Source organism: Legionella quinlivanii (assembly GCF_900461555.1).
GTDB classification, from domain to species: Bacteria; Pseudomonadota; Gammaproteobacteria; order Legionellales; family Legionellaceae; genus Legionella_C; species Legionella_C quinlivanii.
Genome location: NZ_UGOX01000001.1, coordinates 2,869,703 through 2,985,045, shown reverse-complemented (window position 1 = coordinate 2,985,045; position 115,343 = coordinate 2,869,703). Strand labels below are relative to the sequence as shown.

The following is a 115,343-nucleotide window of genomic DNA, read 5'->3' as shown; positions in this document are numbered from 1 at the left end:
TATTATCGTGTCGTTCCCGCGTGGAGTTGTTGCGCAAATGAAAACAGGTGAGCATAAGTTCGTCTTTGCGAGCGTAGCGAAGCAATCCAGCCCATAACTCTGGTCAAAGATTGATCTGGATTGCTTCGCTAACGCTCGCAAAGACAGTTTGTTGTACACTTATCTTTATCCACGCAACAATGCCACGCGGAAACGACACTATTAAAGTCATTTTGACCTGATAAGCTACGTTTTTTTGAACGAAAAAATGAGGGGATTCCTCCGGCATAAAGCGCGGTACGTAGGGGTTTAACATTAATTATAAATCAATGTGTTCTGTTCAAATTTTGTGACCATCTCTCAGGCTTTGTCCGCGACATCCATAATAGTCTCCTGTCTCTTTATATAAAATTCCGAGTAAATTGTATTCCTGTAGACCAAATCAGCTATTATATTGTATAATTAAATAAGTAATTGTACAGGCGAAGACCCATGGGCATTCTAAAAACGCGTCCTATTCTTACTAGAGAATATACCAGCAAGTCAAAAGACGATAAGGATGATGATAAGTCTCTTGCCAAGAAAAAGGCAAAAGATATAAAACTGGGTGAAAAGCCTGATACTTGCCTGAATCCTCTGCAACTTTTAACTCCTGAGTCCGTAAAAGAATCCCTGAAAATTGGTACTAATGAACTCATGCAACAGTCCTGTGTGGGCGATGGCATGGTCAATATGTTGGGCAACGGGGTTCCTGGTTATTACACCACCGGCGTCGATGCCGGTATTGATGAAACCGCAGAGCAATTTGAAGAAACCAATAATCTGAATAACAACATGTAATCATATGGACAAATAATGGACTATCCTTTAGCTAGGGATAATAAAAGGTTCAACAATGATTAATAAATTAACAAGCTTCTTATTAATCAGTACATTTTTTCCGACAAGCGTTTTCGCGCATCCATTGGAAGCTACGGCAAAACCGCCGTTTAGCCCTTATGCCGATATGACTATCAATACCTATTGGGATCCGTCCTATCAATCGATAGAGCCGATGGATTTAAGCAAGATTGCAAAAGAGCAGAATTTAGAATCATTTCGCCTGGCATTCATCACCGATTCAGGACACTGCCAGCCAGCCTGGGGCGGCCATGCCGCTTATCTGGTTTCCGATAAGTGGGGTCAGCATCTAACTGACAAATTAATGAAGAACAATGTTGAGGTTACTGTTTCATTTGGCGGCGCCTCCGGCACTGATTTATCCATGAACTGTAATGTTGAGCAGCTGAAATTAATTTTAAGTAAAGTCAGGGAGATTTATAATGCAAAAGCCCTCGATTTTGATGTGGAAAACAATACAGCGGATGTGCCTACCCTGATTCAGGCTCTACAGATTTTTCAGCAGCAAAATCCTGAGATTACCATCAGTTTTACACTGCCCATCTTGCCAGAAGGGCTAACTAGTCAGGGAAAAGAACTGATTGAAATGGCAAAAGCAACCGATCTGGTGTTTAACGTCAATATCATGGCAATGGATTATGGCCCAGCCTACACCGGCGATATGGGCGATTATGCAATTGAATCCGCAAATTCTCTCCGAGATGAATTGCGAATACTCTACCCCAAAAAGACCGAATCCGAGCTCTGGTCCATGATTGAAATAACCCCCATGATTGGCGTGAACGACATCAACTCAGAACAATTCACCCTCGAAAATGCCAAAAAACTCCGCGAATTTGCAATAAGCAAAAACATCGGAAGCTTATCCATGTGGTCCATAGCCAGAGACCGCCCCTGCCCGGACAAATGGGCCAGCCCCATCTGCAGCGGAAACAACCTGCAAAAACAAGCCTACGAATTTACCCAGCAACTCCAAAAGTGATCTTGTCATTTCCAAGAGATCAGAGTATTATTCGCTATCTCGGGGCGTAGCGCAGCCTGGTAGCGTACTAGCATGGGGTGCTAGTGGTCGAAGGTTCAAATCCTTCCGTCCCGACCATCAAATCCCTTTTGAAATCAGTAGGTTGCATAATCAGTATCAAACCCCATTCAAATCAAAAATTTTGCTAGGTGTACTTCTGGGTGTACTTAGGTACTTTCGAAAAATTAGAATTAATAAAACACGGATCGTTTATGTTAGAAATGCTTCAACAAATTTTCGTCGCATTAGTTAGTGTCGTATTTGCAAAGTGGCTAGACAAAATATGGACTGGAGAAAAATCTAGTGAACATCTACTAAAAATTAGTTCAGAAATTAATATTCTTAATACAAAAAAACAATCACTTGGGGAACAGATTAACGAGAGAGTATTTTTGTCCAACTGGACATATTATTTTGTCACTATGATCTGGCTTTATTGTATTTTAGCTTTAGGCTGCATGTCTATTTTTTACTATTCAAAGTATATCCACCATCCTATTCAAGATAATTTTATATCTCAGTTAGCTTATGAATATATTCGAGACGGAGTAACTCCAATTTCAGTTATGTTTACCTTTTTTCTCTATCCAATCGTTAATTTTGTTTCGTCAAGAATATTTGAATTGGTGATTCAGAGTCTAAAAATTTTGAGTTTTAGTTTTTCCAGATCAGAAGTTCAACAAATTCGGATGGGGACGACTATGCTCATATCACTAACGTTGTCAGTATCGTTAGTATATTATATTTACTGAAAAAAAGACTAGGTTTGCTTTTCAATCTTAAATTACTCTACTATGACAGCATATTTGTAATTCACTGGAACCATATGAAAACTGTCTGTGTTTATTTGGGTGCTCAATTTGGTAATGATAATAAATATAGTGATGAGGCTATTTTATTAGGTAAAAAAATAGCTGCTGTGATCTCCTCCCTAAAAATAGATCCACGTTAAAGTAGAGACTCTGGCAGAATATCAAAGAAGCAAAAGGTAGGGTATTAGCCATGAAGAAAAGCAAATTTACAGAAGAACAAATCATGTTTGGGTTAAAGCAGGCGGAGTTGGGTACACGTGTGTCCGAAGTTTGCCGGAAGATGGGGATAAGTGAGGCAACGTTCTATATCTGGAAGAAGAAGTATGGAGGACTTGGTACCTCGGAGCTAAGAAAGCTACGTCAGCTGGAAGATGAAAACAGACGTCTGAAACAGATGGTCGCCGATCTAAGTCTGGATAAACAGATGCTTCAGGATGTACTGTCAAAAAAGCTTTAAAGCCACGGAAGAAACGTGAACTGGCAATAATCCTCCAGGACAGTTATCAGATAAGTATCCGCAAGAGCTGTGAGGTATTGATGATAAGCCGGAGTGTGTACCATTATCGTTCTCGCCGTGGCACAGATGCTGTTGTAAGGCACAGGATTCGGGAGATTGCTGAAACACGAGTCAGATACGGATATCAGCGTATACATGTTTTGCTGCAGCGAGAAGGGTGGATTATCAATCATAAAAAAGTTCACCGTATCTATTGCGAAGAGGGTCTTAACCTTCGCAGGAAACGTCCACGACGTAATGTAGCAGGCGCTCACAGGGAAGACCGGTCGCTTGCCTCTGCTTTAGATGAGTGCTGGAGTATGGATTTTGTTTCCGACAGCCTGTTTAATGGAAGGAGAATTCGTGCTTTAACCATAGTGGATAATTTTAGTCGGGAATGCCTTGCCATTCACGTGGGGCAGGCTATCCGGGGCGAGGATGTTGCCTGTGTTCTTGAGGGGCTCAGGGTAATGGAAAACAGCGGCCAAAAAGCATAAGGATTGATAATGGACCGGAATTTATTTCTAAAATACTGGACAAATGGGCCTATCAGAAAAAGTTACCCTTGACTTCTCAAGACCAGGGAAGCCAACAGATAATGCATTCATTGAATCATTTAATGGTAGTTTTCGTGATGAATGTTTGAACAGTCACTGGTTTCTTTCTCTTGAAGATGCTAAAACAAAACTGAAGAGTGGCGACAGGATTATAATGATTTCAGACCCCATTCTTCCCTGAACAATTTAACACCGAATCAGTTCAGGCAGAAAGTTAATAAGTGTCAGGATTTTCTAGTTTAGAATGGCCCAGTTTTTGGGGGAGGATCAGCTGAGGGTTTGACTCTAGTTTATGGTGGTTCAAGTTTAGGGATGATGGGCCTTCTTGCTAATACAGTGAAAGAATGTGGTGGAAAGGTAGTGGGGATAATTACTCATCATCTTATTGAACAAGAAAAGCCGTTAAAATGCTTAGATGAATTATATATTGTAGATTCTATGCAGGAACGTAAGTCAATGATGCAACAAATATCTGATATGTTTATTGTGATGCCAGGCGGGCTAGGAACTTTAGAAGAGGCAATTGAGACATGGAACGCAATAAAAATTGGCGAATTAACAAAACCCATTGGTTTTTTAAATATTAATTGAATTAGTTTTGACTTAATCTGACACAATCACTTGAAAAGGTGAGAGTTTCCGGTTTTGATAGAAGTGCGAACTTTAAATCAAACCAAGAGGAAAACTCTCATAATAGATAATAGCGTTAAAATAATTAAACATAAAGTTGGATTGCTTAATTTAGCCGAAGAATTAGACAATGTATCTAAAGCCTGTAAAGTAATGGGCTTGTCGCGAGATACTTTTTATCGTTACAAATCAGCAGTAGAGTCAGGTGGAGTAGACGCATTATTCGATCAAACCCGCAGGAAACCCAACCACAAGAATCGAATTGATGAGTCGATTGAGCTGGCCGTAAAGGAATATGCTATAGAATATCCAGCTCATGGGCAGCAGCGCACCAGTAATGAGCTACGAAAGAAGGGAATTTTTGTTTCTGGCAGCGGCGTACGAAGTGTATGGCTAAGACATAATTTGGAGAATTTCAAAGAACGATTAAGAGCGCTGGAGGCCAAGGTGGCATCAGAGGGTATCATCCTAACTGAATCTCAGGTTATTGCTTTGGAGCGAAAGAAATTGGACGATGAGGCCTGCGGTGAAATTGAAACAGCTCACCCTGGTTACTTGGGTTCTCAAGACACATTGTATGTGGGTACTCTCAAAGGTGTAGGCCAGATTTATCAACAAACATTCGTTGATACCTACAGCAAAGTCGCATTTGCCAACTTGTATACAACTAAAACCCCAATTACCTCAGCGGATATTCTTAATGACAAAATTCTACCTTTCTTTGAGCACCATCAACTGCCGATGTTGCGCATTTTAACCGACAGAGGTACTGAGTATTGCGGGAAGGTCGAGCAACATGATTACCAGCTGTATTTAGCGATTAACAACATCGAGCATACAAAAACCAAGGCGCAATCACCACAAACCAATGGGATCTGCGAGCGCTTCCATAAAACGATTTTACAGGAGTTTTACCAGGTGACATTCCGTAAGAAACTTTACGATAATCTTGATGAACTTCAGAAAGATCTGGACGAATGGCTTTATTACTACAATAATGAGCGAACCCATCAGGGCAAAATGTGTTGTGGACGAACCCCAATACAAACTTTGGTGGATAGCAAACCAATCTGGATGGAAAAATTTATAAACTGAATTTGACCTGACAGACACTTCTGAAAAACCGGCAACTGTCAGATCAAGTTTGAACTACTACATTTTAGATAAAATGGTGATATACGTAGGCCACTGATTACTCCCTATCATTCTAGCAACTTTTAATCTATTTATCATATCGTTAAGCTGTTCATTATGGTTTTGATGGAAATCAAAATCTAAAAGATATTTATGTGGCATATTAATTTGCCAATACCCCATGCCTTGATCTAGGATAATTTTACTTTTAAGACCAGAGGCCCAAGTTATAGATATTTCTCTACTATGCTGTAGTTCTCTATTCGCTGACTTTATTATTATTTCAGGGATTAATTTAAAGTTATTACTTAACCATATCTTTATCATTTCAGATAATTCATTGTTGGCTTTCCAATCATGATGAATCTTATTGGGTTGTAATAAGTTATTTGATTCTACAGTAAGAATTTTTAAGCGACTCAATTTATCATTTTTAAATATTTGTAAGAATGAACTTAATAAAATAATGGACCAAGGGGACTTTAAATATCGATCTGAATATGTGATGTTAATAGCGTTATCATCCTGAATTAATTGAAAAAACTCTGGTGCCATTTCAGAGAATAACTTTTCTATGCGATTTTTTAAATTTTTAACAGGTCCGTCTAACTCTGTTGAAACTTTAAGAACTCTCGCGCCAGGATCAACTATGTTCCAATTAGCAGTATCAATCTGTTTTGTAAGTATTATTGGAATTAGCTTAGAAGTAACCCAAATAGAAGATTGATTGGCATCGAGCCAATTTTCTCCAGGTTGGCTGGGTAAATCACTGGTACAGAATAAACTGTAAGTGGAAGAAGAATTACTTATTTGAGCAATAAGTGGTACTTTATACTTGTCCCATTGAGAATTAATTTCAAATACTTTAATTCCTATTTTAACAAGAGTAGCTAAACATTCTTTTATGTCTTGAGATAAATAACTTACATCATAAATGCCTATGTGAATATTAATTTTATCTATCAATTGCCAATTGAGAATTTTTTCACGAAATGATGGGTTTATAAGATCCCAATCTTTTGGACTGCCACGAAGCGCTATTTGAATTACTGTGGATTCATTATGTGTATCAATTTTATTGATTATTGAGCGTAAGAAACGTTGAGCACCTATGGAGCAATATGTAGCACCTTCAATAGTTGACAGAGACAAAGGAAGATGGAGGTGAGTAATCAATTGATTATCTTCAAGCCAGCTTTTCGCTACCTTTCTGTTAAGTTCCTCTATCTCGACACGACTATCTTGATTTGCTAAACAAAAAGAACAAATATTATCACAGTCAGCCGTACAAGTTAATTTTTCACTGGCATTTTTAAGTAAACTGACAATATCATCTATTCCAGAAAGAACAAATCCTGCTCCTCCACTGACATTATCAAAAATTTGACATACGGAGCGGCCTTGGCCTGTTTCCAAGTCTTTATCTAATCTATATCCAAACCCCATTTCAACAGCAGAGATTCCAAGTTGTTCCGCAATCGAATTTCTTAAAGCTAATGCAAGTGTTGAAGCAATAATGCGCTCTTTCTTTGAATCACCTAGCCATAGACCAGTGGTTGGACTTTTCGAACAAGAAAAGCCTTTAAAAATATTAGACGAATTACATGTTGTAGACTCCATGCAGCAACGTAAGGCTATGATGCAAAAAATATCTGATATGTTTGTTGTGATGCCTGGCGGCCTTGGAACGTTAGAAGAAGCAATTGAGACATGGAATGCAATAAAAATTGGAGAATTAACAAAACCCATTGGTATTTTAAATATTAATGGATATTTTGATGGACTATTTTCATTCGTGAATTCATGTGAGCAAGCTGGTTTCCTAACTGCACGGGCAAGCAATATCCCTATTTCAAGTTCTAATATTCGATTGCTTTGGAATGAAATGCTTGAGCAATACAAAGCAGGCCATTCTGTTTCTAATAGCGTGGTGTAAGATAATTAGCCTAAATAAGCGTTAGTGATATTCAAATGAGAATATCCTAGTTCACGGCTTATAATTCCCCGAGCTTGCCGTTACCACTTTTATTACCCCCTTGAACCATTGTCCGGCTGTCTCTTTCGTAATCGGAATAAGCGATTTCCAGCTTATATTCTTTACGAATTGCGTGGCAGGGCTAAGAGATGATTTTTTGCGGGACAAAGCATTTCACGAGACGTTGCTGTTGCCATATTTTGGCAGTATGAGTCAATACGTTCGGTTAATAGCGCTTTCGCTGTGCTTATTTTGTCTGTTTTGTGTATAATGTACTCTTTTTGTGTGATTGTTTTGAATGATGGGGGGGATATATATGCCAGTTGAACAAATTAGAGTTTCTCAGAAATGGCTGAATAAACATGCAATTTTAATGAGTTTTTGTTCTTACGAAGCAAAAGACGCCTATCCGCATGCGCTGGCTTATGGCGTACAACAAGGAGAAATTGGGTTTAGAGCACCGAAGCAGTTGCCTTTTGAAGTTAGGAATCTGGATTCTCTTGCAGAAGGGCAATATTTTATGCCTTTGAAAAAAAAACAGTTGTATTATCCCCTATTCCAGGAAATTCCCGTTGACGACACGGATGATGTAGTCGATGTTTACCGTTATACGGATGAAAATGACTCCTCCAATTCCCTCTTGTTTTTAACGAAAGAAGGGCCTGGACTGTTTGCCAGAAAATATTCAACAGATAGCTGGTCCTGCTCCCTTTTTTCCTGTTATAAAAATAAGGAAACGTCATCAATACAAAGGTTTAAGCAAACTGATCGTTTTAAAAAACCGGTGTTTCATTTGTTGGTTACAGAGGAAGTGCTGCCAATATTCGATAAGGAAGCAAAGCACAGTTCCCTTAAATATGAGATCCTTAGTGTTTACGGGGAGATGCCAGACCGTAAAATTGATGCGAAGTTTTTCGAGACAGGCATGGACTGGTATGTCATTTGTTTCTATAAACAACTTACCCTATCAGAGCTGGCCGTCTGTTTTCCTGAAACAGTAGAGCGAAGTATCGCCTTACATAAACGCAGCGCCTCACCAGAATCCACGAAAATAGTTTGGTTTCTCGAGCCTAAATATAGAGAAACTTTCATGAAGGAAAGCAGAAATTCTGATTTTAAGGAGGGCACTGATTTTAAAATAGACGAAGGGCTAGTTGGTGATGACACTCTTCTGCTTAAAATTACCTTCCTTCAGGCCACTTCAAAAAAGTTTGTACAGAGATATTATCCTGAAACGTGTAAAAAGCTGCTGAGAACGGTTGTAGATTCACACAGGTACGATAGGGCTAAAAATCCGGATGATGTGGGCCACATGATTTCCGGACTACCTAATTTAGTGGGATAGCTCATTTATAAGCAGGTCTGTACTTAAACCGCAATAAAAGGGTTTCCATACATTGGGAGGCCCTCTATTGTTAAGATTAATTATGCGGTTAATGCTGTGGCTAATAGACGTCTTATTGGAAAAAACAATTTTTATCAACAGACGGTTGTAAGATCAGAAACTGGGCACTAGACTTAACCCAAGAACGGGCGCCAGGATGCGTTCGGAATTTAGTCAAGGAGGAAGTCATGAGCATTTTTGGTAGCATTGTTTCCGCAATTTTTGGTACTGCAAAAGCAGCTACAGCAGCGGTCACCGCCGGCAACACGACGGCAGCCCCCTCCACCCCAAAGCCGATGACAGGAGCTGAAGTCGAAGCGATGATCCAAAAGATCGCCGATACTACTGGTCGTAAGGACTACAATTGGAAACAATCCATTGTCGACTTGATGAAGCTACTGAACCTCGATTCAAGCCTTAGCAGCCGCAAGCAGCTTGCCCAGGAACTTGGCTATACTGGAGCCCTCGACGGTTCGGCTGAGATGAATGTCTGGCTCCACAAGCAGGTTATGATTAAGCTTGCCGAAAGTGGCGGCGTCGTACCTGACAGCCTTAAATAATACGGAAAAGAACCGATGCAGCCGCACAAAACTCCCTTCGAAGACTTTCCAATAAAAACCTACTCACAAAAATAGTTTTGGTATATAACAGTTCGAAGATGAAGCTTTTAAGGATTGGGTGAAACATATGCGGACTAGCTCACATGAAGCTAAGACTTCAAAAATACAGCTTATGCCGCCCTAAATATCAAGGAATGAATTCTTCGGTTATGTCGCGTACACATTATTCAGCATAATGTCATCCAGCTTTCGCATAATGCCGGTATTCATTGTTTCTGCAAAAGAGATCCCTTTGCAATTATCAATAATTTGACTGGCAGTCGATGCCCCTATGATTGCGGAAGATACGCTTTTATTTCTAAGGCACCATGCTAATGCAAGCTCCGCTAAACTGATGTTTAATTCCTGTTGTACATAGTCTGTCAATTGGTTCACAAGGAAGATGCGCTCGTCCTCATTGTGTCCCATTACTTCCCGTCGTGAGGCTTCATTCTCTTTAGCCGCAAGTCTTGAGTCGGGGGGGACGCCATTATTATATCGGCCAGCAAGTAATCCTGAACGCAAAGGCGACCAGACGGTAATTCCTAAACCATGACTCTCATATAAAGGCGTTAGTTCATTCTCAACCCGCTCGCGAGCAAATAAGTTATATTGGCTTTGCTCTGAGATAGGGGGAATAAGAAAGGAATTATTCTCTGTAAGCTGGTACACTTCCAATAATTGAGCCGCGGTCCATTCAGAGGTTCCCCAATACAATATCTTGCCTTGATGGATTAAGCTGCTCATTGCCTGCACGGTTTCTAAAAGAGGGGTATTCGGATCGGGACGGTGGCAAAAATACAGATCCAGATACTCGAGATTGAGGCGCTTTAAAGAGGCATGACAGGCCTCGATGATATGTTTACGGCTTAAGCCATAGGTATTGGGCCTTGGATTAGCTCCTAATCCAAAAAATACTTTACTGGAAATGACATACGCTTCACGGGGCCAGTTAAAATAGTTTAATAATTCCCCCAAAACACGCTCTGACTGCCCATTATTATAGACATCTGCCGTATCAAAAAAATTGATGCCTTGCTCAAACGCGCAATCTAATACCGCTTTGGAGGCATTTAAATCAAGCCGTTCACCAATCGTAGTCCATGTGCCTAAACCCAGTACACTGACCTGAAGTCCTGATTTACCTAATTGCCTGTATTCCACAATGAATATCCTTACAAATTATTGATTAAGGGTAACTACTCTTTTACCAACACGGGATACCGCGCATAAGCGCGGTACGTAGGCGGTGAGCAGTTACGAATTAAGGGTTAAAGCGGGATAGCTGATTAATTCATCCCAATAGCATGGCTTGGGAAAATAATTCCGACGAATGCCATGTTGCATGAATTTGCTTAAATAGCGGCTGGTCAGTTCAGGATAATGGTACTCCAAAAAAAGCAGGGTTTTAGTTGTCGACTCGCAGCTTAATTGGTTATGAGGTGACTCATGGCTGTCCAGAAGTTGAATGATCCCTGTTAATGCCTGTTCACCTTGTTCTGAATGATTGAGGGAAAATAGTTTGTTTTTAAATTCCTGGTTGTCAATCATTCGTATCGGATAACCGCAATTTTGTAAAAATCTGACCAATTCATAATAAGAAATGGTGTCAGGTGATACGAGATGAAAGGTTTTGTTGATATATTGCGAATTAAATACGAACAGGGTGATGGCTGTTGCCAAACTGTCCACAGGGGTAATATCAAGGATTTCATCCTGCCAGCAGCCGGCTAAACCTAATTGAATAGTTGAATGAATATATCTTGAAAGGAAATGTTGCTCTATATTTTTTTGAAACGATCCGCTGTGATAATGAGGTCCTATCGTTCCCACTCTATAGATATTTGCTTGCCCGCCTTGCTGCATATACTGATGAATCAGTAACTCTGCTTCATATTTACTTTCAGAATATTGTTCGGTATGAATTTGATCCACATGAAGCATGCTTTCATCAAAAACAAGCGGCTGTTCTTTATATAAACCCTTAATGCCGACAGTGGAAATATGGTGCAGGGTTTTGGCACAGCCAAGGGTACATAAATTAATTAGATTTCGGATCCCATCGACATTCACCGACGTCAGATTTTCTTTTGGCCCAATATGGTTCACATTCGCGGCCGCATTAATAATGGTATCGACTGTATTTGTTAACTCTGTATATTTATCTCGGCTCAGTTTAAAATCAGGAAAGCTAATATCGCCATCTAATACAATGATTTTATTAAAAAGCAGCGCATTTCGTTCTTCAGGAAAATAAAACTGATAAAGCGCTCTTAAACGCATTAACGAGGTTTGTTCTGCAGTTCCTCTGATAATGCAGTAAATGCGTACATTGCAATTCACGAGTTGATTTAAAAGATGTATACCTAAAAAGCCAGTACTGCCGAGCAATAAAATGTTTTTTATACCCGGTTGGTCTTTATAGCGGACTGTAGAATGTTGTTTGGAATCCACTTCTGACTTTATTATTGGCGTTGGATGTACCTGTTGAATCGCCTTACTAAGTGCCGTAATGCTCTGATATTTAAATAAATCCTGCGGTTTAATTAAGAAATTTTTTTGCCTTAATTTAATCACCACCTGAATTGATAACAGAGAGTTGCCGCCCATATCGAAGAAATTGGCGTCGGCACTCATTTGTTTTAAGTTCAAAACCTGACAAAACACTTGATGAACAATATGTTCCACTGCATTGAGTGCCTGATTTGAATGCTCATCCAATGAAACGATCGGTCTACAAGCTGACAAAGCTTTTTTATCTATTTTACCATTCTTGGTTAACGGCAACTTATCTAAAATAACAATGGTATTGGGGACCATATAATGGGGTAGTTTTGATTGCAAATGAGACTTAAGTGCCTGCAGTATTTCCTGCGTTGGACCTTCTTTTTTTAGAACAGCATAAGCGATTAACTGTTTATGGTTCTCTGCCATATCGACTAAAACGATTGCCTCTTTTACCGCTGGATAGGAATTAAGGCATGCGTTCACTTCACCGAGCTCAATACGGTGACCTCTGATTTTTATTTGATTATCGCTCCTTCCTATGAAATCAATGATTCCATTGGGAAGCCATTGTGCAATATCGCCAGTTTTAAAATAGCGCTCATTATGGATGCTAACAAATTTTTCCTGATTTAAATCGGGTGCATTGATATAGCCGCGTGAAACACCAGGACCGCCAATATAGAGCATGCCAGGAATGCCAATAGGCTGCGGATTACCTGCATCATCCGCAATTAAAATAATCGTATTATCCAGCGGCTTACCGATCGGATGTTTCCCATCCCAGTTTTGGCTGTTAACTATATAGCGCGATGCAAGAATAGCCGTTTCAGTGGGGCCATATAACACGCTAAGCTCGGCATTAGGAAATTGTTTTCTAAGCTCTATCAGCAGATTTTGGTTAACTAAATCGCCTCCTGTTGCAAAATGGCGCATAGTCGGGGATGAAAACAGGTGATGAGCCTGGAGTAAATTGATTACACTATGAGCGACACCTGGAACCAGATGCATACAGGTAATTTCTGGAATAATAAGGCTAATTATTTCTGGATCCAGCAGCTCCATCTTATTAATAAAATAAGTGGTTCCCCCGGCAATTAATGCAGCAAAAAACTCAAAGAAAAAGATGTCAAAGGCAAAGACGGAGGCACAGGCAAAAACATCCGCTTCATTGAACATAAAGGCATTCTGACAGGCGAGTAAAGTATTGGTTAAACTTTTATGCTCAATCATTACCCCTTTGGGATCCCCTGTAGTTCCTGAGGTAAAAATAATATAGGCGAGTGTCTCAGGAGATACTTTGGGCAAGACAAGCTGTAGCTGAGAGGTGATTGAAAGCGCATAAAGTGAGTCATAAGTAATACATTCAGGGATGTTCATCCTGAGGCCGTCCACAATGACCACATCCGTATTGGCGCTTTTAATAATCGCGTGTATACGCTCCTCTGGATCATCGTAATTCAATGGAATAATGATCATTCCCGCTTTTAAAATGGCTAGTAATGTTATCGCTAATTCCACTCCAGGTTTCATTCGTACAGCGACTCGAATTTGTTCGTCAGTTGTGGAATATTTCTTGAATAAAATTCTGGCTAATTGCGAAGATTGGGTATCTAGCTCCTGGTAAGTTAAGCGGTCATTTTCCCATTGTTTAATTGCCAGCTTATTACTCCAGATACCTGCATTTCGTTCAATGAGTTCGTGAATGCAGGAAATGCTATCCGGAATGCTGGAAGCGCCCTGCGAAATGCATTGGATATAATCTGCTTCGCTTTTAGTTAAATAGGCAATGCTATTTAATGGTTTTGTCGGTGTCTGAATAATGTCCTGTAGAATATTTTTAAAATGCTCGGCCATGGCTTTGCATTTTCGATCGGATATCAGATGTTCGTTATAAACGATTCGCCATTTTATCCCTTGGGCGGTACGCCAAAAAACGGATTCCAGATCAAATCGGGAGAGAGCGGTATCGGATAAAAGTTCTGTGCAATGAATATGATTAAAATCCAGGGTATTGTTGTATGCATTTTGTAAGGCAAACATGGTCTGGAAAATGGGATTTTTCCCTATAGTGCGCTCAGGGCTTATCAACTCAACCAGTTTGTCAAAAGGCATATCCTGGTGTTCAAGCCCCTGGAGCATTTCTTCTCTGACGACAGCCAAGGCCTCAATAAAACTGGGATTTTTTTGAAATTTCAGTCGAACAACCAGAGAATTAACGAATAAACCGACCGTGTGTTCAAATTCTGGAGCAGGTCTATTACATACTGGTGTTCCCAAGATGAGATCATTTTGGCCTGTATAACGTTTTAAAATGAGGCAGAAGAGAGTCATTAAGCCCATATAAAGGGTCGCTGAATGCTCTACACACAATGATTCCAGGGCCATAGTTGTATTGAGATCAATGAAAACCTCGTACTTCTTGCTTTTAAATTGTTGGGTCGGCAGCCTGGAATTATCATAGGGGAAGTTGACCACTTCATAGCCATCAAGATGCTCCTGCCAATAGGATTGAATCTTTTTACGCTCTGTCTCACTTAAACGAGAAAAATCATGGTGTTGGATGTATTCCTCATAAGTGCTTAAGTTCCGGCTAAAACCTGGCGTTCTATTGGAACTATACGCATTATACGCTTCACTCAAATCATTCAGTAATATCCCCAAACTCCATCCATCGGAAATAATATGATGCATGGAAAAAATGAGAACATGCTTTTGTTCGGAGCACTTAATCAAACAAAATCGAATAAGCGGCGGTTTGCTAATATCAAAGACACGATTGGCTAATTGATTGACATAATCGAGGATTTCATTATCTGAAAACCCAAAGGAAGATTGATCCATCTGCTCAAGTTTAATTTGAAGTGCCGAATCCTGCTTTTTAACCGGCACTCCCTCTTCAGAGGGATAGTAGCTTTTTAAGAGAGGATGTCTCTCGCAGACCACCTCGATACTTTGCTCTAAGGCCCGAAGGTTAAGCGGACCTTCGAGCTCATAAGCTAAAGTAATGACATAGGAGGTATTTTCCTTATCCAATGCATTAAGAAGCCACATGTTTCTTTGAGCGGTTGAGAGTTCAAGTGTCTGTAAACCAGATGCAGCCATACTGTTCTCCTGTATCAACACGCTTCAATCTGACTTTCAGCGAAATGATCTCCAGCACTTTGATATTCTGCAGGGGCATTAGATAGCAAGCGTTTTATGAGCCGATTCAAAATAAAGCATATAAAAAGAGCGGCTATCAATAAGCAGGTAATCGTACTAAAGCCAGAGGCATAATAGGCTTTTAATACCGGCAAAGATAACTCCTGATGGGGTACAGCTGCTAATTCAGCTAACTTCCCGGCCAGAAAACCTCCGACCCCCAGGGAGACGAAAAAAATGCCTGTCATGGTGCTTACTTTTTTACGGGGTGCGAGCACGGTGACAATTGAAAGTCCAATCGGATATAACAATAATTCCGCTAACGAGATCATTAGGTAAATAGGAATAAACAGCAGGGGGGATAACAGCAGGTCGTTTTCACTGGTTCTGCAGATAAGGGTTAGCGATAAAAAGGCCGCGGTCATAAAACACATCGACAATAGAAATTTATTCGCTGATTGAATCCCTGCATGCCGGGTTACGGCATTATATTTCCGTCGAGATAAATACAGACCAAACACAATCGCGCCAAAACTTTGAATGCTCACATAATAAGGTGGAGGGAAGTGTAATCCGAATAAGTTTTGTTTCACCACTCGTGCAATAAACAAAGTGAATGACAAAAACATTTGAAAATAAAAAGCCCAAAAAATAATGGAAATAATGCATAACAAGCTAATGACTATTGTTTTTCGTGCATCATAGGATGATTGTTCTTTTATTGTGTATGCAAAATAACCCGCTGAGAGCAGTACAATGCCGGCAAATGCAAAATTGGCTAAGGTTGTGTAGGTCAGAATAAAAAACGAGGCCAACCATAAAACCACCACTACCAGAGCTGCTAATAGAATATTTTTAAATGAATATTCGTAGGCGGCATAATCGTCTATCTGATATTTAATAATGCCCAAAACAAAGACTAGTAATCCAAATAGCATGCCAATGGCTGCGCTAATAAATGACACAGGCCATCCAAAATAGTAGGTCAATTGGTTTGGAAAAGTACAGCCAAAAATGATCCCCAGAGTGATGCCCATATAAAAAATGGTAAACCCGTTTTCTCTTTGATTGGAGTCATCTGCATATTCATTGCCGAGCAAAGAGGAGATATTAGGCTTGAATAAACCTGTGCCAACGGAAATCCCTGCTAAAGAACAGAGTAAGCTAAAGTTGGAATCGATAAATCCCAATAGTAAATAGCAACAGAATAAGATAATCCCTCCAGTAATGATCGTTCTTTTCTGGCCAAGTAGTTTATCGGCAACCCAGCCGCCTAAAACCGGCGAAACATAAGTGAGAGCTGTAAAGGAACCTACAAGAGCATAAATATCTTTATCATTCCAATTAAAGTGTTTTGCAAGATAAAGTGCCAGCAAGGTTTGTATCACGTAGAAACCGTAACGCTCCCACATCTCGGTTGCGAAGAAAACGCGCAATGATTTTGGATGATTTTTTGGGCTAGTATTCATTTTTCTCCCGGTATTTGTGCTGCAATGCTTCATGTTAAATTACTGCCTTTTAGTCAATATTCATTATGATAATTCATGCGTTTTGCATTTAATTAAATGTGCCTGTAAATTTATCGTTGGGTTTTCAAAAATATCCCTGAAAACTAAGCGGATCCCGAATTGTTGTTGGATACGAAAGAGCAGCTTCAATACAGTGATAGAATCGGCGCCTAAATGAAAGAATGATTCATTGAGATCGATACTTGTAGAATTGAATAGCTCTAACCAACATTTCTGCAATGAATCGATAAGTCCATCCGGTATCTCTTCATCCGCTATAAGGGTATTGAATTGCTGGGTATTCATCTAATATTTTTCGCCAAGTATTTTGATGAAATGCTGTTCTGCGCTTTTATTAGCAAAACATGCCTTATGGGTATTTTTAGATTCTTCAGCCGTACGTAATAGCGCTTCAATCATGGGTTTATTGATAGCACGTTTTGTATTTTGAAAAGAAACCTGCGAGTAAGCTGACATTTTTTTTGCATGTGATACAGCTTGCTCCAAAGCCTGTTCCGCGGGATGAATTTCATTAATCAATTGATAGACCAATGCGCGTTCTGGATTAATAGGTTCACAACCATAAATAATCTCTTTCATTGCGTTGTAACCACATACTTTAGAGAGGATGGCCGCTCCAATGGTGCATCCTATTCCGTGTTTTAATTCAGGCATGATTAAAACACCCGTGTCCGCCATGATGCGCCAATCAAACATCATAGCCAGCTGAAAACCAATCCCGATTGAGAAACCATCTAAACAGGCAATGCTTGGCTTTTTAAGGTTAAGCGCTGCTAAATATAGATTAATAATTCTATCAATCCATTGTTCAACATCCTCTCCGCCGGTAAAAAGTTTTACCTCATTGAAATCACCACCGACGCTAAAGGAACGATTTTTTCCTCCATAGACCACCACCGCATTAATCTGTGGTGCTTTGTCTGCTTCTTCTAATGCATCGATTACTGCATTTTCTAAAGCATTATTAAACGGATTATGCTGGTTGGGGTGATTAAAAGTCAGTATGCGAATATCCGCTCTGTCTTCAATAGATACTAAATTTGTCATTATAATCCTTAGGCTACTAATTGACGAAAATCGGAAGTCATCAAGGATTCAGGAATCGGGCTTCCAGTTAAAAAACGCTTGTATAATTCGTAACTAAACAGGGATTTTGCTTCATAATTGGCAGTGTCCACTCCAATTAGCTGAGCAAAAATTTTATTCTTTGATGAGCCTTCATGAATACCGATTTTTTTCCTCCAGGTTATTGCATCTGGAAGCAATTGTTGACTATGCAGATGATCACGAACGAATACTTTAACTTCGCCTCTCGCGAGTTTGAGTGAGGGATCTAAATTCAAGCAATAACTGATTAATTTAAGATTCCAAAATGGATGCTTAATTTTTATTCCATAGTGTAAAGCGCCAAAGTTTGAAAACTCTCCTGTCCAGCGAGTCCTGTATATTTGTTCCCATAATAATTGATTAACCCGTTCAGCGGAGCATGTGTGATCTAATACCCCTCCAAAAATTAAATCAGCTCCATAGCCTGTGACCATGGCACTGCTTTTTCCTGCGTCTAATCGATATAAATTAAATAAGCCCGATTGAATTTCAGCGGAGAGGCCATCAAATATTTCATTATAAAAAATAGCTTCAATTATACCTCTCATAATATCGTTATTAGATAAAATGAATTCCTGATGCCTTGTATTTAAATGGTCTGCAACAATTTTTGAAAACGGAAATTCATTATTTTCTTCACTGCCTATTGAATAAGTGCTGAAGTGTTCCACTTTTTTGGCCATCAATGCGGCAATAAGGCTTGAATCGATACCGCCTGAGAGGGGTAAGGAAATATGCGATTAATTTTGAATACAATTCTGTAATGAATTATCAATAAGCTGAAATACGATGCGGCTGGCTTCCGCGGCTTCCATGTTTTGATCTCTGCCCAAGGCCAAGGTACATAAGTCAACTGCATTAACATAGGGGTGATTCTGGCCGTCCCAATGAATGCTGAATTCTTGTCCAGGCTTTATTTTTCGGACATTTTTAATTGGCAAGAAATCATCGCTTTTATTTTCAATCGCGATTAATTGTTCTGGCGCAATAAAATCAAATTGAACCGCTTTTGTTTTAGCAAGCATTTTTAACTCAGAGCTCACCCAGACAGAGGAGTTAAAAATGACATTGACCGGCAGGCAGCCGAGAGCGTCTGTAATGACTGTTAATTCTTTATCGCGGCATTTTATAAATGTAAATGGGCCATCAACCAGAGAAAAGGCTTGCTTTCCGTGAAAAGCATATAAAAGATAAAGCAGTTCAGGAATAGCGCAGGTCAAAGCATTGGATGAATACCTGGCAAGAAGAACCCTCAATTCGGCCACATTATATACTTCACCGATGAAAAAATAATCGTAAGAGCCATGGCTATGTAGAACATTCTGAACTGGGAGCTTGCTCTGTCCTTTAAATAAAAAACTCCAGGACGTTGTATTAATAATGATGTGAGGTTCTAAAGTTTTTGAAGATATTTCAAGTAAATCGTCGCTATTGTTCCTCGATACAGCAACAAATGAATAATAAATTCCCATCGGGTTACTCCTTGATTAATGCCTGGAGGGATAGGCTCAAACGTTTTATGCCCTCTTCAATTTCATACTCACTGGGATAAGAAAAATTTAAGCGCATGCCATTGTAGATAGTGCTGTCAGGGGTTACTGCAAAGGCTTCACTGGGAACAAAAACCACGTTTTGTTTGAGTGATTCCTGCAGTAAACGGCTTGTATTTATTTTTTCCAAAAAGTACGCCCAAATAAAAAAGCCACATTCAGGAATGCTGAATGTGATGTCAGACGTTAAATACTGTGTTAAAGAATTTACCAGGCAGTCTCGCTGTTTTGCATAGTAGTTTCGTAATGTTTGAATCTGTGATTCAAATATATTTTTATTGAGTAAAGCATTAACAAGATGATGATTAAAGCTCGCTGTATTAATGTCACTGCATTCTTTTAATGAGGACAAATGGCGCATCGTACATTGGGGGGCAACTATCCAGCCAACGCGTAATGCAGGAGCCAAAAGTTTAGAAAAAGAACCTATGTAGAAGACCCAGTCATCCGCGTATTTTTTTATAGGCGATCTGGGTTGTTGATAATTTAAAAACCCATAGGGATCGTCTTCAATAATGGGCACTTCATACTCTGCGGCAAGGTAGGCTAGTTTTTTACGTTGTTCGTCATTAAGAGTAAGGCTGTGAGGATTGCCGCCATCAGCGACCAGATACAGAAAAGCTGGCCGCTTTCTTTTAAACGCAGTCTCCACCTCATCCAGATCAATGCCCGTTTTCATATGAGTGTTAATCGTCAGGATGTCTGGTGTAAACGGTTTTAATGCTTGCAGTAAACCTGGATAGGCGAGCTTTTCCAGGGCAACTCTGCTCTGTGCTTCTAGTAATAATCGTGTGATTAAACTAATCCCTTGCTGAGCACCCGCGGTTAATAAAATCTGATCTTCATGACACTGTACTCCGCGCAGGGCCATGATATGTTTTACATGCGATTTTAATTCTTCTAAAGGAGGCTGGTATTGGAATACTGAATGATTTAACGCCAGCACATCCTCAAAGGCTTCTTCAATAAAATGCGTTGGAAATAATGCAGCAGCCGGCAGGCCTAAGGCGAGGGAAATCCATTGTTCTTTAGACGAGCCAGCGAGTAATTCCTCCATAACGGAAGGAGGATTGTTCTTCACCCAATCAGCTAATTTCAGATGTTCACATGAGCGCAGTTGCACGTTTAAATTGCTCCTGTTCTATGGCCTGAAAAAGCGCTTTGATATTATTGCTGCCAAAACCAGTACAGCCTACCCGTTGAATGACTTCAAAAAATAGTGTGGCGCGGGCTACCACAGATTTTGAAAATATTTGATAAAGTGAACCTTGCTCGTTGGTATCAAACAAAATAGAATGCTGACGAAGTATTCGGCAGTCGCTCTCTTTGACAGGAAGCGTATTGTAATATTCATTCGGGATAGCTAATGTTTCCAGACCAGACGCTCGAAGTTGTTGTACTGAAGAAACAATATCCTCTGTGGAAAAGGCAATATGCTGTACTCCCGGGCCGCCAAATTGCTGAAGAAATTCTGCAACCTGCGATGTTTTTAAACCGGTAACAGGTTCAACAAAGACAATTTTTATCTGTTCATTCGCTGATTGGACTGCCCTGGATTTCATTCCGCTGTAGTTTGTAATGACCTGTTCTTCGTGTGACTGTTTAAAACCATAGGTATCAATATACTGATTAACGTAACTGTCGACCTCACCCACATTAACGCATATGGCGATATGATCAATGGCATTTAATGCGGAAGTTTGTATTTTTGCTGATTCTATAGGTTCAAAAAAAGGCAGGGTGGTGCTATTTTCGGAGGTACGGCTGATAAAGGTATGAGTGGCTGTACCAAAGGCGCTAACCGTCGCCTTATGGATCACTTCCTGGCCTGTTGGGTAAGAAGAAGGCGCTAAAACAGAGCGGCATCCTTTTTGTATGGCAATGCGATAATGATGTTCTACCTGAGGAGTGGAAAAGGCAATATCTTTAACGCCTTCACCATGAGTATCAATAAACTGAGCGACAGGGCTGGATGGTTTTTTAGCCGAAGTAAGCACTAAGCGTATAGACCCTTGTTGAACCAAAACGGAGGAATAATCGTCCTGGTCTGAACAGGCTATAGGAACCAATCGAAATGTTCTTTCATAAAAAGCGACTGATTTTTCTAAATCAGAGACATAGAGCTCAATGTAATCAATGTTTTCCATTAAAAGAAACTTCCTTTTAGTAGACGAATACTGTTTCTGCCGTGTATTTTTATATCGTTAATTGTTTTACAACCACAGAAAATCATGGTTTCACTTAGTTCTTTGGAGTACAAATCAAATAAATTTTTAAGACCTTCCGTTCCATTGACAGCTAAAGCCCAAAGAACACTTCTCCCTAATAGAATGCAATCCGCTCCCAATGCGATGGCCTTGAAAACATCAATTCCCCGGCGAAATCCCCCATCAATTAATAACGGTATTTTTCCCGCCACTTGTTTGGCAATAGGGGGTAATACCTCCATAGTGGAGGGCATATAATCTAATTGCCGTCCCCCATGATTTGAAATAACGAGGGCCGCGATATCCAGGTTTATTGCTATTTCTGCATCTTTTTCATGCATAATCCCTTTCAAAATGATAGGTAAATCGGTTTGTGCTTTTAACCATTCGATATCATCCCACGACAGATCGGATGCAAATAATGCATCAGTTGTTTGTTTTACATCGGATTCTGTCAGGAACGCGGATGTTATCGCCTGGGTTGAGGTAAAAGGAGCCTGCCATTTAAATCGATTGCGTTGATCGCGCTCACGATTTCCCATAATAGGAACGTCTACCGTTAAAACAAGCGCAGTATACCCCGCTGCGACAGCTCTTTGGATTAACTGTTGGGTAATACTTCGATCTTTAAAAATATATAACTGGAACCATAGGGGACAAGTGGCTTCTTTGGCTACAGCTTCAAGGCTTGTCGAGCTCATCGTGCTTAGAACCATCGCGATGCCCATTTGATTGACTGCCCGAACGGTTGCTATTTCGCCTTCTGGATGGACGCAGGAGTGAAATGCCGAAGGGGCCACCATGAAAGGATGTGATAATTGATGGTTAAATAAGGAAATGCTGGTGTCGGTATGGCTGCTGCTTCTAAAGATTTGGGGAACAAGTTGAATCTGTCTGAATGCCTCAACATTCCTGTTCATAGTATATTCATCGCCGGCGCCTCCAGCGATAAAATCATAAATGGGTTGAGTTAATTTATGTCGAGCCTCCTTCTCGAAATCTTTTGTATTTATTATTTCCATAAAAAATCCGTATAAAATTACATCCAATTGGCATCTTGCGTGCAATACCAATGCCTTCATATTTTATCAGAGTGCTAAAATTAAAGGCATAAATAACTGGGCAGAACTATAATGTACAACGAGGAGAAAGACAAGAAAAAACCTGGAAGTGTAAACAAAAAGGAGCCCGAGAAGCTAAATAGCAGGGCGTTTACAATTCATTTCATTCCCACCGCTTATGATCCGCCAAAATGCCTGCATATCATTTAAGCTCTAATACCGCCTAAATATCTATATACCCCGTAAGAACCTACGTACCCCGTAAGAGCCTACGTACTCCGCAAGAACCTCCGTACCCCGTAAGAACCTACGTACTCCGCAAGAACCTCCGTACACCGTAAGAGCTACGTACCCCGCTCTATGCGGGGTATCCATAGCAATGGTAGTGAGTTTTAAAATGCTTGCCAATCAGACGCATTGCCTGGATACCGCACTTTATGCGCGGTAAGTAGGTACTATGGAGCAGTCACTTGGCAGATGGCAGTGAATTTAAACCATGTGCATCTCGCGGGTCACGTTCGGCATTGAACTTCGTCCTGATGACTGTCTTTGGGCAAAATTTGCATAATAATCAGGCTGCTCTGAATGTAGATTACCGTGACCATAATGGTTTTTTAATAAAATTTTTGGGTATAATAGATTGAAAGTAAATTGCTAAGATGACCCGAGGGGAATATTAATAGATAAAAATTCTGTTTATTTTAAGGCTGTTATTGAATCCCACTTAATTTTCAAAATAAAAGCCACAGCAAAATTACTATTCGATACCTGGGCTGCACAGGCCAGGGAGCGCTATCCTGATTATCTATTCCAGGCAAAAGACAGAACTCTGGTTGATGACCTAATAATTGCATTGGCGAAAGGTCTGGAATTTGTCTGGCGGAATGAGAACAAAATCAAACGCAATCAGCCGGAATGGTCTGTTGGAGCTGTTTTAGATACGGCTTCAGCCGCTTTACACACCCACTGGTCGCAAGAGTACATCTATAAACAAACTCATGAATATAAAGACTTATGTTTCCTGACCACACTCTCTCAATTTCTGAAAGTAGATGCAGCAGCAGTTGGAAAAATAGAGGCGCTCTATAAATATAAATTGAATAAGGAGGTCAATATTAGAGAAGAGGAGTCTGAAAAAAGAGAGAAAATTGTTGATCTGAACCAATTTAAAAAAAGCAAAAAGTCTGGCGATTTTTTTAAAAAAAGTCTGATTGATTATTTGGATTCACTATATTACGAAAAACATTTTCTGACATTTGGTGATATTCTCAAAAATAAATCCAGCCTAATGCTGGGAAACTTTTTTAACTACGATGAAATAAAAAATCTTATTGACAGGCTTCCCTAGTTTTACCGGTTTCAAGGAGCCTAAACTATCTTTGAGTATTATCCTGACATAAAGAGACTGAAACAATTCATACGAAATCCGGATTCTGTACGAAAGCTCCCGAATTCTCGCATGAGCGGTTCCAGTTATGTGGGTTTAAAAGATGACGATCTGGAGGATTTGATTGATTATTTTAAGTTCATTGTTAAAGGTTAGGGCGTTGTTGCGTAAATAGAACCAGGCAATAAGCTGTTGTCTTTGCGAACGAAGTGAAGCAATCCAGATCAAACCTTGAGCAGGGTAGGAGTTGGATTGCTTCGCTCACGCTCGCAAAGACGGCCTCCTGCACACGTATTTACGCAACAATGGCAGGCGTTATTACTGGGTTCCTTATTTAAAAGATATGAGACGCTTGCGGGTGGTTTTAAGCACCCGCAGGGCATTTTCTGAATCATTTCTTCAGGCTGCGATTACGAGTAAAGGATTAGAGTTAACGCCTTCTTTTCTGCCAATAATGGTACAAGAACCATTCTTGCCATGCATCTTCAGATAGGTTTGAGACGCTGTCTGCCCAATCTGACATAGGACATTTCCCGTTTGATTGATGACACTATAAAAGGTAGGGCCTGCTCCTGGTACGGGTAACGGTCCTAGAATAACGGGTCTGCCGCAGCAAACAACGGCAGGATTTAAAATGGGTAAGCCGTTTACTGTAGCGGGTATTTCAACGGGCGGAGGAGGGGGGGAGGGGTAACCCAGAAAGTTAAATTGCACATAGGTGGGGGCGCCTGCCGGTAAATAGCTGAGTGAATAATTTGGCGTTCCTCCCGAAAATCTGACGGAACTAAAAGCCCCTGTTATCCCTGATGAAGTAAGCAGTATATACTGTCCAGGCTGGGCATCCGGAGCTAAGTTGATTTCAAGGATGCCTGCCAGTGATGCCGTTCCTGCAACCGTTATTAAAGACTTAGTGGCGGCAGTGATGTCATTATGTATAATACTTCCTGTTCCCAGGCTGGCCAGATTGCCCAACACCGTTGCATTACCGGAAAGTCTTCCTCCTGAACCAATCACCGTGTTTCCTATCACGCTTCCATTCAAATTTAATGTGCCTGCACCTACCGCAGTAAGCCCTGAATAGGTGTTGGCCCCATTAAGAGTTAAAATACCATTTCCAAGCTTTTGCAATCCGCCACTCGTGTTGGGCCCGTTGCTTTGATCACCCTCAATGGCAGTAGCAATGGCCAGGCTATTGCTGAGATTAAAGATAATAGTTCCCTGCTCGCGTACAAAGATGTCATGGCCCATAGCCGCTCCATCGCCGGGAGGAATGTAGCCAGGATCACTTTCATTAGTTGAGGAACCGCCAATTCCGGCAATGGCGCTATTATTGGCAATTTGTTGAGCGTCGATGATAGTGAGGGTACTATTACTTTGGATGAAAATCGCGCCTCCCAGCCCGGAACCGCCACCGCCGCCTCCTATACCATTAGGGTCTGAGGCGCCATTGCCCCCGCCAGCATTGAAGCTGCCACCCCCTATACCGCCAGTTACAGCTCCTCCGCCGCCAGCCCCGAATCCGCCTTCGCCTCCAAAAGCACCAAGACCGCCGCCGCCACCGCCGCCCAGTAATCCTCCTGCTCCTCCTGAGAAATTAGAACCGCCGCCGCCACCCGCGGCACCTACGCCAATTCCGCCGGGGAAACCAGTCTCGGAAGCGCTACCCCCTCCGCCGCCAGCTCCAAATAATAAATCAGCTCCAATACCGTTACCTCCATTTCCAGGTATACCTGAACCTCCACTTCCAGTGGCCGCAAAGCCATCCTGGCTGTCTCCGGCACCTCCTCCACCGTTACCGCCGGACTCGCCTCCACCCACAAATATACCCGTTGGGCTTGCATTGCCGCCTGAGCCGCCGGGCACTACAGTATTAATACCAGCACCGCCGCCACCCCCTCCAAAGTAAATGCCATTGCTGCCATTTACAAAAGAGCTTGAGCCGCCATTTCCGCCGTTGCTATGGCCTCCACCGCCACCCCCTGTTGAGACAATAGTTAATGAGCTGCCGCCATTTCCACCTCCAAACCCTCCGCCTCCACCGGCGCCGGCATTACCATTGTTATTCGCCGCTCCTCCATTACCGCCCCGAGCCGTATTACTAATTAGACTCGAAGCTGCAAGGACTAGTGAGCTATCTCCATGAATATATAAAGCGCCGCCACCGCCTACAGCGCCTCCTCCACCCGAATATCCATCGCCGCCATCACCCCCTTTGGAAAGGGCATTTTGAATCCTGATGTTATTAATGACAGTGCTTCCACCGGCTATTTGAAAGGCTTGATAGCTGCTGGCACCATCGATGGTGATTCCTGCTCCATTAATCGTATAATTTTTAGTAATTGCAGGGAGTGAAGCGCTTAATATAATTGATTGTCCGGCAATCGAACTACAGTCAATAGTATCCCCGTTGTCGGCGTTTAAAAGCCAGTAAGGCAAGGTTCCAATGGTGTTGGCATCGTTTGAAGTGCTATTAACGACTCGGATGGCTGCTGTTGCATGACAGGCAGAAAATAAAAAAACTAAAACGCCAAGCGGTTTGAGGATGGATGACATGTGAATCCCTTCAGTTTCAAAAATAAATTCAGGTTGAAACGGTATCACGGAAGTATTCCATCGTAAATGGATTGAGCGATGGGCTTGAAGGGGAGTGCACACATCTCCCCTTGAAAACTTAAAGCGATGAAGGAGCTTTGTCTTTAATCTTTAGCCAATTATTATCCGCTTTATTTATATAATCTTGAGTATTTTTACTCCAAATCTTCTGTACTTTTGCATTTAGATTCAAATAAAGCTTTCCGTCAACGATAGCCCACGCCAAGGGATCGCTAGGTATTTTTTTACCTACAGAAGTACCAAAAGCACACCAGCCGCCATACTGAGGCAGGTATTTTTCAGGATTTTCAGTAAATATTTTCTTATGCTCATCACTGGCAAACAAGTAATTCAATCCATCATAAAAAACCACATGATCGCCATTACCTTTGACAGGCTTTTTATCCGTAAAATATCCTACTACATCATAGCCTTGCACTGCCACGCCAAAATCAGCGGCTTCAGAAAAGACGGCAGATTGCACTAAAAAAAAGGATAGCAAAATACCCAGCAATCGGGTTTTGAAAAGTCGCATATAAACTCCTGCTTTATTTTTTAATTGCAGTCACTTTAAAATTAATAGTTACTTCGTCCTTTACTTCATCGGTGCTTGACCACTCTCCCTGTCCTACTCCAAAAGCGATGCGTTTAATTCCAGTGCTTCCAGTCACAACACCTTTGTTCGGATCAGACTGCTTTCCTGTAAATGATAAGACAACCGGCTGTGTTTTATCGCGAATGGTCAACATTCCTTTTGCCTGATAAGCGTTTTCACCTGTTTTTTCAATTTGGGTGGATTTAAACTCAGCCTTTGGGAAAAGCTTGGCATTAAACCAATCAGGGGTAATCAATGTCGCTTTTAACTCAGCATAAGAGGCACTGATGGAGCTAATATCGACAATAATGTCAATGCTGCTATTTTTTAAGTCATTAGGGTCAACAAGGATTGTGCCAGAAAAATGCTTGAATTCCCCTGAAACTGGGGCTCCATTCTGAGTTGCGGTAAAGATCAACTGACTTTCAGCTGGAACAATCTGCCAGGAAGGCGGCTCTGCCTTTACTGACAGAGGGATCATAGCCAAACAAAGCCATGGCCACTTCCTTTTTTCAATAATCATGAAATCATCCTCCTTAATACATTGTCCCGATTGATAAAATGATGCTTCAGAGCAGCACTGGCATGAAGAAGAATCGTCACAATCAATCCATACCCTAGCCACTCATGAACAAGCTCATACAACTGCCGTTGTTCTTCATTAGGCGCAATGAGATTGGGTAAAGTAAATAAGCCAAAAAATGAAGCAGGCAAGCCGGCTGCGGAAGTAATAAGCCAGCCGGTAATGGGCATAGCGAACATGAAGCCATAAAAAGCCCAGTGCACAATCCGCGCTGCAATAATTTCATATCGCGGTAATGATAGTTCAGGACTAATATTAATTATCCGCCAGCACAATCGGACTACCACCAAAGCGAGGGCCAATAAGCCGTATTCTTTATGCCAACCATACAGTTTCAGTTTTTGCAGGCTGATAGGCAGTTCTACCATATAAATACCTATGACCAGCAAACCGATGATTAGAACAGCCATAATCCAATGCAATAAAATAGCAACCAGACCAAAATGACTGTTACTGTTTTTGAGACGCATTGTGATCTCCCGAAGTATCAGGCTGATAGGCTTCTGCACCAATTTCAATGCTCACATCATCACCCAGATCAGGTAATAAGGTTTTTATACCAAAATCTGAGCGTTTCAATTCAGTGGTGGCGACAAAACCGGCAGTCATTCGGTCATTAATAGGGTTTTTCCCAATTTTATTAAGCGTAACAGCCAGGGTTATTGGCTTGCTCACCCCGTGCACTGTGAGTATTCCATGCACATTAGCGCTATTCTTACCCGTCATTTCCACCTTGTCGCTAACAAAAATGGCTGTAGGATAGCGTTTCACATCAAAAAATAACTGGCCCTGGAGATGCTTATCTAATTCCGGTATTCCAGTAATAAAGCGGGCTACATCAATCGTCGCTTCCACCTTACTGTTCTCAGGATTCTCTTTATCCAGAATCACAAATCCGTTTACATACCATTTGCCTGTCTGAGTAGAAAAACCTAAATGTTTAATTCGCCATAAAACATAACTATGTTGATTGTCGAGTGTCCATTTTTCTGCCGCATGAAGGGGAAAGCAGGCTAGCAATGCTATCATTAGGACCAGCAACTGGCGAAAGAGAACCGTTATTATCATCATTAACTCCCTTGATTATTCTTATTTTGACAAAAACGCCTGCATCTAACTAGCTGGTTTTGTCTCTGATTTAAGGCTCCCGCCTACCAATTTATCACAGAGACCTTTAGGCATAAACACGAATGCGTCTGGTTGACTATCTTTGGTGGCAGATCCTGCGCAAGAGGAGGTTGCTGTAGAGCAATCATTCATACCTGCTTTTACAATACCATAGCATTTTTCATTAGATCCTGAATCTGTGGTCTCTGAGGCTGCAATGGCAGAATGGCTGGAAGACAGCACTAAAAAAGCTGTAATTGCTGATTGTACAAGCTTGTCTTTATTAATCATTGTAAATATCCTTATTATTGAAATGAAATATCGGTAATAAATCCTGACTGAATCCAGCTTTTTAAAAGAGAAGCAGCTCGCATGCCAATCATATCTTCATCATGCCATTGGCATAAGCCTTCACAGAGTTCTCCGAACGATAATCCCTGTAATGTTTTGTCAAGAGCCCAGGCTTCATCATCTGCCAGTAAATAAAAGCGATTACTATATTCATGGCGCCACAATACCCAGGGCGAGGGCTTAAGACTCTTGTTCATCGTCGGGAGTTCCTGACCATTAGCCAAGGCTTCCCAGAGGTCAACCACATTCCATGAAAAATTCATGCGGCTTAATGAAGGATGGGCTTTCAGAATCATGCTTTCCCATAATTCGGTTGGGATCGCTGCCATCTGATCTAACTGAAATACAGAGCTCTCTGCAGCATCGAAGGCAAGCGTCATATTCCATTCAAATTGCGCAAGCTCAGCGATAAACGGCTCGCGATAATAACTTGCTAAAAAAGATGCAAGTTTATCCCCATACCAGCGAATGGAGCGGTAGGTAGAAGGGTAAGACGCCAGATAATCCAGGGACATTTGATGGAAAACCTCATCCCCTAAACATGTCTTAAGATGAGGGAAGTTGCTGGCCATTGCCTTTTCCAGGCGTGTTTGATAGGCATCACGATATATCTGCAGACAGGTCTTCGCGGATGCAAGCGCGGTACCCACAACTGCCTGTTCAATGTCCAAATGCCCGCAATGTAAATAATTCTGAAAATCCCGTTGCAATTGTTCCCAGTTACTCATAGCAATGCTCCTGCATAGCAAGACGGGCAACCTCTCTGGCTCTCCCAAGCTCAGTTAATAACTCAGCTAACGGTGGGATATTGTCATCACGCTCAATCATGGTTGATACTGGTCCAAATCGTTGAACCGCTTTTTCGTAAAGCTCCCAGACCGGTTCAATAACGAATGCATCATGGGTATCTATCAGATAATTGCCGCAGTTGGAATGTCCGGCTAAATGAATTTGGATGATTTTCTCCGGCGGCAGTGCATTCAAATAATCCATGGGATCAAAACCATGATTCACTGCACTCACATAGACATTATTCACATCGAGCAACATATAACAACCAGATTGTCTCAGGATACTGGTGATAAATTCCCACTCCGTCATCTCCGAGTGCTTATAGCTAAGATAACTGGAAACATTTTCTATTAGAAAAGGTTTCTTCAGGTAATCCTGAATCTGTGTCAGCCGTGACACAATATGTAAAATTATTTCTTTAGTGTAGGGTACAGGAAGCAAATCGTGCATATTCAAACCATTCACGCCTGTCCAGCAAAGATGGTCTGATATCCAGACTGGTTCGATGCGGGAAGCCAGCTCCTTCACTTGTTTAAGATAATCCCACTGAATGGGATCGCTACTGCCTAATGACAGAGAGACGCCATGCATAACCATAGGATAGTGCTCGCGAATTTTGTCAAGATAATACAAAGGCTTTCCGCCTGGAATAAGATAGTTCTCGCTGATGATTTCAAACCAGTCTGTGTCAGGTAAATAGTTTAATATGTCTTCATAGTGTTGCGTGCGCAAGCCTAAACCAAAGCCCAGGTATGGCAGCTTTTCAGGATGTATATTGTCAACATTCATCAGTTCAATAACTCAATCAATTGCGGCAAGCGCACCAGGCATCTGATCATATTAAACAGTATCAGGGAAGTATTCCATCGTAAATGGATTGAGCGATATGCAGGCTTTCTAATTGCACACCTCAGGTGTTTGGCAATTAATTCTTGTTTAGCCAATGAGAGATGGCTTCTTTACTGTTTTCAATAATAGTGAGTACATGCTGATAAAGCGGTTCTAATAATTCACGCTCCCCGGATTTCCAATATCGGTCAAAGTATTGACAGGCCATTTTTAGCCGGATCGTGCCGACATACACAGCGCCGCCCTTAATCTTGTGTATCAGCTGCTGAGTTTTATCCCAGTTTCCTTGCTGATGAGCAAGTACTAATTGCTCGGTCTCGACGGGCAGGGATTCAGACAGCATGAACTTAAGCATTTCAGAAAGGCTGTCAATATCGTTTAAGGTTTTTAATCCTTCTTCAATATCTAGCAGAGGAAACTCTGAAAGCTGAAACCAATGCTCCTGTAAGTTAAGCGTTGTTGTATCATTTTGCTTTTCTGCCAGAGCTTCTTCTTTTGATCTGCGGCCAGGAATAAATGCATCCAGCATGTCCTCGCAGTTTTTTATCGTCAGCGGTTTGCTCAGTACAGCATTCATGCCGGCCTCAAGACAGCGTTTTTTGCTTTCATCGCCCACATGGGCAGTTAGTGCAATGATCGGAACATGTGTTTTTTTTGCTAATTCCTGGACACGGATTTGATGAGTAACTTCATATCCATCCAGATCCGGTAAGCCGATGTCCATTAAAATCAGATCATAATGACCATTTTTCCAGAGATCGATTGCCGCTCTTCCTGACTCTGCAATTTCTGCTTCGCAGTTTAATTTTGATAAAATGGAGCGGGCAGCCGTCTGTGCAATGGCATTGTCTTCCACAACCAAAACGCGAAAGCGATGGTTAGTCATAGCAGCAGGCTTTATTTGCTGAGCCGTTTCATAGGCTCTCTCCAGCGTTGTTCCCAGCGTGCTATCGACTCCAAATTCATCCTCCAGGAGAGGCTTTTGAAGAGGAATAAAGCAGGTGAAACAGGTTCCTTTCAGAGGCTCACTTTCCACATAAATTTCGCCATTGAGTTCATCAATGAATTGTTTCACCACGGCCAAACCAAGGCCCGCTCCCTTATAAATACCCTGATAGGATGGAGTTAGCCGCTTGAATTGCACATAAATTTCTTCCTGCTTATCCTTGGGGATACCTATTCCGGAATCTTCGACGGCGAGCTTAATGACCAGTTTCTGTTCATCGCGTTTGGCAAGACAGATTGACAGTTTGACAAAACCCCTATCAGTGAAATTCAAGGCATTAGCCAATAGCTCTAAGGCGACTCGGTGAAGCCGCACTTTATCACCAATCACGTATTTTGGCAGGGAGGAATCAAAATGCATGGAAAGCGATAGTTTTTTCTGTGCAGCCTTGGCACGATTTAATTGAATCACATGCTCCAGGACCTCAAAAAGATTAAACTTTTTCTTAAGTTTTGGAATTTCGCCTGAACTTACGCGAATGGCCTCAAGGACTTCATCGAGGAGGTCCAAAAGCGCGTGGCTGGAAGCGACCAGATTATCGGCATACTCTTGTATATTATGGAGATCAGGCTCCATCTTTAGAAGGTCTGCAAAGCCTACAATGCCGGTCAGCGGGGTGCGGATGTCATGCCGCATGTTTTCCATGAACTCATTTTTAGATTGATTGGCGGCTTCCGCACGTTCTTTGGCTTCTTTAAGTGCCTGTTCCAATTGTTTTCGCTCAGTGATATCAATTGAAATCCCAACTACGCCAATTATTTCTTTTTTGTCATCAAAAAGGGGGACCCGATGGGTGAGAAAATGAATAATACGTCCATCGCTATGGGGAATCGGAGGTTCTTCAATGTTTAACTTGGGAAGGCCTGTGGCAATGACTTCGAGAGTGTCCTTTTTAAAAGATTGAGCGGCGGTATCACTCCATCGCCCGATAGTGCGCATTTCATCGAAACTCAAACCTTTGAAATCATTGATAGAGTCTAAGCCAAACATGTTTAACACATTCTTGTTGCAGCCTACGGCACGCCCCTCTTTATCTAGCCAATACACGTTACCAGGCATGCAGCCGATAATGGTTTCATAATAACGGATGACTTTTTCAAGAACGTCTTCAACGCTATGATTCTGGCGATGGTCAATGCTCAAGAGTTGCTCTATCTCACTTAATTGCGTTTCAGGGCTAATACTTGAATTTTTCATCAGTGATCCTTTTATCAATCTCTTATCTCATTTTAGTGTTTCAAAACTGGTTTTGCTTCCGGGAGCAGGGATGGCAAGTCTACGGGGCCAGATAGCTCGCCGCCTGCGTTTTCTTTTGGACTGGTGGATGCGGATTGTGTGAAAAAGCCGATATTGCGAGCGGCATGATGGGCGAGTTTCTGATTAGAAATTAAACCAGACAAGGTTTGCAGGCAGCAGGCGAAATAAAATAGTAAACCTTTGGTGTTTGGCGAATAGGTTATCACCGGTTCCATACCGGTTATATTTACAGCAGGAGGATAAGGATTCTGGTCTTTCTGAAAGTGTTTCTCGAATTGGGTATGCAAGGTTTCATAGTGTAACTGGATTTGTTTCTCGGATAATGGAAGTAAAGAACAGGTTTCATAGGGTTTTTGATTTCTGGCAGATGCCGCGATAAACACTGCATTGGCTAATTTGAACAGATCTTCCAATGTCTCTGGCAGTGTTTCCTGGGCTTTTAACGCATCTTGCCAGACTTGTTTATGTAAAGGATTTATCTCATTTTCAGCTAAACGATTCAGGCATAGTTTAACGAATGATTTCTCTCTTTCATACGGGTTTTGAGTTGCAAAAAAACTACTTAAATTGAATTGGCTGGATAGTGAGGCTGATGGATTTTCTGAGTTTAATTCCTGCAAAAGGTTATCAAAGGGCGATTGAAAAATGACTTTGATTCCTTGTTGAGAAGCGACTTGACTCAGCTGTTTCTGGTAAAAAGTTTTTCGTTCCAAAATCAGTTTAACAAATTCGCCAAATGCCTGATCGGTGATTTGCTGATGGAAGGAAAGTTTGAGTCCAAACAAAAGATAGTCATAGACAGGCAAATGATAATGTATGGTAATATCGGCATTGGGCTTGGCGAGTGATTTCATTAACAGACAGTTCTTCTCGAACTCGTTTAATAGTATTAGCTCGAAGGGATTACTGGTCTTATCCTCGGCGTTATCCAGAGGGTTTTCATGGCGAACCGCGGTAATCGTAGCACCAGGCTCCAGGCGAATCTGATGGTTGATCAACTCAATTTCTTCCCCTTTATCGGGCACCGCCCGAAGGCTCGCTCCAAACATACATCCGGCTGTAACAAATTGACTAAAGCCATTAAATTGCTGAAATGCTGAAGATGACTTGGTTAACCAGGGGTAAATGTAAGTGCCAAGGGTTGTATTCTGATTTTTAAAAAGAAGGGGTAAAAATATTTCATCGCGTCGTTGTTTATTGAACAGCACAGTGGGTTTCTCAGGTAATGGCAAAAGGTTCTTTGGGCCTGAGGCATGGGTTAGGGCTGCCAATAAGGTCTGGGTTTTTTTAACAGCACGGGCATTCGGGCTGAGTGAGCTTTTACCGTTTTGTTCCTGGTGGAAATAAAATTCACGATTGTTGATAACGAAACTCTGCGCTTCCTGGGAAACGGATTTATCCTCTGTGTGCGGAGTAATGATTAATAACCCCCGTTTAAAAAACTCAGAATTGAGGTATAGATCTGCATACTGCAGCCAGAATGGCATTCCATTATTGTCCTTAACTTCTCTTTTTTCTTCCATTGCGAGTGATCCATTTTTAATTAAACATTGACACATTTATGCTTAGTTTAGATTAAAATATGACTGTCATTGATAAGTTGATGCAAAGTGATTGATTGGTGGGCTGATTTTTTTTGAAATCATTTATCATTCTTAAGTTAAAGTGATTGCCGAATTCCTCCTATAAGAGCCTACGTACCCCGCTTTATGCGGGGTATCCATAAAAATGCTAGTGAGTTTTAAAATGCTTTTGCCAATCAAACGCATTGTCTGGATACCGCGCATAAAGCCTGAGGGCTCCCCTCATTTTTTCGTTAAAAAAAAGTAGCTTATCAGGTCAAAATGACTTTAATTGTGTCGTTTCCGCGTAGGCGGAAATCCATCTTGCAAACAACGTTAGGAATTATCCTGAGAAATAGATTCCCGCCTACGAGGGAACGACACGACAATAGATCTGTTTGGGTAATTATTAATCATCCGTTGACTATATAAATAATGAGGGGAGCCTCAGGCATAAAGCGCGGTACGTAGAAACGAAGAGTAGACCGAGAAACGTAGAAGCGAGGAGCTGACTCTGTTTTCTGAGATGTGTAGATACTTATGGACTTAATGACAGGGGCTAATGGGATAAGGCCTGGATTTTTGCCATAAGTAAGAATGAATTATGTCAGATGTATGATACTAAACAGTAAGGTTATCTATGTTGAGCAAAGCATCAGGAGTGGAAAACCTGATGCTTTTAATGAAGAACTAAGCGTGTACTGTCAAACTAATATACGGTCCCCGAAAGCCGAAGTCGTTGGTCTCAAGTCCATTAATGCGCTGAATACCATCAAAAGCGATTGTTCCTCTGATTGTGTCCATTGCATTGAGGAATTCGTTAACCTGATAACCCGCTTCCAGAGTTAAATTGGCAGCATTTGAAAATGCATAAGAATAGTTAGCACCCACTCTTGCCGTTATACTGCTTACGACTCTATCCTGTTTTGGCCAGCTAAATCCGAAGTTTGTACCTGCCAGACTTACATAGGAATTTGTCTGGCTTTGCCCGGCTAACAAACCATAATCAAAATAGCCTACCAGTCCAATTCCATAAGCCAGCATATAATTTCCCTCGATACTGACCATTGGGCCTGCACCGTCATATTTGCTAATCATATTACCAGGAGCAGCAAAGGTAAGAGAGTGTTTCAGTTCAGCATAGCGAACACCCACTGAGGGCCGTATTGAGAAATTATGATTTACATCGGTATATTTTCTTCCAACTCTCAGATCAACCTGATCAACTTCATATTTTAACTGAGCGTCGCTCACAAAACCGAAGGATGGAGGAACGGTTGCATCAGGAAATAAAATACTGCCAAATCCAATTGAGCCATTTGAGAAATCATTGGTTGCATGTGTTTTATTTTCTAAAAACAAATAGTTGGCTTCGATATTATTGGCAGACATAGGGAAATCGTATCCCAGTTTGACGTTTCCTGCCCAACGATGCGGGGGATTAAACGGTTTGCTTCTAGCAGTAAAGCCACCCGGGCTAGTAAATAACCAGCTGTCAGTTACCATGCCAATTCCAGTTTCACTGGGTTTTACATAATAAGCTGTTCCCCCGAGATAGAAACCACCAGGTGCGTCAACAGCACAAAGTACTGATGTACAGCCTACCTCACCCATGGTTCCCGCAAAAGCACTTCCTGAAGCGTATATACTTGCTAAAAGCAAAGGTAAATATTTTTTTGTGTACATCATTTTCTAAATCCTTTTATTTCGTGACGCTAAATATAGCGGGATTAACTATATAAAAAATACAATTATTTCGCAAATCCTAAAATTATCATGGTCTCTATTTGTTTAATGTAGCTGCGCTCCTCACCCGCAAGCGGGAAAACGCTTTTTATGATAAGCTCGGCAATAGTACTAAATAGAGCAGATTATGATTAAAGTCGGACAGTATAATAAATTAAGGGTTATCAAAGAGGTGGCTTTTGGTGTGTATCTGGATGCCTATGATTGGGGAGAGGTTCTGCTGCCCAGGAAATATGTCCCTAAAGATACAGCCTTGGGTGATCTGGTTGAAGTTTTTATCTATTTTGACTCCGATGATCGAATGATTGCCACTACTTCCAAGCCCGCTATTCTGGTGGGAAGTTGTGCACTTTTGAAAGTGATTGATGTGAATCGAGTGGGGGCATTTCTTGATTGGGGGCTGGATAAGGATTTACTTGTTCCTGTGCCTGAACAGCAGCGTCCGATGGAAAAAAATAAATCCTATCTGGTCTATGCCAAACTGGATAATCAGGGACGAATAATTGCAAGCTCCAAACTGGATCGCTTTTTAGAAAAAAATCCTGGTCAATTCACACGTGGTGAAGAAGTGGATTTATTAATTGCGGATGCCAGTCCTCTTGGTCGAAAAGTGATTATTAATAATCGTAGTTGGGGGCTTATTCATTCTTCTGATATTTTCCAGCCCTTGCAGTATGGTAAAAGAACCCGTGGTTATATCAAAACTGTACGCGATGATGGAAAAATTGATGTTGTTCTGAGAAAAATGGGGCAGGAAAATATTCAGGATCTTTCGCAGCGGATTTTAAGTGATTTACGAAAAAATGGCGGCTTTCTCCCTCTGCACGACAAGAGCACTTCTCTCGAAATCATGCGAGCGTTTAGCGAGAGTAAAAAGAGCTTTAAAAGTGCTATAGGCCAGCTCTATAAACGTGGTGAAATTATCATCGAGTCGAATGGTATCCGTCTGGTAGACAAGCATAAATGATCAAAGTGCTTATAGTCTTTTTTCTTCCAGCCATTCATTAATCGCTCGAATACTCTCCGTAATAACCGCTGCAGCCTGCTGATAAAGAGGCTCCAGTAATTTCCTTTGACCTGACTTCCAGTAGCGTTCCAGATATTGACAGGCCATTTTGATACGAAGAGCCCCCACGTAGACTGCGCCGCCTTTTATCTTATGAGCCAGTTGCTGGGTTTTCTCCCAATTTCCCTGATTATGCGCTTCCTTCATTAAAAGAAAGTCCTGAGGCAGGGAGTCTTTCACCATGAAGCTAAGCATGTCGGCGAGTTGACTCTCAGTTCCATTGGTTTTAAGTCCTTCTTCAATATCCAGCAGTGGGAATGCATTCAGTTTGAATAGATGCGATTCGATTTGAGGCAGGTCGGAACGATAGCTATTTTCCGGGCCATTCTCGGGCGCATGACGTCCTGGAATAAAGGCAATGACAATATCAGAGCAATTTTTAGCGGTCAAAGGTTTGGTGAGCACTGCGTTCATGCCTGCATCAATACAGCGTTTTTTATTTTCATCACCGGCATGAGCAGTCAGAGCAATAATCGGGGTATGTGTTTTTTTAGTTAATTCATGGACGCGAATGGCATGCGTTACTTCGTAACCATCAATATCAGGTAAGCCGATGTCCATTAAAATTAAATCGTAGTGCTGCATTTTCCAAAGCTCTAGCGCCTTTATTCCATTTTCTGCGATATCTACGGTGCATTGAAGCTTGGTGAGAAGGGATTTAGCCGCATGCTGGGCGATAATATTATCTTCGACCACAAGCACCCGATGCTCCAGAGATTGCACAAAAGGGCCGGGCGGTTTAATTTGCTGTGCATAGGTTGTTTCATAGAGTTCATCTTCCGCTGTTGATGAATACTCCTCGACTCCCAAATCGTCATCAAGCAGCGGCTCTTGCAGCGGAATTATACAGGTAAAGCAGGAGCCTATCCGTGGTTCGCTCTTGACATAAATTTCTCCGTTTAGTTCATCCACGAATTGTTTGACTACTGACAGCCCTAAACCAGCGCCCTTATAAATGCCCTGGTAGGAAGGAGTAAGACGCTTGAATTGAACATAGATCTCCTGTTGTTTATCTTTGGGAATGCCAATTCCTGAGTCTTCGATAGTTAGTTTTATTACCAGCTGTTGCCCCTGCCGTTTGGCAAGCAAAGCGGACAGTTTTACAAATCCAGTGTCAGTAAAGTTTAAAGCATTCGCTACTAACTCAAGGACAATGCGATGAATGCGTACCTTATCGCCAATCACATAACGCGGTATCGACTTATCAAAATCCAAAGAGAGCGACAAACTTTTTTGCGCGGCGCGGGCCCGGTTCAGTTTTATCACGTGTTCTAACGAATGCCGCAAATCGAATTTTTTCTTCAGCTTTGGAATTTCTCCCGAGCTTACGCGAATCGCTTCCAGTACTTCATCCATCAGCTCAAGCAGCGCATGACTGGAGGCGATTAAGTTATCGGCATATTCATGAATATGAGGGGTATTGGAGTCCATCTTGAGCAAATCAGCAAATCCAACAATTCCAGTCAGGGGCGTCCGAATATCATGGCGCATGTTCTCAAGGAATTCGGTTTTGGCTTTATTGGCTTCTTCGGCAAGCTCTTTGGAGCGCCTCAGCTCATCTTCCATTTTTTTGCGCTCAGTTATATCGACTGAGAAGCCCAGGAGGCCGACAATTTCTCCACTGCGACTACGAATAGGTTGCTTTTGCGTCAGAAAAACCCGCTGTTCGCCTTGCGCGGTCGTGACCAGGTCCTCGAGTGTTAGTGGGGTTCCATCCTGCATTACTTTCCGATCAATCTCGTCGATTTTCCTGGCAGCTTCATAATCTGTTATTATTTCATAAATTGTTTTACCTATGAAACCTTGTCCATTATGATCAAACAGGGCGATTTGATTGGTATTTGCCCCCATATAAACGCCTTCTTTGTTTTTCCAGAAAATATAATTAAAAGGCATGCTATTAAAGAGCAATTCAAGAATTTCTAACTTCTGAGTCGGATTCATCCGTTGCGTTCATCAGATTAACATACGTCTAGTATAGATTGATTTGGGTGTTAGTTGAACAACAATAGTGAGCTGCGATCGATGATAGCGGTTGGGTGAGCGAGGAGAAAAATGCATTATCTGAAAAAATATTGTACATAATGCATTTAATTTGATATTATGATTGTTCAGGATACTCTACACCTCGAGGGAAAATGACTGTTAATGTTTTTCTATACAATGTGGTCCCTGTCAAAGCCGATTTGACAGCGCTTAAAAACAAGGCTGATACTCCATTTATCCTGATTGGAAGCCACTATTGTTTAAGTCATCTTTCTGCTGAGAATAAAGGGCTTTTTGATGAAATTCATCCTGTTCATAACAGGAGTTTTCATCAAATCCATCATCAGGAAGTAGAGCACATTGTATTGAGCCTTATTGAACGTTATGGCGCAAAAAATTTGCGGCTCTTATCCAATGAAGACAGTACTCAGTTAGTCTGTGCGCAATTAAGAGAACAGTATGGTATCCCTGGAAACTCTCTTGCCCAGGTATTGCCTTATGTAAATAAGCTGGTGTCAAAGAATAAACTTCAGGGGCAGTTGAGAACTCCCCGATTTACCCCCTTTGAGAAAAAAGCCTACCAGACTGACGCTGAACTTTACATCAATGAAGTGATCCAATCTATCGGCTTTCCAATGTTTATTAAGCCGGTTGATTTAGTCAGCAGCATTGATACATTTCATATTCCAGATGAAGCCAGCTTGCGAGCGGTACTTGCAAAAATTGTGGAAAAGCCCTGGGATTTTGAAATTGATGAATTCATTGAAGGCGAATTGTTTCATTGCGATGTGATTGTTCGTAACAATCGCAGCGAGTTTTTTATGGCGGGTCAATATGCCTGGCCACTGGCACGGTTTTCCAAAGGCTCACCTATGGGGAGCATTCCAGTAAACGATGATAGCCTGCTTTCTCGTTTAAAAGACTTCACTGAAAGGGTTTTAAACGCGCTTGGCCGTTTTTCATCCGCATTTCATATTGAAGTATTCAAGCATAGTCAAACCGGGGAATTAATATTCCTGGAAGCCGCTGCCAGGACGCCCGGCGCAATGGTTCCTGACATGTACAAGATGATCATGGGCAGGCATCTGGAGGAATTGCATTATCATGTCCAATTATTTCCTGAGCAGGAATTAACGATTGAGAAACCGAAAACGCTTGCGGGTTGGATCACTTTTCCCAAAATAGAAGGTACCTTGAGTGAGATCAGAAAACCGGAACTGTCTGTTAATTATCAGTTTTTTAGCGTAGTTAAGAATGGTGATTCGATGGAGCAGGCCGCGAGCTTACTGGACAGTGCCTGCAGCATTCTGTTTTGGGACGACTGCTTTCACAACATAAGTCATACATTTGAATATCTAAGGTATTTTAACCCATTAACAATCTCCACCAGCAAGCGTTCTCTATCTGGAAACGATTAATGGGTTCCTTAAGTTAATTATTTCGGCATTCTCGGTGAGCTTGGTTCTTCACCTGGAAAGAAACCAACTCTCTCTATAGGCTGTTTCCTGTATCTCTTCAGCTCGGCATTAAGGGATTTTATTTGTGTTTCCAGTGAGGCTTGCTGATGAAGGGCTTCATTGATTGTGTGTTTTGCCTCTTCTATTTTTGCTTTTATTCGCGTACTTTCAAAGGGTACCCTGGAAAAACACTCTATCGCTTCCAAAAAACGGCGTTTTTCAAAAAACTGATCGCCGGCAACCAGTAATAAATCACATCCATATCCCCAATCAATACATGTTAATGTCTTTTCAAGGGCCTCTTCATGTTGTTCCTTTTTAATTAACTGCTCAATATCAGTCAAGACCTCGTCAGTAGTTCGATACATTTTATTCTGAATAAAGCCTTTAATTTTCTGCACTTCATCAGGAGCGAATGGAAGTTTATCAAGAATAACCTGCAACTTTTGTTCACATTGCTGTTCTGTTATGTAAGCAAAAATCAGCTTTGATTCATCGTCAATAGAGAGAGAATTCTCTTCATTATTAAACCAGGATGAGACCTCCTCTTCTCTGCTTTTCTTCAGTGTTTCAGGGCTGTCTGACCAAGACCGCGGGATTCTCAAGCTCAGGCTACACACTGTTTTTTTTTCATAGTTTGTATTTTCATATTCTGTAATACAAATATTCACTTGATTAATAAAATCATGATGAGGGATATCGATTGCGCACCTGAATCTCACATAATAACCAGGATCTGACTCATATTTAAATTTGATGGTGGACTTAAGCATTTGCCATAAAATTGTTAATAATTTTACGCAGTATACTTTTTTTGTCCATAAAATGCCATGGGTATAACAGCGATCTCCGAGGTGAGGGGGGCATTTTGCCCATAGCCGTCAGGCTAAGGTTTAAAGTATCCCCTCTCCACCGCGCGTAGCGTGGGGGAGAGGGTAGGGAGAGGGGGTTAAAAAATTTATCACGTTAGTGATTCCATTTTGTTGTGATATTAAATCATAGCCACAAAAATGAGTAATGAATCGCTACGCGACCTTATTTATAGCCCCCTCACCCTAACCCTCTCCCCCACGCTGCGCGCGGTGGAGAGGGGATCAGATATTCTTAGCCTGTCGGCTATGGGCAATTGCCCATCTCTTGAATATTAGTCATTGGTTGCTGGTTTGGAAGTGAGTCCATCTGTTTTTTTACCGCAGCATTTAATGTGATTTGTGGTCACACAGGAACATTGTCCTTTCGGTATGCCGGCACAGGAAGGCTGACAACCGTTGCTGCTTTGACCCTGAGTGCTTAAAGTTTGTGAAGCAAATGCAATTGGACTGGCAATAAAACAGCAGCTCAGGAATACCAAACCTGTTAATTTAGTTTTCATTATAACTCTCCTTGTCTATAAAATGGGCACGCTCAAGAAAAGTGTAGTCTATAACCAGAGCATTTAGTTAAAATGAATATTTGAACCGGTATTTTATATATCAGCACTGCAATCCTCGACTTATCATTTTTTCTTGCATTTTTTAGAGCGATCTACAATGCTTTTCCTGGTATCAATTAAGAGGAAAATTATCATGGTAGATCGTAAACGTATTTTTATTATTGGCCATTCCGGTGCGGGGAAGGGGGTTCTGGCACAGGCACTTGCCAAAGAGCTTGGCTGGAAATTTATAAGTACAGATTTTGCACTGGAGTCTTCCATCGGTCGAAACATAGAGGAAATAATCAGTGAGCAGGGTGCTCAGGCATTTCAAAATTGCCAGTCGGAGATATTGGCGTATCAAATGACTAAAGACAATATAGTAGTTACTACTGATGAAAGTATTATCTTCAGTGAAAAAAACAGAAAATTATTGGCCTCCGAATTCACTATCTATTTGCAAGTCAGTTTAAATATTCAATTAGAAAGAATCTCCTATAATCGTCCTCTTTTGCCAGTCGAAAACTATGCAAAATTTTTAGAAAGCAGACATCATCAGCATGACCGTTTGTATAAAGAAGCCTCTGTATTTTCCCTGAGTTCGGATGATGGCGAAATTGATTCACACGTACAACAGATTGTAAATGCTTTAAAATCTAAAGATTAAATCCATTAAAAACCACATAGCCAGGGCAACGGAAGAACTGGTTATGTCATCAATTAAGAGACAAATGCATCAGCCCTAAAAGTCAGCCATCTGCTAAACTGTTAAGAAGATAAACAGAGAGTGAGCTTAAGATGAGACTCATTATTGCTTTTTTTCTAGGATGGATTGCTTTTGATGTCTCAGCTGCCGAATCTGTCTGTAGTTCCTCAGGTGCTTTCAGGAATGCGAATGGCTGCATGCCTGTCGTATTTGTGGTACGGCATGCGGAGGATACCGCATCGGGTCCTCATGCATTGACTGCTGAAGGAATGAAGCATGCAGAGTTATATATCAAGTTATTCAATGACTACATATGGGGTGACACGCATAGCATTGGCAAAGACAAAAATCCGGCCTGTGTTTGTCCGGTGGGGAAAATAATAAGTATCAGCGACAAGGGCGGGGATGTTTCACCCCGAAATCCCAATCCTAACCCCAGCTCAAACCCCTATCAGACCATCCTGAAAGTTAGCGAAAGCCTTGGAATTCCAATTACTACAGACAATGGTGAAACCCAATACTGGAGCAGCTTTCAATGGAATGCGGATGCCAAGAAAAAGCTTTTTGATTATAGTGGTAATCAGGCTCAATTTTCGGTAATAATTGCCTGGGATAAGCAAGGTTTAAATCCCACCGCAGAAGATTATGCCAAGCTGGTTACCTGGCTTAGTTCACCTGAGTCGAAAATCTCTTATAAAGACTTTACTCCATTACTTAAAAACTTCCCCAATAAACTCCCCGCTGACGGCTCATTTGCCCTGGATCCCTCAAGAACCACCCTCTGGGTATATTCGGATCAAAATGAAGAAGGGAAATTTGTTAATATGCGGGTTTATCAGCAGGTTTTTTACAAAAAGGATTGTACAAGCGATCCCTCATGGGCCCCCAAGCTCGATTCTGAATGTATCATTCCCCAGCAGAGGAGTTATTAGCTTGCTCAGAGCGTCTGATTGGCAAAAGCATTTTAAAACTCACTGCCATTTTTATGGATACCCCGCATAAAGCGGGGTACGTAGTCTCTTAGGGGTACGTAGCGTTCTAGAGGCGGGATTATCGATTTCGTGCTACAAGAGGCATTGATTACTCCGACACAAGTTTTGTTTCAATTTAAAACCACCACTGCGTTCATCGGGCTATAAGTAATAAAACCCAAATCCAGGCCTTCGCTAACTGAATACACATAGCCTCCCTGAGTTCCAGCGAATAAAAGACCCGATGAATTAACAAAAAGACTAAACACGGTCTGAGCAATACTTCCCCAGTTACCCCCACCCATAAGTGCATTGCTGGAATACACATATTCGTTTGCCGTGTTGGCAAATAGACTGTTATTGGCAACATAAACGCCCTTAACCGGGCTGCCATCAACCAAACCATTGATCGCAGTCCAGCTGACACCGTTATTGGATGAATAATAGACATTGCCATTACTGGTCCCGGTATAAAAGGCACTGTTAGTTAAAAACAGAGCGTTTACCGCACTTCCATCCGGAGAAGAAAGGAGATTCCAGCTGCTGCCATTATTGAGGGAATAGTAAATAAAACCACTGGCGGTTCCCGCATACAGCTGATTATTCAATACAAACACCGCGTTAATGGCGCTGCCATCAGGGGATGTGGTTTGCTGCCAGCTATTCCCATTATTCAGGGAATAATAAATAAAGCCATTGGCATTCCCTGAATACATCACCAGAGGGTTGATCCATAAACTATTGACCGGACTACCCGCACCTGGCATTTGCACCGTTGCGCTCCAGCTCAAGCCGCCTGAAAATGAATAATAGACATTGCCGTTTTGAGCGCCGCTAAAAAAAACAGGATTGCTGGTAAAACTGACTGAAACCTGATGATTGGCGGTGATATTAGTCAGTGTAAAATTGCTCCCGCCCATTTGCACTACCGAGCCGTCGACAAGCCATTGATAAACAGAAAATCCCGGGGCAGGATTAGCATACAATGGCAGGCTGGATCCGCTATTAACCGCCTGTGTGCCGCTGGGGAAGACACTGCCGCCACTGCCCGCACTGATGTTCACTGTGTATTGATTTGCTGCTTGTACGCTGATATTCAGGCTGTTAGCTGGACTGGGTTGATTACAAAGCAGTGGACTGGGATTGCCGTCAGGCGCTATTTGACAAATAATCGGTCCTTCATTGATTTTGCCGGAAATTTGACTGGCGGTAATCTGCAGACTCAGAATACAGGATTGCCGGGCGGTAAGGGTAAAAGGATTAGGGCAACTGCCGGAATCAGTTAACTGAATAACACCGGCAATAGGCTTCATGGTGATGGTGTGTGGTTTGAGCGACTGGTTAGTTACCAGATATTTAACAATGGCCGTCTCACCGCTCGCTAATTGCAATACCACTGGCGTTTGCGGGATCATGGTGAATACCGGAGAGCCGGCCAGTGCCAGCTTGCTTATGAGAGATAAAGTTAACAGGCTTAAAACTTTGAATAGTTGATTTAATTTGTTCACTTTGCTTCTCACATTCTAGCCATCATTTGGACAAAGTTAGGAATATTTGGGGAGCCCACACCGACCACATCATTCCAGAACTGATTTTCTACAATAGTGAGTGATGAATCCCAATTAAATCCAATCTCCTGATTAAAATAAGGATCGTGTAGCTTGAAGGCAGAAACAGGACCTCCATTGATTGGCGTTGCACCGCTGATGACCAGATGCGGAGGGGTGATCAGGTTAATCGCTTTGTTCTGTAGTAAACTGGCGTTATAAACATAAAAATAGGGGGCAGCGAGGCCTATGGGGTGTGGATTACCCGCCAGAGCCGCTCTCGCCTGATTGACCAGCGTGAGTGTACCTGAAAATAAAGGAGTTGCCAGGCTGGCACCACCATCCCAGCAGGGATTGCAGCCGTCTGAATAGGTTAATAAGCCCGTGTAAAGGTCGCCCAGCATAGCAATATCGGGCAGGGCACGTTTGTTATTCGTACCCTGAGGATAGCCGCCGACAATAAAATTACTAATTGAACTCTGCCAAACTGGCGCACTGCGATAGCGGCTGACTCCGCCCATACTGCCTGAGTAGAAGGAGCCATTGACTAAGGTTCCCCAGCCTGTTTCAAACGCATAATTCCATAATTGGTCAACAAACAGACTGGTACCGCTGACAGCCGTGACAAAAGCTGAACTGACCGGATATTGCACGCTCGGCTCTGCCCCCATAATGCTGCATGGCCAGCTGCTGGCATAGGTTTGATCACCGCAGTCGCCGGCCGCAAAATTAACGCTTAAACCCTGGGCAGCTGAAAGTTGTAAAATGGCTTCCAGCATTTCAAATGGATGTTCCACATCATTATCCCAGCTATTGGATACCACATAGGCATTGGAAAAACCGCCAATGGAAAATTGATTGCTGGTGATGGTGGTCAGCGCATGTGCTACTTCTGCGTTATTCACATCATCAGTCATCACCAATACAATATTGGCGGCCGGAGCGATCGTATGAGAGGCGTCGATATCGAGGATAATTTCACCATCCCATCCATTGGGATTGGCGCAGGGGCCGGTATAGGGAGAGCCGTCAGGCTTGACTACCGCAAAGTTACTGGCGTTAAGCTGGGGCAGGCTGTTTTCTGTATTGTAATGATTAACGTGTGCCAATATCTGGTTTGGCGTTGAATTTCCGCAGCCGTCGATGATGACAATGGTTTGATTGGCTCCATCAATGGCTACCCCATTAACCGGGGGAATTTGATTAAGCTGATAGACTGTTCTCAGATGACTGCCGGACACGCCTTGCAAAGAGGTAGTGGTTGGCAGAGCGGCGGGGGTAAATGAATCCCAAAGGAGTTTTATTTCCTCTGGCTGCCAATGTGCGGTGTCTATATTGAGATTTTTGGGTTTAAACCTCCGTTTAGGGCTCGCGTAAGGGATGTTGCTCAGTCCACTGACTCCCGCCACATGAGCGGCGATTTCCCGGGGGAGCAGGGGGGCTTGATCATTGCCGTAGACAATCTTGTTTTTGTAACGATAATGATTCAGTTTGATGTGAAAAATCTGCTCGATTTGCTCCGCAGTTCCCGTAATTTTCAGATTGGAGTAGAGCGGCTCGACCTGCATGCCTTGATGCTCAAAATAAGCTTTAATTGCTCTGATGGTTTCATCATCGGGTAGATAATCACGTTTCACTTGATCCGCATTCAGAAATTGCTGGAAAGCCGGACTTTGCGGGTCGTATATGGACTTGACCTGCTGATCCAGTTGTGTTGGGTTACGTAATTTAAGCCAGAGAGTAACGCTAAGTTTTTTCTCGTGATTTAATGGGCCTAGACGTTCTGCCTTTTGGATTAATGATAACTCAGGATTGGGCAGGCGAACATGGGCAGTGTGTGCAAATAACGATGTAATAATGCATTGCAGCAGGATAAAAATTAGTCCTTTAACCAACATTATGAATCTCCAATGGGCGATAAGCTAACTGAAAAACGAAAGGGCAGACTGGCATTGCCAGGGAATCGTCTTTGCGAGCGGCCATCTCTTTGCAGGCGGCCTAAAGAGAAATGCAGGAGGAATTATTCTAAGCAAAGATAGAATGAGAAGCAACTAAATGCCTCAATCATAGCGGGCGTGCTTCGTCCAGCAATTGTTTGAAGCCTGTGGCAATCTGATCCGCATTGGCAATATGATGATTCTTGTAGGTAGTTAACAGGCCAATAACGTGCATGCCGGCATTTTTAGCGGCATCAATCCCATGGGGTGTGTCCTCAAAAACCAGGCAGCGATCTGGAGAAATATTCAACTTGCTGGCAGTCAATAAATACCCTTCAGGAGAGGGTTTACCCGTTTTGACATCATCTGCGGTGACAATGGTATGAAAATACTGCAGCAGTTTGCCCTGGCTTACTTTGGAAAGTACGGCTGAAATTTCAGCTCTTGAAGAACCGCTGCAAATGGCTAACTGATTTACCCTGGAAATTACATTAAAAAGGAACGCCTCGAAGTCTGCGATTAGAGGTAATTCATTACGGGTCTGGATAAGCTGGGTGTATGCGGCGACTTTTTTATTAATCAGATCGTCAATTTCCCGTGCCGATAGTTTGTGGTTTTTATTGTGTATCAGCCGTGGGAACATTTCCTTATCAACAAAGCCCAGATAATGCTCAACATATTCTTCATAGCTCAGCGGAGTTCCCAAGGGTTTTAGTGCATGACAGCAGGCTTGGTAATGCAGAAATTCGCTATCAAAAATAACCCCGTCAAAATCAAAAATGATTGCGTCTATTTTCTTAAACAACTCTGTCCAGGGCATATTTGCTCCAGAAGATTATCGGTGACCAATTCTTTTATTGTAGACAAAGCCTGTAAAAAAAGTTTATTCCTTAGGGTGAATGAGAATGATTTCATGAAGTGATGTTTAGTACTGTTAAGAAGAACCAGGCAAACTAAGCTGTCGTCTTTGCGAACGAAGTGAAGCAATCCAGATCCTATCTTTATTCAAGCTTCAATCTGGATTGCTTCGCTACGCTCGCAAAGACGGTTTTGAGTATCTATCGTTATTCACGCAACAATGCCGTGCAGGTATGACAGTATAATTATTACAATTGAGTGATTAATTTTTAAATCCCTCTCTCTAACTCTCTCCCTGAGGGAGAGAGGATTTTAGAACGGCCTATTTACCCGCAGTGTCGTTCAAGCCAGCATTGATCGGTGGCCTGATCGCAAATGCGCACGGTTTCGCAGGGCACATAATAGCGTGGTTCTGCTGGAACATTGATGATGACATTGGGTCCTGGACCCCAGCCGCCACCGTAAAAACCACCCCAGCCATAACCGCGTTCATAGCCGTGATGATGGTGATCTCTGTACCCTCCGCCCCCATAAACACCATACCAGGCCTGGGCATGACCTGAGAACATTAAGCTTAGAAAGAAAGCTGGAATAAGCAGTTTACTCAATCGTTTCATATTATTCTCCGAAAGAAGCGGATAAGTTGTTTTGCACTTTAGCAGGGCCATTTTTGTTAAAACACAACGTCCTGATTGTCGTGAGTGAAAACAGACAGAGTAATGCACAAAGAATTAAATAATATCCTGGTGCCAGCTTATTCTGAGTATACTTGATTAAAAGCGTCGCAATTAATGGGGTTAATCCTCCAAAAATGGCGAAAGTAATGTTGTAGGATATCGCAATCCCGGTAAAGCGGATGGATGTAGGGAATAAATCCACCAGTAGGCTGGGATAAACCATTATCATGCTGCTTAATACAGCAATTAACATCATGGCTGTACTTAAGCTTGCCATGGTTTCAAAACTTAATATCAGAAAAATCAGATAACTGAAAATACTAAATCCGAGGGCGCCAAGACAAAGAAGCCGACGCCGGCCAAGGCGATCACCCAACCAGCAGAAAAAGAGCAGCAGGAAGGTATAGATTACCAGCATAATCGTACTAAAGAGATGAGCCTGTTGTTTGGGATAAGTCATAACGCCGGACAAATAGCCTGGAAGATAGAGGAATAATAAATTAATAACGGCGCAGGCCAGCACCGTGAGTCCTACCCCCTGCAAAATCTGCCGCCAGTGATTACTCAGGGCTTCGAAAAATGGAAGGCGGGTTTGTCTATGTTGTGATTGCAGGGCCAGAAAGAGGGGGCTTTCGCTGAGCTGACGGCGGATAATAAAGCTGATAAGGCCCAAGACACCCCCTAAAAGAAAGGGAATACGCCAGCCGTAACTGGTTAATTGTTCTGCTGTTAATAGTTGATTGAGCAGCAAGCTTAAGCTATTGCCCAATAAAATACCAATATTAAGAAAAGAGAAGATTACACCGCAGGCAAAACTTCGCTTTTCTCTGGCAACATGCTCGCAAGTAAAGGTGAGTGCTCCAGGTATTTCACCGCCGATGGACAGCCCCTGCAAAACCCGAAGAATGATCAGCAGCAGACTGGCGCCAAAGCCTAATTGTTCATAGGTAGGCAAAAGGCCTATTAGAAAGGTAGGAATGGCCATTAGGGCAATAGAAACAAGGAAGGTTTTTTTTCGCCCGTATTTATCGCCAAAATGACTGAAAATGATTCCGCCCAGCGGACGAATAAAATAGCCAATCGCAAAAATTGCATAGACGCTCATCAATGAGGCCAGGCGATCACTTTGTGGAAAAAATATTTCACTGATTAAGGGAGCAAAGATGACATAAATAATGAAGTCATAAAACTCAAGTGCTCCACCTAAGGCAGCCAGCACAATTGTTTTTTTCTCTTGAGAGGACAAATGAAGCTGCGGCATGAAATAGCCTCTGTGAACTTCGATGCTGCAAAATATCACGAAATTCAGGGAAGTAAAATACCCGCTGCGGGATGTTATTTCACCGGTACTATTCAGCCTCGCAGGTTGCAGCCTGGAAAGGCAAGGTCCATCTGTGTTTAATCCAGCCTGGATGCACTTTGTGGATTGGGGCTATAGGATTGCGAAACCTCTTTATCTCGAAAACCAAAAAAGCGCAGTTTACGATGGCATTTTCGTTCTTCCTGGGGATGAAACCATTCAGGAAGCTCGGGCTGATCCTGCTCGGGTTTAAACAGGGGTACTTCAGATCCTGCTTGCTTTAAGCGGTGAATCATCTCCGGAGAAACTCCTTCTGACAGATACAAGGCTTCAAAGCCGGCATAATCTCTTTTTAAATTACTCAATGTTTGCAAGATACTGTGATTAATGACATTGAACCAGCCCTCTTCGCTAAAATAACCGGCAATTTCCTTAAACTGAGACAATAACATCGCTTCTAGTTCACTGGGTTTGCTGGCATAAATCCCTGCTTCATAAACCAGTAAATAACGAGCCAGTTCATTATTGCGTAAAAATGTATTATCAATAGTATTTATTTCTTTGGTTAAGGCGAGGGACGTCAGTTGATGCAAGCCATGTAGTGACAGATAAGGGCATACAGCCAGAACAAAATCAATCATGGCTTCTTTTTGTGTATAGGCACTATCACTATAGGTAATTTTTTCATTGGAGCTTAGATCAATTGGATGAAATCGGCTGTCCTGAAGAATTTCATTTTCCAGTCTTTTGATATCCTCAATTGAAAAATCGGCGGATAGTAACTGCTTATGCCAGCGTTGAACAATACTGCGAGTATGTTGCATAGGTTCCCAGAAGTTACCTGATTTTTTTCTTGCTGCTTTAGCTGGTTTAGTGATTCCATTTGCCATAATCACAAGCTCCCTTTGCGGTTATTTTAAATATCCCTCATTAAAACTAAGCACAGATTTGGCAGGTAAACAACCTTTGGCGCAAATAGCGGTCTTGTAGGCATAGTTGCGTAAATGAAGATGGCTGCGCAAAAAACTGTCTTTGCGAGCGTTTGCGAAGCAATCCAGCTCCTTGCTTTGTTCAAGTTTCTATCTGGATTGCTTCACTTTGTTCGCAAAGACGACAGGTTAGTTGCTTGGTTCTGTTTACGCAACAACGCCGGTCTTGTATCCGGTTAATGGAGTCAAGAGTAGCCGTAGGGATTTCTTTTTTCCCCATTGGCTCTTTTTTCAAAGTGCTGATAGTCCTGCAAATCAAACCAACTGCCGCCCCAATCCCAGTGATAGGATTTGAAAAGTTGATAAAACGGGGTATTTTCAGCAATTTTTCCCGGATAAGTTTGCTTTCGGCTTGCAAAATTCTTTGCCTGCTGCGGTAGAATTAAAGCGCCTTTGACATAGGGATTAATAAGGGGATTAATATCAATAGCACGTCCATAACTATGTTGTGAATAGATGCCTGGCTGATTAGTCACTTCGCGGCAGTTAAAGGCGGAGGTATTATTCGCCTGCATGGACAACTCGTCATTCCCCTTATATTCTTCCATTAATTTCATTTGCTCAACAGGGTATTTTTTTTGGTACAGACGGCGAAAAATTTCTACCACTTCATGGGCAATGTCCTGATGCACAATCAGCATCCCCTCATGTGTTTTTTTATCAAACCCCCAATAAGAAAGTTTGACTAAAACCAGTTGGTTAATAGGAACAGGACAGCCTGGTCTCCATGTATATCGTTTCATCAAAATTTGAGTCGACTGAGGAATGGATTTGATGCGGCTTTTAAAGTACGAATAGGCGCCGGCATTCATTGAAAAAACCAGAAAGATTAAGAGAAAAGCGATTCGTATCATATGAAAATAAACAAACAATTTGCGGCGATTATAACATGATTACGAGGTGCTACTATTTAAATTAAACATTTGTTTGTAATAACGGTACCAGTTGGATTGAAAAATTTCATCAGGATCATACTTCTTTTTAAGCTTTAAAAATTCAATAAATTGTGGATATGCCTTAAGGACCTGATCTTTTCTGGCCCAGCGATGATAGGTCAGGAAGTAGCTGCCATTATGTTCCAAGGCCCTGTCGATAATTAATCGGAAATCATGATAGGCCTTCGCGATGCCCTGTTTTGAATGGTCCACATGGAAATTGAAAACGATACAGGCATAATCCTGTGTTGCCCAGGGTAAATAGCTTTCATTCTCTTTTTTTATCAGACGTATAGTTCCGTATATCAGATTGATTTTATATTTGCGAAAATCGTTGCGCAATTGATTAAACAAAGGAACCAGCTGATCTCTCGGCACATAAATTTCGCTAATCATCTCCGAGGAATTGGAATCAATCAGCTGATGATAATTATTTAAATAAAATCCCATTTGATGCGTGTCAGAGCGATAAAGCTGGCCATTGGTTCCCAGATAATAGTTTGAATAAATTGTGAAAGCTGCCGATTTGTTTTTATGGGCTAATATCAGCAATTTTGTCCAGTCCTGATTCGACAATTCTTTCTTGGGTTTTTGCGTATCCATTTGAAGATTGACTGGCTTATACAAAGAATAAATGCCCTTCTTCATGAAATCATCCGAGGCGGGATCAATTGCAAACTGAAAATCGCCATACAGATAACCTTCTCTGATTCGCTGACTCACCAGAGGAATGAATTGATCAATATTAATTACCTGTACCTCTCTTTCAAGCGTGGTTACCGGTGCCAAGCGCAGTTTGATAGTTGCAATAACGCCGAACAGTCCATAACCCCCAATAACCAGTTTAAATAGCTCGGCATTCTGAGTGCGGCTGCATTCCAGCAAATCTCCATTGGCATCCACGAGTGTAAACGATTCGACATCCTCAATTATGGGCGACATATTAAGACCGCGCCCATGAATATTGGAGGACAGGGCGCCGCCAATACTCAATTTGTCGGCCCCGGTTTGCTTTTGCCGGATTCCCCACTGTGGAGGATTAGTTTGATTTTTAAGCAGCCAGGTGACTAATTCTGGCCATTCAATCCCGGCCTGAACTTCCACAATCCCTTTGTCACTGTCGAGACTGATTACTTTGTTAAAGCGAGACATATTCAAATTAATAGTGCCTCTGCCATATTGTTGTCCCCCCATTGAATGTTGACCACCGCTAATACTGATGGATAAACCCTTCTGCCTGGCTTTCTGAATCGTATCTTGAATCTCTTTTATTGAAACCGGATGAATGACTTGTAGATGCTGGGTAGGATTTAAGCCGGAATGGATATCATTAAGCAGTGTGCCAGGCTGAGTTGGAACAGTCTGGGCCTGGCTAAAAGAAATAATCAGGCTTAAAAAACACATGACAACAGCCTGACGTAAAGAGTTCATGATGTTTAACCTGCGAAAATAGCCTGTTTAAAATATAGATTGAATTTTAAGCAAAATCCTTTATTTGTGAACAATGTAATAGGTATTCATAATGTCATGTTCAAGATAGCGTTTTTCAATCTGGGTAAATCCGGCATCTTTTAACATTTCCTCCGCCAGCTCTTCTCCCCAGGCAGCTCCCAGCCCCGCTCCATTTTGTGACAGAGAAACCGTCATGCAATGAAGACATGAAATGGTATAAATCAGCGGTGCAATAGGGTGATTAGTGTTATTTTCTACTTGACTGGAAGTCTTTATATCTTGCATTAAAAACACTCCTTGTGGTTTTAAGGCCTCATAAACAGCCTTGAGGACGTCCTTTGGATGGGCCTGATCGTGAATCACATCAAAGCTGGTAATCAAATCGTATTGGTTTTGTTCATGCCATTTAGCTAAGTCTCTACGCATGAAATGAAGGTTAGTCAAACCTTTCTGCAGGGCCAGTGCATTGGCATGGTTAATGGTTTCTTCGCATAAGTCGAATCCATAAAACTGGCTATTGGGAAAATGTTCGGCCATTAAGCTGAGCGCTCGACCATAACCGCAGCCAATATCGAGCACTTTGATGCCTTGCTGGAGTTGCTCCCTCAGCCCATTAACCAGGGGAATAATTTTATCCAGTAAAGCCAGATAAATGGTCTGCCCGCTTTGTTCTGCCATGACGCTGTGAAAGCGGTGATAGGCTTCATAAGGTACGCCGCCGCCATGTATAAACGCATTCAGAATTAAATCCTCTACGTTAGCCAGAATAGGAATAAACTGGGCGATCACTGCAATATTATTCGGAGAGGCTGCCCGGGTCAGAAAAGCGGCATGTTCCGCTGGTAAAGAATAAAGCTTTTGATGTGTATCATAATCAATGATGCCGCCTGTGACCATCGCATTGAGCCACTCACGAACATAGCGCTCATTTAGGTTGGCATTCTGAGCAATGGTTTCACTATTTGCCGCATCCATAGTACTCATTACATCAAACAGTTTACTGCGATGGCCTATCGATATCATTAAAGCTAAAGCGGCGTGGTTCAGAAGCAGTAATAAATGTTGCGAAAATTGTTCTGCTTTATCCTGATTGAAGGCTAGCATTTGGGGTCTCACTATTCCCTGTTCATTTAATAAACTTAGAATTGAAATAGGGTTTTTGCAAATCTATAGGTTTGTCCTTTGCAAAGCCGGGATTTGCTATACTATAGCCATGATCTCTTCCTATCCACATAGTATCGATTGGGCTCATCCCTTAATTAAGGAATGGTTCGTTAATCAGTTTGAGACGCCTACCGCACCGCAGATTGAAGGTTGGCCAGGAATCCTGGCTGGCGAGCATACTTTAATTTCTGCGCCAACCGGTTCGGGCAAAACCTTTGCTGCCTTTATGGTCTGCATTGATCAACTGCTGCGCGCAGCGGTGGAGAACAGGTTAGAGAATCAAATCGAAGTGATTTATATTTCCCCTCTGAAAGCCCTCGGCAACGACATTCAAAAGAATCTTCTTGGTCCTTTAAAACAAATTCAGCAGAATGCGAATGCGGCTGGCATCATCATAGATGATATTCGGGTTGCCGTCAGAACTGGCGACACACCGGCAAAGGACAGGCAATCGATGTTGAAAAAGCCGCCTCATATTCTGGTAACAACACCGGAATCATTCTATTTGTTACTGACTGCAGAAAAAAGCCGAGCTTTGTTAAAAACAGTTCGCACTGTCATCGTCGATGAAATCCATGCTCTGGTTAATAGTAAGCGCGGAACTCATCTGGCCTTGTCTCTCGAGCGTCTGGAAAAGCTGGCCTGTGAATTGCCTGTCCGGATTGGCTTATCTGCGACCCAAAAACCCATTGAAGAAGTGGCTAAATTTTTAAGCGGCAGTTCTCGGGCCGTTCCGAATATCATTAACATAGGTCATCAGCGGCATTTGGATCTTAAGGTGGAAGTTCCTAAAACCGCGCTGGAGTCGGTCACATCCAATGATGTCTGGGATGAAATTTATGATCGCGTTGCAGAGTTGGCCATGCAGAATCGCTCCACCCTGGTCTTTGTCAATACCCGGAAACTATCCGAGCGCATGTCGCATCATCTTGCTAACCGCATAGGCAAGGAATGGGTGGCCGCCCATCACGGCAGTTTATCGCGCAAATTACGCCTGGCAGCTGAAAATGGGTTGAAAACAGGCGCTTTAAAAGTGATTGTCGCTACTGCGTCTTTAGAGCTTGGCATTGATATCGGTACGGTGGATCTGGTGTGCCAGATTGGCTCTCCACGGGCGTTAGCCGCTGCATTACAGCGTGTGGGCCGTGCCGGTCATTGGCATGGTGCTATTTCGAGAGGCCATTTTTTTGCTACTACCCGCGATGAGCTGCTGGAGTGCGCCGCATTGGTATATGGCATCTACAGCGGCGATTTGGATCGGCTGATCATACCCGAGCAGCCGCTGGATATTCTGGCCCAGCAGATAGTGGCGGCCTGCGCCACCGATGAGTGGAACGAGGACGAATTATTCAAATTAGTGAAACGCAGTTATCCTTATCGTCATTTGAAAAGAGAGGTTTTTAACACCGTTCTGGAAATGCTCAGCGAAGGCATTGCCGCTTCTCGCGGGCGCTATGGAGCCTATCTCTTTCGTGATCGAATCAATGGCATTGTAAAGGGACGAAGAGGCAGCCGTATGGCGGCCATTATGAATGGCGGTGCGATTCCGGAAACCAATTTATTTACGGTAATTGCTGTTCCTGAAGAGATTGTAGTAGGTACTCTCGATGAAGAGTTCGCGGTGGAAAGCCATCGCGGCGATGTCATTCTGTTGGGCAATACGTCCTGGAGAGTGTACAAAGTTGAAAATACCAGAGGAAGAGTCATTGTTGAAGATGCTCAGGGTGCAGCCCCCACGGTACCTTTCTGGCTGGGAGAAGCACCAGCTCGCAGTAACGAATTGTCTTTGCAAGTCTCCAGTTTACGAACCAAAATAGATGCCTTACTCCCATTATCAACTGCAACAAATCCTGAAAGTCAGAAAAAAGCCAGGGAATGGTTAGCCGCCAACTGTCATGTCAGTGACTATGCTGCGGGTCAAATGATTGATTATCTGCTTGAAGGACGTGCTTTATTAGGTGCAGTTCCGAGCCAGCAGACGATTATTGCCGAGCGGTTTTTTGATGAGTCAGGCGGGATGCAGCTAATTATTCACGCCCCTTTTGGTGCGCGTATCAATAAGGCCTGGGGGCTGGCATTACGCAAACGTTTCTGCCGTTCCTTTAATTTTGAATTACAGGCAGCGGCAACGGACGATGGGCTAGCGATCTCCTTAGCCGAGCAGCACAGCTTTCCGCTTGAGGATGTTTTTCAGTTTCTCCATCCGGCAACAATTAAAAAGGTTCTGGTGCAGGCCGTTTTGCAATCGCCTGTTTTCACAACCCGCTGGCGCTGGGATGCAATCAGGGCTTTGGCTTTAATGCGATACCGCAATGGCCGCAAAGTACCGCCTAATATATTGCGCATGCGTGCAGATGATCTTCTGGCTGCCGTTTTCCCGCAAGCCGCTGCTTGTCAGGACAACCTGGCCGGAAAAGACGTGGAATTGCCGGAACATCCTTTGATCGATGAAACCATCAAAGACTGCCTGACCGAAGCGATGGATATTGAGGGTTTGCGTGAACTGTTGAAAGGGATTAAATCGGGAACGATTCATTGTATCGCGGTGGACACGCCAACGCCCTCAGTATTCTCGCATGAGATTCTTAATGCAAACCCTTATGCTTTTCTTGACGATGCGCCCTTGGAAGAGCGGCGAACGCGGGCAGTGGCCATGCGGCGGATTTTACCCGAATGGCTGCAGGGCAATATGGGACAGCTTGATTCGGAAGTCATTGCCGATGTTCAGAGACAAGCCTGGCCAGATATCAGGAATGCCGATGAGCTGCATGATTTTCTGCAAACGATGATTGGTCTTTCCCGTGATAATCTGCGCATTCCTGATAGCTGGGCTGTATTTTTTGAGCAATTGCAGAATGCAAATCGTGCAGGTACTGCCCATGTAGATGGTCAGGCTTTCTGGGTTGCAACCGAGAAAAAAAATGCCTATCAGGCAGTTTATCCATCTGCTGTTTTTTCAGAGAGTTTAATCGAATGGGATAGTCAACTCCATGAGGCAGATGACGCCTTACTGATGATGCTAAGAGGGTGGATGCAGCATCTTGGCCCAGTCAATGTAGGCGAGCTTGTCGATTTATTAAAGTTACCTGAAAGCCAGATCAATAATAGTTTATTAAAACTGGAAGCAAGCGGTCAGATTCTTCGAGGTCATTTTCGAAAAAACCAGGGTATGATGGAGTGGTGTGAACGTCGTCTACTGGCAAGAATTCATCAGCAGACACTGGCGAAATTACGAAAGGAAATTGAACCGGTCAGCGCTCTGCAATTTATTCGCTGGCTCGCTAAATGGCAGCATATCACTGGCAAAAGCCAGCTTAAGGGAGAGCAGGGTGTTTTAGAAGTTATCCGCCAGTTACAGGCCTATGAAATTCCGGCAAATGCCTGGGAAAAGCAGATTTTTGCCAAACGAATCAGTGATTACAGTCCGGATTTGCTAGACAGGCTTTGTCTCTCGGGGGTGGTCATATGGGGCAGGCCGAGCCTGCATCCCAGTATTGAATCCTCCCTGAAAGAAAAGGATCTTGAAATCAGCAGCTACAAGTCGATTCAGGCGAACAGTGTCACGCCTATTACGTTTTTAATCCGGGAAGAATCAGGCTGGCTGGCTGGAAAATCCGCCTATACTGCAGAGGAATTAAAAAGTTTAAGCTATAATGCGCAAGTGGTTTATACCTATTTGCAAACGCATGGCGCTTCATTTTTCAGCGATATTGTCAGTGATGTGCAGAAGTTAAAGACAGAGGTTGAAAATGCGCTCTGGGAGTTGGTGGCGGCTGGTCTGATAAGCGCTGACAGCTTCGATAATCTACGTGCAATGATAGACCCGCAGCGGCGAACCGGCCGACGCCCTCGCCGCCATAATTTATTCAGTCAGGGACGCTGGTCCTTATTGCGTGCTGCTAAGCCAGTAGAGCCAGAGCGGCGTATTGAATCCATCTGTCGAATCCTGCTAAAGCGCTACGGGGTCTGTTTTCGAGAAATTGTAATGCGCGAAAAAATCGCGGCATCCTGGTCGGAATTGCTAAGCGGTTTTCGTCGACTGGAAGCACAGGGAGAAATTCGTGGCGGACGATTTATAAGTGGCTTTACCGGTGAGCAGTTTGCATTAGCTTATGCTGTGGATTCATTACGAGCCGCTCCCGCGCAAACTGATGCGCAGGAAATTTCTATATTTGCGGTAGATCCATTAAATTTAGTGGGTGTATTGTTACCCGGCGAAAAGATCCCCTCTCGTTCCGGAAAACAGTTAATTTTAAGAACTTAACTATCGAACCTTGTTAAGGCATAAAACTTCGCACACAGCGGACGCGATAGCCACTAGTGTCTTTGCCTGCAAATAGATTATCTCCATTTGCAAAATTGACTCTGTAGGCAAATGCGGGGTTAAATTCGGTAGAAGTCCAATAAGGAGCCGCAGAAAAACCTCCAATAGCTATCTGATTACTGTAAAGACAATTTAACTGAAACAGAGCTGGTAAAAACCAGTCACTGTAACAGGCATTACCTGGCTCACAGGGTGTGTTTCCCTGCGAGTCCACTTCAAAATTGCTGCACAGTAACGCGGCATATGGGTTACCGCCATTGGCACCTAACACACTGATAATTGTTTCCGTATTCGCTGCCCCATCCAAGAAATTCGTTGCTCCCGTGGGAATACCGTCTCCCCCCCAGTTCATGCCAGGACTGTTGTCAGCGACAGCCGCAATCAAATTGAGTTGCGGGCCGCCTAAACAGGCAACGGTTCCACCCTCAGTGGTTTGTCCTATCGCAGGAGGTATGAATGTATATCCGTTATTTAAAGTAGCTGTTCCATTCGCAGTCAGAACAGTTACATCGACGGTACCTGCAGCATGTACAGGTGTCACACCTGTAACGGTCATTGAATTCACTACACTCACATAGGTGGCTGGCACTCCATCAAAACTGACGCCGGTCACCCCCAATAATCCAGTGCCTGTTAAAACAAATCCCGTGCCTCCGGTTGTCAGCCCAGAATTGGGATTGATTGATGATAGAGTGGCCGCGGATTTAATTTCCATGGCCGCGTAGACTGTATTGGTATTACTTCCTTTTATACTGAAACTGCCGAGCATCGCTGGCTGCAGACCAGTATAAGTCAGCGTGCAATTATTCCCTGGAAGAACACTGGCGCAAGTGTTTCCTGTTTCAATCACTTTTCCTTCGAGAGCCGTCCCTGAAAAATTGGAGACAATGTTTGTAGCGCTCACTTCCAGTGAATTATTATGGATAATCAATGTCCCATTACCTCCGGCAAGCAGGCTTAATGGCGAGTTGCTTACCGAGATTGTTGCATCATTAATCGCGGGTTTGAGGGTGATACGTAAAATGTCCTGAGCGTTCGGCTGGTAACATTGATTGGGAGAACCGCTCTGACAAACACTCGGACCGTTAGTTATTTGCTGGTTTATTAAACTGCCATTGATCTGCAGGGAAAGTATGCAGGAACCATGTCCGGATAATACAAAACTGCTGCTGCAAACGCCCAGTCCGGCAGTTAACTGGGTGATGCCTTGAATAGGAATCATATTCAGGGTATGGGGCCGGCTGGATTGATTAGTAACCAGATATTGGACTATCGCTGTATCATTGGCAGATAAGGAAAGTGTTGTGGGCGTTAAAGGCTTAAAGGTCCAGAGCGGTATGCCGGCCATTGCAAAAGTAGGGATTAATGCCGATACTAAGATGCCGAGCTTGCGTAAAATGCCTGATGTTTGCATGATTTGTCCAGAGTAACTTATGCAGGAGAACAGAGTGCAAAGAACGCATTGAGGCTTCCTGCCAAATGATTGAATTGTATTCTAATACAATGTGAAATTAACAACAAGAATCAGATATACCCAGGCGGACATAACAACTTTTCTACAAGCCTTTGTTTATCAGAGGCTGCATTCATAAAGGCTGTTTTGTACTTCAGTTAACTGATTTACAGAATCTGTGTTGAATTTAAAGAAAAACGACTCGCCTTTTGTGGCAACTGCCTGATAAATATTTGCGATAAATAGTGTGGATATTGTAATCATAAGGTTTGCAAAAAATTCTTTATATCCCCTGTGATTCCTGAGTTCCTCTTTTACAGAGGAAGTGAATGGATAGCACGGCGATTTAAGCTGCTTTTCCAAGTGTTCTGCACTTTTTTCAGGCAGAGCAATACAGGAATCAATATACAATTTAATTTGATTTCGTATAAAAAGATCCAGTGATCGAACTCGTTCAGATTCGCGGTAATATTCCCGATTGTGAAGACTATCGGCTTTTTGAGCCAATGCAGGAAGTTTGTTTAATAGAGGGATTACTGCATTTAGATACTGTTCGGCGTTATTTTCTCTGGCATACAGCCTTAACTGGTCTACAGAAAGCGAAAAGCCTTTTGTAAGCAAATGATCGATAACCTTCCGGCTATTGTATTCTAAAGCCTTATTCAGAAAGCGTTCTCTATAAGACTTCTCACGAACTTCATCACTTGCCAGGTCAACGGAGTTTAATTCAGTCCGGATCCCCATTCCATCATTGAATAAAAAGTCAACGATGTCTACATGATCTTGTTGGATCGCCAGATCTCTTAAAAAGGGTTTCTCGTGGCGAGTATTCAAATAAGGAACCATGCCTTCTCTGGTTGACAAGGTGACTACCCGTCCTTTTCTTGTAAGTACTGGTAAAAGTCCCTTATAGGATTGGTTGAGAAGTTCTTTCAGCTGTTGCAGATTATTCTGCTCAATTGCCTCAATAGCCTGCGATTTAAGAGCTTTGTATCGTTCTTCAGAAAAGTTGGACGGCATAACTTGGTTCCAATGTAGTCAAGAGCTTGCTGAGTATATCATCGAGATTGTAAATTTCAACCATCATGCAGAATTATTAGTCAATATTGCGATGGAGTATTGTTGTACCGCATGCTTTAAAAGAGAGCCAAAGATCAAATCCTGGCATGAGATTCCTGGATCCCTCGGACAAGCCGAGGGACGTAGAAGCGAGGAGCAAACTCTGTTTTCAGAGATGTGTAGATACCAATGGACGCAAGCCAAGGGACGTTGGGACTAGGTTATAGCCTAATGGCAGCGCCATTAACCGTAGTGACCGACCTGCTATTCTCTTTAAATGATAACGCTTGGGGATTAATTTTCCCCAACCGTTATTTTACCGCTGGTGTAGGAATGAGCGCCTGCTCCGCGAAGCTGGTGTTTATCGACAATTAAATACTCATCGCGAATCGGTTTTCCTGCAAACCAGCACTCCAGTATTTCACGGGTACCTGCGGCATACCGCGCCTGGGCGGATAAGCTTGTTCCGGAGATATGAGGGGTCATGGCATGATGAGGCATGGAGCGCCAGGGGTGATCTTCCGGAGCGGGTTGCGGGAACCATACATCGCCCGCATAACCTGCAACTTTTCCATTCTTACACGCTCTGGCAATGGCATCACGATCACAGATTTTGCCTCTTGCAGTATTGACGATATAGACGCCATTTTTCATTTTGTCGATCAATGCGTCATTTACCAAATGTTCTGTTTCAGCATGCAAAGGCACATTAATGGTGAATACATCACAAAGCGGGATCATCGATTCCAGTGTTTCATGGTAAACCAGGCCTAATTCTTTTTCGGTAGCTTCTGGCAGACGATGCTGATCAGTGTAATGCAGCTTTACATCAAAAGGTTTCAAACGTTTCATGACCGCAAGACCAATTCGTCCAGCGCCAAGAGATCCTACCGTCATTCCTTCAAGATCGTAAGAGCGGGCCACGCAGTCGGCAATATTCCAGCCCCCATTAATTACCCATTGGTAAGAGGGGATGTAATTTCTAACCAGAGCCAGTATCATCATCACCACGTGCTCAGAGACGCTGATGCTATTGGAGTAGGTCACTTCAGCAACCGTGATGCCTTTCGCTATCGCTGCATTTAGATCCGTATGGTCAGAACCGATACCAGCCGTAATCACCAGTTTCAGATTTTTTGCTTTGGCAATCCGCTCGGCAGTTAAATAGGCAGGCCAGAAGGGCTGGGAAATCACGACGTCTGCATCAATCAATTCTTTTTCAAACTCAGAATTCGGCCCATCCTTGTCAGCAGTAACTACCAATTGATGCCCCATTTTTTCCAAAAAAGGACGCAACCCCAATTCGCCGGAGACTGAGCCTAATAACTCGCCGGGTTTAAAATCAATGTGCTCAGGGTTTGGAACGGTCTGACCGCCTGGATAGCTATCAATCGCAGGAATGCCTTCTCTGGCGTAGGATTTGGGATAGCCGTTTACCGGATCCTTATAAAGAACACAAAGTACTTTTGCCATTAACTTCTCTCCTTGAAAAAATGAGGTATTACATCAATGTATGATCATCATTGAGACTTTGCATGTCAATTACAAAACGGTAGCGCACATCACTTTTGAGAATGCGCTCATAGGCTTCATTCACATAATCGATTGGAATGAGTTCAATGTCGGAACTGATATTGTGTTTACCACAAAAATCGAGCATTTCCTGGGTTTGTTTAATTCCACCGATTAATGAGCCTGCAATACTTCGTCTTTGCGCGATCAGCGGCATTGCAACCATAGGCACATTTTCAGGTGGAATGCCAAGAATAACCATTGTTCCATTGGTTTTCAGAAGTTGCATATAATCACTCCAGTTAATCGCTGAAGATACTGTGTTGATAATCAGATCAAAATGATTAGCCAGTTTGGAAAAAATTTCCGGATTGCTGGTTACATAAAAATGATCAGCGCCCAATCGTTTCCCATCGGCCGCTTTTTTCACCGATTGACTAAGGACAGTCACTTCGGCACCCATTGCGTGAGCAAGCTTGACTCCCATGTGCCCAAGCCCGCCTAAACCAATGATGGCTATTTTTTTACCTGGGCCCGCATTCCAATGCCTCAGGGGAGAGTAGAGCGTTATTCCCGCACATAAAAGAGGTGCTGCGCTATTCAGAGGAATGTTTTCTGGAATCCGCAGAACGTAATTTTCATCGACCACGATGGTATTGGAATACCCGCCCTGCGTGATATGTCCGTTAACTCTTTCCTTGCTGTTATAGGTATAAGTAGTCCCTTCCCGGCAATATTGTTCCTCATGCCCCTGACAGTTTTCACAATGCCGGCAGGAATCAACAAAACAGCCGACGCCTACATGATCGCCTTTTTTAAATTGACTGACTTTGGTCCCCACTTTACGGACAATCCCGGTTATTTCATGTCCAGGAACCATTGGAAACAGTCCTGTTCCCCATTCTTCCCGAACCTGATGAATATCGCTATGGCAGATACCACAATATTTAATATCGATTAATACATCATGATCACCGGGAGCGCGGCGTTCAAAGTTGTAGAGGGTGAGTTCTTCTTTAGGTTGCAGGGCAGCATATCCTTTTGCAGGTATCATTTTAGTCCTTTTACTGATTCTTAAGTAATCCACATATTAGGCCCATAAAAACAAAATTGCAAAATAATGGATAATCGTTATTGCTTCATTACAGCAAGCGATGCTTTCCTGCATCTTGCAGAGAGATGGAATTAAATTGCAAGTTATTTGTCCAATAGCGATACCATTTAATGCAAATATTTGATATAATGCGCCCCAGTTTTGGCGTCTATTTTCTGGGGGAATGCTTGTCTGACTCATTGGCCTTGGATTCGAGTGTAGTTGCTGTGCCTCGGGGTGGTATGAAAGCCTGGTTGGTTTGTCTTTCTGCAGGTTTATTTTTCTTCTATGAATTTTTTCAGCTGAATATTTTTGATGTAATCAATCAGCCCTTACGGGATGATTTCAACCTGAATGCGGCTCAGCTAAGCTGGATGTCCAGCATGTATCTGTGGGCGGACATTCTTTTTCTGCTGCCGGCAGGATTGATTCTCGATCGATTTTCACCGCGCCGGGTGATTCTGACTGCCATGTTTATCTGTGTGGCTGGCACTTTGGGGTTTGCAGTCACTCATTCGTTTCTCTTAGCCTCGATATTTCATTTTTTATCCGGAATTGGTAATGCGTTTTGTTTTTTATCCTGTGTAGTGCTGGTTTCACGCTGGTTTCCTCCGCGCCGTCAGGCCTTTGTGATTGGTTCTCTAGTGACCATGGCCTTTTTGGGAGGGATGACAGCCCATACGCCTCTGGCTCAGTTAGTTAATAATTTCGGCTGGCGAAACGCCTTGCTGATTGATAGCGCCGTAGGCGGGCTGCTGTTAGCCTGGATTGCCATCAATATTCAGGATAGCCCCCATAAAAGCACTGTTTCTCGTTCTGCTTCCCGTCCTGAATTACTGCCTGGCTTCTTCCAGGCTTTAAGCAATTCTCAAACCTGGTTAGCGGGTTTATATACTTCTTTTCTGAATCTGCCGATTATGGTGCTTTGTGCTTTATGGGGCGCGAGTTATCTTCAGAAAGCGCACCAGTTATCCGAAATGGCTGCCAGTAATGTAGTCAGTATGATTTTCATTGGCAGTATTATTGGCTGCCCGCTGGTGGGCTGGCTTTCCGATTACCAGGGACGCCGAAAGCGGTTAATGATCGCAGGCGCTATAGGCAGTTTAATCGTGGTAATGCCGCTTTTTTTCAATATGGAATTATCGCAGTTCCAGCTAAGCGCTCTCTTTTTTATGCTGGGTTTGTTTACCAGCACACAGGTAATTAGCTATCCATTGATAGCAGAAAGCAATACGTCTGAAAATACCGGTGCTGCAACGGGTATTGCCTCAGTGCTCATTATGGGAGGCGGCGGTATTGGGCAGGTTTTATTTGGCTTCCTGATTCAACATCATGCGGGCAGTAGTACACAAAATTACTCAACGGCGGATTTTCAGTTTGCAATGTGGATGTTTCCCTTAGCTATTATCCTGGCATTTATTGCCTCTATGCTCATACGCGAAACTTACTGCAACCGTATTAATTAAGGAGTGAACATGCATATGGTGGAAGAATACCGAGAAACTGGAAAACTTCGTGAGTCATTGCTCCCCTGGCTGGTTTGTGTGAGCGCTTCTCTATTTTTCTTTTATGAATTTATTCAGGGCAATATGTTTGCCTCCATTGCTGACAACATCATGCAGGATTTTCATATTCAGGCTGACAAAATGGCTTTTTTGTCCAGCATTTACTATGTTTCCAATGTAATCTTCCTGTTCGTAGCGGGTTTGGTTTTAGATACCTATTCCACTAAAAAAACGGTATTGCTGGCCATGTTTTTGTGTGTTTTAAGCACATTTATTTTGGCAAATGCTCAATCGTTTTATCTGGCATTGCTTTGCCGCTTTATTACTGGTATTGGCAGCGCTTTTTGCTTTCTTGGCCCCATTCGCCTGGCCTCGCGCTGGTTTCCTCCTCGCAAGATGGCAATGGTTACCGGTATTATCGTGACCATTGCCATGACCGGCGGCATGTTAGCCCAATATCCTCTAACCAAGCTGGTGTCTCAGGTTGGCTGGCGGGATGCGCTGATTCAGGTAGGATGGCTGGGAATGGCTATATTATGCTTAATGTTCTTTGGCATTATCGAGAAAAAACAAGTCAAGTCATCCTCTTCATCTTCCTCTCAATCACTCAATGTACTTTCAGTTGCTAAACAAACCTATCTGAATCCTCAAACCTTAAGGGCCGCGCTATATACCAGTCTTATGAATATGGCCATTGCAGTATTTGGCGCCATGATGGGCTCTTTGTATCTGGTACAGCGCCTGGGAGTTAGTAAAGATGATGCTGCAATGGTAAATACCTTGTTATTTCTTGGTGCAATCATTGGAGGACCATTCATTGGCTGGATCTCCGATAAGCTGGGGCTGAGGATAATACCTATGAAGGTCAGCGTCATTGCATCGCTGGCAACATTACTGGTTGTGCTTTATGCGCCTGTTTCTCTGCCAGTAATGAAGATTTTATTTTTTCTGCTTGGATTTTTTACGGCAGGTCAGGTCATTAGCTATGCGCTGGTTGCAGAAAGTAGTCCCATATCGATTACAGCGACTGCTGTCAGCGTAATCTCGATTTTAACCCAGGGCGGCTACATTATTTATCAGAATCTCTTTAGTGTGCTATTAATGAGTCATGGGGAAATGCAAATGCATGGCGAAACACCGGTCTATTCATTAGGCGATTACCAGTTTGCTGCCATCATTTTGCCGATAGGCTTATTAGTCGCATTGTTTTCTCTGTGGGGCTTAAAAGAAACTCATGGCCGGCATGTGGAGGCGTAATATGTTGGGTCGCGTTTGTATTTTATTGATGGATTCTTTCGGTCTTGGCGCGAGTCAGGATGCAATTCGCTATGGTGATCAGGGAGCCGATACCTTTGGCCATATTCATGCTGCCTGTGCCGAGGGGCAAGCCGACCGCGAAAATGTTCGTCAAGGTCCATTGATGCTTCCTAATCTGGCACGCCTGGGGCTCTACCATGCTGCTTTGGCAAGTACCGGTATTCCCCGCATCGATTTGAGTACTCTGGATGAACCTCAAGGCTATTATGGTTATGCAGTGGAACAGAGTCTGGGGAAAGATACGCCCAGCGGCCATTGGGAACTGGCTGGGGTTCCTGTTTTATTCGAATGGGGCTATTTTCCAGATACCCCGAACTGTTTCCCTGAAAAATTGATCGCAGATTTTATCAGAGAAACCAAAATCGCCGGTGTATTGGGCCTGAAACATGCGAGCGGCACCCATATTATTGATGAATTGGGTGAAGCGCATATTCTCAGCAATCAGCCAATTGTTTATACCTCCGCTGACAGTGTGTTCCAGATTGCGGCACATGAAGATTATTTTGGTTTGGACAGGCTGTATGAGATTTGTGAAGTGGCAAGGCGCCTGGTGGATGAGTACCAGATTGGCCGAGTGATTGCGCGACCCTTTATCGGCAAGCCGGGAGCGTTCACTCGAACTGGAAATCGTAAAGATTACGCCACATTGCCGCCGGCACCCACCTTACTGGATAAGCTCAAAGCAAATAATCGGGAAGTGATTGCGATCGGAAAAGTAGCTGATATTTATGCCCATCAGGGTCTAACTCAAACCATTAAAGCGGACGGCAACATGGCTCTGTTCGATGCAACTCTAAAGGCTATGAATACAGCACCATCCGGTAGTCTGGTCTTTACAAATTTTGTCGATTTTGATTCTTCTTTTGGACATCGCCGTGATGTTATTGGTTATGCACGGGCTCTCGAAGCGTTTGACGCCCGCCTGCCTGAACTTTTGGCAATATTGCAACCGGACGATTTGATCGTAATAGCGGCTGATCATGGTTGCGATCCAACGCAGCCGGGCTCTGATCATACCCGTGAACATATTCCGGTTCTGGCTTTTGGCAAGAATACTCCCAGCTGCTTTATTGGAAGAAGAGACAGCTTTGCAGATATTGGTCAAAGTATTGCCGAATATCTTGCTATTGAGCCGCTGGAAAACGGCATATCGTTTCTAAAGACAGCAGCACCTGACGATGTATCCTGAGCGCTTTAATCAATATTGTAATGGACTTGTTAATCGACTGACCTCTCTTCGCAAATCAATTCTCTATATTCTGTGGTCGGCAAACAGGCCTTTAAAGGCTTATGAGATTCTTGAATTGTTGCTGGAAACTAAAATTAATGCGCAGCCGCCTACCGTCTACAGGGTGCTGGATTATTTCGTTTTTTCAGGATTAGTGCACAAAGTAGAGTCCATACAATGTTATACCCTTTGCCAGCAGCCAGAGCAGCATTTGCCATCCGAACTCTTGATGGTCTGTAATCACTGCCATAAGGTGCAGGAAGTGTATGATAACCAGCTCCGGCAATTATTCAAAAAGATCACTGAGAATTCACATTTCAACCTGGGGCAAGCAGCTATTGAACTGAAGGGTCTTTGCCAAGTCTGCGAAGAACAGGGCTGCATGACTTGCCAGCCAGATTGAGCCCTACTGTCTGAGGCTCATAAAAAATATTTCAATATCCATTGAAAATGACTAATCAATCCCCATTTGACAGCTTTGACTTAAAAAAGAGGAATCAGCCTTGGAGCAATATCGCGGTACTACGATTCTTTCGGTACGACGAGGGAATAAAGTAATTATTGGGGGCGACGGTCAAGTGACACTGGGTAACACGGTGATGAAGGGAAATGCCCGTAAAGTACGCCGTATATATAAGGATAAGGTGATCGCGGGCTTCGCTGGCGGTACGGCGGATGCCTTCACTTTATTTGAACGATTTGAGCGGAAACTTGAGATGCATCAAGGCCATCTGGTTCGTGCAGCAGTTGAACTGGCAAAAGACTGGCGAACCGATAAAATGCTGCGCCGTCTCGAGGCCCTGCTGGCTGTTGCCGATCATAAGGCTTCGCTCATTATTACCGGAAATGGGGATGTGATTGAGCCGGAGGCTCATGGGCTCATTGCAATTGGTTCCGGAGGTCCATTCGCTCAGTCTGCCGCACGCGCTTTGCTGGAAAACACCGAATTATCAGCCCGGCAAATCGTGGAAAAAAGTCTGCAAATTGCGGGTGAGATTTGCATTTACACCAACCATAATTTAACCATTGAAGAATTGGATAGTGAGCATGAGTAATACTATGATGACTCCACGTGAGATCGTTCAGGAGTTAGATCGATATATTATTGGTCAGGATGAAGCTAAAAGAGCAGTAGCAATTGCCTTAAGAAATCGCTGGCGGCGCATGCAAATTCAGGATGACTCATTGCGCAATGAAATTATGCCTAAAAATATTCTGATGATTGGCCCAACCGGCGTTGGTAAAACTGAAATTGCACGACGTCTTGCCAAACTGGCGCAAGCACCTTTTATTAAAGTAGAAGCTACCAAGTTTACAGAAGTAGGCTATGTTGGGCGCGATGTCGATTCAATCATCAGGGATTTGGCTGATATCGCTATTAAGCAAGAGCGCGAAAATGCGATGCGAAAAGTAGAGCATCTGGCAGAAGATGCGGCTGAAGAGCGTGTACTGGACGCCTTGCTTCCTGCAGCTCGTGGTGCCACGTTCGCCAGCGAAAAAGAGAACTCAACCCGGCAGGTTTTTCGTAAACAGCTGAGGGAAGGTAAGCTCGATGATAATGAAATTGAAATAGAAATCGCTGCTTCACCCGTAGGCATTGAGATTATGGCCCCCCCGGGTATGGAAGAAATGACCAGCCAGCTGCAGTCGATGTTTCAGCAAGTGGGAGGGAATGGCCGGACTAAAACCCGTAAAATGATCATTTCCAAAGCCATGAAAATTTTGCGTGAGGAAGAGGCGGCAAAGCTAATCAATGAGGATGATATAAAGCAACGCGCTATTGAAAAAGTCGAGCAGCACGGTATTGTGTTTATCGATGAACTGGATAAAGTAGCCCAGCGCGCAGATACCGGGATGGGTAGTTCCGTTTCCAGAGAAGGTGTTCAGCGGGATCTCCTGCCTTTGGTGGAAGGTTCTACTGTGTCTACCAAATATGGAATGATTAAGTCAGATCATATTTTATTTATCGCTTCCGGCGCATTCCATGTCGCAAAACCTTCGGATTTGATTGCTGAACTTCAGGGACGTCTGCCCATTCGTGTAGAGCTGTCGGCATTAAGCGTGGAAGATTTTGTCCGCATTCTTACTGAGCCAAGCGCATCATTAACAGAGCAGTATTCAGCATTAATGGCTACTGAAGGATTAACTCTGAGCTTCGACGAAAGTGGTATTCGCCGGATTGCTGAAGTGGCCTGGAAAGTGAATGAGCGCACTGAAAACATTGGTGCCCGTCGTCTATATACGGTTATGGAACGTCTTTTAGAGGTGATTTCATTTGAGGCTACGGATAAATCAGGTGAATCGGTTCACATTGATGCGGCCTATGTTGAAAAGCACCTGGGTAAACTGGTTGATGATGAGGATCTGGCTCGATATATTTTATAAGGTTATTGCGCTCGCTATTCATTGGATGGCAGCGCAATTTAATGATATGGATTAGTATGACACTAGCTATTCCTCGGACTATAATCCTATAAAGGATTGAAGATCAAACATGGGTGTTAATAAGAGTATTTACCAGAAAATCCCCTCTCCCAAGCTGGGAGAGGGCTAGGGTGAGGGTTGATTTTAAACTCCTCTCTCTAACTCTCTCCCCTGAGGGGAGAGAGGATCATGAAGGAGAAACGTCTTAAGTTGACGCTTATGTATTGCTTGTGGGAATATCACCCGGTTTAGTGAGTTCTCTCGGAATTTAAGAGAATCATAGCCATTACATTTAAAGAATTGTTGTATTTGTTCCGCGGTATGGCTTATAAGGATCTGAAAGAATGCCAATTCCTTTCATATTGTTGGTAGAGGATAATTTAATAGCTTTGACCACAATTCAAAGTTTAGCCAAGCAAAGCCAGTGTCGCTGGCTATCCGCCGATAATGCTGAACTGGCGTTTAGTTTGGCTATCGAAAATCAATTTGATCTGATCATCACTGATTTGGGATTACCAGATTTTTCTGGCTTAGAGCTGGCAACCAGGATCAGAGACTGGGAAGTTTTAAATAATAAAAAACCTGTTCCGATTATTGGGCTCACTGTTCATGCGATGAATGAGGAAGCACTCTCGGCAGGAATGAATGATTTATTTATGAAACCGCTGACGAAGGCCGATTTTCAAAAATTACTGGCTGATTATGTGAGCAAATAGCATCTGAGATAGTGTGGTTCAATTCATCTCCAGACGTCTATGCTTCTATACTAAAATCATACCGACTATTTGTGAGATTGTATTATGGCAAGGCCTCCTCATTCCAAATGGCTTAAAATCAAGGAACAGACAGAAGCGGAAAATAATCACTCTCCCGTTGATACCGACGCTGAAATTAAAAGCAGGTTTCTCACCACGCAAGCGGGTGGCCCTGTTGATACGGCAGAAGAGCTGGATGCTCAACAACATAATTTAGGGCCTGAGGACAGCCAGATTGAAACAGCTGAAGAATCATCCTTTACCATCAAGCCTCGAAACTAAACATTTTCTGGTCGAAAATTGAAATTATGGTATTCTATCCTGGTTAAAAAAGAGGAAAATTAAATGGTTTTTATATTTACTGTTGTAACAAAAGAACACGCTCGTGATGAATTCATTAATTCCTTTGAAATGATGAAATCAGTACCTGGATTCCAGAGTATTGAACTGTACCAGGACACTTCCAATATCAATAAATTTACCTGTGTCGAATACTGGGATAGCCATGAAAGCCATACGCAACATGTGAAAGAAATTCCTGATGAAATCAGAGATCAATGGCTTGATCTTCTGGAAGAACTTCCACAAGGTCAGTTCTGTAAAAAAATTAAAGAAATAAGCATTTAACAGGATGCTATATCCAGCGATTTTAATTGATTACATATGATCCCGGGCCCCCGTGAGTCCGGACTCTTTTCTCGCATGGGTACATTCATCTTATTCAATGAAGCCACATTGAATAAGATAGTTCTGACTTTTGAAAATTCCTCTCTATATCACCAATAATGTGGGTTAATTGATTCCTCTTATCTATACTCAAATAGTTTCTCGTTGTCAGATCTGCGTATAGAGTTTTAATTTCATTATAAGTCGCTGTATTTTTCTTATTTCTTATAGAAAAGCTTTCTTTAAGAATGATTTTCATCATGGTCATCAGTTTAAAATAGTTTAATTTGTCGATTTTATTTTGGAACTTAGAGCTATCGCCAAATAGCTCAATCGCTTTATGAAGGCTAATCAATAAGAATATCGGAGTGCTATTTTTTGAGGACACTTTAAAAAAAGAGCTTGTATAAAAAATACATTGATTTATTCTGGAAAAAACTAATTCATAAATTTTAAACGATTGTTTGAAAAACCGTGCTGTTACTCGAGAATTACATTTCGTTTTAAGCGAGCATAAGGCCGCTTGTAAATAGTCTTCCGCAAGCTCTAATAAAGCTCTTTCAATTTCATTTTTTAATCGACCGGGATTGTGGAATGTTAAAGCCTCTTCTAATAAAGACTGTTTAATATAATAATCATTTTCTCCAATAAGCTTGCCTTTTTGGTCAAATTTCTGAGATAGTTTTATTTTCTGCGATAGCTTGAATTTAAATTCTGCCAGTCGGTGTCTAAAATTTGTTGGCATTTTGATGAGTTCATTAAACAAGTCGGATAGTTGTTTTCCTTCCTCCAAAATTTGATCCTCTGCAACGATTGATGAATCTTCAATTAAACGTTTAATTTTCTCTTCCTCATAAAATTCAGCGCAATCAATTTTTCTAATTTTTTCCGAATATTCTTCTTGAATAGATTTCGTTTGAGCCGAAATTAATTCTTTAAGATTTTGAGTATAAGCATTCCATTCAATTGATGTAATTTCGCCTCCATTTACTTGTATACATTCCAAAAAAGCGTCCACCCTTTTGATACCTTCATTTACTCCTTGCCCCAGGCGAAAATCGGGTTCAAACAATGCGTCACCTATGGGAATAATAGCAGGACAACAGGGAGTTGCTTCCCGAAAGAAAGGTTCAATTTTTTTTGGATTGACGTCAAACTCTTGTTTGCGAGGCTTCTTTTTATATTTTCTTGCAGGAGGTAAGTCTTTAAATCGTAAATCGGGTTGTAAGGTTTCACAGGCAAGTAATTCTCTGACCCATTCATCATTAAATTCTTCCGGCATGTTTGCCGGCTTTTCAGCACAGAGAATAACCTTATTTTTTTGAAAAATGAAACGATGAACCTCGGGGGTTGCAAACGTTGGCCAACCGTATTTTTTGTAAACCTTGTAATAAGCCAGCTTTTGCTTTAGTTTCTCAGATATTGTCAATTCAGGCTGAAACAGGCTCATGATACCTCGTTTAAGGGTAATACGTTCCACACTTTCAGCATCCATTTGAACTTGAGTTTGATAATGCTTTCGCAGAGGGTTATAACTCACTTCAGAAACAGTGAATTGATGGCCATTTTCTTTCTTATTGATGTCAGTTACAACGACTCGCTTGGAACCACTTGCATCAAACAGTAAGTCACATGTATCGAGTGTCTGTTTATTTTCCTTATCGACAATAATTATATTTTTCGCGTCTGACACTTGATAAAAGCTTTGATGTATAAACTGAATGTTAAGAGATACTGCATATTGATAAAGTTCTCTCTCTAATTCCTTTAGATGATTATTGGCAATGTGGTTATCACTTGAGCGATGAACAAATAAGCGGTGATTTATTTTATCTGAAATATTCTCAAAGGTTTGGATGGTAACTTGTCCTGGTCGTGTATAGACTCCCTCGCGTTTACCTATCAGCTTTACATTCTTAACGCCAAGCTGGGTTAAACGTATAGCAAGATATAAGCCGACTGGCCCATCGCCTGCAATGCAAATTGTTTTAAACATTAATATAAGTATAAATAAACTGAATTTATGATTATCCAGTAATTAATGGAGCTCAATCAACTTTCACATGTGATCCTCTGCCCCTGCTAACCCAGACTCTCTGGCGCAATGTGCACAGCAATAAAACTCGCCGTCCGCTTCTACTCCGTGTCCTATTATTTTACATGAACAATGCTTGCATTCTGGGGCCAATTCCTGGATAGCGCATTCAAAACAGTCAAAAGTATAGTGATTACCGTTTTTCTGAATAACTAAAGGATTTTGATAAGCATTCCCACATACTTGACAGGTAGACATAACGATCTCCTTATCGGTGTCTCATTCTTTAACTATAGTCTTTTTTGAGACCAGAAAGAATTGGTTGATCACAGTTTGCTATAATTTAATAAAGATCGTATTCATCAGGGAGATTACTATGCCACGTGGAGACAAATCAAAATATACGGCTAAACAAAAACGCAAAGCTGAACATATTGAGGACAGTTATGAGAAAAAGGGCGTGTCTCATAAAGAGGCCGAAGAGAGAGCCTGGCGGACTGTCAATAAACAGGATGGCGGTGGAGAGAAGAAGTAGGCGAACCTTGGCCAGTATGATCTGGACCGCAAACAAGTCCTGAGAGATGGTCACAAAAATTAACCATCCTATAAGAGCCTATGTACCCTTAATAGCCTATGTACCCCGTACCCCTAAGAGCCTACATACCCCTAAGAGCCTACATACCCCTAAGAGTCTACGTACCCCGCTTTATGCGGGGTATCCATAACAATGGTAGTGAGTTTTAAAATGCTTTTACCAATCAGACGCATTCCCTGGATACCCCGCATAAAGCGGGGTACGTAGGGATTTAAGATTATAATTATAAACCAATGTGTTATGTTCAAATTTTGTGAACCATCTCTCAATAACAAATCGCGGTACGTAGCGGATGGAGTAGCGATTCGTAGCGAAGGGGGATACGGACTGGATGTTATTTATCGTTTTGAGGCGGGAGGGAAATGATAGCCTCTGTACTCTCAACATTCGTATACAAATCCCGCAGGGATAGAGACAGCGTTGATTTTAACTCCCTGTCAGCTTCGCTAAACACCTTTGCCCAAGGCTGCCAATCAGCATGTTTCAATTCATTCTGAACAGGCAGTTGAAAGGGTAATTGCTGACTTAGCCAATAAAGCGAAACATCACTTAAATCCCGGCTTAAATGATAAGTTTCATCATTATCAGGATGAATCAGCTTTAAATTTTCCAGAATCTCAATCATTTTACCAATATCTATGGCATAAGGTCTTACACTGGCTTCGGTTAGTTCTGCCAATGTTAATCCTTTACCTCGCTTTTGGGCTTCCCATAAAAGCTTAAGCCACAGTAAAGCATGAAGGAAGCCTGGTAGTGCCGTGCCGGTTCGTCTTTGATGATGAACAGCCAAGGCATAGGAAATTTCCGCGCCCAATAAAGTAATAATCCATACCCAGTAGATCCAGACAAAAAAGATTGGAACGGTGGCAAAAGCGCCGTAAAGCAATTGGTAAGTGTTATAGCGACCCAGGTAATAGGCAAACGCCTGTTTCGCGGATTCAAATAAAATGGTGGCGAATAATGCGCCCCAAAACCCGTGACGAAATTGCACGGGTCGATTAGGTACGACCACATACAAAAAAGTAAAACCAGTCAGTGACAGGAAAAAAGGTAAGTAATTAAATAAAAAAGAAGGCGTGAATGGCGTTTTCATTAAGGGAAGTGAAAAAAGATAGGAACTCGCAGCCAGACTCAAGCCTAAAAAGACAGGTGCAAGCGACAAGATAGCCCAGTAAAGTAAAAACGCTGAAACACCGTGGCGAGAACAATTTACTCGCCAGATTTTGTTCATTGCCTTTTCAATAGTCACCATGACCAATAACGCAGTGACTATGAGAAAAATGACCCCCCACACCGGCAATTTGGAGACTTGTGCGGTAAATTGCTGAATATAGGTTTGAATCACCGCACCGGTAGCGGGAACGAAATTATCAAATATGAAATTTTGCAGGGGCTGGATAAGGCCCTGAAATACCGGAAATGAAGATAAGATGGATAAACCGACCGTCATTAATGGCACGATCGCTAAAAGACTGGTAAATGCTAATGCAGACGCTCGATAGGTGCAGTCATCTTCAAAAAAATGATCCACAACAAAATAGACAAAACGTTTACTGGTTTCATAACGGTTTTTAAGCCAGATTTTCAAGTCCATTCGTTCGCACTGTCCTTTATTATTAGTTTTATACCTATTGTATCATCGATGCCGTCTGGTTTATTTGTTTCAACTGCTTCCTTGAGGATAATTTAAACATCAATATTAATCCCAATAGATACACAAGGCCGGCAACAAAACAAAAAAATCCAAAATGAAGATTATTATGCTCTACATAAACATGATTAGCTATCTCCACGCCAATCGCCTGAGCACACATACTGATTAAACTGATCATTGCATAGGCTGTTCCCTTTGCAACCGGCGTGCAGAATAATACATAGCGGTTTAATGGTGCTTGCAGTACGCCCAATGCAAATCCATAAATCACAAGGCCTGGCATTAACCAGATGTAACTGGCGGAGAATACTAAGGGAAGCAAATAACAAAGTAATAAACCGAAACTGAAAATCAGGGAACCATTAACAATAATTTGTCTGACCGATTGATGGTGGGTGAGTCTGCGCAGATAAAAGTTACCGGCGATTCCGGCACTAAAGATAGGCAATTGCCATAGTGCATACTGGACCACGCTCAGTTTGGCATCCGTAACTAAAATGATCGGTGAGATGGCAATCCAGGCAATACAGGGAATTGCCAGAATACCCGAGGCAATCGCGCCGATCATGAATTCACTGTTGGTTAGTAACCTGAAATAGTTGCCTGCGATTACCCGGGGCGCCAAGGAAATTTTAGGTATAAGCTCACCGTCTTTTTTGCGAGCCCCCACTGATTCCGGCATATAATAGTTCAGGCCAAGCAGGGCAATGAATGTAAAGAATGCAATCAGCAGAAAAATGCCCCGCCAGTGAAATAACAGGATGAAGACGGCACCAGCCAGCGGCCCAATAAGAGGAGCCAGAGAGGCAACATTGGATAAAACAGCGATTAAACGAATAGCATCCATTTCTGCAAAAATTTCCTGCAAAGTGGCATAGCCCACCACCGCAATAAAACATAACCCCATTCCCTGAAAATAGCGGGCGATTAAAAACTGGGTCATCGAGTGTGAGGCGGCAATGAGTAATGTAAAAATTCCAAACAAAGCGACTCCGACCAGCATGACCGGGCGTCTGCCGAATGCATCCGAGAGCGGGCCTAAAAAAAGCTGCAGACTGGCTCCCCCCAGGATATACACAGTTAAAGACGTAGCGATGGCTGCTTCTGAACCATTAAATGAAGCAACCACCTGAATCATTCCTGGCATAATCATGTCATTGGCAATGTAGGTCAGGAATTGGTACAGGACAAGGAAACCTGCAAAGTATAGAGCTTGCTTCCGGGAAATATTAATTAAAGGCTGTGACATGGCAATTAACACAACAAAGAGAGCATTCGCAGATGGTATTACCAATAGCCGCCAATCATCCTGGCCCGACTGCTAATTTTCACAAATTGGGCAAAGTGCTTTTGTAGAGCGAATGAATAGTCTCGAAAAAGGTCACTTATTATACATTGATTTTTAATAGATGGCTATCCGTCAAACTTCTTGCTAATATAGAGTGTCATCAGTTCTCCTGACTGTTGTCCTCTTTTTTGGTTGGCTAAGAAAATGAACAACTAATTCCATATTATGCCTTGGTGCATATCAAAGTACCTGACGCTTCCATGTCAGGATTGTTACAAGAATGTAGCGCTCCTGTTCTCTCATGTGGCTAATAACCATTTTAGCGGGTATGAGAGTGCTTTTTAGGATTGAATTATGACAAAGCAAAAATCACTGACGGCAATTCTGCCTTTGTTTTTAGTATTATTTATCGATGGGATGGGATTGGGTTTATTATTTCCCATATTAAATGCCATCATTATCGAGCCCGGCTCTGGCTTTCTGCCGGCTTCTCTCAGCGAAGGCATGCGCGATTTTTATTATGGACTGACCATTGGCATCTTTATGCTCTGCTGGTTTTTTGGGGCGGCTGTGTTGGGTGATCTTTCTGATAATGTCGGGCGTAAAAAATCATTGATGATTTGCCTGGTGGGAGCTTTCCTGGGCTATTTGCTATCGGCAATCGCCATTATGTGCAGCAGTTTCTGGGCTTTGATTCTCGGCAGAATGATTGCAGGATTTACGGCTGGTAGTCAGCCTATTGCGCAGGCTGCGATAGTGGATGTCAGTTCCGAGGATAATAAGGCAAGAAATATCGGCTGGATCCTCCTGGCGGTTTCCTTAGGCTTTGTGCTCGGACCGGTTTTTGGCGGCCTGCTTTCAGACTCACGCCTGGTAAGCTGGTTTAATTTTTCCACACCAATGTATTTTGCTGCGGCGATCTCGCTGTTTAACGCGATCATTCTGGCATTTTCATTTAAAGAAACCTTCACTGCAGGCAATGAGAAAATTAATATTCGCTGGCATCATTCCATCAACATTATTATTTCAGCCTTTAAACATCCCAAAATTGCCAAATATTCTGTGGTACTTTTGATCATGATTTTTGGCTGGAGTAACTATTTTTCATTCATTCCCATGTATCTGTTCCAGTATTATCATTATTCAGTAATGGAAAACTCCTTTTTCCTGGCATTTATGGGACTTGGGTTTAGTATTGGCTGCGGCTATATTGTTGATTTTTGCACTAAGCGCTTTGAATATAACCGGGTAGTGATTATTGGGTTATTGATAACCGCATCTCAAGTGCTGATTATGCTATTGGCAGAACAAGCCTGGGTTGCATGGGCCGCTACTTTTATCATCGGTATTAGCTTGTCGGTTGCCTATTCAGTGCTTCTGACTATTTTTTCTCATCTGGTAAGTGCCAGAGAGCAGGGTTGGGTTATGGGTGTCACCGGCTCGATTATGGCCTTATGTTTTGGCCTGACTTCTCTTTTCACCGGGATGATAGCCCAAGTAGGCGCCAGTTTACCCATGCTGCTGGCTGTAGGCGGGTTGACGTTTAGCGCCTGGGTGCTCTGGATTGTCAAATCGACCATTCGACTGGCATCTCCTTTTCATTCCCCCGTTCAGGAAATCAGCGAGGAAGTTCTGTAATGAAGCAAAAACCCTATATTTTGATTTTATATTATTCTCGCAAGGGAGCCACCGCGCAGTTGGCCAAATACATTGCCAGAGGCGTTGAAAGCGTCGATGGGATTGAGGCTCGCCTGCGAACAGTTCCAGCCGTCTCGCCGGCTTGTGAAGCGACAGCTCCTCAGATTCCGGAAGAAGGAGCACCCTACGCCAGTCTCGAGGACTTGCAGCATTGCAGCGGCCTGGCTTTGGGCAGCCCTACTCGTTTCGGGAATATGGCGGCACCGCTTAAGTATTTCCTTGATTCAAGCACTGCATTATGGCTGTCAGGCGCTTTAGTGGATAAACCAGCCTGTGTATTTACTTCCACCGGCTCCATGCATGGCGGCCAGGAGACGACATTAGTCAGTATGATGATGCCTTTGCTGCATCATGGCATGATGATTTTAGGGATCCCGTATACGGAAGCGGCGCTTAACACGACTCAATCGGGAGGCACACCCTACGGCGCTTCACATGTGGCGGGACTCGATAATCAATGCCCTTTAACAGAAGATGAAATTGTTCTGGCGCGCCGCCTCGGACAGCGATTGGCTCAAGCGGCCTTGAAACAGTCACCTGAGCGATAGGCCACTGCTGTTCTGTCATTCCCGCAAGGCATTGTTGCGTAAATAAATATGGGTGCACAAAAAATCATCTTTGCGAGCGTTAGCGAAGCAAGTTCCTTATTTTGTACAAGTTCAGATTGCTTCACTTTGTTCTCAAAGACAAATAGTTGTGATTCTATTTACGCAACAACGCTTCCCGCAAAGGCTGAAATCCATTTCTCAGTCGGCATTTTAGTTGGCAAAAAGATTGAATCCCAGTCTTGCTTTTAAGTTATTGTCAGACTCACACATTCCTTAATCAAGTCGTTTAGGGAATGCATATTTCATGTTGATAACAATCTCTTCATCATGTATAGTAACAGTACATTCTGTATCAGTTTAAAATTAATCCAACTTGTTAGAGATGCCATTATGCATGCAACTTATTCTTACATCCAGATAAACACCAAAGCCTCCTCAATCTCTGCTGCTCTGGTTATTGGAACACTTAAGAATAAGACGACTGTCCTTCTTCTTCCTTCCCTCTTGTCGTTGTAACTGCGGCATTGTGCTTGGACAGGAAATATTAGCGCAACTACTTATACGCCATACCATATTTATCAATGGAACAGATAATCTTGGTTTAACTGAGAGAATCTTATGTTTAATTTTTTCAAAGCATTCAGTACACAGCAGAGTCCACGATTAACTGCTTTCCCTGCTTCACAAGTGCGCAGCATATGCGGATTGAACACGTCTGAGCATCTGATTACCAGGCAGCTCGGTTTTTTATTTAGCCAGAAACATTCCAATAATGGCCACTTGCTGCAAATCAACTTGCATAATCATCATGTTGAAGCAGTTCATAAGAAAAATAAAGATGAAGAAAAAGAGCAGGAATTAATCACACAAGTGACCGATTCAGTGGAAAGAATGGTCACAAAGCATCCCAACTCGCTATTCATAGGGGTGACGCCTACTCAGAAAATGAGTAAAGGGGCTGGTTTGTATCCTGGTCATGGCTTCTCGTTTTTGACCGATACTAAAGGTAAAATCCAGGGACATGTCAGTAAAAGACCCGATACCTTATCGATAGTGGGTAAGCGAAATGCTTATCGAGATGCTCAATTCGAAGGTAAATCTACAAGCCAGATGCTGGATGAGCAGATGTATGTTTATAATTCGACATTTAGTCGTTTAACCTATGATATCGGGAAATGGCGTGAACGTTCTCTGAACTTAGAGGGCAGCTATCCTTTGTTGATTGTCCAATTACCTTTAGGTCCAGGGGTTAAAGTGAGTTCCAATGACTATTTAGCAAGAGAAAAGGAGTTGATTGAACATAAAAGACCATATCATTTATTCCCGGAAAGAAAGCCGGATGGCAGTGTGCAACGTCCCAATAATTGTTTAACCGCGGTTGCCCAGGTTGTTTTAGGCTACGAATATTATTCAACGCTGTGCGATAGCATGTACTGCCAGCAGGCTTTGGTTGAATTGGTAAAGCGGGTCATTGAAAATCCAGATAATTTTCTGGAGCAAACCCGGAAATTGAATCTCCTGGAAGGCGTGGAGGACTGTCCTTTAAAAACTGAAGATTATCTGGGCACTTTTCTTTGCTGAAAATCCTCTCTCCCTCAGGGAGAGTTAGAAGGGATTTAAAATCAACCCTCACCCTTGCCCTCTCCCAGCTTGGGAGAGGGGATTTTTTCATCTTTCTTCCAGAGAGAGCCTAAATAACTGCTGATAACATAAAATACCGGGGTGAAAACCAGTCCAAAAAAAGTAACTCCCAGCATCCCGCTAAATACGGCAACCCCCAAGGCTCTTCTCATCTCGGCGCCTGCGCCAATAGCGATAACCAAAGGAAAAACCCCAAGGATAAACGCAAAAGAAGTCATTAAAATGGGGCGTAAACGAAGCCTGGCGGCTTCCATAGCGGCTTTCCAGCGGCTCTCTCCCTGGTTTTCGAGCTGGCGGGCAAACTCCACAATTAAAATCGCATTTTTGGACGCCAGGCCGACTAACACCAAAAAGCCGATTTGTGTCATGATATTATTATCCATTCCCAATAATTTAATACCAATAAGTGAAGAAAAAAGACACATTGGTACAATTAAAATAATGGCTAAAGGTAAAATCCAGCTCTCATACTGAGCCGCCAGCAGCAGGAAAACAAAAACGACGCTTAAGGTAAAGGCAATTACCGCAGTATTGCCCACCGCTCGTTCCTGAAAGGCAATTTCAGTCCATTCAAAGTCCAGACCATAGGGCAAAAATTGCCGAGCCAGTTGCTCCATCGTATCCAGCGCTGTTCCTGAACTGTAGCCTGGCTTGGTATCCCCTAATAATTCAATTGCGGGATATAAATTAAAATGGGGAATACGGGAGGGCCCCGTGGTGTTTTCTAATCTGGCTACTGAGCCGATAGGTACCATCTGTCCTTCTTCATTGCGAACTTTCAAACGCAGCACGTCATCGGGGGTCAGACGATAATTGGCATCCGCCTGGGCTATGACCCTGAATGTCCGGCCCAGATAGTTGAATTCATTGATGAATACCGACCCCAGATAGACTTCCAGGGCTTCAATGACGCTGGCCACACGAACGCCCAGTCGCTCAGCGCGATCCCTGTCGAAATTGAGACGAAGACGCGGCGTCTTGTTTTCAAAAAAGGTAAACACTGAGGTAGTTGCCTCTGCCTGATTAGCGCGGGCAGCCAAATCAAGCGTTGCCTTCTCAAGCGCATTCGTTCCAAGACCGGCCCGGTCCTGAATCATCATTTTAAAACCACCGGCATTGCCGATACCGCGCACCGGAGGTGGTGGAATCACCACAATGGTCGCATCAAGGATACTGCCAAGCTCCTGGCGCATGCGATTTAGAATGCCATCATAAGTCAAATTCTTTTTTTCTCGTTGGTCAAAGGAATCGAGAACTGCAAAAATTGCCCCATTATTTGACGAGTTGGTAAAGGTCGCGCCTGAAAATCCGGTGAAGCCGACCGCATTGGCAACGCCAGGAATGGCCAGCAGTTTGTCAATCGCCTGTTTAACTACCTCATCAGTGCGGGAAAGGGAAGCGCCTGAGGGTAACTGGATGGAGACGATAAAATATCCAATATCCTGTTTAGGAATGAATCCGCCGGGAATGCTTCTGAACAGAAAAATAGTAGAGCTTATTAGAATTAAATAAATTACCAACATCAAACCATTTCGGCGAGTCAGCTTACAGACCAGCCTGCCATATTTTTCCGAACCTTTTTCCATGCAGTGGTTGAATCCCCTGGCCAGTCGGTTAAAGGGTTTTCGCCAAAAAGGAAGATTTTGCTGCTGGTGTTCCGGTGGTTTTCTAAGTAGAAGTGCTGCCAGTGCCGGGCTCAACGTCAGGGAAACAAAAACCGAGATTATCGTTGCGACGGCGACCGTGGCTCCAAACTGCTGATAAAATTTTCCGGAAATACCCTCCAAAAACAAGGTGGGCAAAAAGACTGCGACTAAAACCAGTCCGATTGCTACCAGGGCGGAGCCTACCTCGGTCATGGTTTTCCTGGCCGCATCGCGCGGCTCCATGCCATTATGGATATTTCTTTCCATATTTTCGACGACCACAATCGCATCATCAACCACAATACCAATTGCTAAAACTAATCCAAACAAAGTCAGATAGTTTAATGAAAAACCAATGGCTTCAAGAACCACGAAACTCCCGATCAAAGAAACGGGAATCGCTATGACCGGAATAATCGCTGCACGCCAGGTCTGCAGAAAAATGATAATAACGAGCACAACCAGCACAATCGCTTCAAAAATAGTATGCTGTACGGCATTGATTGACTCTTGAACAAAGAGAGTGGGATTATAGGCAATTTTATAGGACAAGCCAGGAGGAAAGCGGGGGGAGAGCTCTTTCATGGTTGCAACGATTTCCTTGGCCGTCTGCAGGGCATTGGTTCCCGGGCGCTGGAAAACAGGTAATGCGACTGCAGGGTATTTATTTAACCATCCTTTGATTAAATAATTTTGCGTTCCCAGTTCAACTCGCCCTATATCGCGAAGATAAACAATACGTCCATCTTTGGATTTGATAATGATCTTCTCGAATTCTTCAGGTTTAACCAGTCTTCCCTGCGTTTCTATATTAAATTCGATCCCGAATTGCCGATCTTGTGGCTGCTGGTTCAAAATTCCACTGGCTACCTGGACATTTTGTGAGCGAAGGGCGGCTAATACATCGCTGGCGGTAATATCCGCTGAATTCATCAGATCAGGATTGAGCCAAATACGCATGGCGTATTCACTGGCACCAAAAAGACGAATGTCGCCCACACCGTCAATACGCCGGATTTTGTCGCGCAATTGCAGGACGGCATAATTGCCAATATAGGTTTGATCATATTTGTTATTGGGAGAGAAGAGGTTAATCACTAACATTAAGTCGGGAGAGTTTTTTACTGTCGTAATACCGATGCGCCGAACCTCTTCCGGAAGTTTTGGCTCAACAATCGCCACCCTGTTTTGCACCAATACCTGCGCTTGATCCAGATCAGTACCAATTTTAAAGGCGATAGTCAGACGCATCTGCCCGTCACTGGTGGATTGAGAGTCCATGTACAGCATATTCTCGACCCCATTGACTTCCTGCTCAATGGGCGTTGCCACCGTATCCGCTACTGTTTTGGCATCAGCACCGGGATACTGAGCAGTCACTTGAATGGTGGGAGGAACAATGGGTGGATATTGCTCAACAGGCAGATTCATATAGGAAAGACTGCCCACCAGCACAATAATAATGGCGATAACTGTTGCAAAAATAGGGCGATCTATAAAAAAGTGCGCAATTTTCATTGAGTCAGTTATTCCTTGAGCGTAATAAGTTTGGGTTTCACGACTTGATCAGCAACCTGAATGCGCTGTATCCCATCAATCACTACTTTGTCATTCGCTTTAAGTCCCTTGTGAATGATATAAAATCCACTATCTCTTAAGGGACCAAGTTCGATATATACCCGGTTAACCTGATTTTTATCATTCACCACATAGACAAATTGCCGGCTCTGATCCATGCTGATGGCTTTATCAGGAAGCAATAAGGCTTCATATTCCCCGCTGGCTATTAAGCGTGCTCTGCCAAACAGGCCAGGATAGATTACTGCATCAGGATTTGGAACCAACGCCCTGCCTTGAATGGTGCCTGTTTGCTGATCCACTATGTTGTCTACGAAATCCATTTTACCCTGATGCGGGAAGCCTTTCTCATCGGGAAGCTGAATCAGAATCGGGTTAGGGTAGCGATCCGAGCTTGGACGTTTGCCGGCGCGATCCAATCGGATGTATTTTAACAAGTCATTCTGACTGGCTTCAAAATAGAAATGGATAGGATCGACTGAAACCACACGGGTTAACACGGTATCATCCATGCGGACCAAGTTGCCGACACTGACAAAGTAGCGGCTGATCTTGCCGTCAATGGGAGAGGTAATCTGTGTAAACTCCACATTGAGTTTCGCCTCATTGACTCGGGTCTCTGCGACTTGCATTTCCTGAAGGCGTTGATCGATCACTTCTGCGGAAATAAAACTTTCTTTCTGGAGTTTAATCGCACGTTCATATCCGCGTTTCGCCACTTCAAACTGGGCCTGGGCGCGGGCCAGTGCGTACTCAAAAGGCCGGGGATCGATAATGAAAAGCACATCCCCTTTTTTTACGCGTTGCCCATCTTTAAATTTGATTTCCTGCAGATAGCCGGTAACTCTTGCGCGAACATCCACCTCCTGAATCGCCTGAAAGCGTCCGGTATACTCATCCCATTCAATAATTTTCTTTTTCAAAGGATAGGCTACAATCACTTCAGCGGGTGCTGTGGCAGGTTTTTTCTGTTCTTTATTGCAGGCGCTGATTGAAAAAATGGCAAGGACGATTAGATTAATTAGTATGATAGTCCGTTTTAATCGCATGAAACTGTCCCTGTTGTGGCTAGAGAAATATCCTAAACGATAGTCATAACGAATCATAGAGCCTTAATGCAAAGTATTTTGCTTTGTGAGGCAATTCGGTAAAATGTGAGTTAATCTTATGGCTATGGAATATTAGTTCAGTTTCTCTTTTAAAAAGAGACTGTATATTTTGTAAGAAGTTCTAAAGGGTCAATTTGTGAAAGTAATCAGTTTTAATGCCAATGGGATTCGTGCCGCAGCGCGTGGTGGTTTTTATTCATGGTTAATGCAGCAGGATGCCGATTTTGTCTGTATTCAGGAAACCAAAGCGCAACGCGAGCAGCTGCTTTTAGATAACATATATTATCCAGAGCCTTATTTTTGCGATTATTATGACGCTGAAAAAAAAGGATACAGCGGAGTAGGAATTTATGCCCGTCATAAACCACAACGGATTGTAAAAGGCCTGGGATTTGATTTTTGCGATAAGGAAGGCCGCTATATTCAGTTTGATTATCCCAGGCTCAGTGTCGTTTCACTCTATCTCCCCTCAGGAACCAGCGGTGATATCCGCCAGCAGGTAAAATTTGATTTTCTTGAGCGTTTTGCCCTGCATCTTGATAGCCTGAGGAAAGAGGGCAGGGAGTTGATACTATGCGGTGATTACAATATCGCTCATAAGCAAATCGATTTGAAAAACTGGCGCTCCAATCAGAAGAACTCCGGATTTTTACCGGAGGAAAGAGCGTGGATGGATAAATTATTCGGCGAATTGGGATTTGTCGATGCTTTTCGGGTAAAAAACCCTCATCCTGAGCAATACACCTGGTGGTCGCAGCGCAGTAAAACCGCCAGAGAAAACAATATTGGATGGCGAATTGATTATCAGGTGATTACTCCTGGTTTAACAGACTCAGTGAATACCGTGTCGATTCATGCTGCAGATCGCTTTTCTGATCATGCGCCCTTAATAATTGACTACAGTGGAGATTGGTGTGCTTAAATTTGCCAGCTGGAATGTAAATTCTTTAAAAATACGCCTGGAACAGGTAATTGATTGGCTTCAAAAAAACGAAATTGATATTCTGGCCTTACAGGAAACCAAATTACTCGATGACAATTTTCCCGCCAATTTATTCAGAGAGTTAGGTTATCATGTCGTGTTCTCTGGTCAAAAATCCTATAACGGAGTGGCCGTAATCAGTCGTAGTGCACCCCAGGACATTCTTACTGATATACCCGATCTCGAGGATCCGCAACGCCGTATTCTGGCGCTCACGCTGGATGGGATACGCTTTATAAATCTTTACATCCCCAATGGGTCCAGCGTGGGTTCGGATAAATACCTGTACAAATTGAATTGGCTCAATAAAATAACCGCTTATATTGAAGAGCAGTTGAAGCAATACCCAAAGTTAGTCGTTCTGGGCGATTTCAATATCGCACCTGAGGACCGGGATGTGCATGAGCCTTCCGAATGGATCGGCAATGTTATGGTCAGCCCAGAAGAACGATTAGCGTTCACCAGCATGCTAAATCTGGGGTTAAAAGACAGTTTTCGTCTTTTCCCGGAAAATGAAATCGAATTCACCTGGTGGGATTATCGCGCCGCCTCCTTTCGGCGTAATCGAGGTCTGCGTATAGATCATATTTTACTTAGCCACGAACTTGCGTCCTGTTGCCTTAGCTCAAAGATCGACAAAGAGCCGAGACGGGCCGAGCGCCCCTCTGATCATGCGCCTGTATGGGTTGAATTAGATCTTGGAAACTGATTAACTAGTTATTTTTTTCAAGGATGAATGAATATGACCATGCTCAAATATTTGGTAGTGGTGTTGCTGTGGGTTTGCGGACACTGGCTGTTTGCAGCGACAACGGAAGAGATCTTGTTAATTGAGAAGGTCAGTACTTCTGAAAAACAGCAGAACATGACTCCAAAACAAGCATTAATGAAACTTAAAGAGGGCAACCAGCGCTTTCTGGATGGGAAAATGCTGCAGCGAAATTACAGGGCTCAGGCAAAACAATCTTCTTATGGACAATATCCCTGGGCGGTAATTCTCAATTGCATGGATTCGCGCAGCGTACCTGAGCTGTTTTTTGATCAGGGGTTGTCTGATTTGTTTATTCTTCGTGTTGCTGGGAATGTGCTCAGTGATGATATGTTAGGAAGTATGGAGTTCGCAACCAAGGTGGTTGGCTCGCGCCTTATCGTAGTTTTGGGGCACAGCTCCTGCGGGGCAATGGCAGGAGCCTGCGAAAATGTGAATTTGGGTCATCTCGATCATATTCTGGATAAAATTAAACCCGTTGTTTCAGAATCGAAAAAGGAAGCGGGCACTGAAAATTGCACGAGCCCGCAGCTACTCAATCAAATTGCCAGAAATAATGCGCTCCATGTGGTTCGGCAGATTAGGGAGCAAAGCCCCATCATCCGAGAATTGCTGGACAAGGGGCAAGTAGGTATTGTGGCTGGTCTGCATGACATTAAAACCGGAAAAGTCACTTTTTTTGAAGAGGAGCGCCTGTTAGGCGGGAAGTGAGATCAGATTTTGAAGAGTTGCATAATCGAACAGGCAACTAACCTGTCGTCTTTGCGAACGAAGTGAAGCAATCCAGATCGAAACACGAACAAAGCCAGGATCTGGATTGCTTCGCGAACGCTCGCAAAGACGGGATTTGAACACCTGTCTTCATTTATGCAACAACGCTGCGCCGAAATAACAAACTGCGAAGTGGAGCCTACTATCAACAATGAACCTGGTCAAAATCCGGCAGCCTGAACTGACAGCCCTTAATCAGTAAGTGGACTTTTAAGTTAAGTACAAATTCATGGCTCAGTTCTTCAGTAATATTGTAATCATTTTTCTGCAATCCGCGGCCATCAATTATGGTTAACGTTCCCCCACCGTAACAACTGGCATGAGTACCATTTTCAATGAGCAGCGCCGCATTTTCTTCTATCCCATAACCAATATGTCCTGGGAAGCGTTTGACTGCATGTGCAAGACGTGCAAAACGTCCTCGCTGGATGAAATGGGTATCAATAATGGAGTCTGCCAATAAACTAAGGGCTTTCGTAGTTTTCAAATGATCATCAACCTGGGATGCTTCATTTCCTCCTTCATATATCATCTGGTCGGCAAGAATCATCGCCCCAGCGCTCGTTCCGGCGATGATTAGCTTATCTTCACGATAACGCTGAGTAATGGTCTGGATTAAATCCTTATCCATTAAGTCTAACACTTTTTCCTGATTCCCTCCCGTGAAAAAAACAGCGTCGGCATTTTCCAGACGGTCGCGATATTCTTCAGGTTTGTCATCGCCCAAAATAATAAAATGAGGTCTGCTGCCGGTAATTTTGTCGAACACCGTACTGTATTTTTTTCTCATTTTTTCAAACTCTTCGGAGGGAGTGGTAATCACTTCGATCTTTTCAACCCGCAATTCAGAAAAAAGCTCCTCTAATAATTCAAAACGGTATTTTTCTGAATTTTGGGAGGCGCTAACTGTTTGTGTCTCTGCACCGCCTATGAACATGAGTTTCCCTATTGTCATAACTTCTCCTTAATGCAGTAAGCCAAGGAATTGATTGGTCAAAAATGGTTCAATGCTATAGTTATAATATAAACCAGATTTCTTAACTGTTCAGGATGATGAACGCGCTAAGTCCAACTAAAAGGAGTTTTATATGGCAAGCAATTTCCGATCGATTTTAGAAGAGAAGGGGTGTCCGCTTGATAAGCAACAATTTACCTGGAAAGAATTGGCAGGAAAGCCAATCAGCAAGCTGGACGATGATGCATTTACCCGTGTGCGCATTATTTTGCTCAATGGGATCGAGCTGGATGCGCTGCGCACCAAACATTTCTTATCCCGCTTTAATAAAGAACTTCAGCTTCCCTTAGCCCAGGTAAGACGGGTAGAGCAGCACCAGGCGACACAGATTAACTGGTTGCTCTCAGCTGACCATTCACCGCTTGAAACCACCATTGCCTATGAGCAAGTAGCTATTGAAGTGACAGCCGCCGTTGCAAAATCAGAGCCTGATGCTTATCAGGCACAAACTTACCGCTTTGGATTACTTGAAGATTTTGATCATTTATATCGATATGCGGCGATGCTTGATCGGCTGGAGGGCAAAGATGCCAACAATATTCTGCAGGGATATACGGATTTAATTCCTGGGCGCCCAACATCAGAACATCACCGCGCCCCAAGAGATGACCTTCGTGATTCCTACCAGAAAGACAAGGCTCAGTTAATCACAAAAATACATGCAGCTATGATTACAGCCGCAGAATTTCAGACTCATGATTATTATATGAATATCGGGCCTCTTTTTGCTGATCCGATCGCAAGACAGCTTTATGCTGAAATTGCTTCCATTGAAGAGCAGCATGTCACTCAATATGGCTCTTTAATGGATCCAGATGAGTCCCTGATTGAAAAATGGATTATTCATGAACTGATGGAAATTTATACTTATTTAAGCTGTGTGGAGCAGGAGAGTAACCTGCGAGTCAAGGCTCTATGGGAGAGATTTCTGGATTATGAATTAGGGCAATTTCACCTTGCATGTGATTTATTCAAGCAATTTGAAAAAAGAGATCCGGCTGAATTATTGGCTGGTGATTTGCCGGTAATGCTTGAGTTCAAAAGTCAGCGTGAGTTTGTGCTCGAAGTTTTAAAAGGTGAAATTAATTTACGCACCAATGGCACGCGATATGTTCCCTTAGAAAAAGAAGATAGAAGGTCAATACGGTATAGGGAACATATGAATTCAGAAGGTGTTCCGGCTGACATCGCATCTGCTGGCTATCAGTGGCGTCCAGGCACTGAACTTAGTAGTGCAAGACACTGAAGACAAGGAGTCTATTATGAAAAATTATCAAGGACATAATTTTACCGGCGTCTTGTTGGAGCCACAAAATTTGAAATCGATGCTAAATGCGGAAAACCAATTCCCCCCTGATGTCCCTGGAGATAGTCGCATACTGAGTAAGCAGCGAAGCCAAATGGCTGCAGAAGCTAACCCTGTGGGTAGTATTCCTGAGGCTAAAGGTAAAAAAAGCAATCCATCGGGTTTTCAATTGCTTATTGACAAACTGGGGGAACGCCTGGCTTTTGAGCGCTCAGGTGTTCGCATATATGATGCCGCATGCGCAAAAGCTAAGGGACTGAATCAAGACGAAATCGGTAAGGAATTTCAGCATTTGCGCGAGGAGGAAGCTCAGCATATGGCCATGATAGAGAAGGCGATAACCGGATTAGGCGCCGATCCTACCGTGATGACTCCTTGTGCTGATGTGAGCGGAGTATTGGGAATGGGCATCATTCAGGTGCTAACGGATCCAAGAACAAGCATTCCGCAAACCCTGGAAGCCTTAATGACTGTAGAGCTGTCAGATAATGCAGCATGGGAAACATTGATTGAACTGTCTGCGCAAAGTGGATATGAACAGTTGGCGGAGGAATTTATGATGGCTCTTAAACAAGAGCAGGAGCATTTATTAACCATTAAAAAACTATTGGCAAAAAGTTTGAATTTAAAACCCGCCAAAAACGCATTTTATCTTGTATTTGCTGATGAAGAGGGCTGGACTGTGAAAAAGCAAGGTGCTTCGCGAGCCAGCGGACACTTCAAGAATAAGAAAGAAGCCATTCGTGAAGCATTAAAGCTTAGCGAAAATGCAAAAGCAGGACTTATTATCCATAATCAATGATGATTACGGCGGGCTGGATCGTTTGGTTGGGCCTAAGGCTTGAAAACTATTGCTTATAACCGTAAAACAGGGGCGCAAGCAGGCTGCTGCAATGTTGGCCAATTTTGCTTAGAAACTCTTTTTCATGACTAAATTGAGATTGAACTTGCATACAGGCATTGTTACTGCCCAATGAATAAATAAAATAGCCGCCTTCCTGTGCTGGTTCGGCAATTGATGTGCCGACAGGCAGTTCGTGTCTGACCTGCCGTAAATAATATAGTTCCTCATAACGCGCGGGGTGATAGAGCGATTGCCAGCTTGCCTGTTCACAGCGTTGATACCAGGCAGGGTTATAGGTTAAATCGAATTCCCATAAGTTCCGGTTAAACAGATTAAATTCCATCGAGGGGGTAGATGAAACAATCAGAATACGAGCATTCGAATCAATTGATATTATCGACATATGATGAATTTGATGAAGCCCTAGTACATCACTAAATATGCGCTGTGTTTTGTCCTTGTGACTAAATAGAAGATCCATCAATTGCGGATGCGCTGTTGCTATACGGCTGGTGTCCATGAATTTGCTTAAAACGTTCCATGCTAATGGTTAAAATGCCCGGCAGATGCCAGCGCTAAATCAATAATCTTCCTGGTTTGTTCAGAATTTGCATTAATCTGACTCACGTCCTTGATGAGATCCAGCAAAAAATTGGCGATCTCCCCTCTATTGCGGCTTGCATTATATAGATCTCCTGCGCGAGTGAAAATATAGTGCAGAAGATTCTTATGAATCAGGAGGGTTTCAGCTCCCTCTGGCTGCTGCGAAATGCTGTCTCCAAATAATAACCAGCCTGGGGATACGTTTAATTTTTCCGCGATTTCTACCAGTTTGGCGGGCTCAGGAATCGCTTCACCACGCAGATAACGCCTGCATATCTGCACAGAATAGCCAGTTATGCTGGCCAGTTGATGAATACACACACCGGAAGTTGAGCGTTGAGAGTTTAATCCCGCGGCAATCATTGCGTCTCGTAATCGGTAGGAAAACTGTTTGCTTAGGTCGACTTTTTCCATGTTCAATAATCAGAAGAAAGGTAATGAAGTGTAACAAATTGGAAACAGAGGTGCAATTATTAAGAGAATTGGAAACTTTAAGTTTCTTTTAGAAATTAATAGTTGACATTAATTTTTTATTTGCTAAGATGTCTCTCGAAGTCAACGGAAACGACTTCAAGAAGCTCTGGTAGCGATGGGAGTATGAAGACGGAACAAATTACCCCGGTAACTGCCTGCAGTGGTTTAACTCATGGCAATTAACCTCGCCGTGTAAGGCTTGAATTGAACGCAGTCCATTCAAGCCTTTTTTTATTATCAGAATTATTAAATAAATTATTTGCTTTGTGAAAAAAGCTTTAATATAATGCCCGACGTTGCGCTAGGCACGTAGCTCAGTGGTAGAGCACCACCTTGACATGGTGGTGGTCGGTGGTTCGATCCCACTCGTGCCTACCAATTGCCCCCTTCCGTTATCTAAATCTTTTTTCATATTATTAGCTTTTGAGTTGTTCAAGCAGCAAATAAAATCTATGGGATAGACGAGCGCCCTATGATATATACTATTCCTATATAGAGTTACATCGGTATTGGAATGTATTTGCAAGGATAGGATAAATGATACCTCCGCATAAGCCAGTGAATGAGGCCGAGCGCCTGGCGACGCTTTATAAATTACAAATACTCGATACCGAGAAAGAAGAACGTTTCGATAGAATAACCCGAATTGCATGCAAGCTGTTTGACGTACCTATTTCGGTGATTTCATTTTTAGAAGCGGAGCGTCAATGGATGAAGTCTACCCAGGGATTTGATATTGCCGAAGCCGCCAGAAAAACTTCCTTTTGTGGCCATGTTATTCTTTCAGATGAAATTATGGTTGTAGAAGATGCAACCAGGGATGAGCGCTTTTATGATAATCCTTTTGTAATCGGGGAGCCAAACTTCAGATTTTACTTAGGCTGTCCTTTAAAAGTTAAAGGCTACAATGTTGGAGTTATTTGCCTGATTGATGACAAGCCTCGATTGAAGGCTGAAGTCGATCAAAATCTTATTCATGATCTTGCTCAGATGGTTGAACGGGATCTGGAACAATTACAAGTTTCTATAACCGATGAATTAACCGGCTTAACCAACCGCAGGGGATTTTTAAAACTGGCGGGTTACCTGTTTCAGAAATGCCAGCGTGAGAATCAGATATTTACCCTGTTATTTTTTGATCTGGATAAATTTAAATACATTAATGATCAATTTGGACATGCAGAGGGTGATAAAGTATTAAAACTTGTTGCAGACGCTCTTGTGCATAATTTTCGCTATTACGATATAGTTGCCCGCTTGGGAGGCGACGAATTTTGTGTATTTTGCTCCGAACTGGATCAGAGAGATGTATCAGGAGTTATTCAACGCTTTAATCATGCATTGAAGTCGGTAGAGCCTAAAGAGTATGTCATTGAATTCAGTGTGGGCATCATCCAGTTCAATCCAGGAGAACATCAGACACTTGAAGACATGCTGGCTCAGGCCGATTACAAGATGTATGTGACTAAAAAGGCAAAGTAAGAGGAGCAGCAGCAGATATAGCCACTATAGTGGTTTTATGTTTCTCCTGGCAGTTTGCTAAATTCTCCCAAAAACTACCTGAAACGCATTCAGTTTACAGCAGATGTGGAATGATGGTAATTAACGCAGGCAGTGATTGCAATTTCATGCTTTACCTCTGTTCAAAAATAGGTTAGTCTGTAGGTTTTGCCAATATATATATTAATAATGCCAGGATAGACTATTTCTCTGTGCATACTGCTGAAATTTGCTTCAATCTGATGACGGAAGGAATAAAGATGCCTAACATTAAATTGCCTGATGGACAAATAAAACATTTTGAACAGCCTGTAACTGTCTATGAAGTGGCAAATGCTATTAGCCCAGGGTTGGCTAAGGCCGCCTTAGCTGGCTCCGTTGACGGAAATCTTGTGGATACCAGCTTTCTGATTAAAGAAGATAGTGATCTGGTCATTATCACCGAGAAACAGGAAGAGGGCCTGGAAGTTATTCGACATTCTACCGCCCATTTGTTAGCACAGGCAGTCAAACAGCTATTTCCAAGTGCCCAGGTAACTATTGGCCCGGTAATAGAAGATGGCTTCTATTACGATTTTGCCTTCGAGCGTCCCTTTACTCCGGAAGATCTGGAGCGTATTGAAGCAAAAATGACTGAATTGGCCAAAGCGGATTATCCTGTGTCAAGACGTGAACTGCCGCGTGATGAAGCTATTGATTATTTCCATAGTTTGGGGGAGGAATACAAAGCAAAAATTATTGCCGAAATTCCCCAGGGCGAAGTGATTTCCCTCTATCGGCAGGGGGATTTTGAAGATCTTTGCCGAGGCCCGCATGTTCCTTCCACCGGCAAACTGAAAGCATTTAAACTGACCAAGCTGGCAGGGGCTTATTGGCGAGGTGATTCCAATAACGAAATGCTGCAGCGTGTATATGGTACAGCCTGGAATGATAAGAAATCGCTGGAGGCCTATTTACATCGCATCGAAGAAGCAGAGAAACGTGATCACCGCAAACTGGGCAAGGCCCTTGATCTTTTTCATTTTCAGGACATTGCACCAGGAATGGTTTTCTGGCATCCCAATGGCTGGATAATTTACCAGGAATTAGAGCGTTATATGCGCAGCCGCCTGGCTGATTTTGGTTATCAGGAAGTAAAAACTCCACAATTAGTTGATCGTTCCCTGTGGGAGAAATCCGGCCATTGGGAGAATTTCAGAGATGAAATGTTTATTACTGAGACGGAAAACCGGCTTTATGCAGTTAAACCCATGAATTGTCCCTGTCATGTGCAGATTTACAATCACGGTTTGAAAAGCTACCGGGATTTGCCTTTGCGTCTTTCGGAATTCGGTAATTGCCACCGCTGTGAACCCTCCGGCTCGCTGCACGGTTTAATGCGTGTCCGAAATATGGTGCAGGATGATGCTCATATCTTCTGTACAGAAGAGCAAATTCAGTCTGAAGTGGCAATGATGCTCGAATTGGTTCAGTCCGTGTATGCGGATTTCGGCTTCAGTGAAATCAAATATCGCCTGGCTTTAAGACCCGAAAAACGGGTAGGCAGTGATGAAGTATGGGATAAAGCAGAGAATGCTTTGAAACAGGCGATGGCCGGTCATAATATCGAATGGCAGGATGCGCCGGGCGAAGGTGCTTTCTATGGCCCGAAAATTGAATGTTCTCTGGCAGATTGTCTGGGACGAATCTGGCAATGTGGTACTATACAGGTTGATTTTTCAATGCCTGAACGTTTGGGAGCAAGTTACATTGCCGAAGATGGCGGCAAGCAAACTCCAGTAATGGTGCATCGGGCCATTCTGGGTTCGTTCGAGCGATTTATGGGAATTCTCATTGAGCATTATGCTGGAAAAATGCCATTATGGCTGGCGCCAACCCAGGCTATAATCTTTACTGTAAGTGAAAAACAGCAGCAATTTGGCGAACAAGTAACAAAAATTTTGCAAAAACAGGGAATCAGAGCCAATTTTGACTTGAGAAATGAGAAAATTGGTTTTAAAATTCGCGAGCATACTTTACAGAAAATTCCCTTCCTTTTGGTCATCGGTGACAAAGAAGTGGAAACCGGCTCCGTTTCAGTGAGAACACGTGAAGGTACGGATCTGGGTGTAATGACGATTGATAGCGTTTGCGACCTGTTGCAAAAAGAGATTGCGACCAAAGGTCGTATTTAAAACTCAGATGGAGGGTTAAACTATTACTGCACCAAATAAGCGCGATAGCGATCGTGCAAGAGTTAATGAACAAATCAATGTACCTGAGGTACGTCTCATTGATGCTGACGGCAACCAGGTGGGCATTGTGTCTACGCGAGAAGCTCTACGCGCAGCAGAGGATAGTGGGCATGATTTGGTTGAGATATCGCCATCTGCCAAGCCGCCTGTCTGTAAGATTATGGATTATGGTAAATATCTTTTTGAACTGAATAAAAAATTATCGGAAGCGAAGAAAAAGCAGAAGCAAATTCAGGTCAAAGAGTTGAAATTTCGTCCTACGACGGAAGACGGGGATTATCAGGTCAAGCTACGCAACCTGATACGGTTCCTTAATCATGGTGACAAAGTCAAGATTACGCTGCGTTTTCGCGGTCGTGAAATGGCCCATCAGGACATTGGTATGAAAATCATGGAGCGCCTCATGCAAGATACAGCAGAACATGCTGTGGTTGAGCAACAGGCTAAACGTGAAGGCCGCCAATTAGTTATGGTCTTGTCGCCTAAGAAAAAAGGCTAATTACTGGATATTTCTCGTAAGCTCTGTAACTCCATAGTCAAAAGGCAGGTTGCAGGGTTTTAACAGTCTGAAAGTACTGAATGCCAACATTAGTAGCGAAACAAATGCGGAGTATATGCTATGCCAAAGTTAAAGTCGCATCGTGGAGCGAGTAAACGCTTCCGTAAGACAGCGGGTGGTTCTATCAAGCGTCGACGCGCTTACAGAAATCATATCCTTACCAAAAAATCCACCAAGCAAAAACGTCATTTGCGTGTTGCGGCAGGTACACTGAAAAAGTGTGATGCTCGTCTCGCAGAACGTATGCTTCACGGTAGTTAAGGGGAGGAGTGAATAATGCCAAGAGTTAAACGCGGAGTGACTGCCAAAGCACGCCACAAAAAGATTTTAGATCAAGCGAAAGGGTATTATGGTGCCCGTAGTCGTACCTATCGAGTAGCCAAACAAGCTGTTATCAAAGCTGGTCAATATGCTTACCGTGACCGTCGACAAAAGAAAAGACAATTCCGTGCATTGTGGATTACTCGAATCAATGCTCAGGCTCGTGAGTGTGGTTTGTCATACAGCCGTTTGATTGATGGTTTGAAAAAAGCTGCTATGGAATTGGACAGAAAAGTTCTGGCTGATATGGCGGTTTATGACAAGCAGGCTTTTGCTGCTGTTGCTGAACAAGCCAAGGCCGCTTTAGCCCAATAGATAATAAATTTGTTCATTGCGCCCTGATCTGTTTCTGAGAAATTAGCAGCAGGGCAAACAGGCATTGGACCGGAGTCTATTATCAAAGAGCTTCATTTTGTTAGATGATTAGGGAGGCTTGAGCCTCCTTTTCTATATGCAGGTCAAGATCATGCAAGACATAGTCGAATTACAGGAAAAGGCTGCCAAGGCCGTACAAGAAGCCAATAGTATACAAGTCTTGGAGGCTATTCGGATTGATTATCTGGGGAAAAAAGGTCTTTTGACCGAAATTCTTAAAAGTCTTGCCCATCTCAGTGCTGAGGATAAACCAAAAGTAGGCCAGCTGGTAAATCTTGCCAAGCGAGAGCTTAACAGCTTAATTGAAACTAAATTAACTGATCTTAAAGAAATAGCCCTGCAGCAAAAGCTTCGTGATGAGCGAATCGACATTAGTCTTCCTGGGAGAAATACCCAGTCAGGATCTCTGCATCCAGTTACTCAGGTCAAACAACGGGTTAATGATTATTTTAGCCGTCTGGGATTCGATATCGTCACTGGTCCGGAAGTAGAAACTGAATTTTATAATTTTGAAGCCCTTAATATACCAGGCCATCATCCCGCGCGTGCAATGCATGATACCTTTTATTTTGGAGATGGGCATTTGCTCCGTACGCATACGTCGCCTGTTCAGATTCGCACTATGGAAGAACGCCAGCCGCCGATGCGTTTAATCGCTCCTGGTCGCGTCTATCGCTGCGACTCCGACCTGACGCATACGCCGATGTTTCATCAGGTTGAAGGCTTGCTAATTGATAAAACAGCCACACTGGCTCAGTTACGCGGTCTGCTCCATGATTTTTTCGCCGACTTTTTTGGCCGTGAGCTTGCATTGCGGTTTAGACCATCTTATTTTCCCTTTACTGAACCCTCTGCTGAGGTAGATATCGAGTGTACCCAATGTTCAGGAAAAGGCTGCCGTTCCTGCAAATTTACCGGCTGGCTAGAAGTGCTGGGCTGCGGGATGGTTCATCCCAATGTGCTAAAAGCCGTTAATATTTCTCCAGAAAACTATCAGGGGTGGGCATTCGGTATGGGAATGGATCGTTTGGCGATGCTTTACTTTGGTATCGACGATTTAAGAATGATGTTTGAAAATGATCTCAGCTTTTTAAAACAATTTTAAATAGCACCTCCTGAGCAATCGGCTTGAAAAATCCTGGTAAGAGGAAACGATGAAAGTAAGTGAAGAATGGTTACGTGAATGGGTAAAACCCTCCCTTAATGCACAAGAATTGGCCGAATTATTAACAATGGCCGGATTAGAAGTCGATTCCATCAGTCCCGTGGCCGGCTCTTTTGACCAGGTTATTGTTGCAGAAGTTGTAAATACAAAGTCGCATCCTCAGGCCGACAAGTTAACATTATGTGAAGTGAGCACAGGCAAAGAGCTGCTGCATGTGGTCTGCGGTGCGTCCAATGTCAGAAAAGGCTTAAAGGTTGTGCTCGCAAAAATCGGCGCCCGCTTACCTGGTGGAATTCATATTAAAGAAACCAAATTACGAGGAGAGTTGTCGCAGGGAATGCTATGCTCAGCTTCAGAGTTAGGCTTGACTGAAAGTTCTGACGGGATTATTGAATTAGACGGAAATGCGCCTGTTGGACAAGACTTACGTACTTATTTATCTTTGGACGATCAGGTATTTGATATTGATTTAACACCTAATCGTGCTGATTGCCTGAGCGTTTTAGGAATCGCCAGAGAAGTCTCGGCATTAACCCGCTCCACTCTGGCTGGTGTTGCTGAAACCCCGTCTCGGCCTGTCATTGATGAGCAGCGTTTAATTCAGCTCAGAAACCCCGAGGCTTGCCCGCATTATTGTGGACGAGTGGTTCAGGGAGTGAACTCCCATGCGGTGACTCCTCTGTGGATGCGCGAGCGGTTACGCCGTGCAGGTATACGCAGTATTCATCCGGTGGTCGATATAACAAATTATGTAATGATTGAGCTGGGACAGCCCATGCATGCTTTTGATTTGCAAAAGCTTGACGGCCACGTTGAAGTACGTTTTGCTCGAAACAATGAGTCATTGCGCTTGCTGGATGGCCAGGATGCTACCTTGTCCGATAATATTCTGGTGATTGCTGATCAGAGTAAAGTGCTGGCAATTGCTGGTGTAATGGGTGGGGAAGAAACAGCTGTGTGTGATGAAACCACTTCTGTTTTCCTGGAAAGTGCTTATTTTGCTCCTATACACATCGCGGGGGTCGCGAGAAAGTTTGGTCTCTTCACCGATTCCTCGCAACGTTTTGAGCGAGGCGTCGATCCACAACTGCAATTAAAGGCTATCGAGAGAGCCACCAGCCTGCTATTGGAAATTTGCGGGGGACAGGCGGGGCCTGTCACTGAAGTGGTTGAAAACGACTTAATGCCCCAACTTCCTTGCATCCGCTTTAATCCATCCAGGGTAGAGCAATTAACAGGCGTGGTTGTGGAAGAGGCTGAGATATTGGCACTCCTGCAGAGTCTGGGAATGACTATCAGCAAAGAGTCATCCTGTTGGAAAGTTACGCCGCCCGCTTATCGTTTTGATATCCAGCTTGAGGTGGATTTAATCGAGGAAGTCATTCGTATTCGAGGATATGACCGGATTCCAGGGCAAAAAATGATTACGACGGTTCAGCCTGGCAGCATTGCCCCTGTCGAGTCAATCTCCAAGCGTGCAGCGCATTATTTCGCCGACCGTGGATATCATGAGGCAATTAGCTATAGTTTTGTCGATCCAGAATTGCAGCAGGCTCTATACCCGCATACAAAGGCATTGAGCTTATTGAATCCTATTTCCTCCGAGCTGTCGCAAATGCGTACCGGAATGTGGCCTGGACTTTTAGCTTCCATGATTTACAACATGCATCGACAGCAAACATCGATTAAGTTTTTTGAGGCTGGTGTGGTGTTTGAAGTTGAGAATAACCAGGTAAAAGAACATCCTTGCCTTGCCGGTTTAATTGCCGGAGAAAGCGGCGGTATGAATTGGTGTGAACCTGCACGTACGTTTGATTTTTATGATATCAAGGGTGACCTTCAAGGATTGTTTGCACTGCTGCAAATTGCAGACGTAGAGTTTGTGTTAGCCGAGCATTCTGCTTTGCATCCTGGAAAAACAGCGAAAATACTAATCAATGGCAAAGCGGCGGGATGGTGCGGCAGTCTTCATCCCCGTATTGCCGATGCCCTGGATATTCAGGAAGAAGTATTACTGTTTGAGTTGCGTTTGAGTGAGCTGATGGCCAGCTCGGTCATACGCTATACGCAAATTTCCCGGTTTCCACAGATTCGCCGCGATCTGTCCATTCTGATGGATGATAACATCCAGATGGGGGAAATTGAAAAAGCCGTTAAATCGGTAATTCCCAATAACTGGTTGAAGTCTTTTCATGTGTTTGATATCTACCGCGGAGAGAATATTCCACAAGGCAAGAAGAGCGCTGCTATTGCGCTGGTCCTGCAGGACGACAATAAAACCTTGATTGATAACGAGATAAACCAGGTAATTGATGCTATACTCAGAACACTTGAGGATGATTTTTCAATTACGTTGAGGGATTAAAATCGTGAATGCACTAAGTAAAGCAATGATTGCAGAAACCTTGTTTAGTGAATTGGATTTGTCCAAACCAGACGCAAAAGCAATGGTAGAGGAATTTTTTGAGGCCATTCGGAATGCTTTGGAAAATGGAAAAGATGTTAAATTATCAGGCTTTGGCAATTTTAATCTGAGAGATAAGCCGCAAAGACCTGGTAGAAACCCCAAAACTGGAGAAGAGATCCCAGTGGTTGCGCGAAGGGTGGTAACCTTTAAAGCGGGGTTAAAATTGAAAACTAAAATTGAGCAGAAAGGAAAATAGTTGTTGAGTCATTATATCCGGCATGTGTTTATATGCACCAACCAAAAAGCAGCTGGCAAAGTTTGCTGTGCCAATAGTGGCGGCATCGAGTATTTTGAGCATCTGAAAGAGCGTTTGCTTGAACTTGGGGCGCATGGTCCTGGTAAAATACGTGTTAGTAAATCAGGGTGTTTGGGCCGTTGCAACCAAGGCCCCTGTGTTGTAATTTATCCCGAAGGCGTATGGTATACTTACTCCACGCTTGAAGATATTGATGAAATTGTTGACAAGCATTTATTAAAGAATAAAATTGTCGAACAATTATTAATGGATAAGTAACGCTTAAATAATCTTTTTTTAAGATTCTGTTCAAGTTTTTACTTATTTTACTTGTAGGTTATTACAGTTTTGGTTAAAATCGCCCGTCCAAGATTGAAAGATTACCAATGATAAAAGGCGGTACGGAGTTAATTTAATGAAAACATTCAGCGCCAAAGCTCACGAAGTTAAACGTGATTGGTTCATAATTGATGCTAGCGACAAAACCTTAGGTCGTCTGGCTACTGAAATCGCTCGTCGTTTACGCGGCAAGCACAAGGCGGAATATACCCCTCATGTTGATACTGGGGATTATATCGTTGTAACAAACGCTGAAAAAGTGACTGTTACAGGCCGTAAATTCAAAGAGAAGATGTATTATCATCACTCTGGATTTCCTGGTGGCATAAAATCCACTTCTTTTGAGAAGCTCCAGGCAAAAAATCCTACAAGAATTATTGAGTTAGCTGTAAAAGGTATGCTTCCTAAAAACCCATTGGGCAGAGAAATGTACCGTAAGCTGAAAGTATACGCTGGTAGTGAACATCCACATGCTGCTCAGCAACCTAAGCAACTAGAGATTGAGGAATAAATAATATGGCTGAATTGCAGCAATACTATGGTACTGGTCGTAGAAAAAGCTCAACGGCCAGAGTCTTTATCCGTCCAGGTAAAGGCGAAATAAAAATCAATAACCGTGCACTGGAAGAATATTTTGGTCGCGAAACTGCCTGTATGGTGGTTAGACAGCCTTTAGAAACTGTTGACGTTCTTGAGCGTTTCGATATCTATGCAACTGTTGTTGGCGGCGGTATTTCTGGTCAGGCTGGCGCTGTTCGCTTGGGCATTGCTCGCGCACTGGTTCAGTACGATGAAATTGATTTGGCTGAAGACGCTGAGCCACAGGCAGACTCCTACCGACGTAAATTACGTGCGAAAGGTCTTCTGACTCGTGATTCTCGTCGAGTTGAGCGTAAGAAAGTGGGCTTGCACAAAGCACGTCGAGCCACTCAGTACTCAAAACGCTAATTTATATCTTTTTATCAAACCCCGCCGATGCGGGGTTTTTTTTAGTCTGGAAAATTAAGCGCATCAATTCAATACCTGGCAAATGAATCTCCTGCATTTGCAAACGCTTAAATCTTTGATATAAATAGTACATTTCACCTTTATCAGAATTCAGGAATTGATTGCGTTCAAGCTAATACTGAAAGAGCAAGCTTGATGCTTCAATCGTGATGTCTGAAACGGTATAAAAGGAAGTAGACAGGAAGAAAGCACCGTGAATGATGAAATCAAGCCTGAGCAGGGTGAGCTGTATCCATCGGAAGTGATTGATGAACAGAAGCGTCAATTTTTATTACGAACCACTGGAGTCTTAGGTGGAATAGGGGCTGTATGTGCCTTAACTCCTTTTGTTTCTTCGTGGCTGCCCAGCGCTAAGGCGCAGGCCGCTGGTGCCCCCGTAGAAGTTGATATCAGTAAAATTGAGCCTGGCCAGCAGGTTACAGTTGAGTGGCGTGGGAAGCCTGTCTGGATTATCAGGCGCACACCTGAAATGCTCAAACATTTAAATGGGCATAACGATGACTTGCGCGATCCTGATTCACTGGTTGACCAGCAGCCGGAATATGCACAAAATAAATTCCGCTCGATAAATCCCGAGTATTTGGTATTGGTGGGAATTTGTACCCATCTTGGTTGTTCGCCTAAATATACTCCCAATGAAAGAGAATTACGGCCTGACTGGCCGGGAGGCTTTTTCTGTCCCTGTCACGGCTCCACCTTTGATCTGGCTGGAAGGGTTTTTAAAGGAGTTCCTGCACCAATTAATCTGGAAGTTCCCCCATACCGTTTTGTTAATAAACACCTGATTATAATTGGCGAAGATGAAAAGGATGGTCAAGCATGAGCGGATTACTGAATTGGATTGATGCTCGTTTTCCCCTGATGACAACCTGGAAAAAGCATATCAGTGAGTATTATGCACCAAAGAATTTTAATTTCTTCTACTTTTTTGGATCTTTGGCCACGATTGTTTTGATAAATCAGCTGGTAACAGGTCTTTGGCTAACGATGTTTTATACCCCCACTGCAGATGGGGCATTTGATTCCGTTGAATACATAATGCGCGATGTCAATTATGGCTGGTTCCTGCGGTATATGCATTCCACAGGTGCATCTGCTTTTTTTATTGTGATCTATCTGCATATGTTTCGCAGCGTGTTGTATGGGTCTTATCAAAAGCCGAGAGAACTTATCTGGCTGATTGGAATGGTGATATTTTTATTGCTTCTGGCAGAGGCTTTTTTTGGGTATTTGCTGCCCTGGGGACAAATGTCCTACTGGGGAGCGCAGGTGATTACTTCGCTGTTTGGAGCAATTCCATTTGTAGGCGATACGCTGGTTACCTGGTTGCGTGGGGATTACAATGTGGCTAACGCGACGCTGCAACGTTTTTTTGCTCTGCACGTTATTGGCATTCCATTGTTGCTATTAGTTCTGGTATTTTTGCATATTGTCGCTCTACACAAGGTAGGCTCTAATAATCCTGAAGGGATTGAGATTAAAAAAAATCTGGATCCTCGCGGCATTCCTTTGGACGGAATTCCTTTTCATCCTTATTACACCGTAAAAGACGCGGTGGGGATAATGGTATTTCTTATTTTGTTTTTTGCCATTATCTTCTTCACCCCGGAGATGGGCGGTTATTTTCTGGAACATGCCAATTTTGTTCCTGCCGACCCGATGGTGACACCGGATCATATTGCGCCAGTCTGGTATATGACGCCTTTTTACACCATATTACGAGCGATTCCGAACAAATTAATCGGTGTTATCGCAATGCTTTCTTCTATTCTAGTTCTCTTTTTCATGCCCTGGCTGGATAGAAGCCCGGTCCGTTCAATGCGGTACAAGGGGTATTTGTCACGCTGGGCATTACTGATCTTTTTGATAAGCTTTGTAACCCTGGGGTATTTGGGAACTGTGGTGGTGACCCCAGTTCGGCAATATCTCGCCCAAATTTGTACGTTTATATACTTTGCCTATTTTATCCTGATGCCATTTTATACACGTTATGAGCAGCATCTTGAGGTACCAGAGAGGATAAGCCGATGATTTCGAAAAAGCTGTTTCCAGGACTTTTTTCCCTTTTCCTGGCTGGTGTTCTGCATGCTGCTGCAGAGGATAATGTCAAATTATTACCCGTCGATATTGATTTGCAGGATAAGGCCCGTTTGCAGCGCGGGGCCAGAATGTATATGAATTATTGTTCAGGTTGCCATTCCTTGAAATACATGCGCTATAATCGCATGGCTCATGATTTGGGTTTAACGACTTTTGATGGAGAGCTGGATAGTGATTTGTTGATTAACAATCTGATTTTTACCCGCGCTCCAATTTACGATCCCATCAGGATTGCCATGCCCCCAACGGATGCCCAGGAATGGTTCGGAAAAGTGCCGCCTGATCTTTCTTTAAGTGCCAGACAAAGAGGCGCATCCTGGCTCTATACCTATCTCAAGGGATTTTACGTTGATAAAACGAGACCATTTGGCGCCAATAATATTTTAATTCCTGGAGTGGCCATGCCGAATGTACTCGAACCATTGGCAGGCAGAGTGGTCGCAATTGAGGATAAAGACGAGGCCGGAAATTTATTCCTGTCCCATTTATTACTATCTGAGCCGGGTGAAATGACTCAGCCTGAGTTTGACAGTGCGGTTACTGATTTGGTTAATTTTCTGGTATATGTTGGAGAGCCGGCCAAGCTGGTGCGTTATCGCGCAGGCGGATTTGTCATCGCTTTCCTGTTTATATTTTTGCTGGTTGTCTACAGACTAAAAAAAGCATACTGGGAAAAGATTGAGCATTAGACCGAGCTGTAATGATAAATTTGCCTATTCTTAAACATTGCTTGCTAATTTGTGCTAAAATGCACTCTTTTGCATGCTATATGCTGAGTTAACGTATGACGAGGAGTTGCGATGGCTATTGTGACAAAGCGCACGATTATGTCTTTATATTCTGACAGTGATGATGTTTACAGTCACCAGGTGAGAATTGTACTTGCAGAAAAAGGGGTTAATGTAGAAATACTGCCCGCCAAACAAGGCGAAGCCTCGAGCGATTTACTCTCTATCAATCCATATGGAACGGTTCCGACTTTACTTGATCGTGAACTGGTTCTTTATGAGGCCAGAATTATAATGGAATATCTCGACGAGCGTTTTCCACATCCGCCTTTGCTGCCTGTGTATCCAGTTGCAAGAGCAGAAGCAAGGAAAATGATGCATCGTATCGAGCATGACTGGTATTACCTGTTAATGCAAATTAAAAAGAGTGAGCAGGCTGAAGAGGCTCGGCAGCATCTGTTAGAAAGTCTGATTAGCCTTGAACCGGTCTTCGCTGATAAACCCTATTTTTTAAGCGATGAATTTTCTTTACTGGATTGCGCGATGGCCCCATTATTATGGCGTCTACCGCAATTAGGCATTGAAGTTCCTGCGAAAGCAAAGGCCTTGCATACTTATATGCAAAGACTGTTCAAGCGGGATTCATTCCAAACCAGTTTGTCTGAAGTTGAGAAACAATTACGGGCTGCCTGATATGAGTATGACATCGAACAAGCCTTATCTGATTCGGGCTATCTACGACTGGATAGTTGATAATCATATGACCCCCTACATTCTGGTCAATGCGAATTATCCTGGTGTACAGGTTCCTGAGGCTCATGTGAATAATGGAAGAATTGTACTGAATATTTCGCCTCAGGCTTGCAGAGGCTTGCATCTTGAAAATGATCGTATTGTATTTACAGCCCGATTTTCGGGTGAAACCATGCAAATCTTTGTGATTCCAGCTGCAGTACTGGCAATTTATGCAAAGGAAAATGGCCGGGGCATGGAATTTGGCGAGGAATACCATGAGCCGCCACCCGCCCCCAGGGAAGAGCCCAAGCGGCCCAAACCGGCACTAAAGCTGGTTAAGAAAGATTCTGACTGATCACTGATCTGCATTGGCATTGAGTCTCAAGTTTGATGCCAGTATTCAAGGCTTTGTTATTCATAACTTTATTCGCCCATACCGCGGCCTGTTCGCGGTATCCAGGCAATGCTTGGTAAATATCATGGTCAAATCAACCACATCGCTGTTCAGTAGCCGACAAATTCGCAATTGTGAACAATTAATGCAGCAGCATTTGAGGTTTTCTGAAGAAGACTTGATGTTGAAGGCAGGAGCTGCCGCATTTGGAATTTTACAAAGGCAATACCCTGCTGTGAAAAAGCTGGTTGTGTTTTGCGGTGGCGGCAATAATGCCGGTGATGGCTATGTACTCGCTACGCTGGCTCATGAGCAAGGCTATGCCGTGTTGATTAATCAGTTTAAGCCCACGGATCAGTTGCCTGCTGTTGCCCGTTTAATGGCTGAACGTGCTCAACGGGCTGGTGTGATTTTTCAATTTATGGAAGATACGCTGGATAATGATGCTGAATTGATTGTTGACGCACTACTGGGTATTGGTCTGGAAAATGATGTAAAAGAGCCTTTGCAGTCGGCAATTGACCTAATCAATGACAGCGGCTTACCCGTTTTATCTCTGGATTTGCCTTCAGGCTTACACGCTGATACCGGAGTTGCTCTTGGGCATTGTGTCAGGGCTTCCTGCACTATTACTTTTATTGGTCTTAAGACTGGCTTAATGACAATGGATGGCCCGGATTACCGCGGACATTTATTTCTTGATGAGTTGGATGGCGCTCCCTGTCTATCGCAAATTTCCCCTGCAGCGTTTTTGATTGATGAAAGGGAATCCTTTAACCAGCTGGTTCCTCGCCGGAAAAATACACATAAAGGCGATTTTGGCCATGTATTGATTATTGGTGGTGGAGAAGGCATGCCTGGCTCCGTTTGCCTGGCTGCACTGGCCGCTGCCAGATCCGGAGCGGGTCTGGTGACGGTGGCTACAAAACCAGAGCATGCCGGGCGTCCGGTGATGGGCTTGCCGGAAGCAATGATTCATGGCATCAGCTCGATTAAAGAAATAGAGCCATTAATTAAAAAGGCAAGCGTTTGCATAATTGGGCCTGGACTGGGTACTGACAATTGGGCGATAGACCTGTTCAACGAGGTGATTGCCTCCCAATTGCCCATGGTCATTGATGCGTCAGCGCTGCGCATTCTCGCTGATAATCCCCAGCATGATGACAACTGGATATTAACACCGCATCCCGGTGAAGCAGCTGGCCTCTTGCATTGTAAGGTGAACGATATTCAAAAGAATCGCTTTGAAGCCGTCTGCCAATTGCAACAGGAATATGGCGGTCAAATTGTATTGAAGGGCGCAGGATCGCTAATACGCACTGATGCGGCGCAAACCTATCTTTGCACTCAGGGAAATCCCGGAATGGCGAGCGCTGGCATGGGTGATGCCCTAAGCGGTATCATCGCAGGGCTTATTGCGCAGAAATTCAGTCTGGCAGACGCTGCCCGTATTGGCGTGTGGCTGCATGCGGCGGCAGCGGATTTAGCAGCAGAGGAAGAAGGAGAGAAAGGCTTGCTGGCTAGCGATATTATGCCTTTTGTCCGCCTGCTGGTGAATAATAAGATCCGCCTTAATCCAAAGGTCGGATTATAGTTGCAATGCAGTTATTACGATGTAGTAGTTTAATAGTTAAGAAGACTGTTCATGCAGAAAAAGATACTTCACATAAAGTTGATTGATGAAAGTGCGACGCAAGAGGCTGCTTTTTTATTAGCTTCCTGCATTCATTCCCCGTTGGTGATTAGCTTCAGTGGGGAAATCGGGGCTGGTAAAACCACATTTATCCGCGCCTTGCTGGCTGAGCTGGGTGTAAAATCGATTATAAAAAGTCCTACTTTTTCTTTGGTAGAAAGTTATAATTGCAGGTCTTGGCCAATACATCATTTTGATTTATATCGTATCCACGATGAAGATGAGCTTGAGTTTATTGGCTTTCGCGATTATTTTGATGACAATGCGATAATTTGTGTGGAATGGCCAGAGCGGGCAAAGCATAGTATTAAAAGCCTGGATCTCTGGATAACACTCATGATAACTGGGAGCAGCCGTGAAATGATCATCGAATCGTTGAGTGCTGCTGGTGATAAGGTTTTGTTCTGCTTTGAAGGTAAAGAATGAACATTCGGGTATTTATCCTTGGATTATTAACGCTTGCATCAACAAGCTGTTTTGCTGCCAGATTACAATCAATTGAAATAAAAGAGCAAAACGGCAAAATGTCGCTTTTTTTTAGTCTTGACACTCCCATTGCACACAAAGTCTTCACTCTTACCAATCCCGCTCGAGTGGTTGTCGATTTTGAGTCAACCGATCTGGTGTTCAATCTGAATCAACTGAAAGGGAATCAGCTCATCAAACGGGTGAGAAGCGGCCGTCCCAATCCGCAAACCTTACGTCTCGTTTTTGAAGTGACTGATGTAGTTATGTTAAGAACCAGTCCATGGGCTTCTTCAAAATCCAAACACGCATTTACCCTGGACTTATCCACCAATAATAGTCATGCGCAGGCTGCCAAACCGGTTAAGACGAGCACTAATTTAACGCCGCCAGCCCCTCCGGTGCGTCAGTTACCTGGCCGTTCTCTCAGAAATGTAGTGATTGTGCTTGATCCCGGGCATGGAGGAAAAGACCCAGGAGCTAAGGGGCCGCACCATAATTGGGAAAAGAATGTGACATTGGCGATTGCCAGTAAATTAAAGCATATTATCGATCGCCAGCCGGGCATGAGTGCTGTATTAACGCGTAAAGGGGACTATTATGTCGGGCTGCGGGAGCGCCTGAATATCGCCAGAAAATATAATGGCGACGTGTTTATTTCCATTCACGCCGATGCCTTTATCAATCAGCAATCCAATGGGGCCTCGGTATTTGCTTTATCACAGCGCGGTGCCACTAGCGAAGCCGCTCGCTGGCTGGCGGAAAAAGAAAACTATTCAGAACTCGGCGGTGTTAATCTGAAGGATCTTGATGACCAGAGTGGTCTGGTCCGAACAGTATTAATTGATTTATCGCAAACTGCGACTATTGGTGCAAGTCTTCATATGGGAGAAAGAGTATTGCGTAATCTTGATACGATTACTCGTTTGCATAATCGACGAGTGGAGCAAGCCCGTTTTATGGTATTAAAGTCCCCGGATATCCCTTCGATTCTGATTGAAACCGGTTTTATTTCCAATCCCCAGGAAGAAAGTAATTTAACCAATGGAAATTATCAGGCCAAACTAACCCAGGCCATTTTCCAGGGAATAAAAGGCTATTTCTGGGATTACCCGCCGCATGGTACACAGATTGAGGCCTTGGCCAATAGCAAAGGACAATTTCACCTGGTCCAGGCAGGCGAATCACTGCCCAAAATTGCCGCCCGCTATAAAGTGTCTGTAGCTGCATTGCAGGCGGCTAATCATCTGAATAATGGATCTATTAAAACAGGACAGCGTTTGACCATTCCTTCCGCCGTATCATGAGAATTCAGCAGTTACCTGTTGATGTGGCGAATCAGATAGCGGCAGGAGAGGTTGTTGAGCGGCCTGCTTCTATCGTAAAAGAGCTGCTGGAAAATGCGCTGGATGCCAAAGCCACCCAAATCGCTGTGGATATTGGATGCGGGGGCTTAAATCATATCAAAATCAGCGATAACGGGATCGGTATTCTCGCAGAGGATTTACCTTTGGCAATCGCACCGCATGCCACCAGTAAAATTTCCTGTTTAAATGACTTGTATTCCATAACCAGTATGGGCTTTAGAGGCGAAGCTTTAGCCAGTATCGCTTCGGTTTCCAGACTGAGTATCAGTTCAAAGCCGCCCCAGCAGGCGCATGCCATGCGTTGGGAGAGCAATACGCTGGTTCCCTGCGCAAGAAAACAGGGAACAACGGTTGATGTGAGAGATATATTTTATAATGCCCCTGTTCGTAAAAAATTTTTAAAGCCCGAGCGTATTGAATTCCAGGCAATTGATACGGTCCTGAGACGGTTTGCGCTGGCCGCTCCTGAGATTGCGATACAATTTAGTCATAATGGCAAATTACTGCTAAATCTGACGCCAGCAGTTGATGAAGCCGGCCGCAGGCAGCGTATTCAAAAAATTTTAGGCAAATCTTTTCTTGATCAATCCATTCATCTTGATAGTGAGCTCAAGGGCATGAGCCTGGAAGGTTTCATTAGTAATGTCAATTATCAACGCAGCCAGGTGGATAAAGTATGGATTTATCTGAATGGGCGAATAATCAAGGATAAGCTTTTGAACAATGCCATCCGTCAGGCATACGAGGAATATCTATATGCCGGCAGGCATCCCTCCTGTTTACTGTATTTAAACATTGCCGCCAATCAGGTCGACGTGAATGTTCATCCTACAAAGCACGAAGTGCGGTTTCAGCAGCCTCGTCTCGTTCATGATTTTATTAGCTCACAAATTGCTGCTGTGCTGAAGAAATCCACGGACCAGGCAATTCCTGCTATCAGCCTGGCGGCTCCGTCCGCCGCTTACGTCAGGGGAAGTTTGACCTTTCCCGTGATAGAACAAGACGATAGGCTATGCAAACAGTCTGGCGCGGAAAGATGGTATATTTTAGACCCTGCTCATGCGATTATCCTTATTGATGAAAAGCCCTATCTTGTGCATGGCTCTGCTTTACAGAAACAAAACCTGAAAAGACAATTGCTGGAAAGCAATTTACCTCTGGCTGCTCGTCCACTGCTGGTCCCGGTCAAATATACTCTGGAATCAGACCTCTTCACTAAAAGACCAGAGACGAAAGAGCTACTCGAGCACGCAGGTATCCAGCTTGTCTTCCTGTCTGAATCGGAAATAATGGTTAGCTCTATTCCGCTGATGCTGCCTGATTTAAATATTAAGCAGTTTCTTGATTTATTTTTCACAGATTGTCCTTCCAGTTTTAGCGAAATGGTCGATTGTCTAATGTCAGCTTATGAATTTTCCCTGTCGTTCACTTCCGATGAAATGAAGCAGGAATTATTTTTCTATTTAAAAAACCAATTAATGGAATCAGGTGATTTAAGCGGGATTGCAACTCACCTGAGCGAGCAGCGTTGTCGAGATTTATTGCATGCATAATCAGGTGTTCTGTCTTATGGGGCCAACCGCCTCCGGTAAAACTGCTTTAGCCAGTCAGCTGGTTCAGCAATTTCCATTTGAAATTATCAGTGTGGATTCTGCAATGATTTATCGTGAGATGAACATTGGCACAGCAAAGCCTGACGAGAACGAACTTGCCGGAGCGCCTCACCATTTAATTGATATTCTCAATCCCAATGAAAGCTACTCCGCCGCTCGATTTTGTGACGATGTAATACCGCTTATTAATGCGATACGGGCAAGCGGTAACTGGCCTTTGCTGGTGGGCGGAACGATGATGTATTTCAATGCGCTTCAGAAAGGGCTTTCGGAACTTCCTGTTGCTGATGTCAGTGTACGCAGCGAATTATCTCAACGCATTGCAAGCGAGGGATTAGAGCCGCTGTACTCAGAGTTATTGACTGTTGATGCCTTCTCTGCCTCACGCATCCATGCCAATGACAGCCAGCGGATTCAGCGCGCTCTGGAAGTTTATTACACAACGGGAAAACCCTTATCAGCATTTTTGCAGCAACAGGATAAAAAACATCAGTTTTCGTTTATCAATTGGGGTCTTTTTCCTGATAATCGAGCATGGTTACATGAACGGATTGCAATGCGTTTTGACCTTATGCTGGATCAGGGTTTTCTGGATGAAGTGAAGCAATTACAAAATAAATGGTCTTTAACAATGGATTATCCCTCAATGCGTTGTGTCGGGTATCGTCAGGCCCTGGGCTATCTGGCCGGAGAATACTCCTCATTTGAGGAGTTTCGCATGAAAGGAATTGCTGCAACCCGGCAGCTCGCCAAACGGCAGCTCACTTGGCTGAGAAGCTGGGCGCAAATAGATTATTTTCCGCCTGAAGAAAGTAATACCATGCAGAAGGTCATAGCCAACATTCATAAAATAATGGATAATTCCTGATTAACTTATTTACCCCAGTGTGATTAATGGAGAATTTCATGTCTGATACTAGCAATATTCCGGCAAGTACTGAAAAAATTTATATCGTTCATCCTGAAGATTTGCCTTTAAGTTGTCCTACCCATGAAATGATACTGTGGAATGCTCATCCCAAGGTATATCTGCCTATCGAGAAAACAGGCAAGGAAGTATGTCCTTACTGCGGCTCCATCTTTGTATTGCAAAATGAATCTGCATAATTCAATTTCCGGCTGCTGCATGATTAAATCGATATGTATTGTTCGCCTGTCTGCTTTAGGCGATGTATTAATGCTGGTGCCTCTGGTCAGACGTCTGCAGGACAGCTTACCGAATGTGTCCATTACCTGGGTTATTTCCCGTCCAGCTTATGATTTGGTTGAGGGAATGGATGGTGTGGAATTCCTTGTCATCAATAAACCCGACTCTATTGCCGATTATTGGCGTTTTTACAAGCAAATGCGGGGTAGAAGTTTTGATGTCTTGCTGGCGCCCCAGGCAAGTTTTCGCGCTAATTTGCTTTATCCTTTAATCAAAGCAAAACGTAAAATTGGTTATGACGCTTTGCGTGCCAAAGATGGCCATGCCTGGTTTGTCAGGGAATCGATTGCGCCTGGAAATGATCATACTCTGGACGGATTCTTAAAATTTGCAGATGTGCTGGACATTCCTGAGTCAGCTTTGCGTTGGGATTTGCCAATTGCAGCAGCGGACTATGGATGGGCTGAGGATCATTTACCGAAACAAGGGCCTCTGCTATTGGTCAATCCTGCTGCCAGTAAACCGGAGCGAAGCTGGCTGGTTGAGCGCTACGTTACAATTATTCGGTACGCACAACATAAATGGAATGCTCAGGTAGTCCTGACCGGTGGACCAGGAGCCTACGACAGGAATCTGGCAGATCAGATTTTACAGGAAGCTGATTGTGTCGACCTGGTCGGTAAAACAAAGCCCAGGCAGCTTCTTGCCGTAATTAGTAAAGCCAATTTGCTGCTTTGCCCGGATACAGGGCCTTCTCATATGGCTGCAGCTGTAGGTACGCCGGTGATCGCTTTACATGCGGTGACCAGTGCAGATGTTTCAGGACCCTATACTTTTCGTCATTTGGCAGTAGATTGTTATCCAGAAGCGGTTACTTCCGTTTTGAACAAGTCAGCCAGCGAAAATGTCTGGGGAACGCATGCCCACGGGCCAGATACCATGAAGCTGATTACAGTGGAGGCAGTTATTAAAAGATTGGATGAGGTGTTTCAGTCCGCTGCTCTAAAAGGCAGTGATGTTAGCATGGTTGATGCATTAACGAGCTAATATTCGATTGAAATGCTTTTAATATGATCATTGTGTCTAAATTGGTTTCGAGCTGAATTGCATAAAAACTCCAAAAAGTATAAAATTAGCAATATTACTCATTCCTATACAAAGCGGGGTTCTGGATGCCTTCTCTTTCATCTTCTCCTGAGACTATCAGCCAATGGCTACATTCCTTTGACCATCTTCAAGAAGATGAGAAAGCACACCGTGTTCCCGGAAGTGATGTGAAACGAGTGTTGGGATTATATGGTCTAAAAACTGCCCAGCATGTTCATGAGTTCCTGGAATCTCCTGAAGGCAAAGAAGTAAAAGTCAGAATTTACAAGGAAATCGCTGCTCATGAAGCTATCATGGACGCCATGCGCTTAAAGGCGCAAGATGATTTAATCAAGGCTCACCGCGCTTTAGCCTATCTTTTAATGCAGCTCTCTGCCAAAAAAGCAAAAGCGCGAAAAGAATATAACGCAGAACTTGATAGACAAATACAGAAAGATTTAGCACGTAACAAAGTAGTTCAGGATCAGGAAACGATTAAATTGGAATTACCTGCTGGCAGAGAATGGGAGCTAATGCTCGAGGGTTATGAAATATCGGAAGAGATCATTCATATTGCATTGCAACATAGCCTCCTCGCTGCTGAGAGAGTTGAGGAAGAAATTGCGGAAATTGATCGCAAACAGCTTAAACTGACGCAGAAATACAATAGTCTGCAGGCCTTGCTTAATGAACACGATGCCTATCTGGAAACTATTTATCAGCAATCCAATCCTGAACAGAGTATACAGCTAATTAATCAACGACTGGAGACCTTTAATCCAGTTCCCCAGAATAAATTAGTGGGAAAACGCATTCATCAGCAAGCGGCTGAAATACACAGACAGCAGTTAGAGAATATACTGGGCGTTCTTAAAAATGAAAAACGGATGTATGACGCTTCTGGTAACAAAGTCATTGATTTCAGACAGGCTGCTTTCTTCGTGCCGTCTCATTATCAATTGCGTATGCAAGACCAGCACATTTATCTCTTCGAGCATGAAAATGAGCTTACCAATCGTCCAGTCAGGACGCCTCATTTAATAGATC

The 115,343-nt window shown here is 43.1% G+C and carries 101 protein-coding genes, 2 tRNA genes and 2 pseudogenes (1 of these 105 cut by a window edge); 59 read left to right on the top strand and 46 right to left on the bottom strand.

Features of this window, described 5'->3' with window-relative positions:
- Positions 1-471 precede the first annotated feature (471 nt).
- The 7 genes and pseudogenes from DYH61_RS12810 (at position 472) to DYH61_RS12780 (ending at position 5,587) form a co-directional block, all read left to right on the top strand.
- Entirely contained in the window at positions 472-819 is a 348-nt protein-coding gene (locus DYH61_RS12810; protein ID WP_058507895.1) for a hypothetical protein, read from the top strand.
- A gap of 55 nt (positions 820-874) precedes the next feature.
- Positions 875-1,861: a chitinase gene (locus DYH61_RS12805; RefSeq protein ID WP_058507894.1), complete on the top strand. Its 987-nt coding sequence runs from the start codon at positions 875-877 to the stop codon at positions 1,859-1,861.
- Positions 1,862-1,901: 40 nt separating this feature from the next.
- Positions 1,902-1,978: transfer RNA gene (locus DYH61_RS12800), tRNA-Pro, on the top strand.
- Between the two features lie 748 nt (positions 1,979-2,726).
- Entirely contained in the window at positions 2,727-2,852 is a 126-nt protein-coding gene (locus tag DYH61_RS15915) for a hypothetical protein (protein WP_256595713.1), read from the top strand.
- Positions 2,853-2,902: 50 nt separating this feature from the next.
- A pseudogene (locus DYH61_RS12790) lies at positions 2,903-4,008 on the top strand (IS3 family transposase).
- A 36-nt stretch (positions 4,009-4,044) separates the two neighbouring features.
- Entirely contained in the window at positions 4,045-4,356 is a 312-nt protein-coding gene (locus DYH61_RS12785) for an LOG family protein (RefSeq protein WP_234999737.1), read from the top strand.
- 102 nt (positions 4,357-4,458) lie between these two features.
- Positions 4,459-5,587, top strand: a pseudogene (locus tag DYH61_RS12780) (IS481 family transposase).
- Here the strand turns inward: DYH61_RS12780 and DYH61_RS12775 are convergent.
- Positions 5,548-7,149: a DUF1998 domain-containing protein gene (locus tag DYH61_RS12775; protein WP_162263996.1), complete on the bottom strand. Its 1,602-nt coding sequence runs from the start codon at positions 7,147-7,149 to the stop codon at positions 5,548-5,550. The pseudogene DYH61_RS12780 and the gene DYH61_RS12775 overlap by 40 nt on opposite strands.
- On the opposite strand from DYH61_RS12775, the gene DYH61_RS12770 reads away from it, so the two are divergent.
- From DYH61_RS12770 to DYH61_RS12760, 3 genes are all read left to right on the top strand, one after another.
- Positions 7,148-7,465 carry an LOG family protein gene (locus tag DYH61_RS12770; protein ID WP_234999739.1) on the top strand — a complete coding sequence of 106 codons (318 nt, stop codon included), beginning with the start codon at positions 7,148-7,150 and terminating at the stop codon, positions 7,463-7,465. The genes DYH61_RS12775 and DYH61_RS12770 overlap by 2 nt on opposite strands.
- 355 nt (positions 7,466-7,820) lie before the next feature.
- A complete protein-coding gene (locus DYH61_RS12765; RefSeq protein ID WP_058507889.1) occupies positions 7,821-8,849 on the top strand; it encodes a hypothetical protein in 1,029 nt (342 codons plus the stop codon).
- 227 nt (positions 8,850-9,076) lie between these two features.
- The gene (locus DYH61_RS12760; protein WP_058507888.1) at positions 9,077-9,448 is read left to right on the top strand and encodes a DUF3597 domain-containing protein; all 372 of its coding nucleotides are present in this window, start codon (positions 9,077-9,079) and stop codon (positions 9,446-9,448) included.
- Positions 9,449-9,655: 207 nt separating this feature from the next.
- Here DYH61_RS12760 and DYH61_RS12755 read toward each other — a convergent pair whose 3' ends face one another.
- The 10 genes from DYH61_RS12755 to DYH61_RS12710 form a co-directional block, all read right to left on the bottom strand.
- Positions 9,656-10,651 carry an aldo/keto reductase gene (locus DYH61_RS12755; protein ID WP_058507887.1) on the bottom strand — a complete coding sequence of 332 codons (996 nt, stop codon included), beginning with the start codon at positions 10,649-10,651 and terminating at the stop codon, positions 9,656-9,658.
- 93 nt (positions 10,652-10,744) lie between these two features.
- Positions 10,745-15,097 carry a non-ribosomal peptide synthetase gene (locus tag DYH61_RS12750; RefSeq protein WP_058507886.1) on the bottom strand — a complete coding sequence of 1,451 codons (4,353 nt, stop codon included), beginning with the start codon at positions 15,095-15,097 and terminating at the stop codon, positions 10,745-10,747.
- A gap of 14 nt (positions 15,098-15,111) precedes the next feature.
- A complete protein-coding gene (locus tag DYH61_RS12745) occupies positions 15,112-16,605 on the bottom strand; it encodes a peptide MFS transporter (protein WP_065236156.1) in 1,494 nt (497 codons plus the stop codon).
- Between the two features lie 63 nt (positions 16,606-16,668).
- Complete coding sequence (locus tag DYH61_RS16005; protein WP_058507885.1) at positions 16,669-16,950, bottom strand: acyl carrier protein; 282 nt, start codon at positions 16,948-16,950, stop codon at positions 16,669-16,671.
- Entirely contained in the window at positions 16,951-17,712 is a 762-nt protein-coding gene (locus tag DYH61_RS12735) for an enoyl-CoA hydratase/isomerase family protein (RefSeq protein ID WP_058507884.1), read from the bottom strand. It abuts the gene before it with no gap.
- A gap of 8 nt (positions 17,713-17,720) precedes the next feature.
- A complete protein-coding gene (locus DYH61_RS12730; RefSeq protein ID WP_256595725.1) occupies positions 17,721-18,506 on the bottom strand; it encodes an asparagine synthase C-terminal domain-containing protein in 786 nt (261 codons plus the stop codon).
- 6 nt (positions 18,507-18,512) lie between these two features.
- Positions 18,513-19,244, bottom strand: coding sequence for a carbapenam-3-carboxylate synthase domain-containing protein (locus tag DYH61_RS12725; protein WP_058507882.1), 732 nt, complete (start codon positions 19,242-19,244; stop codon positions 18,513-18,515).
- Positions 19,245-19,248: 4 nt separating this feature from the next.
- Positions 19,249-20,445 carry an aminotransferase-like domain-containing protein gene (locus tag DYH61_RS12720; protein ID WP_058507881.1) on the bottom strand — a complete coding sequence of 399 codons (1,197 nt, stop codon included), beginning with the start codon at positions 20,443-20,445 and terminating at the stop codon, positions 19,249-19,251.
- On the bottom strand, positions 20,426-21,469 hold the full coding sequence (hppD, locus tag DYH61_RS12715; protein ID WP_058507880.1) for a 4-hydroxyphenylpyruvate dioxygenase: 1,044 nt from the start codon (positions 21,467-21,469) through the stop codon (positions 20,426-20,428). The genes DYH61_RS12720 and hppD overlap by 20 nt, the downstream gene beginning before the upstream one ends.
- A complete protein-coding gene (locus DYH61_RS12710; protein ID WP_058507879.1) occupies positions 21,469-22,551 on the bottom strand; it encodes an alpha-hydroxy acid oxidase in 1,083 nt (360 codons plus the stop codon). The genes hppD and DYH61_RS12710 overlap by 1 nt, the downstream gene beginning before the upstream one ends.
- Before the next feature lie 892 nt (positions 22,552-23,443).
- Between DYH61_RS12710 and DYH61_RS12705 the strand changes: the two genes are divergently transcribed.
- Positions 23,444-23,938, top strand: coding sequence for a hypothetical protein (locus tag DYH61_RS12705; protein WP_058507878.1), 495 nt, complete (start codon positions 23,444-23,446; stop codon positions 23,936-23,938).
- A 438-nt stretch (positions 23,939-24,376) separates the two neighbouring features.
- On the opposite strand, the gene DYH61_RS15705 is transcribed toward DYH61_RS12705, so the two are convergent.
- From DYH61_RS15705 to DYH61_RS12645, 11 genes are all read right to left on the bottom strand, one after another.
- Positions 24,377-26,578: an autotransporter-associated beta strand repeat-containing protein gene (locus DYH61_RS15705; protein ID WP_058507877.1), complete on the bottom strand. Its 2,202-nt coding sequence runs from the start codon at positions 26,576-26,578 to the stop codon at positions 24,377-24,379.
- Positions 26,579-26,648: 70 nt separating this feature from the next.
- Entirely contained in the window at positions 26,649-27,104 is a 456-nt protein-coding gene (locus DYH61_RS12690; protein ID WP_058507876.1) for a YHS domain-containing (seleno)protein, read from the bottom strand.
- Positions 27,105-27,117: 13 nt separating this feature from the next.
- Complete coding sequence (locus DYH61_RS12685; RefSeq protein ID WP_058507875.1) at positions 27,118-27,687, bottom strand: YceI family protein; 570 nt, start codon at positions 27,685-27,687, stop codon at positions 27,118-27,120.
- Positions 27,684-28,217 (bottom strand): cytochrome b, encoded by a 534-nt coding sequence (locus tag DYH61_RS12680; RefSeq protein WP_058507874.1) that lies wholly within the window; start codon positions 28,215-28,217, stop codon positions 27,684-27,686. Before DYH61_RS12680 ends, DYH61_RS12685 begins: the two co-directional genes overlap by 4 nt.
- Positions 28,198-28,776 carry a YceI family protein gene (locus DYH61_RS12675; protein ID WP_234999794.1) on the bottom strand — a complete coding sequence of 193 codons (579 nt, stop codon included), beginning with the start codon at positions 28,774-28,776 and terminating at the stop codon, positions 28,198-28,200. The genes DYH61_RS12680 and DYH61_RS12675 overlap by 20 nt, the downstream gene beginning before the upstream one ends.
- A gap of 84 nt (positions 28,777-28,860) precedes the next feature.
- Positions 28,861-29,145, bottom strand: coding sequence for a BufA1 family periplasmic bufferin-type metallophore (locus DYH61_RS12670; protein WP_058507872.1), 285 nt, complete (start codon positions 29,143-29,145; stop codon positions 28,861-28,863).
- A gap of 14 nt (positions 29,146-29,159) precedes the next feature.
- Positions 29,160-29,933: an HvfC/BufC N-terminal domain-containing protein gene (locus tag DYH61_RS12665; protein WP_058507871.1), complete on the bottom strand. Its 774-nt coding sequence runs from the start codon at positions 29,931-29,933 to the stop codon at positions 29,160-29,162.
- The gene (gene bufB, locus DYH61_RS12660) at positions 29,926-30,786 is read right to left on the bottom strand and encodes an MNIO family bufferin maturase (RefSeq protein WP_058507870.1); all 861 of its coding nucleotides are present in this window, start codon (positions 30,784-30,786) and stop codon (positions 29,926-29,928) included. The genes DYH61_RS12665 and bufB overlap by 8 nt, the downstream gene beginning before the upstream one ends.
- Before the next feature lie 136 nt (positions 30,787-30,922).
- A complete protein-coding gene (locus tag DYH61_RS12655) occupies positions 30,923-33,049 on the bottom strand; it encodes a response regulator (protein WP_058507869.1) in 2,127 nt (708 codons plus the stop codon).
- A gap of 32 nt (positions 33,050-33,081) precedes the next feature.
- Positions 33,082-34,632 carry a hypothetical protein gene (locus DYH61_RS12650; RefSeq protein WP_058507868.1) on the bottom strand — a complete coding sequence of 517 codons (1,551 nt, stop codon included), beginning with the start codon at positions 34,630-34,632 and terminating at the stop codon, positions 33,082-33,084.
- A gap of 729 nt (positions 34,633-35,361) precedes the next feature.
- Positions 35,362-36,360: an Lpg1974 family pore-forming outer membrane protein gene (locus DYH61_RS12645; protein ID WP_234999744.1), complete on the bottom strand. Its 999-nt coding sequence runs from the start codon at positions 36,358-36,360 to the stop codon at positions 35,362-35,364.
- A gap of 184 nt (positions 36,361-36,544) precedes the next feature.
- Between DYH61_RS12645 and DYH61_RS12640 the strand changes: the two genes are divergently transcribed.
- Positions 36,545-37,384, top strand: coding sequence for a CvfB family protein (locus tag DYH61_RS12640; RefSeq protein ID WP_058507867.1), 840 nt, complete (start codon positions 36,545-36,547; stop codon positions 37,382-37,384).
- 9 nt (positions 37,385-37,393) lie between these two features.
- On the opposite strand, the gene DYH61_RS12635 is transcribed toward DYH61_RS12640, so the two are convergent.
- The gene (locus DYH61_RS12635; RefSeq protein ID WP_058507866.1) at positions 37,394-39,427 is read right to left on the bottom strand and encodes a response regulator; all 2,034 of its coding nucleotides are present in this window, start codon (positions 39,425-39,427) and stop codon (positions 37,394-37,396) included.
- A gap of 194 nt (positions 39,428-39,621) precedes the next feature.
- Here DYH61_RS12635 and DYH61_RS12630 point away from each other — a divergent pair, with 194 nt between their 5' ends.
- On the top strand, positions 39,622-40,887 hold the full coding sequence (locus DYH61_RS12630; protein WP_058507865.1) for an ATP-grasp domain-containing protein: 1,266 nt from the start codon (positions 39,622-39,624) through the stop codon (positions 40,885-40,887).
- Positions 40,888-40,904: 17 nt separating this feature from the next.
- On the opposite strand, the gene DYH61_RS12625 is transcribed toward DYH61_RS12630, so the two are convergent.
- Both DYH61_RS12625 and DYH61_RS12620 read right to left on the bottom strand, forming a co-directional pair.
- Positions 40,905-41,648, bottom strand: coding sequence for a hypothetical protein (locus DYH61_RS12625; protein ID WP_133129131.1), 744 nt, complete (start codon positions 41,646-41,648; stop codon positions 40,905-40,907).
- Positions 41,649-42,070: 422 nt separating this feature from the next.
- The gene (locus DYH61_RS12620; RefSeq protein ID WP_058507863.1) at positions 42,071-42,298 is read right to left on the bottom strand and encodes a hypothetical protein; all 228 of its coding nucleotides are present in this window, start codon (positions 42,296-42,298) and stop codon (positions 42,071-42,073) included.
- A 193-nt stretch (positions 42,299-42,491) separates the two neighbouring features.
- Here DYH61_RS12620 and DYH61_RS12615 point away from each other — a divergent pair, with 193 nt between their 5' ends.
- A complete protein-coding gene (locus tag DYH61_RS12615; protein ID WP_058507862.1) occupies positions 42,492-43,004 on the top strand; it encodes a shikimate kinase in 513 nt (170 codons plus the stop codon).
- Positions 43,005-43,135: 131 nt separating this feature from the next.
- Positions 43,136-43,975 carry a hypothetical protein gene (locus tag DYH61_RS12610; RefSeq protein ID WP_058507861.1) on the top strand — a complete coding sequence of 280 codons (840 nt, stop codon included), beginning with the start codon at positions 43,136-43,138 and terminating at the stop codon, positions 43,973-43,975.
- Positions 43,976-44,145: 170 nt separating this feature from the next.
- Here DYH61_RS12610 and DYH61_RS12605 read toward each other — a convergent pair whose 3' ends face one another.
- The 9 genes from DYH61_RS12605 to DYH61_RS12565 all read right to left on the bottom strand — a co-directional run bounded on the left by DYH61_RS12605 (position 44,146) and on the right by DYH61_RS12565 (position 54,813).
- Complete coding sequence (locus DYH61_RS12605) at positions 44,146-45,522, bottom strand: InlB B-repeat-containing protein (RefSeq protein ID WP_065236163.1); 1,377 nt, start codon at positions 45,520-45,522, stop codon at positions 44,146-44,148.
- 8 nt (positions 45,523-45,530) lie between these two features.
- Positions 45,531-47,459 (bottom strand): S53 family peptidase, encoded by a 1,929-nt coding sequence (locus DYH61_RS12600; RefSeq protein WP_058507859.1) that lies wholly within the window; start codon positions 47,457-47,459, stop codon positions 45,531-45,533.
- Positions 47,460-47,625: 166 nt separating this feature from the next.
- Positions 47,626-48,318, bottom strand: coding sequence for an HAD family hydrolase (locus DYH61_RS12595; RefSeq protein ID WP_058507858.1), 693 nt, complete (start codon positions 48,316-48,318; stop codon positions 47,626-47,628).
- 364 nt (positions 48,319-48,682) lie between these two features.
- Positions 48,683-48,973: a hypothetical protein gene (locus DYH61_RS12590; RefSeq protein ID WP_058507857.1), complete on the bottom strand. Its 291-nt coding sequence runs from the start codon at positions 48,971-48,973 to the stop codon at positions 48,683-48,685.
- A 1-nt stretch (position 48,974) separates the two neighbouring features.
- Complete coding sequence (locus tag DYH61_RS12585; protein WP_058507856.1) at positions 48,975-50,294, bottom strand: MFS transporter; 1,320 nt, start codon at positions 50,292-50,294, stop codon at positions 48,975-48,977.
- A gap of 137 nt (positions 50,295-50,431) precedes the next feature.
- On the bottom strand, positions 50,432-51,223 hold the full coding sequence (locus tag DYH61_RS12580; RefSeq protein WP_058507855.1) for a hypothetical protein: 792 nt from the start codon (positions 51,221-51,223) through the stop codon (positions 50,432-50,434).
- A 284-nt stretch (positions 51,224-51,507) separates the two neighbouring features.
- Positions 51,508-52,134, bottom strand: coding sequence for a M15 family metallopeptidase (locus DYH61_RS12575; RefSeq protein WP_058507854.1), 627 nt, complete (start codon positions 52,132-52,134; stop codon positions 51,508-51,510).
- 81 nt (positions 52,135-52,215) lie between these two features.
- Positions 52,216-53,688, bottom strand: coding sequence for an FAD-binding oxidoreductase (locus DYH61_RS12570; RefSeq protein ID WP_083499229.1), 1,473 nt, complete (start codon positions 53,686-53,688; stop codon positions 52,216-52,218).
- 60 nt (positions 53,689-53,748) lie between these two features.
- Positions 53,749-54,813, bottom strand: coding sequence for a class I SAM-dependent methyltransferase (locus tag DYH61_RS12565; RefSeq protein WP_058507852.1), 1,065 nt, complete (start codon positions 54,811-54,813; stop codon positions 53,749-53,751).
- Positions 54,814-54,922: 109 nt separating this feature from the next.
- Here DYH61_RS12565 and DYH61_RS12560 point away from each other — a divergent pair, with 109 nt between their 5' ends.
- Positions 54,923-59,137 carry a DEAD/DEAH box helicase gene (locus DYH61_RS12560; RefSeq protein ID WP_058507851.1) on the top strand — a complete coding sequence of 1,405 codons (4,215 nt, stop codon included), beginning with the start codon at positions 54,923-54,925 and terminating at the stop codon, positions 59,135-59,137.
- 13 nt (positions 59,138-59,150) lie between these two features.
- Here DYH61_RS12560 and DYH61_RS12555 read toward each other — a convergent pair whose 3' ends face one another.
- From DYH61_RS12555 to DYH61_RS12540, 4 genes are all read right to left on the bottom strand, one after another.
- Complete coding sequence (locus DYH61_RS12555) at positions 59,151-60,611, bottom strand: IPT/TIG domain-containing protein (protein ID WP_234999758.1); 1,461 nt, start codon at positions 60,609-60,611, stop codon at positions 59,151-59,153.
- A gap of 159 nt (positions 60,612-60,770) precedes the next feature.
- The gene (locus DYH61_RS12550; protein ID WP_058507850.1) at positions 60,771-61,670 is read right to left on the bottom strand and encodes a hypothetical protein; all 900 of its coding nucleotides are present in this window, start codon (positions 61,668-61,670) and stop codon (positions 60,771-60,773) included.
- A 333-nt stretch (positions 61,671-62,003) separates the two neighbouring features.
- Positions 62,004-63,182 carry an NAD-dependent formate dehydrogenase gene (locus DYH61_RS12545; protein WP_058507849.1) on the bottom strand — a complete coding sequence of 393 codons (1,179 nt, stop codon included), beginning with the start codon at positions 63,180-63,182 and terminating at the stop codon, positions 62,004-62,006.
- 28 nt (positions 63,183-63,210) lie between these two features.
- Positions 63,211-64,275: an NAD(P)-dependent alcohol dehydrogenase gene (locus DYH61_RS12540; RefSeq protein WP_058507848.1), complete on the bottom strand. Its 1,065-nt coding sequence runs from the start codon at positions 64,273-64,275 to the stop codon at positions 63,211-63,213.
- 227 nt (positions 64,276-64,502) lie between these two features.
- Here DYH61_RS12540 and DYH61_RS12535 point away from each other — a divergent pair, with 227 nt between their 5' ends.
- From DYH61_RS12535 to DYH61_RS12495, 9 genes are all read left to right on the top strand, one after another.
- Positions 64,503-65,780 (top strand): MFS transporter, encoded by a 1,278-nt coding sequence (locus DYH61_RS12535; protein WP_058507923.1) that lies wholly within the window; start codon positions 64,503-64,505, stop codon positions 65,778-65,780.
- Positions 65,781-65,789: 9 nt separating this feature from the next.
- Positions 65,790-67,076 carry an MFS transporter gene (locus DYH61_RS12530; protein ID WP_058507847.1) on the top strand — a complete coding sequence of 429 codons (1,287 nt, stop codon included), beginning with the start codon at positions 65,790-65,792 and terminating at the stop codon, positions 67,074-67,076.
- Between the two features lies 1 nt (position 67,077).
- Complete coding sequence (locus DYH61_RS12525; RefSeq protein ID WP_058507846.1) at positions 67,078-68,325, top strand: phosphopentomutase; 1,248 nt, start codon at positions 67,078-67,080, stop codon at positions 68,323-68,325.
- Positions 68,315-68,767: a Fur family transcriptional regulator gene (locus tag DYH61_RS12520; RefSeq protein ID WP_058507845.1), complete on the top strand. Its 453-nt coding sequence runs from the start codon at positions 68,315-68,317 to the stop codon at positions 68,765-68,767. The genes DYH61_RS12525 and DYH61_RS12520 overlap by 11 nt, the downstream gene beginning before the upstream one ends.
- 100 nt (positions 68,768-68,867) lie before the next feature.
- On the top strand, positions 68,868-69,419 hold the full coding sequence (gene hslV, locus DYH61_RS12515) for an ATP-dependent protease subunit HslV (protein ID WP_058507844.1): 552 nt from the start codon (positions 68,868-68,870) through the stop codon (positions 69,417-69,419).
- A gap of 4 nt (positions 69,420-69,423) precedes the next feature.
- On the top strand, positions 69,424-70,749 hold the full coding sequence (hslU, locus tag DYH61_RS12510) for an ATP-dependent protease ATPase subunit HslU (RefSeq protein ID WP_200823611.1): 1,326 nt from the start codon (positions 69,424-69,426) through the stop codon (positions 70,747-70,749).
- 383 nt (positions 70,750-71,132) lie between these two features.
- Positions 71,133-71,504: a response regulator gene (locus DYH61_RS12505; protein ID WP_058507843.1), complete on the top strand. Its 372-nt coding sequence runs from the start codon at positions 71,133-71,135 to the stop codon at positions 71,502-71,504.
- Between the two features lie 84 nt (positions 71,505-71,588).
- Entirely contained in the window at positions 71,589-71,825 is a 237-nt protein-coding gene (locus DYH61_RS12500) for a hypothetical protein (protein ID WP_058507842.1), read from the top strand.
- Positions 71,826-71,888: 63 nt separating this feature from the next.
- Positions 71,889-72,170, top strand: a complete 282-nt coding sequence (locus tag DYH61_RS12495; RefSeq protein ID WP_058507841.1) for an antibiotic biosynthesis monooxygenase family protein — start codon at positions 71,889-71,891, stop codon at positions 72,168-72,170.
- Between the two features lie 94 nt (positions 72,171-72,264).
- Here DYH61_RS12495 and DYH61_RS12490 read toward each other — a convergent pair whose 3' ends face one another.
- On the bottom strand, positions 72,265-74,205 hold the full coding sequence (locus DYH61_RS12490) for an FAD-dependent monooxygenase family protein (protein ID WP_058507840.1): 1,941 nt from the start codon (positions 74,203-74,205) through the stop codon (positions 72,265-72,267).
- 415 nt (positions 74,206-74,620) lie between these two features.
- Between DYH61_RS12490 and DYH61_RS15700 the strand changes: the two genes are divergently transcribed.
- Complete coding sequence (locus DYH61_RS15700) at positions 74,621-74,779, top strand: hypothetical protein (protein WP_058507838.1); 159 nt, start codon at positions 74,621-74,623, stop codon at positions 74,777-74,779.
- Between the two features lie 394 nt (positions 74,780-75,173).
- On the opposite strand, the gene DYH61_RS12480 is transcribed toward DYH61_RS15700, so the two are convergent.
- Both DYH61_RS12480 and DYH61_RS12475 read right to left on the bottom strand, forming a co-directional pair.
- Positions 75,174-76,433 carry a YihY family inner membrane protein gene (locus tag DYH61_RS12480; protein WP_058507837.1) on the bottom strand — a complete coding sequence of 420 codons (1,260 nt, stop codon included), beginning with the start codon at positions 76,431-76,433 and terminating at the stop codon, positions 75,174-75,176.
- A 34-nt stretch (positions 76,434-76,467) separates the two neighbouring features.
- A complete protein-coding gene (locus DYH61_RS12475; RefSeq protein WP_058507921.1) occupies positions 76,468-77,742 on the bottom strand; it encodes an MdfA family multidrug efflux MFS transporter in 1,275 nt (424 codons plus the stop codon).
- Positions 77,743-78,135: 393 nt separating this feature from the next.
- Here DYH61_RS12475 and DYH61_RS12470 point away from each other — a divergent pair, with 393 nt between their 5' ends.
- The 3 genes from DYH61_RS12470 to DYH61_RS12460 all read left to right on the top strand — a co-directional run bounded on the left by DYH61_RS12470 (position 78,136) and on the right by DYH61_RS12460 (position 81,608).
- On the top strand, positions 78,136-79,419 hold the full coding sequence (locus DYH61_RS12470) for an MFS transporter (protein WP_058507836.1): 1,284 nt from the start codon (positions 78,136-78,138) through the stop codon (positions 79,417-79,419).
- Positions 79,419-80,027, top strand: coding sequence for an NAD(P)H:quinone oxidoreductase (gene wrbA, locus DYH61_RS12465; RefSeq protein ID WP_058507835.1), 609 nt, complete (start codon positions 79,419-79,421; stop codon positions 80,025-80,027). Before DYH61_RS12470 ends, wrbA begins: the two co-directional genes overlap by 1 nt.
- A gap of 618 nt (positions 80,028-80,645) precedes the next feature.
- On the top strand, positions 80,646-81,608 hold the full coding sequence (locus DYH61_RS12460) for a hypothetical protein (protein WP_058507834.1): 963 nt from the start codon (positions 80,646-80,648) through the stop codon (positions 81,606-81,608).
- A 41-nt stretch (positions 81,609-81,649) separates the two neighbouring features.
- On the opposite strand, the gene DYH61_RS12455 is transcribed toward DYH61_RS12460, so the two are convergent.
- Both DYH61_RS12455 and DYH61_RS12450 read right to left on the bottom strand, forming a co-directional pair.
- Complete coding sequence (locus tag DYH61_RS12455; protein ID WP_058507833.1) at positions 81,650-84,832, bottom strand: efflux RND transporter permease subunit; 3,183 nt, start codon at positions 84,830-84,832, stop codon at positions 81,650-81,652.
- An 8-nt stretch (positions 84,833-84,840) separates the two neighbouring features.
- Entirely contained in the window at positions 84,841-85,941 is a 1,101-nt protein-coding gene (locus DYH61_RS12450) for an efflux RND transporter periplasmic adaptor subunit (protein ID WP_058507832.1), read from the bottom strand.
- Between the two features lie 196 nt (positions 85,942-86,137).
- Here DYH61_RS12450 and DYH61_RS12445 point away from each other — a divergent pair, with 196 nt between their 5' ends.
- The 3 genes from DYH61_RS12445 to DYH61_RS12435 are packed head-to-tail and all read left to right on the top strand — an operon-like array spanning position 86,138 to position 88,463.
- The gene (locus tag DYH61_RS12445) at positions 86,138-86,923 is read left to right on the top strand and encodes an exodeoxyribonuclease III (RefSeq protein ID WP_058507831.1); all 786 of its coding nucleotides are present in this window, start codon (positions 86,138-86,140) and stop codon (positions 86,921-86,923) included.
- A complete protein-coding gene (xth, locus tag DYH61_RS12440; protein WP_058507830.1) occupies positions 86,916-87,692 on the top strand; it encodes an exodeoxyribonuclease III in 777 nt (258 codons plus the stop codon). Before DYH61_RS12445 ends, xth begins: the two co-directional genes overlap by 8 nt.
- Before the next feature lie 39 nt (positions 87,693-87,731).
- The gene (locus DYH61_RS12435) at positions 87,732-88,463 is read left to right on the top strand and encodes a carbonic anhydrase (RefSeq protein WP_058507920.1); all 732 of its coding nucleotides are present in this window, start codon (positions 87,732-87,734) and stop codon (positions 88,461-88,463) included.
- A 205-nt stretch (positions 88,464-88,668) separates the two neighbouring features.
- Here the strand turns inward: DYH61_RS12435 and DYH61_RS12430 are convergent, their stop codons facing one another.
- Positions 88,669-89,478 (bottom strand): cyanophycinase, encoded by an 810-nt coding sequence (locus DYH61_RS12430; protein ID WP_058507829.1) that lies wholly within the window; start codon positions 89,476-89,478, stop codon positions 88,669-88,671.
- 133 nt (positions 89,479-89,611) lie between these two features.
- On the opposite strand from DYH61_RS12430, the gene DYH61_RS12425 reads away from it, so the two are divergent.
- Together DYH61_RS12425 and DYH61_RS12420 are read left to right on the top strand one after the other, a co-directional pair.
- Positions 89,612-90,784, top strand: coding sequence for a hypothetical protein (locus tag DYH61_RS12425; RefSeq protein WP_058507828.1), 1,173 nt, complete (start codon positions 89,612-89,614; stop codon positions 90,782-90,784).
- Between the two features lie 16 nt (positions 90,785-90,800).
- Positions 90,801-91,646, top strand: coding sequence for a demethoxyubiquinone hydroxylase family protein (locus DYH61_RS12420; protein WP_058507827.1), 846 nt, complete (start codon positions 90,801-90,803; stop codon positions 91,644-91,646).
- A gap of 46 nt (positions 91,647-91,692) precedes the next feature.
- Here the strand turns inward: DYH61_RS12420 and DYH61_RS12415 are convergent, their stop codons facing one another.
- Both DYH61_RS12415 and DYH61_RS12410 read right to left on the bottom strand, forming a co-directional pair.
- Positions 91,693-92,208 carry a hypothetical protein gene (locus DYH61_RS12415; RefSeq protein WP_058507826.1) on the bottom strand — a complete coding sequence of 172 codons (516 nt, stop codon included), beginning with the start codon at positions 92,206-92,208 and terminating at the stop codon, positions 91,693-91,695.
- Positions 92,209-92,231: 23 nt separating this feature from the next.
- On the bottom strand, positions 92,232-92,705 hold the full coding sequence (locus tag DYH61_RS12410) for a helix-turn-helix domain-containing protein (RefSeq protein WP_058507825.1): 474 nt from the start codon (positions 92,703-92,705) through the stop codon (positions 92,232-92,234).
- Between the two features lie 363 nt (positions 92,706-93,068).
- On the opposite strand from DYH61_RS12410, the gene DYH61_RS12405 reads away from it, so the two are divergent.
- From DYH61_RS12405 to DYH61_RS12285, 25 genes are all read left to right on the top strand, one after another.
- Positions 93,069-93,143, top strand: a tRNA-Val gene (locus DYH61_RS12405).
- Positions 93,144-93,302: 159 nt separating this feature from the next.
- Positions 93,303-94,247 carry a sensor domain-containing diguanylate cyclase gene (locus DYH61_RS12400; protein WP_058507824.1) on the top strand — a complete coding sequence of 315 codons (945 nt, stop codon included), beginning with the start codon at positions 93,303-93,305 and terminating at the stop codon, positions 94,245-94,247.
- Between the two features lie 278 nt (positions 94,248-94,525).
- Positions 94,526-96,439 (top strand): threonine--tRNA ligase, encoded by a 1,914-nt coding sequence (thrS, locus tag DYH61_RS12395; RefSeq protein WP_058507823.1) that lies wholly within the window; start codon positions 94,526-94,528, stop codon positions 96,437-96,439.
- Between the two features lie 22 nt (positions 96,440-96,461).
- Complete coding sequence (infC, locus tag DYH61_RS12390; RefSeq protein ID WP_058507822.1) at positions 96,462-96,998, top strand: translation initiation factor IF-3; 537 nt, start codon at positions 96,462-96,464, stop codon at positions 96,996-96,998.
- A gap of 120 nt (positions 96,999-97,118) precedes the next feature.
- Positions 97,119-97,319 (top strand): 50S ribosomal protein L35, encoded by a 201-nt coding sequence (gene rpmI / locus DYH61_RS12385; RefSeq protein ID WP_083499228.1) that lies wholly within the window; start codon positions 97,119-97,121, stop codon positions 97,317-97,319.
- Positions 97,320-97,334: 15 nt separating this feature from the next.
- Complete coding sequence (gene rplT / locus DYH61_RS12380) at positions 97,335-97,694, top strand: 50S ribosomal protein L20 (RefSeq protein WP_058507821.1); 360 nt, start codon at positions 97,335-97,337, stop codon at positions 97,692-97,694.
- Positions 97,695-97,845: 151 nt separating this feature from the next.
- Positions 97,846-98,859, top strand: coding sequence for a phenylalanine--tRNA ligase subunit alpha (pheS, locus tag DYH61_RS12375; RefSeq protein ID WP_058507919.1), 1,014 nt, complete (start codon positions 97,846-97,848; stop codon positions 98,857-98,859).
- A gap of 49 nt (positions 98,860-98,908) precedes the next feature.
- A complete protein-coding gene (pheT, locus tag DYH61_RS12370; RefSeq protein WP_058507820.1) occupies positions 98,909-101,284 on the top strand; it encodes a phenylalanine--tRNA ligase subunit beta in 2,376 nt (791 codons plus the stop codon).
- A 4-nt stretch (positions 101,285-101,288) separates the two neighbouring features.
- The gene (locus DYH61_RS12365; RefSeq protein ID WP_058507819.1) at positions 101,289-101,582 is read left to right on the top strand and encodes an integration host factor subunit alpha; all 294 of its coding nucleotides are present in this window, start codon (positions 101,289-101,291) and stop codon (positions 101,580-101,582) included.
- On the top strand, positions 101,583-101,900 hold the full coding sequence (locus DYH61_RS12360) for a (2Fe-2S) ferredoxin domain-containing protein (protein ID WP_172463589.1): 318 nt from the start codon (positions 101,583-101,585) through the stop codon (positions 101,898-101,900). It begins immediately after the preceding gene.
- A gap of 136 nt (positions 101,901-102,036) precedes the next feature.
- The gene (gene rplM, locus DYH61_RS12355; RefSeq protein ID WP_058507818.1) at positions 102,037-102,471 is read left to right on the top strand and encodes a 50S ribosomal protein L13; all 435 of its coding nucleotides are present in this window, start codon (positions 102,037-102,039) and stop codon (positions 102,469-102,471) included.
- 5 nt (positions 102,472-102,476) lie between these two features.
- Positions 102,477-102,908 (top strand): 30S ribosomal protein S9, encoded by a 432-nt coding sequence (rpsI, locus tag DYH61_RS12350; protein ID WP_058507817.1) that lies wholly within the window; start codon positions 102,477-102,479, stop codon positions 102,906-102,908.
- A gap of 253 nt (positions 102,909-103,161) precedes the next feature.
- Positions 103,162-103,791, top strand: coding sequence for a ubiquinol-cytochrome c reductase iron-sulfur subunit (gene petA / locus DYH61_RS12345; protein WP_058507816.1), 630 nt, complete (start codon positions 103,162-103,164; stop codon positions 103,789-103,791).
- Positions 103,788-104,999: a cytochrome b gene (locus tag DYH61_RS12340; protein WP_058507815.1), complete on the top strand. Its 1,212-nt coding sequence runs from the start codon at positions 103,788-103,790 to the stop codon at positions 104,997-104,999. Before petA ends, DYH61_RS12340 begins: the two co-directional genes overlap by 4 nt.
- On the top strand, positions 104,996-105,757 hold the full coding sequence (locus tag DYH61_RS12335) for a cytochrome c1 (protein WP_058507814.1): 762 nt from the start codon (positions 104,996-104,998) through the stop codon (positions 105,755-105,757). The genes DYH61_RS12340 and DYH61_RS12335 overlap by 4 nt, the downstream gene beginning before the upstream one ends.
- Before the next feature lie 111 nt (positions 105,758-105,868).
- Positions 105,869-106,489, top strand: coding sequence for a glutathione S-transferase N-terminal domain-containing protein (locus DYH61_RS12330; protein WP_058507813.1), 621 nt, complete (start codon positions 105,869-105,871; stop codon positions 106,487-106,489).
- A 1-nt stretch (position 106,490) separates the two neighbouring features.
- The gene (locus tag DYH61_RS12325; RefSeq protein ID WP_058507812.1) at positions 106,491-106,886 is read left to right on the top strand and encodes a ClpXP protease specificity-enhancing factor; all 396 of its coding nucleotides are present in this window, start codon (positions 106,491-106,493) and stop codon (positions 106,884-106,886) included.
- Positions 106,887-107,010: 124 nt separating this feature from the next.
- A complete protein-coding gene (locus tag DYH61_RS12320) occupies positions 107,011-108,519 on the top strand; it encodes a bifunctional ADP-dependent NAD(P)H-hydrate dehydratase/NAD(P)H-hydrate epimerase (RefSeq protein WP_058507917.1) in 1,509 nt (502 codons plus the stop codon).
- Positions 108,520-108,570: 51 nt separating this feature from the next.
- Positions 108,571-109,044, top strand: coding sequence for a tRNA (adenosine(37)-N6)-threonylcarbamoyltransferase complex ATPase subunit type 1 TsaE (tsaE, locus tag DYH61_RS12315; protein WP_058507811.1), 474 nt, complete (start codon positions 108,571-108,573; stop codon positions 109,042-109,044).
- Positions 109,041-110,390 (top strand): N-acetylmuramoyl-L-alanine amidase, encoded by a 1,350-nt coding sequence (locus DYH61_RS12310; protein WP_058507810.1) that lies wholly within the window; start codon positions 109,041-109,043, stop codon positions 110,388-110,390. The genes tsaE and DYH61_RS12310 overlap by 4 nt, the downstream gene beginning before the upstream one ends.
- Positions 110,387-112,003 (top strand): DNA mismatch repair endonuclease MutL, encoded by a 1,617-nt coding sequence (gene mutL / locus DYH61_RS12305; protein ID WP_058507809.1) that lies wholly within the window; start codon positions 110,387-110,389, stop codon positions 112,001-112,003. The genes DYH61_RS12310 and mutL overlap by 4 nt, the downstream gene beginning before the upstream one ends.
- On the top strand, positions 111,996-112,931 hold the full coding sequence (miaA, locus tag DYH61_RS12300; protein ID WP_058507808.1) for a tRNA (adenosine(37)-N6)-dimethylallyltransferase MiaA: 936 nt from the start codon (positions 111,996-111,998) through the stop codon (positions 112,929-112,931). Before mutL ends, miaA begins: the two co-directional genes overlap by 8 nt.
- Positions 112,932-112,969: 38 nt before the next feature.
- Complete coding sequence (locus tag DYH61_RS12295) at positions 112,970-113,170, top strand: zinc-finger domain-containing protein (protein WP_058507807.1); 201 nt, start codon at positions 112,970-112,972, stop codon at positions 113,168-113,170.
- Between the two features lie 19 nt (positions 113,171-113,189).
- On the top strand, positions 113,190-114,257 hold the full coding sequence (locus DYH61_RS12290) for a glycosyltransferase family 9 protein (RefSeq protein WP_058507916.1): 1,068 nt from the start codon (positions 113,190-113,192) through the stop codon (positions 114,255-114,257).
- A gap of 125 nt (positions 114,258-114,382) precedes the next feature.
- On the top strand, positions 114,383-115,343 hold the 5' portion of the coding sequence (locus tag DYH61_RS12285) for a hypothetical protein (protein WP_058507806.1). It continues 539 nt past the right edge of the window; 961 of the gene's 1,500 nt are visible here — the first part of the coding sequence; the start codon lies at positions 114,383-114,385; its stop codon lies beyond the right edge, outside the window.

Excerpts from the sequence above, each read along its gene's own strand:
- DYH61_RS12555 (WP_234999758.1), bottom strand. The coding sequence starts at position 60,611 with ATGCAAACATCAGGCATTTTACGCAAGCTCGGCATCTTAGTATCGGCA.
- DYH61_RS12310 (WP_058507810.1), top strand. The coding sequence starts at position 109,041 with ATGAACATTCGGGTATTTATCCTTGGATTATTAACGCTTGCATCAACA.
- DYH61_RS12620 (WP_058507863.1), bottom strand. The coding sequence starts at position 42,298 with ATGAAAACTAAATTAACAGGTTTGGTATTCCTGAGCTGCTGTTTTATT.
- DYH61_RS16005 (WP_058507885.1), bottom strand. The coding sequence starts at position 16,950 with ATGAATACCCAGCAATTCAATACCCTTATAGCGGATGAAGAGATACCG.
- DYH61_RS12640 (WP_058507867.1), top strand. The coding sequence starts at position 36,545 with ATGATTAAAGTCGGACAGTATAATAAATTAAGGGTTATCAAAGAGGTG.
- rplT (WP_058507821.1), top strand. The coding sequence starts at position 97,335 with ATGCCAAGAGTTAAACGCGGAGTGACTGCCAAAGCACGCCACAAAAAG.
- rpmI (WP_083499228.1), top strand. The coding sequence starts at position 97,119 with ATGCCAAAGTTAAAGTCGCATCGTGGAGCGAGTAAACGCTTCCGTAAG.
- DYH61_RS12590 (WP_058507857.1), bottom strand. The coding sequence starts at position 48,973 with ATGAAACGATTGAGTAAACTGCTTATTCCAGCTTTCTTTCTAAGCTTA.
- DYH61_RS12410 (WP_058507825.1), bottom strand. The coding sequence starts at position 92,705 with ATGGAAAAAGTCGACCTAAGCAAACAGTTTTCCTACCGATTACGAGAC.
- bufB (WP_058507870.1), bottom strand. The coding sequence starts at position 30,786 with ATGAATGTTGACAATATACATCCTGAAAAGCTGCCATACCTGGGCTTT.
- DYH61_RS12430 (WP_058507829.1), bottom strand. The coding sequence starts at position 89,478 with ATGACAATAGGGAAACTCATGTTCATAGGCGGTGCAGAGACACAAACA.
- DYH61_RS12635 (WP_058507866.1), bottom strand. The coding sequence starts at position 39,427 with ATGAATCCGACTCAGAAGTTAGAAATTCTTGAATTGCTCTTTAATAGC.
- DYH61_RS12710 (WP_058507879.1), bottom strand. The coding sequence starts at position 22,551 with ATGGAAATAATAAATACAAAAGATTTCGAGAAGGAGGCTCGACATAAA.
- DYH61_RS12290 (WP_058507916.1), top strand. The coding sequence starts at position 113,190 with ATGATTAAATCGATATGTATTGTTCGCCTGTCTGCTTTAGGCGATGTA.
- DYH61_RS12490 (WP_058507840.1), bottom strand. The coding sequence starts at position 74,205 with ATGTTTAAAACAATTTGCATTGCAGGCGATGGGCCAGTCGGCTTATAT.
- DYH61_RS12685 (WP_058507875.1), bottom strand. The coding sequence starts at position 27,687 with ATGATTATTGAAAAAAGGAAGTGGCCATGGCTTTGTTTGGCTATGATC.
- DYH61_RS12340 (WP_058507815.1), top strand. The coding sequence starts at position 103,788 with ATGAGCGGATTACTGAATTGGATTGATGCTCGTTTTCCCCTGATGACA.
- pheT (WP_058507820.1), top strand. The coding sequence starts at position 98,909 with ATGAAAGTAAGTGAAGAATGGTTACGTGAATGGGTAAAACCCTCCCTT.
- DYH61_RS12805 (WP_058507894.1), top strand. The coding sequence starts at position 875 with ATGATTAATAAATTAACAAGCTTCTTATTAATCAGTACATTTTTTCCG.
- DYH61_RS12765 (WP_058507889.1), top strand. The coding sequence starts at position 7,821 with ATGCCAGTTGAACAAATTAGAGTTTCTCAGAAATGGCTGAATAAACAT.
- DYH61_RS12610 (WP_058507861.1), top strand. The coding sequence starts at position 43,136 with ATGAGACTCATTATTGCTTTTTTTCTAGGATGGATTGCTTTTGATGTC.
- DYH61_RS12650 (WP_058507868.1), bottom strand. The coding sequence starts at position 34,632 with ATGGAAGAAAAAAGAGAAGTTAAGGACAATAATGGAATGCCATTCTGG.
- DYH61_RS15915 (WP_256595713.1), top strand. The coding sequence starts at position 2,727 with ATGAAAACTGTCTGTGTTTATTTGGGTGCTCAATTTGGTAATGATAAT.
- DYH61_RS12475 (WP_058507921.1), bottom strand. The coding sequence starts at position 77,742 with ATGTCACAGCCTTTAATTAATATTTCCCGGAAGCAAGCTCTATACTTT.
- DYH61_RS12725 (WP_058507882.1), bottom strand. The coding sequence starts at position 19,244 with ATGGGAATTTATTATTCATTTGTTGCTGTATCGAGGAACAATAGCGAC.
- DYH61_RS12665 (WP_058507871.1), bottom strand. The coding sequence starts at position 29,933 with ATGAGTAACTGGGAACAATTGCAACGGGATTTTCAGAATTATTTACAT.
- hslU (WP_200823611.1), top strand. The coding sequence starts at position 69,424 with ATGATGACTCCACGTGAGATCGTTCAGGAGTTAGATCGATATATTATT.
- DYH61_RS12600 (WP_058507859.1), bottom strand. The coding sequence starts at position 47,459 with ATGTTGGTTAAAGGACTAATTTTTATCCTGCTGCAATGCATTATTACA.
- DYH61_RS12400 (WP_058507824.1), top strand. The coding sequence starts at position 93,303 with ATGATACCTCCGCATAAGCCAGTGAATGAGGCCGAGCGCCTGGCGACG.
- DYH61_RS12435 (WP_058507920.1), top strand. The coding sequence starts at position 87,732 with ATGCTCAAATATTTGGTAGTGGTGTTGCTGTGGGTTTGCGGACACTGG.
- DYH61_RS12330 (WP_058507813.1), top strand. The coding sequence starts at position 105,869 with ATGGCTATTGTGACAAAGCGCACGATTATGTCTTTATATTCTGACAGT.
- DYH61_RS12580 (WP_058507855.1), bottom strand. The coding sequence starts at position 51,223 with ATGGCAAATGGAATCACTAAACCAGCTAAAGCAGCAAGAAAAAAATCA.
- DYH61_RS12425 (WP_058507828.1), top strand. The coding sequence starts at position 89,612 with ATGGCAAGCAATTTCCGATCGATTTTAGAAGAGAAGGGGTGTCCGCTT.
- DYH61_RS12810 (WP_058507895.1), top strand. The coding sequence starts at position 472 with ATGGGCATTCTAAAAACGCGTCCTATTCTTACTAGAGAATATACCAGC.
- thrS (WP_058507823.1), top strand. The coding sequence starts at position 94,526 with ATGCCTAACATTAAATTGCCTGATGGACAAATAAAACATTTTGAACAG.
- miaA (WP_058507808.1), top strand. The coding sequence starts at position 111,996 with ATGCATAATCAGGTGTTCTGTCTTATGGGGCCAACCGCCTCCGGTAAA.
- DYH61_RS12545 (WP_058507849.1), bottom strand. The coding sequence starts at position 63,182 with ATGGCAAAAGTACTTTGTGTTCTTTATAAGGATCCGGTAAACGGCTAT.
- DYH61_RS12295 (WP_058507807.1), top strand. The coding sequence starts at position 112,970 with ATGTCTGATACTAGCAATATTCCGGCAAGTACTGAAAAAATTTATATC.
- DYH61_RS12335 (WP_058507814.1), top strand. The coding sequence starts at position 104,996 with ATGATTTCGAAAAAGCTGTTTCCAGGACTTTTTTCCCTTTTCCTGGCT.
- DYH61_RS12470 (WP_058507836.1), top strand. The coding sequence starts at position 78,136 with ATGACAAAGCAAAAATCACTGACGGCAATTCTGCCTTTGTTTTTAGTA.
- DYH61_RS12645 (WP_234999744.1), bottom strand. The coding sequence starts at position 36,360 with ATGATGTACACAAAAAAATATTTACCTTTGCTTTTAGCAAGTATATAC.
- DYH61_RS12690 (WP_058507876.1), bottom strand. The coding sequence starts at position 27,104 with ATGCGACTTTTCAAAACCCGATTGCTGGGTATTTTGCTATCCTTTTTT.
- DYH61_RS12595 (WP_058507858.1), bottom strand. The coding sequence starts at position 48,318 with ATGCCCTGGACAGAGTTGTTTAAGAAAATAGACGCAATCATTTTTGAT.
- DYH61_RS15700 (WP_058507838.1), top strand. The coding sequence starts at position 74,621 with ATGCCACGTGGAGACAAATCAAAATATACGGCTAAACAAAAACGCAAA.
- DYH61_RS12675 (WP_234999794.1), bottom strand. The coding sequence starts at position 28,776 with ATGATAGCATTGCTAGCCTGCTTTCCCCTTCATGCGGCAGAAAAATGG.
- DYH61_RS12320 (WP_058507917.1), top strand. The coding sequence starts at position 107,011 with ATGGTCAAATCAACCACATCGCTGTTCAGTAGCCGACAAATTCGCAAT.
- DYH61_RS12735 (WP_058507884.1), bottom strand. The coding sequence starts at position 17,712 with ATGACAAATTTAGTATCTATTGAAGACAGAGCGGATATTCGCATACTG.
- DYH61_RS12655 (WP_058507869.1), bottom strand. The coding sequence starts at position 33,049 with ATGAAAAATTCAAGTATTAGCCCTGAAACGCAATTAAGTGAGATAGAG.
- DYH61_RS12325 (WP_058507812.1), top strand. The coding sequence starts at position 106,491 with ATGAGTATGACATCGAACAAGCCTTATCTGATTCGGGCTATCTACGAC.
- DYH61_RS12585 (WP_058507856.1), bottom strand. The coding sequence starts at position 50,294 with ATGCCGCAGCTTCATTTGTCCTCTCAAGAGAAAAAAACAATTGTGCTG.
- hppD (WP_058507880.1), bottom strand. The coding sequence starts at position 21,469 with ATGGAAAACATTGATTACATTGAGCTCTATGTCTCTGATTTAGAAAAA.
- DYH61_RS12520 (WP_058507845.1), top strand. The coding sequence starts at position 68,315 with ATGTATCCTGAGCGCTTTAATCAATATTGTAATGGACTTGTTAATCGA.
- tsaE (WP_058507811.1), top strand. The coding sequence starts at position 108,571 with ATGCAGAAAAAGATACTTCACATAAAGTTGATTGATGAAAGTGCGACG.
- DYH61_RS12750 (WP_058507886.1), bottom strand. The coding sequence starts at position 15,097 with ATGGCTGCATCTGGTTTACAGACACTTGAACTCTCAACCGCTCAAAGA.
- rplM (WP_058507818.1), top strand. The coding sequence starts at position 102,037 with ATGAAAACATTCAGCGCCAAAGCTCACGAAGTTAAACGTGATTGGTTC.
- DYH61_RS12420 (WP_058507827.1), top strand. The coding sequence starts at position 90,801 with ATGAAAAATTATCAAGGACATAATTTTACCGGCGTCTTGTTGGAGCCA.
- DYH61_RS12450 (WP_058507832.1), bottom strand. The coding sequence starts at position 85,941 with ATGCGATTAAAACGGACTATCATACTAATTAATCTAATCGTCCTTGCC.
- DYH61_RS12505 (WP_058507843.1), top strand. The coding sequence starts at position 71,133 with ATGCCAATTCCTTTCATATTGTTGGTAGAGGATAATTTAATAGCTTTG.
- DYH61_RS12550 (WP_058507850.1), bottom strand. The coding sequence starts at position 61,670 with ATGCCGTCCAACTTTTCTGAAGAACGATACAAAGCTCTTAAATCGCAG.
- rpsI (WP_058507817.1), top strand. The coding sequence starts at position 102,477 with ATGGCTGAATTGCAGCAATACTATGGTACTGGTCGTAGAAAAAGCTCA.
- pheS (WP_058507919.1), top strand. The coding sequence starts at position 97,846 with ATGCAAGACATAGTCGAATTACAGGAAAAGGCTGCCAAGGCCGTACAA.
- DYH61_RS12760 (WP_058507888.1), top strand. The coding sequence starts at position 9,077 with ATGAGCATTTTTGGTAGCATTGTTTCCGCAATTTTTGGTACTGCAAAA.
- DYH61_RS12455 (WP_058507833.1), bottom strand. The coding sequence starts at position 84,832 with ATGAAAATTGCGCACTTTTTTATAGATCGCCCTATTTTTGCAACAGTT.
- DYH61_RS12540 (WP_058507848.1), bottom strand. The coding sequence starts at position 64,275 with ATGATACCTGCAAAAGGATATGCTGCCCTGCAACCTAAAGAAGAACTC.
- DYH61_RS12560 (WP_058507851.1), top strand. The coding sequence starts at position 54,923 with ATGATCTCTTCCTATCCACATAGTATCGATTGGGCTCATCCCTTAATT.
- DYH61_RS12680 (WP_058507874.1), bottom strand. The coding sequence starts at position 28,217 with ATGCGTCTCAAAAACAGTAACAGTCATTTTGGTCTGGTTGCTATTTTA.
- DYH61_RS12745 (WP_065236156.1), bottom strand. The coding sequence starts at position 16,605 with ATGAATACTAGCCCAAAAAATCATCCAAAATCATTGCGCGTTTTCTTC.
- DYH61_RS12630 (WP_058507865.1), top strand. The coding sequence starts at position 39,622 with ATGACTGTTAATGTTTTTCTATACAATGTGGTCCCTGTCAAAGCCGAT.
- DYH61_RS12670 (WP_058507872.1), bottom strand. The coding sequence starts at position 29,145 with ATGATTAATAAAGACAAGCTTGTACAATCAGCAATTACAGCTTTTTTA.
- DYH61_RS12775 (WP_162263996.1), bottom strand. The coding sequence starts at position 7,149 with ATGGAGTCTACAACATGTAATTCGTCTAATATTTTTAAAGGCTTTTCT.
- DYH61_RS12615 (WP_058507862.1), top strand. The coding sequence starts at position 42,492 with ATGGTAGATCGTAAACGTATTTTTATTATTGGCCATTCCGGTGCGGGG.
- DYH61_RS12565 (WP_058507852.1), bottom strand. The coding sequence starts at position 54,813 with ATGCTAGCCTTCAATCAGGATAAAGCAGAACAATTTTCGCAACATTTA.
- DYH61_RS12770 (WP_234999739.1), top strand. The coding sequence starts at position 7,148 with ATGCAGCAACGTAAGGCTATGATGCAAAAAATATCTGATATGTTTGTT.
- DYH61_RS12495 (WP_058507841.1), top strand. The coding sequence starts at position 71,889 with ATGGTTTTTATATTTACTGTTGTAACAAAAGAACACGCTCGTGATGAA.
- DYH61_RS12480 (WP_058507837.1), bottom strand. The coding sequence starts at position 76,433 with ATGGACTTGAAAATCTGGCTTAAAAACCGTTATGAAACCAGTAAACGT.
- DYH61_RS12530 (WP_058507847.1), top strand. The coding sequence starts at position 65,790 with ATGCATATGGTGGAAGAATACCGAGAAACTGGAAAACTTCGTGAGTCA.
- DYH61_RS12570 (WP_083499229.1), bottom strand. The coding sequence starts at position 53,688 with ATGAACTCTTTACGTCAGGCTGTTGTCATGTGTTTTTTAAGCCTGATT.
- DYH61_RS12460 (WP_058507834.1), top strand. The coding sequence starts at position 80,646 with ATGTTTAATTTTTTCAAAGCATTCAGTACACAGCAGAGTCCACGATTA.
- wrbA (WP_058507835.1), top strand. The coding sequence starts at position 79,419 with ATGAAGCAAAAACCCTATATTTTGATTTTATATTATTCTCGCAAGGGA.
- DYH61_RS12500 (WP_058507842.1), top strand. The coding sequence starts at position 71,589 with ATGGCAAGGCCTCCTCATTCCAAATGGCTTAAAATCAAGGAACAGACA.
- mutL (WP_058507809.1), top strand. The coding sequence starts at position 110,387 with ATGAGAATTCAGCAGTTACCTGTTGATGTGGCGAATCAGATAGCGGCA.
- DYH61_RS12415 (WP_058507826.1), bottom strand. The coding sequence starts at position 92,208 with ATGGACACCAGCCGTATAGCAACAGCGCATCCGCAATTGATGGATCTT.
- DYH61_RS12575 (WP_058507854.1), bottom strand. The coding sequence starts at position 52,134 with ATGAATGCCGGCGCCTATTCGTACTTTAAAAGCCGCATCAAATCCATT.
- DYH61_RS12525 (WP_058507846.1), top strand. The coding sequence starts at position 67,078 with ATGTTGGGTCGCGTTTGTATTTTATTGATGGATTCTTTCGGTCTTGGC.